The sequence below is a fragment of the Lentzea albidocapillata subsp. violacea genome, from assembly GCF_900100275.1.
In the GTDB taxonomy this organism is placed as follows: Bacteria; Actinomycetota; Actinomycetes; order Mycobacteriales; family Pseudonocardiaceae; genus Lentzea; species Lentzea violacea.
In genome coordinates this window covers 451,041-555,485 of the sequence record NZ_FNET01000003.1, presented here as the reverse complement: position 1 = coordinate 555,485, position 104,445 = coordinate 451,041, and the positions used below count along the sequence as shown (strand labels likewise).

Genomic DNA, 104,445 nt, shown 5'->3' with positions numbered 1-104,445 from the left:
TCCACGACGACATAACCGCGTTCGTCCAGGCGCACTCCTGCGGTGTCCAGCCCCAGCCCGGCGGTGCACGGCCGACGACCGGTCGCGACGAGCACCTGGTCGACGTCGATCACGCTGGTGCCGTCGTGGCCGTCGATGTCGAGGCGCACTCCCTTGGCATGCCGAGCTGCTTTGATCACGGTGGCCGAGGTCAGCACGCGCACTCCGTCAGCGGACAGGGCCGCCGACAGCGTGATACCTGCTCGGGGTTCTTCCCTGGGGACCAGGCGCTCGGTGGCCTCGATGATGGTCACCTCGGCGCCCAGCCGGGCGAACGCCTGGCCGAGCTCGCAGCCGATCGGGCCGCCGCCCAGTACGGCCAGTCGTGCGGGCAGCTCGGTCAGGTCCCACACCGTGTCGCTGGTCAGCGGTTCCACCTCGGCCAGGCCGGGCACCGGCGGGAGCGCGGGGACGGAGCCGGTGGCGATCAGAGCGTGCCTGAACCGCAGCGACCGGCCATCGACCTTGAGTTCGTCCGGACCGGTGAACACCGCTGTGCCCTCGATGACCTCGGCACCGGCTTCGGACAGCGCCGCTGGCGAGTCGACCGGCTCGATCCGTTTGATCGCCCTGTACACGTGCGCCATCACCGCGGCGAAGTCGACCTGCGGCTCGACCGGGGTGATCCCGAACCGTCCCGCCGTGCGCATGGTCTGAGCGGCGTGGGCGGCCGCGATCAGCGACTTGCTCGGCACGCACCCGGTCCACAGACAGTCACCGCCAGTGCGGTCGCGCTCGACCAGCACCACCCGCGCGCCGAGCCGTCCAGCGGTCTTGGCGGCGATGATGCCGGCAGTTCCTCCGCCAACGATGGCCAGGTCATAGCGTCGAGTCACGCTGTGTCCTCTCGTCGAGCCAGTGCCCTGCGCCGGCCCTCGTGATCTGGCTTGGTGGACATGGGAACCGTGTCCTTTCCTGCCGCTCAGCTGGTGGGAATGATGCGCATGCAGGCCGCAAGGGCGGCGGCGTTGTCCGCGGCCAGGGATCGGGCCAGCAGCACCAGGTCCGCCACTCGTGGATCGGTCACCGTGTAGTGCGCGAACCGACCCTGCCGCCGGACCTGCACGTATCCGCAGTCCGCGAGGCAGGCCAGGTGGGTGGACACCCGCCCTTGCGACAGGCCGACATGAGCTACGCACTCGGTGACGGTGTGCTCGTCGTGCAGCAGGAACTCCAGCAGTCGCAGGCGTGCCGGGTCGCCCAGGGCGCGGAAGAACTTGGCCACCATCTCCACCCCGTTGGGCTCGGTAGGCAACAGTGCCGCCGCCGGTTCGGGTGCGCCAGTCATGTGTTCGTCGTCCTCACATCAGTTATACGACGTATGCGGATGAACGGATATCAGGTTAGCATCGTCGTATCCGCCAGGGCGGATACGTCCCGCGGTGGACCATCGAACAACGAGTGAAGTGGGGACGCGGGATGCGGTACGACCTGGCGGTGATCGGTTCGGGCGGAGGCGCGTTCGCGGCGGCGATCGCAGCCCGAAACAAGGGCCGCACGGTGGTGATGATCGAACGCACCACCGTCGGCGGCACCTGTGTGAACACCGGGTGCGTGCCGTCGAAGGCGCTGCTGGCCGCCGCCGAGGCGCGCCACGTCAGCCTGGACGGCCGGTTCGACGGCATCAGCGTGAGCCCGTTCGGCGTCGACCTGCCACGCCTGATCGACGCGAAGCGGGACCTGGTCGACTCGCTGCGGGCGGAGAAGTACACCGATCTGGCCGCCGAGTACGGCTGGGACATCATCGAGGGCACCGCCGCCTTCGCCATCGACGAGAACTCCGACCCGGTACTGCGGGTTGATCTCGCGGCCGGAGACGCGCACACCGTGGTGGCCGAGCACTATCTGATCGCCACCGGGTCCAGCCCGTGGGCGCCGCCGATCGACGGGCTCGCCGAAGCCGGGTACCTGACCTCGGCCACGGCGATGGAACTCGACGCACTACCGGCCTCGATGATCGTGGTCGGAGGCAACGCGATCGGCCTGGAGCAGGCGCAGTTGTGGAGCCGGCTCGGCGTCCAGGTCACCGTGGTGGAGGCACTGGACCGGCTCGCGCCGTTCGAGGAGCCCGAAGTCTCCGCGACGATCGCAGAGGTATTCACTCGCGAAGGTATCGGCGTAGTCGACGATGCCACCGTCACCCGCGTCGACCGCGATGACACCGGCTACCGCGTGACGCTCACCGGCACCGACGGCCAACCCGCTGAACTGCGGGCCGGGCAACTGCTCGTCGCGACCGGCCGCCTCCCGGTCACCGCCGGGCTGAACCTCGACGCGGTCGGGGTCAGAACCGGGCAGCGCGACGAGGTCGTCGTCGACGAGCACCTGCGCACCGACAACCCCCGCATCTGGGCCGCCGGAGACGTCACCGGCCACCCGCAGTTCGTCTACGTCGCCGGAGCCCACGGCACCCTGGTGGCCGACAACGCCTTCGACCACGCGGCTCGCACACTGGACTACCACCACCTGCCGAGGGTGACCTTCACCAGCCCCGCCATCGCCTCCGCGGGGCTGACCGACGCGCAGGCCGTCGAGCAGGGCCACGTCTGCGAATGCAGGGTCCTGCCCCTGGAGTACGTGCCACGCGCGCTGGTCAACCGCGACACCGTCGGCCTGATCAAACTCGTCGCCGACCGCGACACCGGGCGCCTGTTGGGAGCACACGTGGTCGCCGAGGGCGCCGGGGAGGTGATCGCGACCGCCGTCTACGCCCTGGCCAACGACATGACCGTGCAGCAGATGGCCGACCTGTGGTGCCCGTACCTGACGATGGCAGAGGGCATCAAACTAGCCGCGCAGACCTTCACCCGCGACGTGTCCAAACTGTCCTGCTGCGCGTCCTGACCCGCCCGCAGACGCTCTAGTTGCCGCCTTTTCGTTCCTCGCCGCGCTTCTTGTCGTCCTTCTCACCGTCGCGGTCCTTCTTGTCGCCGTCCTCACTCTTGCCGTTGACGCGCTCGGACGTCAGGACTTGCTCTGAGTCGATGAGCACTCTGCCACCGCCGGTGATCAGGCGCAGTTGACGTGTCTCCCGAAGCCGGCCACGGCTCTCGATGACGTACTCGAGGCCGATGGTCACGGTGTCGGTGTTGGTGGCTTGGGGTGCGGAAGTGACGACGAGGTCCTTGACGTCCTTCCACGCCTTCTCGTACTGCTCTCTTCCCTGTGCCTGCATGGCTGGACTCAGCCGTGTCCACGCTTCGTCGGTGCGGTCGGGAAGCAGGGCGTAGTAGTCGGCCACGGCCTGTTGCAGCTGAGCCGCGGCGACGGTGCTGGTCGTTGGCGCGGGTGGCTGGTTCACGGCACGGTCGGAGGACGTCAGTTGCGGATACAGCAGCGCGATGAGCACGACGGCTGCGACCGCGGCCGCCGCGATCGGCAGCGCGGTGCGAAGGCGGCGAGATGCCGCGGCCGAGGGGCCCGCGACCGGCTGCAGGTCCACGCGGGTCGGGGCCGGCGCTGGGCGACCGGTCGCGGCCGCGTGCAGGCTCTCGGCCGCCTGAGCCATCGTGGGACGCGCCGCGGGATCGGTTCGCATCATGTGCAGCACGACGTCGGTGATGGGACCGTGGTGTGCGGGCGGAATCATCTGTCCGGCGGCGACGGCGTGCAGCAACGCGATGGCGTTGTCGCCGTCGCCGAACGGTGCGCGCCCTTCTACCGCTGTGTAGAGAGTGGCACCGAGGGAGAACACGTCGCTGGTGCGGTTGGGTTCGTGTCCTTGCGCGACCTCTGGTGCCAGAAAGGCCGGCGTCCCGACCAGCAGGCCGGTGGCGGTGACGGTGGTGTCTCCGTGGACGCGGGCGATGCCGAAGTCGGTGATCTTCGCGGTGCCGGTGTCGGTGATCAGGATGTTGGCGGGCTTGATGTCGCGGTGCACGATGCCCGCCTCATGTGCCGCCGCGAGCGCGGCGGCGACCTGGCCACCTATCCGAGCGGCCTGCGAAGCGGGCAGAGGTCCGCGGGCGGCGATGAGCTCGGCGAGGCTGCGTGCCGGCACGTACTCCATGACCAGGACCGGACCGTCGTCGTCCTCGGTGACGTCGTGCACGGTGACCGCTCCGGGATGCTGCAAGCTGGCCGCGATCCGGGCTTCACGTACCGCTCGCTGCCGGGACCGCTCGGCTTCCTCTGTGGACAGTCCGGGCTGGAGCACGAGGTGCTTGAGTGCCACGACGCGGTCGAGGCGTTCGTCGAACGCCTGCCACACCACTCCCATGCCACCGGAGCCGATCTGCCGTTGGAGCCGGTAACGGCCCGCGATCAGATCGCCCTGCTCGATCACCAGCGCCTCCTCTGATCGCGGTTGACGGTGAAGCTTATGTGCCACCCGAACCGTACCCCCAGCACACACCGCGGATGATCGCGGTGACACGACGCCGCGTAACGCAACTGCTCTCCACGGCGAGCACCGTCATTGCTGGCGCACGAGCCTCAGGTGTGGTGGAGCCACATCCACGCCGAGGGCCGCGATCCGGTCGCGATCGCCCGCGGGATCAAGGCCGCACTCGACGTCACCGCCACCCCGCCGCCGGTCGACCTGGACACCGCCGGGATCGGCGCCGCACTCGGCACCAAGGGCACGAACGACGGGGTATCTACAAGTTCTCCTTTGCCCGCAAGGAGACCGTCACCTCGCACCACCGGGTGCTGTTGCCCGCGGCGGGTGTCAACACCGCGCTGAACTTCCAGCCCGTCGGTGGCGGGAAGGCGGCGATCAACGGAGACTTCGAGTACTACCGCCGTGAAGGGATGCTCGACCGGGCACCCGCGTGATGTTTCGGGTCAGCGGAGCGGTGGCGGTCAGATCGTCAAAGACGTCTGCAAATCCGCCGTGATCCACCACCCCGCCCGTCCGCGGGTGAAGGCTGAGTCGGCAGCGTGCCGAAACACAGACCGAGAAGTCGATTGGACTGACGGCCGAGCCAGGAAGCAAGGCTGCGGCGGACTGCAAAGCGATCTGCCGCCTATGCCCAGTCCGCCTCACCTGTGCCATCGCGGCACTCACCACTGATGAGAGCTACGGCGTGTGGGGCGGCATGGACCAGGCCGACCGCGAAGCGCTGAGACATGCTGATGCTCAGATCGCAGCATGAACACAACTCCCGATTCCACCTCAGGCGGGCGCTACCCGACTACTACAACATGGAGCGGGTCAGGGATGTCGAAGAGTTCTTGTCCCGGTTCGGTTGTGCCAACTGCCAGCGCCAGCCGCGTCTTGACCGGTAACGTTCTCGGCGCGGCGTATGCCCGGTTGGGATCGGTGGGGACGGATGGCTGGCGAAGCTGTGCGGTTGCTGGACGGGTTCGGCCGCCGTTACGCCGTCGCTGTCCGCGTCGCGACCCTGCCGCCTATCGGGGCGGTCGCCCTGCTGCAGGCCTCGGGCGGCAAGTTCACGGCCACGGCGCTGGCGGTTGCCGTCGCGGTGATCTGGACGTGTGCGCAGGGGTGGCTGGGGCGGACTACCACGGTGCCGGTCGCACTGGATGTGGCTGTGTTGCTGGGTTTGTGCGTCAGCTCCTTCTGGACCGGCGCGGTGGAGGATGGCAACACCGCGTGGCTGCGGCTGCTGGTCACGTTCGCGTGCGTGACGTGGCAGTGGTACACCGCGCCGTTGCCCGGCATCGTCGCGGCGCTGGTTACCGGCGGCTCGATGCTTGTCGTCTTTGCCGTGGCAGGGCAGAACCCGACGTCGTCGCTGGTGTGGGTGCTGGTGATGGCGGGCATGTCCAGGGCGGCCTGGACGGTCGTCGTTCGCGCGGCTGAACGCGCCGACCGTATGGGTGCTGAGGCCGAACGGGCACGTCGCGAGGCTGCGGTGGTGGCGGCGGTTCGTGCCGAGGAGCGTGAGCTCGCGAACTCCCTGCACGACACGGCGGCCACCACGTTGCTGATGGTCGGTACCGGGCAGGTGCCGGCTGGCGCCGGTTGGCTGGCGCCCCAGGCCCGTCGTGACCTGGCCCGGCTGCGTTCCTCCGGCGGTGGGCGCAGGCCGGAACAGGCCGATCTCGTCGACCTGTTGCGCGCCGGTCTCGACGCCGGGCATCTGACCGTCGAGCTCGACGCGCCGCGGACGTTGCCGTTGCCGTTCGACGTGGCGGGCGCGATCACCGGTGCGGTCGGAGAGGCTCTCAACAACGTGCGGCGGCACGCTGGGACGGATCGGGCGCAGGTGCGGCTGCACGGTGACCCGAGCGCGCTGCGTGTCGAGATCTCCGACGACGGCAAGGGGTTCGCGGTCACCGAGGGTGCGTCGGCTGCCCGGCGCGGGCTTCGTGAGTCCGTGCACGGCCGGATGGAACGGGTCGGTGGCAAGGCCACGATCATCTCGGCTGAGGGGGCGGGCACGGTGGTGTGGCTGGAGTGGCGGTCCGATGAGTGACGACGAGACGAGGGCACAGCTGCAGCGTGGTCTGCGGATCGCCACCCTGATCCTCGCCGTGCTGACGGTGAACGTGCTCGGCCTGATCCACCTGGTACACGGCCTGGAGTTCCACGACTATCCGGCGGCCCAGTTCGCCGCCTACGCGGCACTGACCGCGGTGCTCGCCACCGAGGCGGTGCTCGTCGTGCGGCGGCGACCTTGGCGTAACGGGCGCCGGATCGCCATCGCCGTGGTGCTCGGCGCGTCCGCGCTGTCCTACCTGACCTTGCCGGACGGCATGACGTCGACCACGGTGGACTGGCTGTTCGGAGCAGCGAACTGGGCTGGGGCCGTGGTTCTGCTCGACCGTCCTTTTAGGATTTTTCTGGCGTTCCTGGTGACTCACGAACTGCTCGCGCTGGCAAACCTGCTGGTGTTCCACGAGGTGAACCGGGCGGCGCTGGTGCGGTTCACCACGGGGTCGGTGACGGTGTTCGGGTTGCCGCTGCTCATGGCCGTGGTGGCGGCCGTGCTGGGCGGGATCGCCGCCGAGGCGGCCAGGGCCGCCCGTGAGCTCGAACTGGCACGGACCGCGGAGGCTGCCGCGTCGGCCGCGCATCGACGCCGCGCCCAGCGGTTCGCCGAGTTGAGCGGCACGGCCGTGCCGCTGCTGGCCGGCCTCGCCGACGGGTCGCTCGAGCCGTCGGATCCGGTGGTGCAGCGCAGTTGCGCCACCGAGGCGGCCCGGATGCGCCGGCTGTTCGCCGAGACGGACACGGTCGGCAACCCGCTGCTGCACGAGTTGCGCCACTGCGCGGAGATCGCGGACCACAAAGGGGTCGAGGTCGAACTGGATGCGCGCGGCCAGTGGCCGACGCCGCCGGTGGCCGTCCGGCGAGACCTGACCGACGCCGCGCTCACCGCGCTCGCGACGGCGGGCTCGTGGGCGCGGGTCACCGTGGTCGGCAGCGCCGATTCGGTGTCGGTCAACGTGGTCGCGGACTGCGCCGAGTACACGGTGCCGTCGCCGGCGACGCCGGACGTGCGGATCGAGATCTTCGGCAATGAGGGAACGGTGTGGATGGAGGCCCAGTGGCAGCCGAGTTGATCACAGCCGTGATCGTGGACGACCACGCGGCGATCGCTGCGGGCGTGCGTTACTGGTGCGATCAGGCCGATCCGCCGATCGGTCTGATCGACGCGGGCGACCGCCTCGCCGGGGTGTGGACCGGCGAGGGCGCCGACGCCGACGTGGTGATCTTCGACCTGGAACTGGTGCCGGGCAAACCGGACTTCGGTGAGCTGCGCCGGCTCGTCGACAGCGGACGGCGTGTGGTCGTGTACTCGCAGCACGCCGACAACGTCACGGCGATCAAATGCATCGACCTCGGTGCGTTGGCGTATCTGACCAAGCGCGAAGGCCCCGAGCACCTCGTCCCCGCGGTCAGGGCCGCCGCCGAGGGCCGGGGCTACACCGCGCCGTCGCTGTCCGGCGCGCTCGCCGCGGACGACACCCCGGACCGGCCGCGTCTGTCGCCGCGCGAGACCGAGGTGCTGCGAGCGTGGTTCGCCTCTTCCTCCAAGGAACTCGTCGCCGCGAAGCTCCACATCACCGCGAAGACCGTCGACACCTACATCGCCAGGGTCCGGGTGAAGTACGCGAGCGTCGGACGTGCCGCGAGCACCAAGAGCGAGCTGATCACCCGAGCGCTGGACGACGGCGTCATCACGCTGGCCGAGCTGAACGAGACCGCGCCGTGAGGTGGGTCAGGCGGTGGGCGGAACCGCCGCGCCCCGCACGTTGAACTCGATGCCGAGCTGTTTCGCCAGCCCTGGCACGGCGATCTCGGTGACCAGGTTTCCGGTGGCGCGGTCGAACTTCTTGATCCTGACGGGCGTCTCGCCGTCGAACGTCTCCTGGATCAGGTGTATCGACCGGTCCGTGAAGATCGCCTGACTGGACGAATCGCTGCCCGAGACGAACCTGGTGTCGAACCGCGGCCTGGTGATTCCGGAGGCGATTTCGGTGCTCATGATCCGGCCATCGGCGGCGAGCCACTCGAGGCGGCCATCGAGGACCGCCGATTCGTCGTAGGACTTCTGGGAGAACGTCTCGGGGTCGATCAGTTTCTCGGCGATGGGTCGTCCCTGGACGTCGACAAGAGGCTGTTCCGTGTACTCGCCATTGCCGGTGTTCCACGACACGATGGTCAGGTGGGGCTTGCCGTCGGCGTCGGCATAATCGGAGAGGAACGGGATGACACCGTCGTGGCATGGCACGTGACGGTTGTGGTCTCCCGCATCGAAGACTCCTCGCCAGGCGAGGGCCTTTTCCTTTCCTGCGGTTGCCGGATACAGCTGGGAAAGCAGCTCCGGCTGGGCACCGGGCTCAACCTTCGAGCGCATGCCGGGAATCTTGGCGGAGTCCGCGAGATGAGCGCCGCTGTCGGTGGCGATTCCATTGAGGACACCGTCGCACAGCGCGTTCATGAAGTAGTTTCCCTCGACCTTGTAGAGCAGGGAACCGGTCGAGGTGGTGACGGCTACCTGGTTGGTGTAGCCGGATTCGGAGAAGCCTTCGTTGTAGACCGCGACAAAACCCTTGTTGCCGGGCAGTGCGAAAGCCGACTGCTGATGCCCTGCCTTCTTGTTCTCGAAGCGAGCCAGACCGTCCTTGCCGAGGATGTAGTCGCGGGTGTCGTCGCTGAAGAACAGCCCGGCGTCCGACCAGGCGATATGCGGCTCGGCCATGCCGCTGGTCTCGATCAGGCGGGTGCTGCCGTCCGCCTGCACCAGGACCAGGTAGGCGGGCCGCTTTTCCTTCGGTTTGTCGACGGAGGTGTCCGGGCTGAGGTAGAACGCGACGACGGTTTCGCCGAGCTTCACCACATCGGGATCGGCGATGTTCACCTCTGCACCACCCGGCGAGGTGCAGGCCGTCACGGCCAGGATTGCGCAGGCAGCGAACGCGACGAGTCGGGGAAGGCGCACCGGGCCGAATCCTCTCAGACGGTGGGCGGTGCGGCCCGCACCCGGCAGGCCGCACCGCTCATCGAAGGTCGTTACTTGATGGTCGCGTAGACCACGGTCTTTTTGTGATCCTTGATGTTGTCGGGGTAGACGCCTTCCCCGCCGTTGCTGTCCAGGTCGATGCCGGCGCCGTGCTTGTACGCCTTCCAGACCAGCTCGGAGCAGTTCAGCTTCCCGTTGCTGTTGTCCTTGTTGTCGAAGAAGTTCTTGTCGTACGGCAGGTCGCGGAACTTGTTGTAGGCGTGGTTGGCGGCCTTGTCGCGGTTGGCCTGCTTGGTGTCGACGTACATCTTGTAGATCGGGCCACACTTTTTCAGCGTGGATGCCGTGACGGACTTGCTCTTCGCGCCCGTGCCAGGTGCTTCCACGATCGTCTTCGTCGTGTAGTAGATGCCGACGTGGTTGAACGCGGCGTTGGAGTGGAAGATATCCCCCTTGTTCCTCGCGTTTCCGACCGCCTTCTTCGTGCAGCCGCCGCCACCGGAGGAAGCGGTGCCGACCTCACTCGTCGGGTCCGTCTCCGCAGCTTGGGCGGGCGCGACGAGCAGGCCGGCCATTGCCGTTCCTGCCACGACGGTGGCCGCCAGGGACGAGGCGAGAATTCGCCCGATTCTGAACATGCTTTACCCCACTTTAGTAACCGGTGGACAGTGACCCCAAGGAAAAGGCGCGAATCGCGCACAAATCCACTGATCGTGACCACCTGGGTAGCTACGATCAGACCCCTCTAGTCCTGGAACCGCCAGTCCGTTTACGAGGATGACATTAAGCCGCCCAGCCAACCTCGTATGTCGGGTGTTCACCTGACACGGCCACCTGCGTTACCTCCGCCCGCTGGACGAGCGGTAGTTATGATCGTCGATCGTGTTCACCGCACGGCCGACGGCCGTTCCTGATGCCGCCGTCGATCCCGTGTGGACCACGCGCCGACCCGAACGAACGGTGCTCGGCGTGGTGCACAACGTCACCTCCGCGACCAGGCTCTTCGACGTACTGCCCTTGCTGGCGACGGACCATCGGGTCGAGGTGATCTTCGCCTGCACGGGCTCGTCCCCGTTCGGGATGGATGTCGATCCGCACCTCGACAGGAATCGAGTGCGCCAGGTCGGGTGGTCAGAGCTCGCGGAGCGCCGGCTCGATCTCACGATATCGACAAGTCACGGCGGCCCCGTGCACGAACTGAACAGCCCTGTTGTCATTCTGCCCCACGGAATGGGGTACAACAAATACTTGAATGCGGACACCCGGAAGTCCAGAAATCCGGTGTTCGGTCTGGCACCTGAGTGGTTGCTGTCGGAGGGCGTACCGATCGCCTCATCACTGGTGTTCTCGCACGACGAGCAGGTCGAGCGGCTGAGACGCTCCTGTCCGGCTGCGCTCGATGTGGCCGTTGTCGCGGGTGATCCGTGTTTCGACCGGATGCTCGCGAGTGTGCCGCTACGCCGCACGTATCGCGACGCCTTCGGTCTGCAACCGGGGCAACAACTGGTGTTCGTCTCGTCCACCTGGGGTCCAGAGTCGTTGTACGGCACCGCACCGAAGCTGGTGCGCGAACTGCGCGATGAACTGCCGCTGGACGAGTTCGCGGTCGCGGTTGCCTTGCACCCCAACATCTGGGCTCACCACTCCCCCTGGCAGGTCGAGATGTGGCTCGACGACTGCCGTCGTCGCGGGGTCGTGCTCGTTCCGCCGGAGGAGGGCTGGCGTGCGGGATTGATCGCATCCGATCTGGTGGTCGGCGATCACGGCTCAGTGACGTTCTACGGAGCCGCGCTGGGCAAGCCGACGTTGCTGGCGACGTGGCCTGAGCATGCGGTCGATCCTGCTTCCCCGGTCGGCATGTTCATCGCCGCGGCGGACCGGCTCACCCCTCGCCGACCGTTGGGCGAGCAGGCGCGCGCCGCGATCGAGCGCGGCCGGACCCACGAGGAGATCACCAGGTTCACGACGTCGGCGCCTGGTGCGGCGGCGCGGTTGCTTCGCGCGGAGTTCTACCGCCTGCTCCACCTGCCAGAGCCCGAAGCGCCGGCTCTCACCCGTGTCGTTCCGCTGCCCGAACTGTCGCCGCGACCTCCGGCCGTCGAGATCGTGCGGGCGGACCTGCGGATTGCCGAGGATCAGCTGTCCGCTGCCCTGGTGCGATACACCGCTGACGTGGCGCCGTTGCCGGCGGGCGCGGGATTGATGGTCAGCACCGACGAACCCTGCTCGGCTCAGTTGGAACTGGCCGACATCGTGGTCCACGACCAGCCGGGCGACGCGCATGGCTGGATCGCGGACACACTCGACGCGTTTCCGGGTGCTGTGCTCGCCACCATGCCCGTCAACGGGACCACCTGGGTGGTGGGTACGCGGGACGCCGGGTTCGTGGAGTTCACGTCGGCGGGTGGTGACGGCAGGGTCTGGGCGGTCGTCGTGCTGGCCTGGTTGCGGGAAGGCCGGCGGGTCGCCGACTTCCCCGCTCTCGTTCGCCTGCAAGCAGGTCAGGCCAGCTCGGCAAGCCTGTGCCGGGTCGCCAGCGCGGAATGGAGCAGCCCGCGCTCCTCGTAGATCGTCAACGCTTCGCGGTACAGCTCGACGGCGACGTCGCGGTCGGTCTCGAGCCGCGCCAGTGCTTCCAGGATCTCCGCCCGATCGGCCTGGTGCTTGTGTTCGGTCGCCAGGGCAAGTGCTTCCCGCAGCCGCGGACCACCTTCGGCGCCGAGCTTGCGGCCTTGCCACAGCAACACTTTCGCCAAGTTCTGCGGCTCAGGCACAGGTAGCGAGCGGAACCCCTCGTAGGCTCGTTCCAGCAGCACCAACGCCTGCTCGGACGGTTCAGGCTTGGCTCCGTGCAGGCACGCCAGGGCAATACGTCGCGGGTCGCGGGTCGTTTCCGCCAGCTCCAGGTTGCGCCTCAACCACGACGCCGACGTGGTGAGATCGCCGCCGTCGAACGCGGCCAAGCCGGCACCTTCCAGCGCCGTGGCAGTCAGTTCCACGTCGCCGGCCGCCTCCGCGAGCTGGATCGCCGCGGTGCACGAGTCGGCCGCGTCGCGGAACCGGCCGAGGCTGCGATACGCGAAACCCTGTTGCACCAGCAGAAGTGCCTTCTTCCGATCGGCGCGCAGGTGGTCTGCTGCGCGAAGGCCGAGCGCGTGGGTGGCCACCAGGTCATCGGCGTACTTATCCGCCAGGAACAACCACCACTGCGAGACACACAACCGCAGAACGGATTCGAGCTCACCGAGCTCGAACGCGACCGACACCGCCGCCCGCAGGTTCACCCGCTCGGCCCGCAGCCACGCGCCAGGATCGGCCGAGGCGGGATGTGCTCCGTCCACAATGGACTCGGGAAGGAACCCGGCACGCCACGACCGCGGTGGCAACAACCCGGTGGCCGCGGTGACCGCTCCTGTCACGTACCACCCGACCATCGAGCGGGTGGCGGCAAGACGGTGCGCTGCGTCGTCGACGGTGTCGGCCACCAGACGCGCGTGCTCGTGCACCAGCTTGTGGACGGTCAGCCTGCCGGTGCGAGGCTGGTCGATCGTTCGCATGTCCCGAAGTTCGCGGATCACCGGACGCAACTCCGCCGGGGAGATCCCCAACGCGGCCGCCGGCACCGCCACGGACAGGTCATCGACGTACGGATGAAGGCCGATCGCCCGGTAGCAGCGCTGGCCGAGGCGGCTGAGCCTGCGGTATCCGGCGTCGAACACGGTGCCCAGCGACGGCTCGCCGCCCACGGTCACGCGCGTGATTCCCGTCGCCGGGTCCTTCAGTTCGTCCAGCAGTTCCGCCAGCGGCATGTCCGGTGACTCCGCAAGCAGCACGCCGACGACGCACAACGCGGCAGGCAAACCCGCGCACATGGCGACCAGGGCATCACGAGCGGAGACTTCACCATCGACGCGATCCCCCGCGAAGACGCGCAGCAGTTCTACGGCCATCTCGGCTTCGAGCGGCTCGACGTCCACGAAAGCGGCGTTGTTCTGCAACAGGGTGCCGAACGCCCCGTGACCGGTGACCACGACCAGTGAGGCGCCCTCGCCCGGCAGCAGCGCACGCACCTGCGCGGGCGTCACGGCGTCGTCGAGCATCACCTGGAAGCGCTTGCCGTAGGTCAATGTCCGGAACATGTTGTGCCGCGCCTCGAGATCCGCGGGGATCTGCGCCCGGTCGACGCCGAGCGCGCCCAGGAATCCGGCCAGCACCTCGCTCGGCGCGCTCACCTGATCGGTCCACGCACCAAGGTTCGCGTAGAGCTGCCCGTCGGGGAAACGATCCGCGCGGTCGTGCAGCCAACGCACGGCGACTGTCGTCTTGCCGCTACCGCGCTGGCCGCGCAGCACCCTGATCACCGGGCCCTCGGCGCTGACCGCGGCCAATGCCTCGTCGAGCGCACGGAGTGTCCGCTTCTGGTTGACCAGCTTCGTGATCGCTCCAGGCAACTGACGCGGTCGAGGCAACGTCGATCGTTCCACCATGTTCGTCACGTCGGGCTCGCCCGCCATGCCGCGCCTCCCACGCTCCGGCAAAGATCGATCCGGTCAGCCTATCGGTCGCGTGACGACGGCGGCACGCGTTGTGATCATTCGCTGGCGAGGTCGTTGCGCATGAGATCGCGCATGGCGCGGACAGCCTGGTGGAACTCCTCGTCGGCCTCTTTGATCACCGGAGCGGTCGGCGGACTGGTCAGCACGAGCTCAGCCCACCGTTCCCCCGAGTCGAGCACCGCCGCGAGTGCCCTGTCGGCGAGTTCGGGAGCGTTCAGCTCGATGTAGGCCGCGGCGTCGCGGAGCGCGGCCAAAGCGGCTTCGCCGGTGCCGGAACGCAGGGCAGGACGCAGGGCTCGGGCCGCGACCAGGAACTTCGCATAGGTGTCTTCACGGTTCTGCTGGTGGCGTTCCTCGCGCTTGGCGCGTCGTTCGATTTCGGCGAGACGGAAGGCGCGCATCGTGTTGAGCCACTGGGCGCCGAGCGCGCCGAAGACACTCAGCACGGCCACGAGCATCGTCACCCAGATCGGAGTCACGTGAGCACCGTACCGATTTCGTGATCACGTCGTGGGATGCCAGGTACGGTGAGCGGGAGTTGAGCGTCTGCGGGAGTGGATTGTGTCGTCAAGCCGGTGGCTGAAGGTGCCGCTCGGACCTCACGGTCCCCGGTGGCGGACGGTGGCCGCCGAACGGTCGGTGCTGGCTGTCGCCCATACCGTGACGGCCCTCAACCGCCTGGCCGACATCCTTCCCGTGTTCGACAGCGACCAGCGGGTCCAGATCATCTACACGTGTCCGCAAGCGTCCGCGGTGACCAACGGCGTGGAGGAACACCTCGCCGCGATGGGTGCGCTGGTCATGCCTTGGGAACAGGCGACCGTAACCGAGTTCGACCTCGCACTTTCGGTACACAATAGTGGGAACCTGCACGACATCAGCGCTCCGCTCGTGATTCTTTCGCACGGAATCGGCTACACTAAATATTCACCCGGAAACCGGAAACCGGAAACCGGAAACCGGAAACCGGAAACCGGAAACCGGAAACCGCTCCGTCTACGGCCTGTCGCGCGACGGGTTAGTGCGTAACGGCGCGGTAGTCCCCCGCGCCCTCGTCCTGTCGCACGACGAGCAGTACGCCCGCCTGGCCGATTCGGTTCCCGAGGCGCTGGACGCCGCGATAGTGGCAGGCGATCCGTGCTTCGACCGGATGTCGGTGAGCGAACCGCGGCGCCGTGAATACCGAAGAGCGCTGGGCGCGGACGACGACATGACGGTCGTCGTGGTGTCGTCGACCTGGGGCCCGGACTCCCTGTTGGGGCGAAACCCGGATCTCATCGCGCAGTTGCTGGCGGAGCTGCCGAGCGACCGGCATGTCGTGGCCGCCGTGCTCCACCCGAACGCTTGGTTCGCGCACGGACCCGCGCAGATCAGGTTGTGGCTCGGCGACTGCCTGCGCGCGGGTCTGCGGCTGGTTCCTCCCGCCGAAGGCTGGCAGCAGGCAGTGCTGGCTGCCGACGTGGTGGTCGGGGATTTCGGCGCGGTCACCGGATACGCGGCCTGTGCCGGGCGGGCGACGCTGCTGGCTTCGTTTCCTGACGATCAGATCGCCGAGAGGTCCGCGATGGGCGAGCTGGGACGCACAGCGAGGCGGCTCGACCGAGTCTCGGCCTTCCTCCCGCAGTTCGACGCCGCGCGCGCGGACGCCGGCCAGTTCAGCAAGGTGCGCGAGCTCGCGACCTCACTACCGGGCTCATCGGCAGCCGCACTGAGGAAGGCCTTCTACGAGCTCCTGGCGCTGCCCGAGCCGCCGCGAGCGCCGTTGGTCCCGCCATATGCCGCGGGCGCACTGCTGCCCGAGCGGATGCCGGTCGCCGCGTGGTGGGTCGCCGCGCAGTGGCGCGGCGACCACGAGGCCGAGGTGACGAGGTGGCCGGCGGACGTCGACGCCCGTGACGAACAACCCCCGAACACCACCGACCGGCACCTGGTGGTGGAGCAGGCGCATCCCCGCCGAGACCTGCACGGCAACGCGGCCATCGTGATGATCGAGGATCTGGGCGAGGCCGGCGAGACGTTCGCTCGCCGGCCGACGTGCGGGTTCGTGGTCACGGGCAAAGAAGTCGTACACCGCGACAAAGGCGTTGTCGCGGAGGGTCTGTCCGATGTGGACGAGTCCGTCGCCTGCGCGTCCGCGATCTATGCCTGGCTCTCCGCCGGCCGCACGTGGGAGGCACTACCCGGCAGGGCAATGCTGCGGATCGGCAGCCGCCAGATCGAGGTGACGCTCAGCCGTCCGAACCTTCCTCCTCGACCTGCTTCAGAAGTGCGTCCACCGCATCCGTCTCGGCGTCCCCCAGCATGATGTACAGCTCCATGGCCGACCGGAGAGCTTCGGCAGCGCCCCGGAAGTCGCGCCCGGCCCGCAAGGCAGCGCCGAGTTGCCGCAGGGCGCCGGCCTCGGCACGAACGGTCTGGTCGTGCGAGAACAGCCTGGCAGCCTGGCGGTAGTGCCCCGCGGCTTCGGCAGGGTCACCGGTGCCGAGGGCGGCATCCCCGAGTACGAGCAGGCACTTGGCGTGGTTGTCGGTCTCGCGGGCCGACTCGAAGTGCTCGATCACCGCGGCCGCCACGCTCGCCGCGCGGTCCCAGGCCCGCAGCTTCACCCATGCCCTCGCGCGGTGCAGTGCCAGCAGCGCCCGCATCCGGATCCGTTGCTGTTCTCCGATCGCCTGCCCGGATCGGTCGACGACCGCCTCGGACTCGTCGAAGCGGCGGAACGCCGTCTCCAGGTCGCGCTCCGCGGCGGCGGTCTTGCCGAGCCACTCCCACGCGCTCTGCTCGCCGTGCCGGTGTCCGGCCTCGATGGCAGCACGCAGCGAGGCCTCGAAGTCCTGCCGCGCGAGCGTCGTGTTCCCGACGGCGAGATGTGCGGCGCCCCGCTGGGACGTGACCTGCATCAGACCCGCCACAGTTCCGCTCGCCTCCGCGGAACGGACTCCGAGCTGATGGCTGTCGAGCCACACGTCGACGTGCCCGTGCAGGTGCAGGTACTTGAAAACCGCGACACAGAGCTGCCATGCGACGTCATACAGACTCTGTTCGTGTGCGGCGCGCACGCACGCAACGACCGAGGGCCATTCGACGTCGAACCAGGCCGTGGCGGCTTCCCGCGACATCGGAACCGGCTTGGCCGCGGCATACCTGTCGAACTCGGGACCGACTCGCCACCGGTTCGCCAGTGCCGCATCCCGTAGGATCGCCTCGCGGAGATACCACGTCGTGATCCTCTCGACCGCCGACTTCACAACCTCGGGACCGTCGACCTCCTGCGCGAGACGCAGAGCGTGCGCACGCACGACCCGGTAGAACGAATACCTGTCCCGATCCCCGTCGTAGACCAGCAGGTTGAGATCGGAGAGCTCGTCGAGCACCTGTTCGGCCCGATCGCGGTCGACGTCCAGCGCCACCGCGGCAGCGTCGACCCCGAACCTCGGGCCGGGTAGCAACGCCAGGCGGCGCAGGGCGAGTTGCAGGTCGCGCACCAGGCTGAAGGTGGCATTCAGGAACCTCGTCACGCGCTGCGAATGGTCCATGGCCAGCAGCGCTTCATCGGAGGCTCGCAGTTCCCGCAGGTACCGTTCCACGGCGCGCTGAGGCCGCCGCGTGAGCTGCGCACCGAGGATCCGGATCAGCAACGGGAAGCCGTCGCAGATCTCGGTCAGCTCGTCGATGACCTCCGCAGGCAACTCGGCCCCGCCCGGACCGATGCCGGCCAGGAGCAGTTCCCTCGACTCCGCACGCGGCAACCTGGTCAACGGCACGTCCGCGAAGTCGTGCTGGAACAACTCGCGCAACATCACCCGAGCCGTCACCACCACCGCGGCCTCCGGTGACGAGTTGGGGATCAGCCTCGTGACCTGCTCCGCACTCGCCACGTCCGTGATCAGCATCAGGAACCGCTTGCCCGCGGACAGCCGCTGGAACGCCTCCGCACGGGCGGCGTCCGAACTGGCCAGGTCCGCGTCGGCCACGCCCAGACCTCGCAGCGCCTGTCCGAGCATCTCCCCCTGCTGCACCAGCTTGCCGTCAGGCTGACGAGCAGCGACCTCGATGTAGGCGTCATCGAACGCCGACCGGTGCTCGTGGAAGAACTCGCTGGCCAAACTCGTACGCCCGATGCCGTCCGGGCCGTGCAGGTACACCAGGCAGGGACGTCCCTCCGCCTGCCGTTCGTCCAGCAACCTGCTCATTTCCGTCCGTGCCCCGACACGGTTCAGAAACGGACGAGCACGACGTGGACCGACGCTCCCCACTTGGCCTCCCCTGAGCAACATCATCAGAACGGCCACAGTAACGTCCGAACGAAGCCGGCGGTCTTCGCCGACTCGCGGTCACGACTCGAGGAACTCCAGAGCTTCGGCGACGAACTCGTGGTGGAACTGGAAGATGCCGCCGTGCCCGGCATCGGGGTACAGCGTGAGCCGGGCATCGGGCAGGCGCCGGGCCAGGTCGGCGGAGTTGCCGCTCGGGACCATCCTGTCGTGGTCACCGTTCGCGACGAGGACCGGCTGCCGGATGACCGACAGGTCGGAAGGCCGCTGAACGCCCCACTCGTGGATCGCCTTGAGCTGGTTGCGGAACGCCGTCACGGAGATGGACTTGTCCCTGTCGTTTGTGCGTTCCTTCAACCGGTTCACGAACTGGCGGGCCGTCGCCCTGCCGTTGGCCGTCCGGGTGAAGAACAGGTACTCCTTGGGGTCCTTGAAGGTGAGCGTGGCCTTCAGGATGTCGAGGAGCGTGACGGAGGTGACCCTGTCGATGCCCTCGCCACCTGCCGGGCCGGTGCCCGCGAGGATCATCCTGCGCACGAGCCGCGGTTCTTCCGCCGCGATCACCTGGGCGGCGAAGCCACCCAGCGAGAAGCCGAGGAGGTCGACCCGGTCGTGGCCCAGCGCCCGGATGAAGGCGACGGCGTCACGTGCCATCGCGGCCACCGAGCGTGGTGTCATGCCTTGTGAGGCGCCGACTCCCCGGTTGTCGAAGGTGATCACCCGGTGCCTGGCGGCGATGCCGTCCACGACACGGGGGTCCCAGTTGTCCAGCACCGCGGACAGGTGGTTCAGGAAGATCACCGGCGTGCCGGTGTCCGGGCCGAGTTGACGGTAGGCGAACGTCGTCCCACCGATGTCGACGGTCTGGGTCGGCGTGTTCTGGTAAGCGGTGATCACGGTCATGACGACTCCTCTTCGGACGAGTTCCTGACCTTCACGACGACCTTGCCCTTGGCGCGTCCTGTTTGGACGTAAGCCAGGGCATCGTTGGTCGCCTCGAAGGGAAAGATCCGGTCGACGACCGGTTCGATGTTCGCGGCGTCGACGAGCGAGGTGATCTCGCCCAGTTGTTTCCCGTTCGCCCGCATGAAGAGGAACGAGTAGCTGACCTGGTGGCGCCGGGCCGCTTTCCGGACGCGGTGGCTCAGGGCGCGCGTCACCGGTCGCAGGATCCACGGTTTGCCGAGCTGCCTGGCGAATGCGGGGTCCGGCGGGCCGGAGATCGAGATGAGTTTGCCGCCGGGCTTCAGCACGCGCAGTGACTTCTCGAGGGTCTTGTTGTCCAGGCTGTTCAGCACCACGTCGTAGTCGCGCAGGACGGTTTCGAAGTCGTCCTTGCGATAGTCGATCACGACGTCGGCGCCGAGCCGCTTGACCAGGTCGACGTTGGCGGCGCTGGTCGTCGTGGCCACGGTGGCGCCCAGGTGCTTCGCCAGCTGGATCGCGAACGTCCCGACCCCGCCGGCACCGGCGTGGATGAAGACCTTCTGGCCCTTCCGCAGGCCGGCGATCTCGACGAGGGCCTGCCAGGCGGTCAGGCCGACCAGGGGGATGGCGGCCGCCTCCTCCATCGTGAGCCGGCTCGGCTTCAGCGCCAGGTCGTCCTCGCTGATGGAGATGAGCTCTGCGAAGGTGCCGATCCGGTCCTTGTCCGGTCGCGCGTAGATTTCGTCACCGGGCTTGAACTTCCGCACCCTGGCACCGACCCGGATCACGACACCGGCGACGTCATTGCCCAGGACGAACGGCGGGCGGTAGGGCAGGACGAGCTTGAACTCCCCGTCCCTGATCTTGAGATCCAGGGCGTTGACGCCCGCCGCGTGGACCTGGACCAGCACGTCGTGCTCACCCACCTCCGGCTCGGGCATGTCGCCCGCCCGGAGGGTGTTGCCGCTCTTCCCGTACCGGTCGACGATGAACGCCCGCACGTCAGCCCACCATCCGGTTGGCCTGCGCCTGGGCCACGGAGATCTCCTCCGCGGCGCCGTTGGCTCCGACTCCGCCGTCGCCGGGGGCGATTCTCGAGGTGTCACGGCTCGTGCCGATCACGCGGAAGCCGGCCTTTGCCAGTGCGAGCGTGGCGGCCTTGCCGATGCCTGAGGACGCACCCGTCACGAGCGCCACCTGCGGTGTTGCTGTCATCGCGAGCTCCTTTATATTATGACCGTACGACCATAAGATGGAACACGGGTCCGGAGCAAGAGATTCGGCAGATTTAGATTATGATCGTACTAACATCGAGGCCGGAGGAGCACATGGCGCGGTACGGCAAAGAGCACAAGCTGGCGACGAGGCAGCGGATCATCGAGACTGCGGGCCGCCGGTTCAAGCGCAGCGGCATCGACGGCTCCGGCGTCGCCACGCTCATGGCGGACGCGGGGCTGACCAACGGCGCCTTCTACGCGCACTTCGAGTCCAAAGAGGACCTGGTCGCCACCGCGGTCTCCGACCAGCTGCGCGACCAGCGCGAACAACTCGCGGCCGGCGCACCCGGCCGCGCCGGAGTGGAGCAGATCGTCCGCGCCTACCTCTCCCGCGAGCACCGCGACAACCCGGAGGAGGGCTGCCCGTCCGCGGCGCTGCTCGACGAGATCGGCCGGTGCGGAGAGCCGACCAGGCAGGTCTACACCGACAGCATGCTCGCGATCACGGACGACTTCGCCGCCCGCCTCGCACCAGAGGACCCGCAGTCGGCGCGCACCACGGTTCTCAGCGTCTACGCCCTGATGATCGGCACGTTGCAACTGTCCCGCGCGCTGACCGACCGGCAGCTCGCCGACGATCTCCTGGAGCAGGGCATCCGCAACGCATTGGCGGTGCTGGACGCCGAAAGCGCCGCCTCCGGGAAGTGACGCGCCCCATCCCGTACCACCACTGAGTGCACTTGGGCGTGTGCGGCACCACGCGACCGGCGGCTGCCAACAGACTGGGTGCGTGGACACCAGGAAGCGAGTCGATCCCGTCCGGCGCGGTCGCACCATCCTGGGGGCGTCGTTGCTGCTCACAGCCGTCGCCGCGGGGACAAGGGCCGCCGCCGGGTTCAGCTACGCGCCCGAACTGGAGTCCGCGATCCGCGCGGACGACGGGCTCGACGTCACGATCGCGCTGCACACCGGGCTGACGTACGCGTGGCTCGTGTTCGCGGTCCTGACCGCGGTAGCCGCGGTCCCGTTGCTGGTCAACGGTTCGGGCCGGACGTTCGCGGCCGGCGTCTGCTACGCGCTTGGCATGCCGTTGCTGCTGTTCAGCATCGGCGTGATCGCCCCGATCTCGACGGTCCGGACGCTGACGTGGCTGACGTGCGGCACCGTGCTGCTGACGGGGTGCTTCGTGATGCTGACTTCCGGGCCGGTTCCCCGGCAGCGGGTCGCTCCGGACCGGCGGAGGCCGGCCCGGAGCCGTCACCGCTAGCGGCCGGTCACCGTGCAGGTCGCGGTCGCGGACCTGCCGGGGTTGCTCTCCGACACAGCCGTCAGGGTCACCTTGGACATGATCGGCCCGCCGTTGCGCTGGGCGTGCACCGGAACGTCGACCCGCCCGCCGAACCTGGCCGTGGCCAGCGCGTTCGGCACCGAGACCGTCCAGCCGTCCGCGGCCTTCGCCGTCACGCGGTAGACGTCACCGTCGAGGTACTGGTCGACGGGCTCCGGGTGCTGTGCACCGGGAGGTGCCGTGCGGCCGGTGTTGGTCAGCGGGAAGCGGCACGTCGCCACACCCGACGAGTCGGCACGCGCCGCGGTCGGGTTGACCCGCACGCCGCGCCGCTGCGGTCCGGCGCCGTCGAGCGACCGGATCGCCACGGTGTAGGACAGCACGCCACGGGCGTCGCGTTGCAGGTCCAGCACGTAGAAATGCAGGCGGTTGGCCGTGTCGACGAACTCGAACTCGCTGCCGGAGTTCGTGCCCGCGTGGAACAGCGCGTCGGACAGCTGGCGGTAGTCGCCGATCGTGATCGGGACCTTGGTGCCGTCGGGCAGGACGTAGTCGGTCATGCCGATGTCCTGCGGGTTCGCGTCGATCACCCACGTGAACGGTGCGGCGTCGACGTTCTTGGTCTTGGCCAGCATCACGCCGGAGTCCGGGGTGAACGAGTCGGCGCCCATCCGGTCCACGACTTCGAGCGTGTAGTTGTGGTAGCCGCCGCCGTCGCAGAACGGGTTGGTGGAAACGTTGCAGGACGGGGACTTGTCGCCGGTGCCCAGCGCGAGGTTGATGCCGGTCAGGCCGGTGGCGCCGGGATCGATCTCGCGGGCGGTGATCTTCGCGATGACCGTGCCGGAACCGGCGAGGGCCTCGCGCGACAACCGCAGGACGTTCTTCTCGTCCACGATGCCGAGCTTGATCTTGTTGCGCAGCGTCTGCTGCGCACCGAGCGATCCGCCGCCGGTCGCCGGGATCGTCCAGCGGGAGTGCGGGCCGCCGGGGCCGTTGAACGAGCCGCGCGACAGCATGTCCCACGGACCGCTGTAGTCACGGCGCGGCGGGTTGCCGTAGGGGTTGTTGTAGTTGTCGCCGATGCCGAGGAGGTGGCTCAGTTCGTGCGCGTACACGCCCTGGCCGGAACTCTCGGCCTGGGTGGACGAGCCGCCGCCCGCGTTGGGCCAGATCGACGAGCCCGCGGCCCACGACGTCCAGTCCACGTAACGGGTCTTCGACCAGTTCGGCAGCGCGGGGTCCGGCGGGCCGAAGGCGTCGGTGACGTCCTCCTTGGTCCGGAACTTCATCATCCCGAACTCCTGCCAGGTGCCGGACTCGTCCTGACCCGCCGACAGGTAGTAGACGAAGTCGTAGCCCGCGGGCACTTCCGCGCCGACGTCGGCCACCCACGCGGCACGGCCGTCGGTGCGGATGTTGCGGTTGCAGGAATCGCCCGCGGGGCAACCGGTTCCGCCCTGGAACTCCATGGCGTACTCGTGGTCCTTGCCCGGCATCAGGTACGGGCCGAACGCCTTCAGGTCCACGCCGTAGCGCCCGCCCGAGGTCTCCATCCAGTACTCGTGCACGGTGTGGCCGCGGTTGAGGCCGTTCGGCTTGTTGAGGAAGTCCTGGTAGAACTGCCCGACCTGGGCGCGCGGCACGTTGCTCGCCTCGGCGCTGGGATTGCCGAACACCGTGGAGTTCTTCGCCTGCGTGACGACGAACGGCTGGTTCGGGTAGTCCAGCAGGACCAGCGCGCCCTTGAAGGTGCGCACCGAACCCTTGACCGACGGGTCGGCCCAGTTCGTACCGGGAATCTTCCGGTAGTCCCGTTCCCACGTCATGTGGTCGGGGTTGACCCAGTTCTGCGGGTCGATCGGACCGGGGAAACCGGACTGCGCGAGCACGCGGGCGGAGTCCCTGGACTGCTGCCACGGCTGTTGCTGCGGCCAGTGGTTGTACTGCCAGTGGTTCGACGGTTCTTCCGGAGGAGCTGCGGCCGAGTTGCCGGCGTTGAACATCGCGATCGAGAGGAGCGCGGTGATCAGCAAGGCAGGGCGCCGGTGTGTGCGTTCCATGCCCTCACCGTGGTGCAGAGCAGGCCATGGCAACCACCGTCGATCGTCTGCTAGTGGTGTGGCAGATCGACGCGAACGGAGGCACCACGCGGCCTCGGCACGAACCGCGCGCTGCCTCCGTGCGCGGCGACGACGTCCGCCACGATCGCCAGCCCCAGGCCGGATCCGGGCAGGCCACGGGCTTCGGGCGCGCGCCAGAACCGCTCGAACGCCGAGTTCCTCTGCTCGAACGGCACTCCGGGCCCCTCGTCGCTGACGGTCAGCCAGCCCGGCTTCGAGCGGACGGTGATCGTGGAGCACGCCGGCGAGAACTTCACGGCGTTGTCGAGCAGGTTGAGCACGCTGCGTTCCAGCGCGGCCGCGTCACCGACGGTCGACCATTCGGCGCGGTCGACGTCGAAGAGGTGGTCGTCGGCACGGCTGCGGGCGCGCTCGACCGCCCGGTCGATCACCTGGGCCAGGTCGACGGGTTCGCCGGCCAGTTCCCGGTCGTCGCGGGCGAGCACGACGAGTTCGGTGACCAGGTCGCTGAACTCCTGGCTCTGGGCCTGCAGGCGGTCGAGGACCTCCGCGCGCTGCGGTAGCGCGCGGCCGGTGCGTTCGCTGCGCACCAGCAGGTCGATGTTGGTGCGCAGGCTGGTCAACGGGGTGCGCAGCTCGTGCGCGGCGTCGTTGACGAGATTCCGCTGGCGGCGGCGGGATTCGGCCAGTGCCGCGGTCATCGACGTGAACGCGCGGCCCAGCCTGCCCACCTCGTCGTGACCGTCGACGGTGACCGGGGTCGTCAGGTCCTCGGTGCGTGCGATGTGCTCGGCGGTCTCGGTGAGGCGTTCCATCGGGGCCAGGGCGCGACGGGTCAGCCACAGGCCCGTGCCGGTGACCAGTAGCACGCCGAAGATCGACACGGCGGCCAGGACTCCGGCGAGCGTGGTCAGGGTGGTGTCGATCTCCGCCGTGCCGCGGCTGAGGATCAGAACCTCACCGGTGCTCATCGGTTGCAGGAGAACACGTGCCTCCGCGCCGGACTCGGTCACGCCGTCGCGCAACGCCGGCGTCGTCACGAAGTCGGCCGTGGAGGTGACGACGGGGTCGACTCCGGGCGGCGCGCAGGTGCGTCCGCCGAGGCTCAGGGTCTGGATGCCCTGCAGGACCTGCCTGAGTCCCTCGGCGGGGACGCCTTCGTCGCACCGGATCTGGATCCGGGGCGGTGGCACGCTGACGAGCAGCGACCTGTCGAGCTGCGTGCGCAGGTTGTGCTCGGTGGTGAGCCAGGTGACGACGCTGATCCCGGCGATCGCGACCGCCACGACGAACGCGGTGATCAGCGCGAGCTTGCCGCGCAACAGGACCGGACGCCTCATGGCGACTCGCGCAGGATGAAACCCATGCCGCGCACGGTGTGCAGCAGGCGGGGGCGGCCGCCGGCCTCGGTCTTGCGGCGCAGGTAGCCGATGTAGACGTCGAGCAGGTTGGTGCCCTGGTCCTTGCCCCACACGGCGTGCTTGAGGTGCTGCTTGGTCAGCAACCGGTCCGGGTCGCCCAGGAAGACCGCGAGCAGGTCGTACTCGGTCGGGGTCAGGCCGAGCCGGACGTCGCCGCGCAGGACCTCGCGGGCCTGCGGGTCCATCCTGAGGTCGGCGAACTGGAGCGTCCGCGGTGCCGCGCGGCGCCGGTTCTGCTTGAGCAGGGCCCGGACGCGGGCCAGGAGCTCCTCCAGTGCGAAGGGTTTGACCAGGTAGTCGTCGGCGCCGGCGTCCAGGCCGGTGACCCGGTCACCCAGTGCGTCGCGGGCGGTGAGCATCAGCACGGGCAGGCGCTCCCCTGCCGCACGCAGGCGGCGACAGGCCTCGGAGCCGTCCAGGGTCGGCATCATCAGGTCGAGGATGGCCAGGTCCGCCCCGTGCACGAGCGGGAGCGCCTCGGCGCCGTCCGCGGCCGTGGTGACCTCGTAGCCCTCGAACTCGAGGCTGCGCCGCAGACTGTCGCGGACGTCCGGGTCGTCGTCCACCACCAGCAGTCTCATACCGGGGACGGTAGAGCCGTTCGCTGTGAGCCACCTGTGCATCCGCGCTCTCACGATTCTCTCAGCAGAAGCCAAGGACGTTCTCACGACAGCGTCAGCAGGCTCGGTCCCACAACGGTCACAGCTGTGTCCACAGTGGAACGGAGATGACATGGCGGTGAGCACCGCACAGGCCACCGGGACGGTGGACATCATGATCCCTGTCTACAACGAGGAACGCGCGCTGCCCGGCTGCGTCGAGGTGCTGCACGGGTTCCTGAGCGAGCAGTTCCCGTTCGACTGGTCGATCGTGGTCGTCGACAACGCGAGCACCGACAACACTCTCCCGGTCGCGGAGGAGCTGGCCGCGAAGTACGAGCGGGTGCGCGTGCACCACCTCGACCGCAAGGGCCGCGGGCTGGCGCTCAGGGAGTCGTGGGGTGCCAGCGAGGCGGCGGTCGTCGTCTACATGGACGTGGACCTGTCGACGGGACTGGACGGCTTGCTGCCGTTGGTCGCGCCGCTGCTCAACAGGCACTCGGACCTGGCGATCGGCTCACGGCTCGCACCGGGTTCCCGCACGGTGCGCGGGCCGCGAAGAGAGCTGGTGTCGCGGGCCTACAACGCGTTGATCAGACTGACGCACGGCGCCCGGTTCAGCGATGCCCAGTGCGGGTTCAAGGCGGCGCGCACCGAGGTCGTCCGGCCGTTGCTCGGCCAGGCTCGCGACGAGGCGTGGTTCTTCGACACCGAACTGCTGCTCCTGGCCGAGCACAACGGTTTGCGCGTGCACGAGGTGCCGGTCGACTGGGTCGAGGACGTGGACAGCCGGGTCGACGTGGTCGGCACCGCGATCGACGACATCAAGGGACTGGTCCGGGTGGCTCGCGCCAAGGCCAACGGCACGGCGCGCGTGAACGGGCTGCCGCGACGGCCGCAGCCCCGTGCCATCCACCCGGACGCCGTGCTGAGCCGCAGCGAGGGCGGGCTTTCCTGGCAGATGCTGTCGTTCGCGGTGATCGGGGTGATCTCCACACTCGCGAACCTGGCCCTGTACGGCGTCTTCCGGCTGTGGTGGCCGGTGCTGCTGGCGAACCTCGCCGCGTTGGTGATCACCACGTTGTTCAACACCGAGGCCAACCGGCGCTTCACCTTCACGGCCCGCAACGCCTCCCGCGGCAGGACACATCTGCAGGGTTTCGTGGTGTTCGGGCTCTACTACGCGTTCACGTCGGCCGCGTTGCTCGTGCTGCACGCGGTCTCGGCCAACCCGCCCCGTGCGCTGGAGCTGGTGGTCCTCCTCGGCTCGTCGGCCCTGGGCACGGTGGGACGTTTCTTCCTGTTGCGGAGCTGGGTGTTCCGCCGCACCGACCGAGAGGACCAGGCGTGACCGCCACCACCGAAGCCCGTGCGGGCGAACCGATCACCGCGCGTTCCTCCCGTTGGCACGCTTGGGCTCTCGTGGCGATCTGCGTGGCGGCCGGTGCGCTCTACGTGTGGGCGATCGGCGCGGGACAGGTCGGCAACCCCTACTACGCGGCGGCGGCGAAGTCGATGACGACGTCGTTCACCGACTTCCTGTTCGGCTCGTTCGACCCGGCCGGGGTGGTGACCGTCGACAAGCCGCCGATGTCGCTGTGGCCCCAGGCCGTGGCCGTGTGGATCTTCGGCTTCCATGGGTGGGTGGTGCTGCTGCCGCAGGTGGTCGAGGGCGTCGCGGCGGTGTTCCTGCTGCACCGCACCGTCCGGCTGTGGGCGGACGAGGAGGTCGCGCTGCTCGCCGCGTTGATCTTCGCGCTGACGCCGATCACCGTGGCGATCAACCGCGACAACAACCCGGACACGTTGCTGGTGTTGCTGCTCGTCGCCGCTGCCTACGCCTTCACCCGGTCGGTCCAGGCCACCGAGAGCCGGCCGCGGACGAAGTGGTTGCTGTGGTGTGCTTTCTTCATCGGCTGCGGGTTCCTGACCAAGATGCTGCAGGCCTGGATCGTGGTGCCGGGCTTCGCTCTGGCCTACCTGGTGGGAACTTCCGCGCCCGTCAAGCGCCGGATCCTCGACCTGCTGGCCGCCGGTGGGGTGCTGGTGGTGTCGTCGTTCTGGTGGGTGGCGCTGCACGCGTGGTGGCCGGGTTCCAAGCCGTACGTCGGTGGCAGCACGGACGGCGGCGCGTGGGACCTGATCATCGGCTACAACGGTCTGGGCCGGGTGTTCGGCGGGAGCGGCAACCGAGGGGGCGGCGGTCAGCCGGCCGAGATGGAGTTCGCCGGTCCGCGGGGCGGTGCGATGTTCGGCGGGGAGCCCGGCATCACCCGGATGTTCGACTCGTCGGTGGGCGGTCAGATCTCGTGGCTGCTCCCGTTGTGCCTGCTGGTGCTGGTCACGGTCGCGGTGGCGGGTGTGCTGCGGTGGCGTCGCGGGATCCCCGGCGACCCGGCCGAACGCGCGGGCTGGTTCATGTGGGGCAGCTGGTTGCTGGTCACGGCCGCCGTCTTCAGCTTCGCGCAGGGCATCTTCCACCCGTACTACACGACGATGCTCGCGCCGCCCGTCGCCGCGATCAGTGCTGCCGGGCTGGCGATGTTCTGGCGTGCCAGGAGCTTCGTGCGTTTCCTGCTGCCGCTGTCGGTGGCGATCACCGCGGCCTGGGCGATCGTCGTCGTCTCCCGCGACACGTCCTTCCACGGCTGGACCAGGTGGGCGGTGCTCGGTGTCGCCGCGGTGGCGATCGCGGTGCTGCTGGCGGGTCTGCGCCGGACCGGAGTCGTGGCCGCGCTGGTAGCGGTGCTGCTGACTCCTGCCGTGTGGTCGGCGGCGACCGCCGCGACGGACGGTTCGGGCGGTGTGATGCCCGCTGCCGGCCCGAGCGAACCCGGCGGTGGCTTCGAGATCTTCGCGAACGGACAGCCGCCGGCCGGCGTTCGCGGTGGCCGGCAGCCGATGCAGGGTGGCCCTCCCGGTGGTGGCCGAGGTGAGCTCACCGACGAACAGAAGCGGATCCTCAGCTACGCCAAGGAGAACAGTGGTGGCGCGGAGATCACGCTGGCGGTGGCCGGTCCGGCACAGATGGCGTCGCCGTTCATCATGGGCTCCGACGAGGTGGTGATCGGCATGGGCGGGTTCTCCGGCTCGGACAACGCGCCGTCGGTCGGCCAGTTGCAGGCGTGGCTCACCGAGGGCAGGCTCAAGTTCGTGCTCGGCGGTGAAATGGGTGGCCGCGGTCCTGGCGGCCGTGGTGACAACGGCCGCCAGGAATGGATCGCCGCCCACTGCTCCACAGTGGACCCGAGCGCCTACGGTGGCGGGTCCGCGCAACTGCTGGAGTGCCGCGCGTGACCGCCGCTGAGCCCGCCACACCGGCGCCGAGACTGCTGCGGCGCGACACAGGTCCGTTCGTCGGCCTGCCGCGCCTCTTCGAGCACGCGACGCACCTGCTCCTCACTCGCACCGAACATGAAGCACATGTTTGCGACGTTAGGCGCGTCGTCCTCGTGAGTGCTTCTCGATTCCTGCTCGCTCTTTGCGCGCCCGGGCTTCTCTCGCGGACATCGGCGTGCTGTTATGCACCATGACAGATCGCGGCGACCGCATCGTGAGCGTGCTGGAAACGGCCTTCGCGGGCCTGATGGCCGCCGACCCCGCCGCGTTCCGGCACAAGTTCCGCAAGATGGCGGCCGAACCGTTCACGTTCTACCGAGGCAGCGCGTGCCTGTTCTACGCCGACATGGCCGACCTGCCCGACGAGTGGGCCGACGAACGCACCGGCCGCATCTGGATCCAGGGCGATCTGCACGCGCAGAACTTCGGGACCTACATGGACTCCGAGGGCACGCTGGTGTTCGACGTGAACGACTTCGACGAGGCCTACCTCGGCTCGTTCACCTGGGACCTCCGCCGCTTCGCCGCCTCGATGGCGTTGCTCGGCTGGCGCAAGGCCCTGCCCGACAGCGCGATCGCCGACCTGATCCGCACCTACGTCGATTCCTACGTCGCGCAGGTCCGTTCGTTCGCCGAGCGCCCGGACGACGAGCTCTTCAGCCTCCGCCTCGACAGCACCGAAGGCGCCCTGCACCGCGTGCTGCAACGCGCCCGCCTCGCCACCCGAATCGGCCTGCTGGACGAGAAGACCACGATCGTCGGCTACGAACGCCGCTTCCGCCGCGACCGCGAAGGCACCCACGAACTGCCGTCCGACGTGCTGGCAGCCGTCCTGCGCGCCTACGAGTCCTACCTGGACACCATCCCGACCGGCAAACGGGCGTCGAGCCGCACCTATGCCGTGAAGGACGTGGTGGGCCGCAGCGGTTTCGGCATCGGCTCAGCCGGCCTGCACGCCTACAACATCCTGGTGGAGGGCCGTTCCCAGGCGCTGGAGAACGACGTAGTGCTGTCCATGAAGCAGGCCAACGTCGCCGCCCCCAGCCGCATCGTCCCCGACGCCAGGATCCGCGAGTACTTCACCGACCACGGCCACCGCACCGCCGTCTCGCAGAGGGCCCTGCAGGCCCACGCCGACCCGTGGCTCGGCCACACCGAGATCGGCGGCGTCGGCTACGTCGTCTCCGAGCTCTCCCCGTACGAGGCAGACCTGGACTGGTCCGACCTCACCGAGCCCGCCGACATGCTGCCCGTGCTCGGCTACCTGGGCCGCGCCACCGCGAAGATGCACTGCGTGGCCGACTCGGACTCGGCGCAGACCCTCGTCGACTTCCAGTGCGAGGAGGCGATCGCTTCGGCGATCGGGGGCCGGGACGCCGAGTTCGCCGAGTCCGTCGTGGCGTTCGCTCTCGGCTACGCGCGGCAGACCCGGGAGGACCACCGGCTGTTCGTGGACGCGTTCCGGGACGGGCGGATCAAGGGCGTGGGCTCGACGGCCTAATGAACGAGGCCGTGGTGGCGGTTCGTCCACGCGGCGACGGCCGGCAGCACGTCCGTGATCCACTCGCGGGCGGCAGCCGTGAGTTCGTAACGGGCCGCGCGGCGTAGCACGAAGCCGTTGTCCTGCAGGCGTTCCAGGGTGAGGATCACCTTCGGGCCGAGGATCGAGAGCAGCTCTTCCGCGTTCTTGGCGCCGTCGGACAGCGCGACGAGGACCTGCGGCAACTGGTCGCTGCTCATCAGATCCTGCAATGCGAGCAGGTGGTGCAGGGCCGCGGAGTCCGCCTTGCGCTCGGCGGCGAACGTGCTCGGGTCGTGGACCTGGACGCGGGCCCGGCCGCCTCGTTTGGCTCGCTGCAGGGCCGCGTCGGTGTCGCGGACCAGGTCGATCAGCGTGTCGTCGGCGGTGGGCACGTGCGAAGCGACGCCGATGGACGCCGTCTGGCCGTGCAGGGTGACGTGGTAGCCGTCGTTCGTGGTGATCTCGGTCTGTAGTGCGCGGATGCCGCACAGGATGCGTTCGGCCACCATGGCCGCTTCTCCGCCCGTGGTGCGGGGCAGCAGCACGAGGAACTCGTCGCCGCCATGGCGGCACACGAGGTCCGCCGGGCGCGTGTGGGCGGTCAGCACGGCGGCGACGTCGCTCAGCACCACGTCGCCGGCGGGGTGGCCGTACTCGTCGTTGATCTTCTTGAACCGGTCGAGGTCGATCATGAGCAGCGCGACCTGTTCCCACCGGCGCTGGGCCCGGCGGTACGTCGCGGGCGCCTGGTCGTCCCAGCCCCAACGGCCGAGGAGGCCCGTCAAGCGGTCAGTTGCCCACGCGCCAACGGGTTGTGCGCACGAACCGCAGCGCGAGGGAGCGCTCTCGTCGTGCAGGCGCAGAGAACCGTGGTCCACCGGTAGCCCCATCCGCACAGTCGCCATGAGTCCCCCCAGACTTCAGCTCTGACTGGCCCGATCTGCCCCTTTCAACTGAGGTGACGTCGTTCGGATCAAACGCGACACATCAGTGCAAGCGGCGGAGTGTGATCATAGGGCTACGGACAGGTGGATTCAACCCTTGTGATGCCATATGCTCTTCGGGTTCCACAGCAGTGGAAAGATCCCCCGGGCCCTTGGTCGCTCCAGCGGAGGTGTGGCGTGAGGCCGTTCGCCGAGGTCCTCAACGAGCTGTGCAACAACCCGCCCGACGGCCGAGGCAAGGTCACCAACGTAGCGCTTGCCGCCGCCGTGAAGTCGCGGGGTGGGGACATCGGGCACGGCTACATCTCGCAGCTGCGGCTCGGCGTGAAGGACAACCCGACGTGCCAGGCGATCGTCGACCTCGCCGACGCGCTCGGCGTGCACCCGGCGGCGTTCCTGAACGGGCGCCGTGACCTGCACACGGCAGAACAGCCCGGTTGGCGCCCAACGGCGTTGAGCACACTCTTCGAGGCAGTGCACCCGCCGGACCGCGGGCCCTGGTCACCGGAGGAGGTCGCGGCCGCGATCAGCTCGTCCGGCCAGTTCGGCAGCATCTCCGCCAGCTACATCCGCGAGCTCCTGAGCAACACCAGCGACAACCCGCGCCTCAAGCACATCCTCGGCCTGGCCGACCACTTCGGCGCCGATCCGGCGTACTTCTTCGACGACGACCTGGCGGCACGGGTCGACTCGGAACTGACGGACTTCCTCGCCCTGCGCGAACTCGGCGTCGTCGAGTTCGTCACCCGTCTGGCCGAACGTACCGGCGATCTGTCCCCACAGGCCAGGGCCGCTGCGGTAGAAGGGTTCCGGCAGGCGCTCGAAGTCGGCGAGGGGTGGTCGTTCCCACTGAACAGCCGCCGTACGTCCGCGGACCACACTTGATGACGACGCCCGCGTGAAGATCTCGGCCTGGACCGCTGCAGACGACATCGAGAGGAGGCGACGGGTGAACCGCAGGAAACTGCGCAAGCTGGTCGACGAGGTCGCCCGGGACCTCGACCTGCCGCCCGACGCCACGCACCAGGAGGCGAGCCGCCGGGTCTGCGAGCTGATGAGCGAACGGCTCGGGCGTGCTGTCGACGTCCGCTTCGCCGCCATCACGAACGCGGTCTGCCTGAGCGGCGCGACCGCGTTGCTCGAGAACGGCACGTATCTCGTCATCTGCGCGGACTCCCCGTCCTGGTACCACCGCCTGCACGTGCTGCTGCACGAGTTCGCGCACGTGCTGCTGAAGCACCAGCCCGTCGCGCTGACCCGTGACGAGGGCATGCGCAGGCTCGCGCCGCATCTGCTGCCGCGGATGGCGAAGATCATCGCCGGGCGGACGACGCTGACCGAGGACGAGGAGCGCGAGGCCGAGAACCTCGCCGACCACCTGCTGGAAAGGCTGACGGAACACCGGGTGTGGGCCGACACGGCCACCACCGAGGAGCCCGCGCACGTACGCCGGGTGGCCGAGTCACTCGAGGGAAGATCTCGCTGGGTGCGTCGTGGCGATCTTTAACCTGATCTACCTCTCCTGCGGCATCGTCGGCCTGCTCCTTCTCGCGTACAAGATCCGCGCGCTGCGGTCGAGCTGGGGCAGTCCCCGTGTCGTCGCGCTGATCTCCACCGTCTTCTTCTCGGCGTTCGCCGTACTCTTCGCGGCTCCCGCGAACATCACCTGGATCAACTGGACGAGCGGCGTGCCGAACTTCGCCGCCCTGCTCGTCTACAGCCTCGTGGTCTGCTTCGCCGGAGCGGCGTTCGCGCTGGTGATCTACTGGCGCTACCCGGCGGCCCAGGCGTGGCAACGGGTCCGGCTGATCATCGTCAGCTACAGCACGATCGTCGCGGCGATGGTCGTGCTGTTCTTCAAGTCCGAGGTCGGCGAGGAACGCCAGGTCGACTTCGACACCTACTACGCGACGCAGCCGACGATCGCGGTCTTCCTGTTCATCTACTTCGTCGCGACCATGGTCGGCTGCGGCGGTCAGGCCTACCACTGCTGGCAGGGTTCGCGGGACGAGGCGATCTCCGCGCGGCGGTGGCTTCGCCTCGGGCTGCGCTGGTACTGCGCGGCGGCGTTGTTCCCCATGGCGTTCGCGGTCATCAAGCTGTTCGTGCTGCTGATGGACTGGGCCGGCGAGCGCAGCTTCGACGTGCTGAGCACGGCGGCGCCGCTGATGGCATCCCTGAGCATGTTCCCGCTGGTGATCGCGATGGCGCTGCCGGTCTTCGGGCCGCGCCGCCCGTCGCCCTCGCTGTGGGTGCGGCGCTGGCGCACGTACTTCGCGCTGCGGCCGTTGCATCGCGCGCTAGTGCACGTGAACCCCGGCATCGTGCTGGTGGCGCCGGGCAAGTTCCTCAACCCGCACCACCGCGTGCGCCGGCAGATCATCGAGCTCAACGACTGGCGCTGGGCGCTCACGCCGTACTTCGACCTGAGCGTCGGCGAGGCCGCGACGTGCCTGGCGCGCAAGGCCTCGCTGCCCACGGACGAACTGGCCGCCGTCGTGGAGGCCGCCCAGCTGCGCGCCGCGGGCTCGTCCGACGGCCGCGCGCGGGCACCCGAACGCCGTCCCGCCTCGGTGATCGTCGACGGCACCGACCTCGCCGCCGAGCACGACCGGTGGGTCCGGATCTCGCGTGCGTACCAGCACTCGCCGATCGTCGACGCCGCCGTCGCCGGCGCGGCACGCGTCGAAGCAGCAGGGGGAATGGATTAGATGGCACCCACACACGCCGTAGTCCTCGGCGGTGGACTCGCGGGCATGCTCGCGGCGTCCGTCCTCGTCCGGCGCTTCGACGAGGTCACCGTGGTGGAGCGCGACAAGCTGCCGGACGGCCCCTCGCCGCGTTCCGGCGTGCCCCAGGCCCGCCACGCGCACCTGCTGATGTCCGGTGGCGCGCGGGCGATCGAGTCGTTGCTGCCGGGCACGCTGGACGCGTTGTTCGCCGCCGGGGCACACCGGATCGGGGTGCCGAACGACCTGGTGTCGCTGAGCGCCCAGGGCTGGGTGCCGCGGTTCCCCGAGATGCAGTTCATCGTCTCGTGCAGCCGCGGGCTGCTGGACTGGGTGGTGCGCAGCCAGGCGTTGCGGGACAACAAGATCTCGGTGCTGACCGGTACCGAACCGGTGTCGTTGCTCGGTGACCGGCACGCGGTGACCGGGGTGCTGGTCGAGGACAGGATCTCCCGCGAGCAGATCTCGCTGGAGGCCGACCTGGTCGTGGACGCGACCGGGCGCGGCTCCCGGTTGCCCGCCTGGCTGGTGGACTTCGGGCTGCCCGCCGTGCACTCCGAGAGCGTCGACTCCGGACTTGCCTACGCCACGCGGATCTTCCAGGCGCCGCCGACGGCCGCCTCCGGTTTCCCGATCGTCAACGTGCAGGCGAACCCGCGTGACCCGTTCCCCGGCCGCACCGCGACCCTGCTGCCCATCGAGGACGGCAAGTGGCTGGTCACGCTGTCCGGGACGCGCGGCGGTGAGCCCTCGACCGACGAGTCGGAGTTCGTGTCGTTCGCCCGCTCGGTGCGCAACCCGGTCGTGGGTGAGCTGATCGCCGAGGCCGAGCCGCTGTCGCCGGTGTACGGGTCGCACAGCACCGCGAACCGGCGGATGTTCTTCGAGCGCCTGAAGTCGTGGCCGCGCGGCCTGCTGGCGCTGGGCGACTCGGTGGCCACCTACAACCCCGTCTACGGGCACGGCATGTCGATCGCGGCGCAGAGCGCGCAGGCACTGGACACCGGTCTGGCGGCCGGGCACTCGGCGCAGCAGGTCCAGCGCGGCATCGGCAAGGTGGTCGACGAGGCCTGGGCGATGGCGACCAACCAGGACATCCTGTACCCCGGTGCGGTCGGGAAGCCGTTGCCGCTGGCCGGCCGGGTACTGCAGCGTTATGTGGACCGGCTCGTGCGCACGGCGACCACGGAGGCGGCGGTGACGCGGGCGTTCCTGGACGCGTTCACGTTGTCCGCGCCGATGGCGAACCTGGTCAGCCCCAAGATGATCTGGGCGACGATGCGTGGGCCCCGGTCGGCGGCACCGGAGCCCACGCTGACCGCGGACGAACGGGATCGGGTCACCGGCTGACGTTGTGCTCCGGTGGCTCGGTCAGGTCCGCGGGCTGAACTCCGCGCTCTGCACGTAGTTCATGGCCTCGACGAACTTCGGGTCCGCCATCCTGGCGGCCAGCTCGTCCCCCGAGGGCTCCGCGACCCGCTGGTGCAGCCACCACAGGTTGCCGAACGGGTCGGCGAACCGGCTGACCCGGTCTCCCCAGAACAGCTCGGTGGGCTCGGTGACGACCCTGCTGCCGAGTTCCACGGCGCGCTTGAGCGTGGCCGCGTCGTCGGCGACGTACAGACGCAGGAACGCGGGCGTGGGCGGCCAGTTCGGCTGGTCGAACAGCATCACGACCGAGTCGCCGATGCGGACCTCGGCGTGGCCGATCTCCGGTGCCTCGCCGACGCGGCCGAGTTCGGTGGCGTCGAACACCTCGGTGATGAAGTCGATCAGCTCGGCCGTCCTGCCTCGGCTGATCAGCCACGGCGTCACGGTGTGGTAGCCCTCGGGCACGATGTTCATGCGGTCTCCCCTTTGCTCGTCGGGACGACCGTATGAGCCATGTAGGACGAGATCGGACCTAGTTTCTGGCTAGATTCGCAGCATGAGTGATGCGGCCCGGTTGTTGCGCCTGCTGTCGTTGCTGCAGACACCACGCGAGTGGCCAGGCAGCGAACTCGCGGCACGGCTGGAGGTCACGCCGCGAACGGTGCGGCGCGACATCGACCGGCTGCGCGACCTCGGCTATCCCGTCGAGGCGTCGATGGGCGTGCTCGGCGGGTACCGGCTCGGCGCAGGCGCGGCGATGCCACCGTTGCTGCTCGATGACGACGAGGCCGTGGCCATCGCGGTCGGCCTGCGCACCGCCGCCCGGCAACCGGTGGCGGGCATCGCCGAGGCGTCATTGCGCGCCCTGGCGAAGCTGCAGCAGGTGCTGCCGCCACGGCTGGCGCGGCGCGTCTCGTCGCTCACGGCGGCCACCGCACCCACCCCGGCCTCGTACGCCGCACTGGTCGACCCCGGCCAGCTGACCGTGATCGCCGGCGCAGTCGCCGCCCGCGAACGGGTGCGGTTCGCCTACGTCGCCCACGAGAACGTGGTGTCGAAACGGCACGTGGAGCCCATTCAGTTGGTAGCGCTCGGCCGGCGCTGGTACCTCCTCGCTTTCGACGTGGACCGTGACGACTGGCGGATCTTCCGGCTGGACCGCGTCTCAGCCGCGCTGGCCACCGGGGCTCGCTGCACACCCCGCGTGCCGCCCGGCGGGGACGCGACGGAGTTCGTGACGCGGAAGATGTACGACTCCGCCCCGACCTTCCGTGCCCGCGCGACCCTCCGCCTGCCCGTGGAACTGGCACGGGCCCGGCTGGCGGACTTCGCCGGCGACCTGACCGCCGTCGACGACGGGTCGTGCTCCTGGCACAGCGTCGAGGACACGATCGACTACCTCGCGTTCCGCCTGACCCTGCTGGGGTGCGACTTCGTGGTGCACGGACCCGGCGAGCTGGTGGAGCACCTGCGGGGGCTGGGTGAGCGGATCAGCCGGGCGGTGGACTGAACCCTCTGCGTTGGTGGGCCGCGTGGTCGGAAACCGCGGCGCCGGACAGTGGACTGAACCCCAGCGCCGGCGCGCCGCGCCCCCGGCCATGCGAAGGGCAGCGGGCCTACGGCGCCACGCCACGACGCCTCTCGCGCCACCGGCGGCGCGGCTCACCCGTCCGGCGGCCCCGCTCTCACCCCCAGCACCGGCTGACCTCCCACCACCCCCTCGTAGGACCGGTCCCAGGGCCAGCGCCCTGACTCGTCGGCGTGCACGAGTTGCAAGGCCTCGATGCCCTCCCCGTACAGCCGCGCGGACACCAGCAGGTGGGCCCAGGGGCGCGCCACGCGGACGACCTCCAGCAGCGAGCCGCCGGGCACGGTGAAGCGGTGGCCGGGTGCGGGCAGGCAGCTATGGACCAGGTGTTCGGCCATGTCGTCGAGCAGGCGGCCCGCTTCCAGGACGGCCATGCCCGTCACGACGAGTTCCGGGAGGCCGCGCGGGGTCAGGCCGACGGTGTAGGCCCAGGGTGGATGGGCTCGGTCCCGTTCGATCGCCTGCACGGCCCAGCCCCGCACGTCGATGCAGCGGCGCAGGGTCGCCAGGTGTTCTTCCATGCGGCCGGCGGGGTGGTCGCAGTTCCAGCACATGACGGTCTCCTCGGATCGGTGGTGGATCCAGTGTGCCGAGGAGCACCGACAAGATCGTTTGAGCAGTTCGTTGACAGAAAGTGGACAAACGATCTGTGGGCCGTCTGGATCGTTAATCTGCGACGCACGGAGGATCGTGCATGCGCCAACGAACGCTTCTCATCGCGTTGGCCGTGGCTGTGCTCGTCGCGGCCGCGGGCAGCGGTCGACCGACCACAAAGGACAGTGCAGGCGTTCGGAGCTGCGGGAACTGATGCACTTCGAACCCGGCACCCCACTCTCGGACGCGGTCAAGGCCGCCAGGTCCGCCGCACTGCGCGGCAACGTCCTCGGCGTCGACCTCGCCTACGCGAAGGCCGCGAAGATCAGCCCGGCCGTCGCCCACGACCACTGCGCGACCCTGCTCAACCTCGGCGCCATCGCGAAGGCCGCGCGGCGCTGCGACGAGTACCTGGGCGCGGGCAACGACACCACCCTGAGGATCCTCCGGGCCCAGATCCGCAGTGCCGCAACGGATCACGTCGCGGCCGAACGGGACGTGCGCGAGCTGCGCAAGCTGAAACTCACCGAGCTGGAGCAGGCGAGGCTCGCGCGAGTCGCCGCGCTGGCCGCCGCCGACCGCTACGACTACCCCACCGCGGAAAGTGAGCTCGACGCCGCCGAACGCCACTTCAGCCGCGCCGGCCGTCCCGAGCACCTGGAGCACATCGGCAGGGACCGGCTCCTGCTGGACGTGCGCAGGGGCGCCCGCGTCTCGAAGCTCCGCGACCGGACTCCCCGCACGCCGGCCGAGTTCCTGCAACGCGCCGCCGCGCTGCGGCGCGAGGTCCGGTACGAGGAAGCGCTGGCGTTGATGACGAGGTGCGTCACCAGCTACCAGATCGAACCCGCGCTGAGGTTCGCCGTCCTGTACGAGCTGACCGTGCTGCTCGTCATGACGCGGCAGGCGGGCACGGCCCGCAGGCTCTTCCCGCTGCTGGCCGCCGCGGCCGGTCCGGAGGTGATCTCGCAACTCCCCGACGCCACCCACACGCTCCGGCCGGAACGCCGGCTCACCCACGTGCGCCGCCTGATCGCCAAAGACGAGCTGCTCAAGGCCGAAGGCATGCTGGGCGAGGGGAACTCGCCGCTGTGGCACCTGACCGCCGCCGAACTCGCCTACGCGCAGGGCCGGCTCGAACAGGCCGCGCAGCACTTCGAGATCGCGAGCCGGGCGGGCCACGCCGAGCTCACCGCGCTGGCGCTGCGCAAACTCGGCGACACGTTCGCCGACGCGGGCCACGAGGACATCGCCGCCGGGCACTGGGCCGAGTCGCACCGCGTCGAGGAGGACCTCGCGGACCACCGGGACAGCCCCAGCATCAAGCTCCGGATGCTGCGCGTGGCCCCCGACGTGCGGGACGGCCGGGTGCGCGCCGCGGCTCGCCGAGCCAGGCGCGACGGCCGCAAAGCACTGGCGGGCCTGGTGGTCGCCGTCGAGGCGGCCCGGGCCGGACCGGTCCCCACCGAACCACGGCCGCTCCCCGGTTTCGCCGACCTGCGGGCGGCCAGGCGCTGGCTGGCCGGGACGACGAGGCACCTGCCGAAGGACCAGGTCGTGTGGATGATGCACGCGACGCCGGACCAGCTCCATCACGTGCTCGTCGGCCGCCGCAAGATCACGCACGTGACGACCTCCGTCCACATCGGCGACCTCACCGACACGATCCGCCGGCTCAAGACCTGGAAACCCAAGTACGACAAGGCGATCCTCGGCGCGCTGCTCGCCGAGCTGGCCGGCCTGATCGGGCTGCGGGACGTCGTCGCGGCCCTCCCGCCCCAGGCCACCAGGATCGTCGTCGTGGCGGGCGACGTCCTCGCGGACGTCCCGCTGGCGGGCCTGCCCGTCCCCGACACGAACCTCTTCCTCGGCATGACCCACGCGCTGTCCACCCTGCCGTGCCTGTCCGCGCTGCGCCCCCGGCAACGCGCCGCCCGCGCGCAAAGGGGCGACGAGGCGGAGACCTGTGAGAAAGCCTCGCAGCTGCGGCGAACTCTCGAAGAAGGCCGCTCCCAACGCATCCGCATCGACGCCCAGGCCGCACACGACCACATGAGCCCCGATCAGTCGTGGCTGCAGTTCGCCGACGAACGGGTGTCCGTGGAAGCACTGGGAAAGATGGACTTCAGCACGTGCGGCACGGTCGTGCTCGGCGCCTGCGAGTCCGGCGTCGTCCACGCGGTCACGTCCGCGGGGGCCGGAGCGGTCGTCGCCGCGCGCTGGCAGGCGGAGGAAACGGCCGCGCGGCAGGTGCTCGACACGTTCGACCGTCACCTGGCGAAGCTCCCCCGAGATCGCGCTCTGCAGCACGCACTGGTCGAAGTCGCCGATCGGCATCCGGCGGACTGGGCGTGCTGGTCCCTGCACGGCGACGCGGGCTTCCAGACCTCAGCGGGCCCGCTGCGCAGAAGACTCAGGAAGAACGGAGACCCCGTGCCGCTCGAAACCCGTCCCAAGGTGTTCCTGTCGTTCGCCGGAAAGGACCGTGCGCACGCCGAGCAACTCCGTGCCGAACTGGAGTCCCGCAACGTCAACGCCTATCTGGCCGAGGACGAGATCGGGCCCGGTGACAACGCCGCCACCGCCGTCGACGAGACACTGGCCACCTCCGACTACCACGTCCTGCTGTGGTCGGCGAACACCCCGCGACGCGAGCCGGCTGCGGAGTGGACGGCGGCGTTCACCCTGGAGATGACGCGCCGCCGCGCCTTCCTGTTCATCGTGCGGCTGGACGAGGAGCCGCTGCCTCCCCTTCTGGCGCCCCGCAAGCACATCGACCTCGTGGACGCCGCCGACCGTCTCGTCGCCACCTGGCGCTCCGACCGCAAGTCGGAGCTTCCCGTGTTCCCGCAACCGGTCCCGCCGAAGCCGGACGGCCCGACCGTCGCGATCTCGGTGCGCAGCCACGACCTGGGCACCACACACGTCGTGATGATCCCGCTGCACCTCACCGGCGCCTCGTTGTACCGGGCGGTGTTCGACGCGATGCGGCTGCCGACCGAGCAGATCACCTTCGACGGCACGATCGGGATGCGGTTCTCCTACGAGCTGTACCAGCAGAACGAACCGATCCCGGACGACGAGTCCATTGTGGAACTGGCGTCGGACGTCGTGGACATCACCGTGCGCGTCGAGTCGTTCGGTGGGCGGGGCTCCGCCGGCAACCGGGAGTACCGCCAGGACGAGGAGCTGGACGAGGGCGTGGACGTCGACCAACAACGCATGCTGCTGGTCGCCGCCTTCCGCCACCTGCTCCCCTAAGGAACCCGAACGGGTGAATTCCCTTCCGTCTGTCAGCCTTCGCTGGTTTCACCGCCTGTAACCAGTGAAGGTCGCCCCACGGCGGTTAACGACATGAGCGGACGCTGAAGGGAAGGCCGTTGAGCGCACCGGATCTGGGCTTCGCGGAGTTCTTCCGCGAGTGCCTGCCCGTGGTCACCAGGACGCTGACGGCTCTGAGCAGCGACACTCGCGCGGTAGACGACATCGCGCAGGACGCCATGCTGATCGCACAGCACCGATGGAGTGACATCCACGCGTACGACAAGCCCGAGGCGTGGGTGCTCAAGGTCGCCATCCGGCTCATGAAGCGCTGGCAGCAGCGGTACGCACGCGAAACGCCGCTGGCCGAGGTGCCCGAGGTCGTTCAGCCGCCGCACGACGTGGAAGCGCTGCACGCGGCGTTGCGCGAGCTCTCCCCCAGGCACCGCGAGACCGTGGCGCTGCACCACCTGCTCGGCTACTCGGTCAGCGAGATCGCCGCGGTGCTGGTGGTCGGCGAGTCGACCGTGCGCACGCACCTCACCCGCGGCCGCGCCGAGCTGCGGCGAATCCTCGGAGGCAGTGATGAGTGAGCTGCTGGCCCAGTTCGAGCTCGACGACGCCGTCGAGCGGCAGTACCGCCTGGGAGAGGCCGCGGAACGGGCCGGTCGCCTGCGCGAGGCGGCCGTGCACTTCCGGGTCGCCGCCGACCAAAGCCTTGGTGACGCCGCCGTGCGGCTGGCACACGTCCTGTTCGCGCTCGGCGAGGAAACCGAGGCCACGCAGTGGTGCACAGCCGCCATGGCGGACGGGTTCCCCGAGGCCGAGGAGCTGGTCAGGGAGAACTCGCAGGCGCGGCAACGGTTCCTGGAGCACGCCGCCCGGATCACGGTCGGCGCGCCCACTTTCGACTGGCTGCCTCCCGCGATGCCGTCTCGCCGTATCTCCCCCGAAGCGATCGCGGCGCGCACCCAGGCGTTGCGGACGTTGGACCGGCGTTACGGCGGCATCGCCTGCCACAGCTCGGTTCTGGAGCATCTCGCCGCCGTCGAACCGATGATCGTCGTGGACGACACCTCGTGGACCGCCGTCGCCGAGGTCCACGAACTGGCGGGCTGGACGGCGTTCGACAGCGGCCAGCCCGGCACGGCCCTGCCGCACTTCGCGAAGGCACTGACGTTGGCGCGACAGGCGGAGAACGAGGCACTCATCGCCTCCGTGCTGACCCGCGCGGGCCGGATGTTCCTGCACCACAACGCCCCCGACGACGCGCTGAAGGCGTTCCAGCTCGGTTTCGTGGCGGCGCACAACGCCTGGGCCGACCGGCGCGCGTTGAACGATCCCGCGCAGGCCGTCGCCGCTCTGGCCACAAAGGTCGGCACATATGACGAAGGCCGGGCACGCACCCTGACGTTGACGGCGCTGGCTCGCAATCATCTCGCTCTGGGCGATCTCCCCGCGGCGACCGAGTTCGCGGAAGAAGCGGTGGAGTCGGCCAGAAATCTCCGTTCGGCACGAGCGGAGGACCACCTGCGCTGGCTCGACCAGGAAGCGCGTGCAGCCGGCGCATTCCTGCTGGCAGAGCAGATCTCGGCTCGTTTCGCGCGTTCCGGATGACGCTTTCACCCGATCCGGGCCGATACACGCGTGCGCGCACGGTAGTAAGTTCTGCGGCATGTCCGAGCCTTTCTCCTGGGTGCCCGCCGGAATCAACACGGACGTGCCCAGCGCGGCGCGTGTCTACGACTTCCTGCTGGGAGGTGGCCACAACTTCGCGTCGGACCGCATGGTCGGCGACAAGGTGCTGCAGATCCTGCGAGACGGCCGTGCGATCGCCGCGTCGAACCGCTCGTTCATGCGCCGCGCCGTCCTGCTGATGATGGAACAGGGCATCACGCAGTTCCTCGACCTCGGCTCAGGCATTCCCACGGTCGGCAACGTCCACGAGATCGTGCAACAGGCAAACCCCGACGCACGAGTCGTGTACGTGGACTACGACGAGGTGGCGGTCTCCCACAGCCAGCTCATCCTGGAGGGCAACGACAACGCGGGCGTGGTGCAGGCCGACATGTGCCGCCCGGACGACGTCCTGTCCGACCCGGTCGTGAAGGACCTGATCGACTTCTCGAAGCCCGTCGGCCTGCTGATGATCGCCGTGCTGCACTTCGTCTCGGACGCGAAGGGCCCGGCCGAGATCGTCGCCCGCTACCGCGACGCCGTGCCCGAGGGCAGCCTCATCGCGCTGTCGCACCTCACCGCCGACTTCAAGCCGGACGAGATGGGCGCCGTCGTCGAGGCCATGCAGCACAGCCGCGACCCGATGTACTTCCGCTCCTTCACGGAGTTCGAGCCGATGTTCGCCGGCCTGGAGGTCCTCCAGCCGGGCGTCGTCCCGGCGCCGAACTGGCACCCGGAACTCGGCCCGGCCGGAGAAGGCGGCCCGGAGGACGTCTACGTGGGCATCGGCCGCAAGAACTAACGAGGTCCAGCGGAACTTCATCCGGGACAATGTCCTTCGTGGAGCCCCTCGAGACCGCGCCGGGCGTGCGAGCCCGGATGAGCAAGCAGAAGTCCCGGGACACGCAGATCGAGGTCGATCTGCGCAGGGCGCTGTTCGCCGCCGGCCTGCGCTACAGGGTGCACCGCAGGCCTGTGAAGGGCGTTCGGCGAGAGGCGGACATCGTCTTCGCCGCGGCCAAGGTCGCGGTGTTCGTCGATGGTTGTTTCTGGCACGGCTGCCCTGAACACGCGACGTGGCCCAAGAACAATGCCGAGTTCTGGCGGACGAAGATCGAAACCAACCGCCGGCGCGACCTCGACACGGATCAGAAGCTCGCCGATGTCGGCTGGCTCGCCGTACGGGTATGGGAACACGAGACAGCTGCCGCCGCGGCCGCCCGCGTGCACGAGATCGTGCTGAGCAGGCGGCCGGGCTGACCGTCAGAACGACCGGAAGAAGCCAGGCACGTCTCCCGACTGCGAGCCGACGAGCATCGCGCGGTCCATGAAGCTGTTGTTCAGCTCGCAACTGGTCTCCGGCAACAGCACACATGCGTGGCAGGCGGCCATGTTGACGCTGTCCACACCACTCGCCTCGGACTCCATGCACAGCGGGTCATTTGAGCACCATGACGTCCGACCGAGCGCCGACTCCATCGTCGCCACCAACCGCTCCGGGTCTCCCTGAGCGACGATTCCACCCAGGCTTCCTGCGGAGTCGCTCGTCGCCGTGTAGATCAGGATCCCGGCCATCCGGTCGGTCGCGTAGAGCCGTTCGCGCAATGCCGACGCGGGATACCCGCCGTCCAGGCTCCACTCGTTGATCAGCACGTGCGCCAACGTGTGGAGAAGCACGAACCGCGGTGAAACCGGCGATGCGGCAACCCGACCGCTGCCCTCCGGCACCCTTTCCCTCAGCAGAGCGAGGTGGTTGGCACGCATGGTCTCCAGCCTGTCGACGACCTTCGACTTCGACTCCCACTCCCGCAGGCGTTCTTCGTCCAGCCTGAGGAAGACGCCCTCACCGTTGACCTCGATCGCGGGCCGCCAGTCGATTTCCGCGGACTGGTGGAGCGCGGCGAGGCGCTGATCAGGTGCTGCCTCCAGTGGCGGAACGCCGCGCGTGAAACCCTCCAGCGCGCGAACCTCCCGCAGCCTCTTCACGAGCATCGAGCCCGCCAGTCCGAACTCGCGAAGAGGGCGCAGGTCACCGTCCGGCTTCTCGCACACGAACGGCTGCTGGTCGGCAGCGTGGCGCTCCGGGTTGCCCCGACACAGCCGGTCGTACTCCTCCTTGCGCAGCTCCGCGTAGGCTTCGGGCGCCGAGGCAACCGGTGCATCGTTCGCGTCTCGCAACATCTGCAGCTGCGCGAGCACGTCGTCGACCGTGGCGTCCAGCCGCCGCAGCAGGTTCGGGCGTTGGTCGAAGTGGTACCGGACGATCTCCTCTGTTGCAGCGAACAACCGCTCCTTCTCGATCAGCGCGGTCAACCCTTCGCCCCAGGGCGGAATCGACAAAGCACTGCGCATGACCGGGTGCCAGGCCGATGACGATCCTCGTTGCATGGTCCGAGGATTGCGGGTGCAATGCTCAGGCTTCGCGCCCCGCAACCACGGCCTCTTGCCGTTGCACCGGATACCGAGCTCGATGAGCGCCCTGACCCGGAACGCGCCTTCCATCGAAACCTCGGGCACCTTGCAGGAACAGCCGACGACCACCGATCTCAACGACGCAGAACTACCGTCAACCCGTAGGTACAGCTCACCGTTGCACGTGCCTGCCGGGCGGTCCTGTCCCCTGTGCAGCCATTTCCAGTAAGGGAAGTCTTCGATGTGCCCGTCATCGCAGGCGAGCACGAAGCGGGACGGCACGAGGTCCTCGACGCATTTCGGACACCGCGCCCTGCCCTGCTGTACACCGAAGTCCGAGAAGCGTTGCAGGAGACCGCACCTCGGACACGAGTAGAGCTCGGGAAACCGACGAACGCGGACACCGTCGACACCGCGTTCCGGATCCGGCGTCGGTGGCAGCCGGAACGAGCTGACGCCGAGCGCGCGTGCGAGCCGACGTTCGAGGATCTCGGGGGCCTCGTCGACGTTCCACGAGTCCAGGCCGGCCACGATGTACGACTCGTTCTCGATCGCGATCATCGCGCCGACGCCGTAGGTGGTGACGAGCTGGGAGCGGCGGACCGCGCCCAGTTTGCGCGCCCGAGGGCGGAAACCTGTGGCGTTTCGTCGTGACGAGCGGGGAGATGGCATGTTCGCAGCCCTACCGGTTCTCAAGGAAAAGCGAGGATTCGGCATCGACGTCCCGCAGGCTCCACAGGGTGTCGTAGCCGGCGGTGTCGTCATCAGTGCTGTCGAAGCCCTTCAACAACGCGACCTGGTTGCTGTGCTTGGCCTCGTACACCAGACCAGGGTTTTCGTCAGCCTCCATACGCCACGTTTCGACGAAGTGGTCGAAGTGGTCGGCGACGACGTCGAGTTCGTCCGACTCAACGGAACTCACGCGGTCGAGGATCACGTCGCGCACGGTCGACGTGATCTCCGGCAGGAAGTCCTCGATGTCCGCCGCCGCGCCATTGGAAGCGGCCCGGGGAATGGTGAGCCGGGTCAACGCCACGATCACCGCATGAAGTCCCCTGTCTCTGGCTCGCGCGGAGAACGGCGTGACGCTGGTGGACTCGACCTCGCGGTACAGCGCCGAGTGGAAACCCGCGAAGTTCTCGTAGTGCGAGCGGTCCCTCGACCGCGCCGAGTTCAGCATCACCGCGACCAGCCCGGGGTGGCGACGTCCCACCCGACTCGTGGCCTGGATGTACTCGGCGGTGGTCTGCGGCTGGCCCATGACGGTCATCAGACCGAGCCGGTCGATGTCGACCCCCACCGAGATCATGTTCGTCGCCAGCAGCACGTCGAGGGTCTTCGGATCCGGCAGACCGACCTTGAGCTGCTTCAGCCGGGTCGGGATCGCGCTGGAGTCCGCCCGGCTGCTCAGCTCGATGAGCGCCGAAGTCGACCGAGCCCCGATACCGTCGCGCTTCGCCAACAGCTCAAGGCGGTCCTGCACGTCGTCGAGGACCTGGAGCTCCGCGGCCGACAGGAGCCGCAGGCTGTTGAAGTATCCCACCAACGTCCAGTACGGATCCCGCACCTCGGGGTCCGCCTGTGCGCGCGACACGGCGTGGATCAACACCGCATACGTCCTGACCAGCAACGTCGCCTGACTGGTGGCCGGCGTCAACAACCCGACGTACCGCCTGGATGCCTTGGTCTCGCGCGGCGTCTCGACGGAGAACCAGGAGTCCCGCGCGTCCAGGCCGGCGGGAGGGAACTGGGTCAGCTTCCGGTTGAACAGGGCGCCGATCTGGTCCGAGGCGCGGCGGATCGTCGCGGTCGACGCGACGACCTTGGGACGGTCGGCGAGATGGTCCACGGCCGTTTCGTACAGTCCGGTGAGCGTCCCCAAGGGACCGGAGATCAGGTGCAACTCGTCCTGGACGATCAGCTCGGGACGCCGGACATCGGCACCGAGGTCCCGGTTGAACAGTTGTCCGGTCTCGGGTCGCCACGGCATCGCGGCGAACTTGTCGACCGTGCTGATGATCAGAGTCGGATGTGCGTCGTACACGGCCTCGTCGACCAGATGCACCGGCAGCCCGTCCTGGCCACCGAAGTGGCATCCTTGGCCGGGGCAGCGGATGAGCATCCGCCGCAGGTCGACACGCACCTCGTAGTCGTTCGCGTCCAACTTCTCACCGCACCACGGACAGGCGTGCAGCTGAACGGGGTTCTCCTTCTGCAACGGCTTGTCCGGGTTCGCCTGTACCTCCTCCAGCCTGCGCAGCGCCCTGTCGAGTTTGTTGGGCGTGGCCGACATGCCCACCCACATCCCGATCGACACACGAGTCCTGCCGAGGTCGTCCTGGTGCTCGCCGCGCACCACGTCCATCGCGCAGATCAGCGCGGCACCGCGCTCGAACTGCTGCAACGTCAGCAGACGCAGGGTGTACCGCATTAGGACCGTCACTCCGACGCCGTCCTCACCGTCCCGAAGCCTGCGGTGGAACACCGTGAACGCCACCAGTCCGAGGTAGGCCTCGGTCTTGCCACCACCGGTCGGGAACCACAGCAGGTCGGCGATCTTCCGGTCATCGTGCTCCGGGTCGACGATGCCCTCCAGGCAGAGCAGCATGAACGCGATCTGGAACGGTCGCCAACGTCCCGCCTCCGGATCCGGCACCCCGACTCGTCCGTTCTCGATCCACTCAGCCCGCGCCCGCTGCCGGGACATGGCCAGGTTGGCATACTGGAACGCCTTGAACGGCAACAGGTTGTCCTGATCAGCGAGAAGCGCGACGCCACGACGCATCCGCGCCAGGGCGTCACGGCACAGCCGGACCTGATCCGCGGCCACGGCGTTGTGCTCGGTTCCCTCCAACACCTCTGCGTCCCGCTTGCGATCGGCGATCCAGTGCTCGTAACCGTCGAGCAGCGCGGTCAACGCCGCGACGACGTCCGCCGGCGTGCCGGTGCCCAGGCCGTACATGCCGAGCGCCGCGTCGTCGATCTCGGGATTCGAGTCGGTGAGCAGCACCTCGTGGCTCGGCACGAACTCCGTCCTGACTTCCGGCACCGCCGGGCGCACGTCCACCTCCACCCTGATCGACGGCGCGGTCCAGTCCCACGCGGCGGAACATCCGTGACCGGTGGCGAAGTAGGGAGCGTGCCGGTAAAGCAACCTGCTCAGCGCGTGCTCCGCGTCGACCGCGCCGAGCGCGGCCTTCCTGGCCACGAACGGACGGGTGCCCGCAGGCCCTGCCACCGACAGTTCGGGCTGGAAAAAACAGTAAGCGTCCTGGAGGTCGAAGGTGCCGGTGCGGTGGGTGTTGACCAACGTGACCGTGACCGTGACGGTGCCGTCCTGATCTTTCTTGCGCACCAACGTCCGCAGTTCGAGCCCGGTCTGAAGCTCATGCTTCTGCGTGCCTGGTCGCGCGACGTTCAGCGGCACGGACATCAGCTCGGATGGGACACGACGCCAACGTTCCCGCTGCTGTTCCGTACTGCGGGCCTCCGTGCGGTTCGGCTCGACAGGAGCGCCCTTCTCGTCCTCAGGAAGGTAAGTGCCCACTCGCACCCGCACGTCGACGGTGTCCGCGACAGCGGGATCGACCCCGAAGGTGAGGCCCATGGAGGACGGCTTGCGTCGGTTCGCCAACGCCACGCCGAGCTCGGATCCGCCCTGTTCCGGGTCGTCTCCTCGAACGACGTCAGGAGCTGCATCGACCCCCTGCTCGACCAGCGGCTCCCCGACCTCGGTCTGGGGGAAGAGCACCCCGACCGGATAGGCGGTCACAGGTGCGTCGGTCGCGAGGACTTCTTCCGGACCGCCCAGCGGCCCGAGAAGATCATCCCGCAAGGCGGTCCGAAGATCTGTCCTCAGCTCGTAGTGAGCGGTGTGACGGGATCGGGTCACAAGTGATCATGTCCTTCCGGGACCTGCTCGGCATGGGTCCAGTCGAAGCGGCCGAGGCCGAAGATTCGGGGAGCGACCCAGACACCGTGATCACCGAGACCGTTCCGTTCGGTGATCGCGGGCGAGCCGACGACGGCTTCCACGCAGTCGACGTGGAGGCCGGTGACGAGGCACGGCCACCTGCTGACCTGGTAGGTGGACGACAGCTTGAGAAGGCGCCACAGGTCGTGACGGAATACCTGCGAGGCCTCACCGATGAGCGTTCCGTTGTGGAAAATGCCGTACGGCGGCGTCTCCTCGTTTCCGATCGGCAGGTCGTGCAACCGCTGCAGGATGACCTCGTCTCCAGGGCTGACGACATCGAGCAGGTACCTCTGCACCCCGACCGCATCGACGTCGGGCGACGTGGCCCCGACAGGCGCCTGATGACACACGTCCTGGTCGAGGCCCTCGATGCCGACGCGGACGAAGTGCTGGAAGCCGCCGACGAACCAGCGCCCGACCGGCCTGAAGAGGGTTCGCCCCTTGCGCAGGTGCCTTGTGTCAGGGGCCGGAAGCCGGTACATGTCCTCACGCGCCCGCGTCATCGCGACGTACAGCAGCCGCGCCTCATCGGCCGGATCAGGTTCGCGCACCCGCACGGAGCTCTCCGTCAGGCCGGAGATCAGCACGCGATCGAACTCAAGACCCTTGGCACGGTGCACAGTGGACACCACGATCTTGGGACGGCCGCGTGCGGTGAGCTCGTCCGGCAGCCTGCCATCGGACACGACGCGCCGGAGTGCGCCGAGGTCGAGCCGGTTGCGTGGGGCTCCCGCGACCCCACGCAACAACTCCCACACCTCTGTCTCGTCGAGACTTCCCGGCGCCGCGACGTCAGGACGCACCGCGTCGAAGCCCGCTCTGTCGAGCACACCCGCGCCGGTCGAGTGCAACAGGTCCACGATCCACGTTGGCGCGGCCCCCACGGCCCTCGATGCCTGCTGGACGCCGTGCGCGATTCCGTGACGACCGAGCTGTTCGGAGAGCGACAACACTTCCGCGTTGTCCCTTGCGAGAACCGCGACGGTGCCGTCGAACGACCGCAGAGACTGCTGGACGAACTCGGTGTCCAAGCCGTCTACCGGGAGCACCTCGTTGAGCAGAGCCGTGCGCAGCTCACGGAGCAGCGGCGCTGGATCGACCGCTGGGTTCTCCGTCAGCTCACGCAGACGGGGTCCGTACTTCAGCGCTACGCGGGCTTCATCCGTGACCGCGCGGAAGTTGCCGGAAAGCTTGCGCTCGGTGAGATCGTCACCGTACGTGGCGCGCACCCACTCGAAGAACCTGCCGACCTCCTCCGCCCGCTGCTTCGACTCGGGCACCTGGAAGCCGTAGATCGACTGCGCGGGGTCTCCGACAACGGTGAAGCCCGCTTCCGTCACCCTGTCGAGCAGTGACTCGACCATGTCCCGCCGGATACCGATCAGATCCTGCACCTCGTCGATGACGACGTGCCGCGGCACCACCCGTCCCAGATCCTCGAACTGCACGTCCTCGACCACGGTGGCGGCGCGCTCGATCCGCACGTCGAAACCCAGGCCCGCCAACTCGTCCTGTTCGTAGCCCAGGTCGATCAGCAGGGAGGTGGCCCAGCTGTCGAAGGTCTGCACCCGCACGCGACGCCCGGCCGGAACCGTCCTCGACAACAACATCCGCAGCCTTCGCACGGCGGCGCGGGAAAACGTCAGCACAACGATCTCCGCGGGCCTGAGGCCCTCCTGCGCGATCAGGTGACCGATGCGCAGGCACAACGTCGTGGTCTTGCCCCCGCCCGCCGGGGCCGTGACCAGCTGCTTGGTATCCCAGGCACTGGTCACGACCGTCAGCTGGTGAGACGTGAGCTCGAAACCCACGTCCTCGGTGGTGATCACCGCTATCCCTTCTGCCACAGGTACTCGAAGCTCCGGAACGCGAGATCACCGTCGTAGTTGGTGATGTTGTCCCGCACGTCCAGAATGAGGCAGGTGTCCTTGCCGCCGTTGAGGTTTCCACGCAGCCCACGGCCGATCATCTGCTGGTAGTCGTTCGGGCTGTAGACGGGACGGGCGATGACGACCGCCCTAGTAGCCGGTGCATCGAACCCCTGCGTCAGGACGCCGTAGTTCGTGAGTACTCGAAGTTCGCCTCTGCGGAAGGACTCCACGCGCTGCCTGCGTTCCGGCGGCGGCGTAGCCGAATCGATCGCGGCCGAGCGGACGCCACGGTCGCACAACATCGCCGCCAGGAACTTCGCATGGCTCACGGAGGTAGCGAACACGAGAACCGGCCAGTCCTCGGGAAGCGCGGCGATCTCCTCGATGATCAGCTTGTTGCGCGTCTCGTTCTCCGCCAGGCGCTGTTCGGCGCGGCGCGGCAGGAACCCCTTGACGCCGGTCAGTTCCTGACTGTCGAGCTCGATCTCCGCGCCCACCAACTCCCGGTGTTCCACGCGCGCGAGCACGCCGAGGTCCTGCAGTTCCAGGATCGGTTCTCCGGCGAAGACACCGTCGTCGAGCCGCTGGTTGCCGAACCGCTGGACGAGTCGGCGCGTGAGCTCGGTGTTGCTGCGGAACGGTGTCGCGGTGAGGCCCACGAGATGCCGGGCCGTCGCACGGTGCGTCAGTCCGAGGTGTTCGAGGATCCCGGTGTACTCCGGCGAGATCGCCACGTGCGCCTCGTCGACGAACACCGTCGCGGCGTTACGCAACCAGGCGTACTCGTCCGTGCCGAGGACCAACGACAGCTTCGCGTCGGTCGCGACGACGAGTTGCGAGCGACCGGTCACCGGCGTTGCCGAGTTGCCCGACCACAGCCGGTCGATGACGAGCGGTTCGTCGGGTCCGATCCGTTCCCAGACGTACCTCCAGGTCTGAACGGCCTGCTCACACAACTCCGCGGTCTGCGCGATCCACAGAACGGGCCCGTCGAACGGACCCGACGTCGTGATGCGTCGGATGGTCGCTTCCGCTGCCACCCTGGTCTTGCCGGCGGCGGTGGGCAGGCTGAGCATGGCGCGCTGCGGCGACGAGGTCGTCAGCAGGTCCTCCAACGACCCGGCGATCGTCTCCTGATAGCCGTGCAGCGGAGGGAAAGCGGTGGGGCCGAAGACCTCGACCCGCGCCGGCGGTGACGGCACGCGGACGCCGGCGAAGATGTCCGGGAGCCCGAGGTCGGTAACGAAGCGAAGTGCCGCGTGACTGCCGTCGAACTGGGCCGGCGCCGTTCCGAACCGCTCGTTGATGTCCTTGGTGTGCACGCGCAGCACACTCGTCGCGTGAGCGTTGTACGCCATGCGTGCGAGACGGAGGTCATCCGGTTCCTGGCCTGTCGCAGCGATCTCCCGCGCCACCAAGCCCTCGGGCAGCCCCTGCCGGAGGTTTTCCGCGCCGATCAGGAGCACGATCTTCCGGTCGAGGTCGTCGGTGCCGCGGATCTCGCTCAGCCTCTGCTGCACCTCGCTGTTCCTCAACTGGTCGTGGTGGGCCTGCACGACCCGCCTGCACTCGGCAGCGCCAAGCCCCAGGCAGAGTTCTTCGTCAGCCAGGACCAGTGCTTCCTCGAACGACACGTCCTCCGGTACCAACACCATGTCGTCCTGACGAGCGCTGCGGAGTTCGACGGTGCGAGTGCCGTGAGGCGTCCGGATCACTTCTTCGAGCTCGGAACAGCGCTGGATCTTCAGCCCCTGCACCCGCTTCACGCCCAGCCTCAGCTTCAACGACGTGTACTCGTCTCCGAGTCCCACCGGCGGACCGCTGTGCACCGCACGAAGCTGCTTCAGGATGACGTCACCGACCGCACGCAGTCCCAGTTCTCGCACCAGAACCTCGACCTGGCTTGTCCGTTCGGCGTCGTCGACCAGGATCGCCGGGTGTTTCTCCCGGACGAGCTCGTCGTACTCGGCGCGGCCCGCGGCGACGGCGATCTCCCCGTGCGGGCGGAGATCCCAGGAACCACCGACCCGACACCGCAGCATTTCGGCCTGCTCCAACAGGTCCGATGCGACCTCCGACAACAGTGCGTAGGAGTTGCCGACGAACTCGTCCTCGACGCTCTCCCCCACCCGCTGGAACAGCTCCACCCATCGTGCGGGCTCGACGTTCTCCGCTGACGCGCTCAGCCCGAGTCGGCGGGCCTTCTCCGTGCTGAGGTCGGCCACTGGAAGCACCGACGCCAACGCGGCCAGTTCCGGTGCGACCGCGTCGACGAGCCTCACCACGCCCATCGACGTGCTCACGAACCCGTGCTGACGCAGCAGCCAGCGCACCGGCGACTCGACTCGCGTGCGGGTCCGCACGTTGACACCGATCTGCCGGCTCCAGTGCTCGACGAGCCCCTCGTCCGGCATCTCGGCGAGAAACGCGGCCTTGCCGTCGGCGGACAGGCCGAGAAAGACGTGCAAGTGGTGCACTGTCGGTTGCCCCGTCAACCCGACCGTGGTGAGCTGCACCCGGCTGGCCGTGCTGTCCAGGCTGGCGCAGTACTCGGCGTGCCGCTCCACGTGGTACTCGTGGAACCAGTGCTGCTCCTTCGGGTGAAGCCCCATCACCGGCACGTCCGTCATGCCCAGCTCGCGCAGCACGGCGAGATCGTCGCCGTGGAAGTCGAGGTCCACGACGTAGGCCGCGTCGCGCGACCCGTCCGCCGGCACCACCGGCCCCGGCAGGAGGCAGTCTTCCACCGGCTTGAGGGCACCGGACTTCGTCAGTACCCGGAGCCGGGCACCCGTCGTGGCCAGTTTCGCCCGGATGACGTCGACCAGCTCGACACCACCCGCGCTGCGGAGCAGTTCCCAGAACCTCGTCCATGCGTCGGCGTCGTAGTCGCGGAACCCCTGGTCGAGGACGCTCTGGAACCGACCCCGCGCGTCGGCCGGCCGGATGCCCAGGCGGTCCAGTGCGTCGGCCATGTCGGGGTCGTCGGAGATGGACCGGGCGACGTAGACGAGGTCGTCAGCGAGGCCGTCGTCATCGGTGCGGCGGAACAGGCCGCCGTCTGCCGGAGCGACGAACTCACCGCTGTCGGTCAGCACGATCTTCGCCTGCCGCGCCTCTGCGGCGACCATCCGCAGGGCGCGATCGCCGGCGCCGATCTCGTCGAGGTAGGCGGCAACCTGGATGGCAGCGGCGGACCCAGCCGCGCTGCCGTCTTCGACGAGTGCTTCCAGCCAGGCGTCCGCGGTTTCCGGCTCGACGTCGGTCCCCGCAAGGATGTGGTTGACCTTGCCTCGCCGCAGGGTGTTCGCCTCCGCGGACCGGTGCAGCCAGTTCTTCGCCCTGCCCGCGTACTCCGCCCACATTTCCAGAGCGACGCGGTCCACCTTCTCCGGGTGCACCCGGAGTTCCGCGGGGGCCCTGAGCACGCCGTCCTGATCCGGCAACGAGGGGCGTACCGCGGCAAGGCGCCAGATCGCGTCGACCAGGAACTCGTCGGCCCAGTTCGGAGACTCCTTGGTGCGGCCGGGCAGCAACTGCAAGTAGGCAGCCGGGTCTGCAGGTTCCACGAGGGCGGGCAATGACGACACGACCAAGTCAGCGGCCTCGTCCAGCAGCTCGTCGTTGAGAGGGCTGCCGTCCAGGAGGTTCTGTCGGTCCTCGTTCGTCTTCCACGCCGCGTTGAGCGCCCCGCTGAGGGTCGTCGGGTACGTCGTCGGGAAGAACGCCCAGAACCTCCCGCGTTCGTGAGGCACCGACAGCAATCGTCGACCGTCGTCGGACTTGGTCACCGTGTAGTCAGGCACCGCCCACGCGATCTCGATCTCCGACCGCTGGTGCAGTTCGCCCGCTCCATCGCGCGAGGCCTCGCTCACCTCGTGCAGGCGGGTGAAGACTCGATGCCGCTCGGAGTGGGCCTTCTGGCCGGCGCAGGCCTCGCGAATCGTGTGCAGGATCCCGTCGTAGTCCACGGTGATCTCGCGGCGGGCGACCGGCAGAGTCCTCCTGTCCTCCAGAGCCAGCACCCTGACCTGATGGGAGAACAACTGGAAGAGCTTCGGGAACTTCTCGAGGTCCACGCCGAGTCGGTCAGCCGCTCCGGACAGAAGCCGAAGGCGCACGACGGTGGCCGCACCGGACCCGAGCAGCTCGTCCAGTACGGGGTCCTGCGCTCGTTCGGCGACCTCGTCCAGCTCGCGGGCCATCCGCAGAACCGGCGTGTCGCCCACCGACTCGACCGGGAGCTCTCCCCGCAACTCCCGGTCGGCGTTGACGGACCCGAGGATCTGCTCGGCCGCCCAGTCCGCATCGAACCCGAACGATCCCGTGGAACTGAAGAACTGCGGCGTCAGGGTCGCCGACAGCACCGATTTGATGCCGACGCCGAACCGCCCGATCTGACCGCCGCGCTTCCGTGACACGCCCATGCGCAGGATCGTCCGAGCCCCCTCCACCGTGATGGGCTCGCCGTCGTTTGCCACGTACAGGCTGTCCGACGTGAGCACCACGCGGATCGTGCCGCCCTCGTGCTCAGGCGCGCGCATCTCGTCGGCGCCGTTCTGCACCAGCTCGTAGATCTGCCGGTCCCCGTACCCGCCCTGGTAGATGCGGCGCTCCGCATTCGCGTCCTCTTCTATGCGGTCCCGGTTGAGGACGTAGGTCTGCAACGCGACGGAGCTCAGCTCCCTGATCAGGCCGAGCACCGCGCTTTTCGCACGTTCGATCACTGCTTCTCCCCCTGTAGCCACGGCCTTGTCCCGAAGGTCAGCCGTCCCTGTGCTGCGAAGATCAGCCGCCCCGACCTGCGACTCGACAGTCGTTCCCGGGCGTGCAGATGCACCGTTCGGGTACGAAAAATCGAGTCGACTCAACGTCGTGAGTCAGACCAGGAGCGTTACTCGTTAAGTTGGATCGGCTTGCTGGCCGGGTCTCCTCCAGTGCGCGGGCGGCCCCGCGGTGCGTGTAGAGAGTCAGGAGCGCACGGTCGCACTCAGGCCATAGGCTGGATCACCCGGTGGCAGGCTTAAGCATAAGTTGACATCCGGGCGAGTGTCAATTGACACTGCTACAGTGGGCGGTGCCCCCTCACATAGGGGCAGTACCAGCAACGACGGAAGGCAACGACGGCTGATGAGCGTTGAGCAGGGCGAGGCGTTCGGCCCCTGGCTCGGGCGGCAGCTCCGCCGAGCCACGATCTCTCAGGCGGAGCTCGCCAAGCGCCTCGGAATCACGCGCGCGGCGGTGTCCGCGTGGATCGTCGGACGGGCGGAGCCGCGCGACGAGCACAAGCGGATGATCGCCGAGATCCTCGGCATCGATCCGGAAGCCGTCACCAACCGCACGTCGGACGTCTCGACCAACCTCCCTCTCACCTGGCACCACCGGCCTGCCCACGCGGACGGGGGACGCGAGTACGGAAACGCCGCCGCTTTCGCCTTCAACGCGGACCTGTCCGTGCTCGCCCGCGAGGCCACCCAGAACTCGCTGGACGAACGTCACGACCTGACCAGGCCCGTGCAGGTCCACTACACGTTGCACGAGATCAGTGGCCCGCATCTCGACAAGTTCCTCGACACTCTGCGGTGGAACGAACTCCGCGAGCACTACGACGCCGCCGCCGGCAAGAACCAGAAGGTTTCGCGCAGTCTGAAAGCGGCCCTGGAGGAGCTCGACCGTACGAGGACCACTCTGCTGCTGCGGGTCGACGACTACAACGCCGCCGGCCTGACCGGCCCCGAGTACAGCGACGGACGCTTCGCCGCGGTGGTGCGCAGGCAGCTGGACAGTCACAAGGAGTCGAGCAGGCGCGCGGGTGGCTCGTACGGACTGGGCAAGGTCACGCTCTGGGCGACCAGCAAGTTCGGTCTGGTCATGATGAACTCGACGCTCTCCGAACCGCACGAGGGCCGCACCGAGCGCCGGGTCATCGGCAGGCTCGACCTGCCGTGGCGGACGGTGGACGACGAGGCGTACGCGGGCCCGGCCTGGTTCGGAGAACCCGACACCTCCCTGGAGCATCCCAAGGTGTCGAGGTCCTGGTGGGCCGACGAGGAGACCGTTCGCGATCTGCACTTGGAACGTCCCCATTCCGACGCCGGTACGTCGTTCCTGATCGTCGGCGCGTACGACGCCTCCGGTGACGCGGCGTCCCTGCAGGACATGCACGAGAAGCTCGTCCGTTCGCTCGCCGACGGCTTCTGGGCGGCCATGGTCGGCGGACAACGCGCAGGCGCGTTGCTCGACGCGCGGGTCACGACGATGCGCAACGGCCAGGTCCTGGTGCCCGAACAGCGGGTCGACCCCTACAGCAGGCATCCGGCGCTCAGCCGGGCGCTGAAGGCATACCTGGACAACGACACAGTCCCCGAACGGACGTCCGGCGACCAGGTCGCGCAGACCGACGTGCCGCTGTTCGTGACGCCGCTGCTGAACGCGCCGCGCGTCGAGGGCAAAGGCACCGAACACCGCGCGGTCCTGTTGCTGACGGCGACCGACGATGAAGAGCGGAAGAACCGTGTCGTGTGCATGCGGGGCAACCGGATGACAATCATGGAGCGTCGCCCGCGCGAGCTTCCGCTGGGCACCGACTCGTTCCAGGCGGTGCTGCTCGCCGGCCACGCGACCGAGAACGACGGTGACGACGTCCAGCTCGCCGAGGACTTCCTCCGGGCGTCCGAACCTCCCGAGCACAACAAGTGGGACCGCACGGAAGAGCTCACGTCCCTGTACCGCCGCGGTGCGTTGAGTCGCATCGACGACTTCAAGGAGGAGATCGACCGGGCGGTCCGAGAACTGGTGGGGCGTCGGGAAACCGTCACTCGCGGCGGCCCGGCGGTGTTGCAGGAACTGCTGCGCCTGAACTCGGGTGGTGTGTCCACCGGCACGCGGCGTGCCCAGGGCGTGCCGACGGTCCGCAGCATCAACGCCCGTCTCGACGACACCGGAGCCTGGCACGTCGATGTCGACCTGAAGCTGCCGGAAGCGGAGGACTCCTGGTTGCTGACGCCGGTGGCGAAGTTCGACGTGCGATCCGGCGGCAGACCGGCCGTCGAGTGGAGTCTGCTCACCGCAGCCGACAACTGTCAGGTCGAGAACGGCAATCTGGTGATCCCCGCCGGTACGCGCTCGGCTTCGTTCGCCGGCGTCACCGACCCGGCCAGCCATCCCGTACGCGGCAAGCTGTCCCGTCTGCTCGTCGACGTCCAGAAGGCACGGGGAGGTGCCAGGTGAAGGCGGCGTTTCCGTACCCGACGCTGTTCGGTGACGTGAGCTTCGAGGTGACCGCCGTGACGGTGGACGGCTCGCCACTGCCGTACACGCACGTGTCGAAAGCCGAGCAGACGGTCGCGTTGCACCAGACCGGCCGCGACAAGTGGGATGTCGCCGTACTGCACATCAGGGCTGCACTGCCCGAACAGGAGCTCGCCGACGGTCCGTGGACTGACGCGGTCTGCCTCGCGGTACTCACCGAGAAGGCCACGAACGCCAGGACGAGTGGCCGTCTGACGCGTGTACAGGACGGCAGCTGGCAGGGGCGGATCGAGTTGGTGCGCAACAACCATCTCAATCGCGCATCGCTCAGCTTGACCGTGGCGGCCACGCTCGACAACCTGCCGGGCCGCGTCATCGGTACCGCTGAACGGGACTGGTTCGTCGACCTGAAGGTGACGACGCCGGTGCGCCAGCGCGAGATCGAGATCGTCGAGATCGACTTCCGGGAAGGCGACCTGGAGTGGTTGCGGCCCTTCAAGGAGGCACCGTGGATCGTGGAGACCACCGGTGAGATTCCGACCGTGTACCTGAACACCAGCGCCGTCGAAGGTCTGGTCGAGGTCTTGCACGGCAAGGGAGGCAGTGCAGAGGAGAAGCTGCTCCGCGAGATGACGTCGAGTCAGATCGCTCAGGATGCCTGGACGGCGATGTTCCACACGGCGATCAGCGATCTGGACCTGGATGAGGACGGCACACCCCAGATGCCGGGCGGCTGGCGCGAACCGGTCCTGCAGATGATGCTGCCCGACGTCCTGCCGGGACGGCAGCTCACCGACGCGCTGTTCGACATCAACGAGCGTCGCACCAAGGGTTTCGGTTGGTCCGAGTTGCAGACGAGCGTGCAGTACGCCGCAGGCAGACGCAGTCAGATGACCAAGAAGCTGGCCGTGGCAACACGGTCGGTGAACAGCGTCGCGAGGGGCGGGAGTCAGTGAACAGTCCGGACACCGCGGTGAACACGATCGGGCTTCTCCCCGACGCCGCGATCGCCAAGTTCCTCACAAGAGGAATGCAGACAGGACAGGAAAGCCCACCGCTGGTCGCGCTCCGCAAAGCCGCGGTGCAGCCCGAACCGGCAGAAGCGCGATGGAACGTCGAGCCGGTGCGCGAGCTGCTTGACGAGGCGATGAACAGGTTCACCGGCCGACCGTCCCGTGCGGACGCTTGGCTCGCTCCTCGTCTACACGCGACGCTGCGCATGACGCGCACCGAGGCCGCTGACAGTCGTCGGTGGAACTTCCTGGCGATGATCACGGCACCGGACTACGTCGTGTGGCGACACAAAGGCGGTGAGATCGTGCCTGCCGCCCGATTCAGCGGACCGCACTACACGCAGGCCTTCTCCCGGCTGTGGTGGGCCGCCGAACTGTTCCGCGACGGCTACGACTACCGACCGGCCGAGTTCGCCTGCGGCTTCCAGGACGTTCTCAACACCACCATGCGGCTCGACGTGATCGATCACCGCCCGACCGCGCACACCATCCTCCGCCTGCTGGAGGAGCTGCGGAACGCGAACACTCCGGACCTGGGCGTCCGCGTGAATGCCCTGTCATCTGCGGTGAACGCCGCCGGCAGCACGCTGTTGTACGACGTCTTCGCTCCGGACGAGGCACCGGACCACGACGCCGTACAGGACTGGGTGGACGAGTCAGCAAGCATGCCTCCCGTGCCGTGGGACCGACTTCCCGAAGCTCCGGACGACGGCAAAGTCAGCGAGCGTGCCATCAGCGCGTTGCTGCCGCTGTTCACCCAGTTGCTGGAAGAAGCACCGCTTCGCAAGCGCGGCAAGCACTCCTCCACAGACGAGGAAGAGTGACCTTGTGGGACGTCAGTCAGGCCTTGGTCGTGGGCACCAGAGGCTTGGCCGGGTAAGGATCCCAGTTCGACCGAACAGCACGATCGAGGTCGTCGGCTTCGAACTTCAGTCCGAGTGCGGCAGCGAGGATGTGAGTCGCGAGCCTGGGCGGGATGGCGTTGCCCACTTGCTGCGGGATGTGCCTTCCCGACCAGGGGTAGTTCTTGGGGAAGGTCTGCAGCCTGCCGTACTCGTCCTTCTCGAACCTCGTCGGCGTTGCCGTGAGAGTGTCGTCGGGGTACAGCTTGTTCCGGTCGATCTTGCCCGTGACAGTCGCGGACGGTTCGTCGGACCGTCTTCTGCCTCGCGCCTCGGGCACACCGCCGGTGCCGTAGTTGGAGACGACGACGAACTTGTCTTTCCTGCTCAGTGCTTCCGCCATGGACACCCAGGGCAAGAGCTTCTGGTCACCCTCGTCCTTCGACTTGCCCTTGCGATAGCGACGGTGCGTGGGAGTCGGCAGCTTGGCTTCGCCGTTCAGGCGAGCGATGAGGATCGCCCGCCGCCGGGTCTGCGGAACGCCGAACTCCTCGGTGTGCAGGATGCCGGTGTCCACGTCGTACCCGAGGTTGCGCAACGCCTTCTCGTACTCCTCCCACACCGGAAGGACGGCAGGCACCTGCTCCAACACGATGGCCTCGTAAGGCTTTCCGCCGCGGTGGGCGGCCAGCACCCAGCGCAATGGTTCGAGCACCAGCCCCGTACGCGGATCCGCATCACCGTGCATGTTGGCCAGCTTGTCCATGACGTCCTCGCCGTTGACCATGCGCTGCAGGAACTCAAGCACCTGGTCCAAGGCGCGCCTCCCGGCACCGCCACCCGCGACCGTGTAGGTCTGGCACGGCGGTCCGCCGGTGAGCACAGTCGCGTCGGGAAAGCTCGTCGGTGCGAACTCACGGACGTCCGCGAACTCCGTGACGAGATGAGCCGCGTTCCGAGTCGTGCAGGCGTCTCGGTCCCACTCGACGCCCGCGACCTTCAGGCCGAGCCAGTGCGCGGCGACATCGAGTCCGCCGGGGCCGGCGAACAGGTCGACCATCTGCGCAGACGAGAACAGCGATGGCCGCACAGAGTTCATGGGGTCGGAGTTTATCGCGCAGCGGCTGCGACCGGAATCAGGCACTGCTTCGTGCCAGAGCTGCCCGAATCGACTGTCCCAGCGCTTGCCCCACCGGTGGCGGCGATGCGTGTCCGATCTGTCGGTACCTGACCGTTTTCCTGCCGGCGATCTGCCATTGCGCCGGGAATCCCTGCAAAGTGGCGGCTTGTTCGACGGTGAGCTTGACCATGCCGGCCCTCCCCGCCCCGGGGTTCCAATCGAAGTCAGGTCCAGGTACGTCGTCGGCCAGGGTTCCGCCGTCCACGCCCATCTTCGCCCAAGCCCTCTTCGAACCCGTCGGCCCGAGGTCTGGTCCACCGCGCTTCCACGACCCTCCCACCAAGGTCGGCGCCAGCTTGTCGGCCTGCTTCGCCCATTCCTCCGCCTGCTGCCATCCACGGGCGCTCATCGACTCGCGCAACGCATCGCCGACGGTCACAAACGGCTCCAACGACGGAGCGGGCTCTTCGAAGAAATCCATCGCGTCGCCTTTGAACGCCACGAGGATTCCCTGTTCGCGACTCTGCGCCACGCCGTGGTCGGCAGCGTTCAGAACGAACCAGCGATGGCGATAACCGAGATGCCCGAGTTCTTCCGCCACAAAGTCCCTGATGGACTCATACCCGGGTTTGACCGCGAGGTCGGGAACGTTCTCCACCACCAGGGCACGTGGCTGCACCCCGGGAACGAGCATGATCGTCGCTTTGAGCAGTTCGAGTTCGGCCTCGCTGCCGTGCCTGCGGGTGGCCGTTGCCGACGCCTGCACCCTGGGCAGGCCTGCTGACAGCAGATCCACGTCATAGACCTGCGGATAGTCATCCGGCACGAACTCCATCAGGTCCATCTCGAGCACGTGCCAGTGCGGACGGTTCACACGGAGCGTTTCGCAGGCAACGTCCCGGTTGTCGATCAACAGCACCGGGTCGAACCCGGCCTGCTCCAACCCCAGCGCAAGCCCCCCGGCTCCTGCGCAGACGTCCAGCGAGGAGAAGCGTTTCTCCGCTTTCACCATTTCGCGCCCAAGCCCCCTCTGACTCCGTTTGGAATTGAGAGTAACCCCAAACGAAGTCGGAGGGATCGAGTTGCACACCTCAAGGTCTAGCGGAACTTCCAGGCCTGGGCCGCGGAACCGTTGCAACTCCAGATGTTCAGGCGCGTACCGGGAGTGGTCGACGCACCGGGGTTGTCCAGGCACAGCCCCGACTGCGGGTTCTGCGCGGAGCCGTCCGACCGCACGCGCCACTGCTGCGCGCCCGTGCCGTTGCACTCCCACAGCTGAACGCTCGTGCCGTTGGTGGTGCCGCCGTTGTCGACGTCGAGACACTTGCCGGCGATGGCGATGGTGCCGTCGGCGACGACGCGCCACTTCTGCGCGTAGGTGTTGTTGCAGCCCCAGATCTGGACTGGGTTGCCGTTGGCGGTGCCGCCCTTGTCGTTGTCCAGGCAGAGGGTCGGGGTGGCCGACAGCGCGACGGATCCGGCGCCGGACGGGTGGCGTTCTGCCGGGAGTGACGGCGTGTTGAGGTGGTAGAAGTCGACGGCCAGGTAGTTCGGGGTCTTGCGGGCGGCGGGTTCGCAGAAGCGCTGGGCCCTGTTGACGAGCTTGGAGTTGTCGGTGGCGACGGTGCCCTGCATCGGGACGTCGCGGAAGTGGTTCATCACGAACAGCGGGCGGAAGCCGGTTTCGGTTGCGGTGAGTGGCTTCTCGCCCCAGCGGGAGTAGCAGGACCAGTCTGAGGTGCCGGTTCCGGAGCCCATCGACCAGTAGTTCTCGACGGTCCAGTCCCTCTGGTAGAGGACGCCGGAGTTCTCGCGGCCGTCGCGGCTGTGGTCGGTGAAGATGAGCAAACGCTTGCCGGAGGCCCTCATCTGCGACAACGTCGGCCAGCCGTTCTCCCGGACGCCCTCGGCGCGGAACAGGACGTCGCCCAGGCCCTGGACGCGGGCGAGTTCGTTGCGCAGGACGTCGGCGGAGACGTAGTCCTCGAGGAACACCGTGACGATCTCGGTGGGGCGGGCCTTGAGGAAGTCGACGATGCGCTGGATGTCGACGTTCAACGCCACTGGCCTGCTGACGGCCGTGCAGCTGTTGTGGCAGAGGATCGCGCCGTCGGGGGTCTGGTGGATGTCGAGCATGAAGCCGCGGACGCCGTCGTTGAGCTGCTGCACGATGCCGCGGGACTGGTTCGGGGCGATGTTGGCGAACATGAAGCCGCCGTCGACGCCGTTCGCGTAGGCGTTGTGGGAGGTCAGGAACGTCATCTCGTCCAGGCGTGGATCGGCCGGGGGCTGGACGCGGACCGGGTTGACCGGGGTGAGGAACCACCTGTCGTTGCCGGTGCCGACGCGGATCTGGTCGGTGCCGGACGCGATCAGGTAGCGGTCGGCGCCGGGGTCCTTGAAGCGGTATCTGTCCTGGTCGTCGAGGAGGCCGACCCACTTGGCCTCGGCGCTGGAGCAACTGACCATCTGGGCAGCGTCACCGGATCGGCCGAGGCACAGACCGCCCTCTGCCAAAGTGCTGCCGTTCCAGGAGAACTGCTGGCGGTCCTCGTTGCCCTTGGGGCGGTGCTGGACCACGGACGAGCCGGAGACGGCGGCGTTCTGGCCGGTCACGGCGCTTTGCAGGTAGTAGTTGCCGTTGGGAGCGGCGGCCGCGTCCACGGGGACGAGCAGCAGCGACAACAGCGCGAGCACAGGGATGATGCGCATGAGGTGAAGGCTCGACCATGGACGTGAACATGAAAAGACTTCACTTCGAAATCCGTCCAAACCGAGACATCTGTGAGCCGGGCCACAAAAGCCGATGCAGCGGATCGAGGGGTGAAGGGGGTTTCCCACACCGCAAACGACCAAGGACGAGAAGGGGGCGGCGTGGGGTTCGACCAGTTCGTGGCTGATCGCCTGGACCGGCTGTTGGGGTACGCCACAGCCATCACCTGCGACAAACACCTGGCGCAGGACATCGTGCAGAACGTGCTCATGCGCGCGCAGGGCAAGTGGGAACGCATCGGGGCGATGGACGCGCCCTATCTCTACGTGAAGCGCATGGTGACCAACGACTACCTGTCGTGGCGGCACCGCAGGGCCGCGCGGGAGATCGCCGTGGAACGCGGTGAGCTCGCAAGGCACGTGCCGTCGATGGCCGATCCGGCTGACGCGCACGCCGAACGCGAGGCCATGCGCGCACGGATCGCCATCCTGCCGCGCAAGCAACGTGCGGCGTTGGTGCTGCGGTTCTACGAGGACTGCAGCGACGCGGAGATCGCACAGGTGCTCGCGTGCACGGAATCGACCGTGCGCAGCCAACTCTCCCGCGCGCTGCAGACGCTGCGCACTCACGAACTCGCCCGATCCGCCACCCTGGGGGTGCACTCATGAACGAACTGATCCGTCAGGCCATCGCCGCTGAGGCCGAGGAGCGCGTCGACTCCCGGACCGTCATGGCCAACCTGCACAAGGCCAGGAAGCGCAAGCCGCTCGGGCTGATCGTCGGCGTCGCGACGCTGACGGCTGCCGCCGCGGCCGCCGCCGTGATCATCCCGGCGACGATCAAGAAGACCGAGGCGGCGCCGATGGCGGCGCAGACGACGCCCGCGCAGAGCGTGCTGCTGCTCGGCACCGACGACCACAACCGCGCCGACGCGATCGTCCTCGCGCGCTTCGGCGAAGACGGCTCGGTCGACGCCCTCTCGCTGTCCCGGGAGCTCACGTACCAGTCGACCAGGCTCAGCCAGCTGGAGTCCCCGGCGAAGGTCGTCGAGGCCGTCGAGAAGCTGACCGGGACCAGGGCCGATCACCACGCCGTGATCAAGATGGCCGACTTCGGCAAGATCTCGCAGGCCGTCGGCGGCGTCGAGGTCTGCCTGAAATCGGCGGCGAACGACCCGTACAGCGGCGCGAACTTCCTCGCCGGCAAGCACACCCTGACGGGCGACCAGGCGCTCGCGTTCCTGCGTCAGCGCCTCAACCTGCCCCGCGGTGACCTGGACCGGATCGCGCGCCACCAGGCGTTCCTCGCCGGGATCGCCGCGAAGCTCACCAAGGACAACGCGGTCGCGCTGGCCCGTGAGGTGAGCAGGTCGGTCCAGGTCGACGCCGGCTGGGACGTGCTGGAGTTCGCCCAGAGGTTCCAGGGACCGGTCAAGATCCGGACGAAGACGTTCGAGAGCACCGCCGCGAACCCGAGCGGGCAGGCTCCCGAGTCCGGCGCCCCTGAGTCGAACAAGGGCCCCCTGGGTTGCGTGGACTGACGATCACTCCAATGGAGCATCAAGTCGCCCTTCTGCGCAGCCGATGATCTGCATGTAGCGCGCGGGACGGCCGCTACGATCAATTCGTGCGCGAACCACTTGAACGTGACTCCGAGATCGCGCACATTCGTGAAGCTCTGGACGCAGCCACCCGTGGTGAGGGTCGCGTCGTCGTCATCGAGGGCCGTGCGGGCATAGGCAAGACCAGGCTCGTGCACGAGTGCCGCGAGCTGGCCAAGGAGCGCGGATTCGGGCGGTTGCAGGCTGTCGGCGACGCCATGGAGAGCGCGATGGCGTGGGGCGTCGTCCGGCAGATGGTCGAACGGTCGGTGTCGCGGTACTCCGGCGAGCTGCGCGAGAAGATCCTCGCCGGGCCGTCCGGGGCGGCGCTGAAGGCACTGGACGACGCCGCGCTCGACCCGAGCCAGGCCGAGCTCGCCCGCACGCTGCACTCGTTGTGGTGGGTCGCGGTGGACCTCTCGTCCACCCGGCCGCTGCTGATCACGGTAGACGACGCGCACTGGGCGGACCACTCGTCGCTGCAGTTCCTCGTCTACCTGTCGCGCCGGATCGCGGACCTGCCGATCGCGCTGGTCGTCGCGACCAGGCCGCCGATGGACAACTTCGGGCCGCTCGCGCAGCTCAGCGTGTCCGCCGACCGCCTGCTGCCGCGTCCGCTCACCACGGACGCGCTCAGCGCGCTCGTCGGCGGGCACCCCGAGGTGATCACCGCCCTGCACGCGGCCAGCGGCGGGAACCCGTTCCTGTCCGGCGTCCTGGTCGACGAGCTCGCGGCGCTCGGGCTGCCGCTGGACGACGCCGCGACGGCAGGAAAGGTCGGCACGCTCGGCCCCAGCACCGTCTTCCGCGCCACGCTCGGGCGCCTGCCGGCACCGGCGGTCAAGCTCGCCGGCGCGGTCGCCGTGCTCGGCACGCACGCCGATCCGTGGCAGGCCGCGGAACTGGCGGAGGTCACCGATCTCCCGGCCGCGGCGGAGGCGTTGACGGCGGCGAACGTGCTGACCACCGGCGAGTACCTGGAGTTCGTGCATCCCGTTGTGCGCGAGGCGGTGCTGACCGGTCTCGGGCCGATCGCGCGCGCCTCGTTGCACGCACGCGCCGCGAAGTCGTTGCAGGAGGCGCACGCACCGGCTGATCGCGTGGCCGCACACCTCGTCCACGCTCCCAAAGGGACGTTGCCGAACGCCGCGGACGTGCTGAGGAAAGCCGCGGCGACGTTGCTCTCGGCCGGCGATCCGCGCACTGCCGCAGGGCATCTGGCACGAGCGGTGGACGAGCGGCCCACCGACGCCGGACTGCGTGCGGAACTCGGGCGCGCGTTGCTGCGGCTCGGCGACGCGGTCAACGCCCACCGGCACCTGAAGGCCGCGGCGCAGGGACTTCCGGACGCGGAACTGGTGGCGGCCGCGGCCTCGGCGACGGCAGCTCTCGAAGGCCCTGCCGCCGCGATCGCGGAACTCACCGAGGCCATCGAAGCCCGTCCGGACGGCGAGTCGCGCCTGCACCTGGAGGCACGGCTGGCGGTGTTCCGCTCGTTCCTCCCCGACCAGCGCCAGATCGCGTCCGCGCACCTCAGCGGCTACTCCGGCCTCGCGGGCAGCACCCCGGACGAACGCACGCTGCTCGGTCTGCTCGCCCAGATGGGCCGCTACGAGGTCTGGCCGCACGACGAAGTCGCCGCGACCGCGACGCGCGCGCTCGCGAACGGTGCGTACCTCGACGACGCGACGGGCAGCACGGATGCGATGGTCGCGTGGCTCGTGGCGCTGCTCGCGCTGATGGCGGCGGACGGCGTGGGCACCGCACGGCACGAGATCGAACGGGCCAGGCTGAAGGTGCGGGCCCACGGGTCGCCGATCGAGTTCGCGATGGTGGCGAACGCGTCGCTGTTCCTGAACTGGCGCTGCGGCAACATGCAGGCCGTCGAGGCGGAGGCCGAGGGCGCGCTGGCCGCCGTCGCGCTCGAGGACCCGGTGTCCGAGGTGATCAGCCTGCGCGCGACCTCGACGCACTTCGCGGTCTACGCGGCGCTCGAACGAGGTGACGTCGCGGCGGCGTCCGCGTTCATCGGCGCGTTCGAGGGTGCACACGCCGATGCCCGGCTGACCATGCCGATGATCTGGTTGCACGAGGTGCGCGCGTTGATCGCACTGGCCGAGGGCGACGCACGGCGCGCGATGTCCGAGGCTTACCGCCAGCGCGACGCGATGCACCAGGTGCACGTCGATCCGCCCACGATCCCGTGGCGCGGGCCGGCCGCGCGCGCGGCGTTGCTGCTCAACCAGCAGGAACTCGCGCTGGAACTGGCCACCGAGCAACTGGAGGTGGCCCGCAAGTGGGGCGCGGCCACCGAGGTCGGCGCGGCTCTGCGGTTGCTCTCGAACGCCGACGCGGACTCACGGCTGGCGCTGCTGACCGAGTCCGTGACCGTGCTGGAGGCCTCGCCGTCGCGCCTGGAACTCGCCCGCTCGCTGGTCGACCTGGGCGAGGCCCTCAGGGTGGCGCGGCGGCGGACCGATGCGCGGGAGCCGTTGCACAGGGCGATCGAACTGGCGGGCGACTGCGGTTCGGCGGTGCTGCAGACCCGCGCGGTGGAGGCGTTGGAAGCCCTCGGCGACCGGCCACGACGGCAGGTGGTGCTGGGGTCGGAGGCGCTGACGGCGTCCGAACGGCGGGTGGCCGACCTGGCGGCGGTGGGCCGGGCGAACAGGGAGATCGCGCAGGAGCTGTTCGTGACGCCCAAGACCGTCGAGAACCACCTCGGCCGGATCTACACGAAGCTCGGAATCGCAGGTCGCAGGGATCTCGCACGCGTCCTTGCCTAAGGCAGAGCGACGTGGGGGTGTCCCTGATACACCCATCTTTCCGGTTGGAGGGTTGAGGGATCTCCCCTCATGCGCTTGGGGGTCCACCTCGGCGAATCTTGTGTCACCACAGGGAAACACAAGAAGGGGACACCGAAATGATCCGCAACGCTCTGATCGCCGCCGCCGCTCTCACCGCCGTCGTCGCTCCCGCCACCGCGGTGGCCGACCCGATCATCGGCACGCCGCCGCCGTGCGTCGGCGCCTCCGACCTGGCGGGCGCGGACTTCAACGTCAAGAAGTGCGGCGTCAGCGACGTGGATCAGCACCGCGCCGGCCTGGAGAACAACGGCGGCGCCTACTGCGGCCCCGCGTCGCTCTACAACGTCCTGCACTACTGGGGTCACGAGAAGGACGCCCCGGTCGGCTGGTTTACCACCAAGGTCGGCAACCTCAACCCGAAGGACCCGGCCGACTTCAGCGTCATCACCAACTCGATCGGGCTGATCGGCAACCACGCCCAGTACGACGGTGGCACCAACCTCACCAACCTGCGCAAGGCGTGGGACATCGCCACCCAGCCCGCCCGCAACGCCGGCTGGACCACCTCCACGGGTGTCACGAGCACCCACAACAACGCCGACTTCGCCGGTGAGCTCGCGAAGAAGCTCAACGAGGGCCCGCTGCAGCTCGTGTACGGCCGCTACAAGGCCGGTCCCACCACGGGTTCGTTGCAGCGCAGCGGTGGCCACATCGTCACCGTCGTGTCCGCGACCGGTTCGTTCAACGGCAGCACGATCAAGCTGAAGCTGGCCGACCCGGGCCGTGCGCTCGACAGCGGTGAGGGCAACTACCTCTACACGCAGTCCGCGTACGAGTCGCTCGACGTCACCCTGGCCAAGAAGTCCATCAAGGAGTACATCCCGGTCAAGGACGACGAGAACACCCGCGCGGACGAGTCGCTGGAGCCGGGCACCTACCGCACGGTGACGCGCTGGGAGCTCACCGGTCCGCGCTACGTCAGCGACACCACCCGTCAGATGGTCGAGGGCTTCAACTGGTTCGACATGGCCAAGTAGTTCTTCCGCAAGACCGGGGCCGCACTCTTCAAGGGTGCGGCCCCTTCGCCATAGCCTGGTTCCATGCACAGCCGCGATCGGGAACGCATCGAGGCACCCAGCGCATGCGGTTAGCCTGGATTCATGCGTGTTCTCGTGGTCGCCGCTCCCCTCCTGGGTCATGTGTTCCCGTTGATGCCGCTGGCCCTGGCGTTGCGCGAGGCGGGTCACGAGGTCGTGGTCGCGACGGGCGGCGAGGCGCTGCGGGTCCGCGACTCCGGCCTGCGGGTCGAGGACGTGGTGCCGTCCCGCGTCCGATTCGGACCGATCGCGCTGCGCATCATGCTCGCGCATCCGCTGGTGGCCAAGAGGGAGCTGCGGGGCAGCGGCCGGCTCGACTTCGTGTCGCGGTTGTTCGGCACGGTCGGCGACGCGATGACCGAGCCGCTGCGGACGTTCGCCGGCGGGTGGCGCCCGGACGTCGTGGTGCACGAACCGCTCGCCGCCGCCGGGTCGGCGCTGGGGGTGCCGTCGATCGTCCACGACGTGTCGCTGTTCGACGGGCTGGTGCTGACGGCTGCGGTCGGCGCGCGCATGAAGGCCGAAGTGCGTTCTCCCGCAACGGTTCTGCGCACCGCGCCGCCGTCGCTCGCGGAGTTCCCCGGCGGTGAGCGGATGCGGTTCGTGCCGTACAGCGGCTACGGCGAAGTGCCGCGGTGGCTCGCGGAACCGTCCGGCACGCCGCGCATCCTGGTCAGCCGCAGCACCGCGCCCGGTCCCGGCGCCGGGCGGATGATGGCGGCCGTGGTCAGGGCGGCCGGTCAGGTGGACGCCGAGTTCGTGCTGGTCCGCCCGGACCGGACCGAGGGACTGCCGGGCAACGTCCGCACGGTCGGGTGGGTGCCGATTCCGCAGGTGCTGCCGTTCTGCGACGGGATCGTGCACCACGGTGGGGCGGGCACGGTGCTCGGCCGCTCGCGGCCGGGGTGCCTCAGCTGGTCGAGCCAGGACCCGGCGACCGGACCGTGCATGCGACGGCGATCACCGGGCGTGGAGCAGGGTTGCGGGCCGAGCCGCGTGAGGTCACGGCGGCGCTGCTCACCCGGCTGATCGAGGACTCGAAGCTGCAGCGGGCCGCCGGCGAGGTGCGCGCCGAGATGGCGGCGATGCCGTCACCCGGCGAGGTGGTCGAACGCTGGGAAAGTCTCCCGATTCAATAGAACAGCACCTAATCTGGCCGGGTGCGCATTCTCTTCTCGAGCTTAGGCTCGCACGGACACGTTTATCCGATACTTCCGCTCGCGATCGCCGCGCGAGCGCAAGGACACGACGTTCTCTACGCCGTCGACCCGGGATTCCACCCGACCGTGGGAAAGCTCGGGTTCACGGTGGTCGACGCGGGCATCGGCATCTGGGACGCGTTCCGCCAGGCGAACGCGCTGCACGGCACGGCCGGGTTCCGCCGGGACATGCTGCGGCAGACCGCCGTGGACGCCTTCGGGTCGTTGCTGCCCAGGGCCTTCGTGAACGATCTGGAACCGGTGCTCGAACGGGACAAGCCCGACGTCGTCGTCTTCGAGCTCATCAACCCCGGCGCGGGTCTCGCCGCGATGCGCGCCGGGATTCCGGCGGTCTGCCACGGATTCGGCAAGATGGACGAAACCCTCGTTCCGGAGGCAATGAGCGACCTCCTTCTGGAGTACGTCGCCGAACTCGGTATCACGCTGCCCAATGGGCACCATTACGGACTCGGATCGACGTATCTGGACGTCTTCCCGCCGTCTTTGCAGGATCTGGACTTTCTGGCGGACGTGGATCGAATTCCGATGCGGCCGGTTCCGTTCGCCGAACCGGGCGATTTGCCCGATTGGGTCGTGGCACACGAGAGGCCGCTGGTCTACCTGACGTTCGGCACCGCGTTCTCGAACCCGGACGTGCTGCGCACCGCGATCGCCGGGCTGTCCGGCGTCGACGCCGAGGTGCTGGTCGCGACCGGACCGCAGGTCGACCCGTCCGTGCTGACCGGCGTACCGGGCAACGTGCACGTGCTCCCGTGGGTGCCCCAGGCGGATCTGCTCGCGCACGCAGATCTCGTCGTGCACCACGGTGGCGCCGGCACCACGGTCGCCGCGATGACGCGTGGTCTGCCTCAGCTCGTGCTGCCGCAGGGTGCCGACCAGTTCCGCAACGCCGAGATCGTCACGGACACCGGGCTGGGCTGCCGGCTCGTCGGTGCGGACTTCACGGCGGACGCGGTGCAGGAGGTCGCACGGAAGTTGTTGCGGGACAACGATGTTCGAGCCGCGAACGCCGGTATCGCAGCGGAGATCGCCGCCATGCCGTCCCCGGACGAGGTAGTGCCGAAGCTGGTCGGCCTGGCCGGTGCTTAGGCCCTACTCGCTGGGCACCGGTTTCAACGCCGAGACCGCCTCCTCGACGGAGTCGTACAGCGAGAGGACGTCGGCCACTCCCGTGACCTGCAGCGGTCTGCGGACGGCGCGCTGCGGGGCGACGATGTGAAGCTTCTTGCCGTGCTCCTCGGCCAGTTCGTGGGCCGAGATCAACGTCGAGATGCCGGTGGAGCCGAAGAAGCTGACCAGCGTGAGATCGGCGATCAGAGCGGGCCCGTCGGCGGCGAACCCGAGACGAACGGCGGTCAACACGTCGTCGGCGGTGTCGACGTCGATCTCACCTTCGACTGCGACGACCATCAGCCCGGCCACCTCGGCGGTACGCACTGTGAGCAGCGATGATTCCTTGAACTGTTCCTCGTTCACCAGCACTCCCCGGTGGCCGCAGCGCATGGGACTCTGACTCCGAGCACGCTGCTGAACCCGGCTACATCCCCGACGTTACGGCCGTTGCTTCCCCACCACAACCTACCCGCCCGCGGAAAACCAGGTGACAACGCTCCAGCCGCGCTGTCACGATCACCGCATGTTCCTGACGGCTGAGCACAACACGTTCGCAGGTGTTCCTGCGGGCGCGCTCGCCGTCGCCTCGGCTCAGCTGGCCGGCGCCCGACTCTGACCCTTCTCCAGTCCATCCTTCAGGACCACTGGAGGAGGGTGGCAGCGGTCCATCGGTTCTGAACCTCCAGCTGTGACTCCTGAGGGACATAGGGCAATGAAGCAAGAGTTCGTGCGTGCCAAGCCGCACCTCAACATCGGCACCATGGGGCACGTCGACCACGGCAAGACCACGCTGACCGCGGCCATCACCAAGGTTCTGTCCGAAATGGACCCTTCGGGCACCACCTTCACGGCGTTCGACCGGATCGACCGGGCGCCCGAGGAGCTGGCCCGCGGCATCACGATCAACATCGCGCACGTCGAGTACGAGACGCCGACGCGTCACTACGCGCACGTCGACATGCCCGGCCACGCCGACTACGTGAAGAACATGATCACGGGGGCGGCGCAGCTGGACGGCGCGATCCTCGTGGTGTCCGCGGAGGACGGCACGATGCCGCAGACGCGCGAACACGTGGTGCTGGCGCACCGCGTGGGCGTGCCGTACGTGGTGGTGGCGCTGAACAAGGCCGACGCGGTGAGCGACCCGGAGCTGCTCGACCTGGTGGAGCTGGAGATCCGTGACCTGCTCTCGCAGTACGGCTTCGACGGCGACGCCACCCCGGTCGTGCGGGTCTCCGGCCTGCGCGCGCTGCAGGGCGACCCGGAGTGGATGCGGTCGGTGGTGTCGTTGCTCGACGCCGTGGACTCGCACGTGCCGGTGCCCGAGCGGGACCTGAGTGGCGCGTTCCTGATGCCGATCGAGAACGTCCTGACCATCACCGGCCGAGGCACCGTCGTGACCGGCGCGGTCGAGCGTGGCGTGCTCGGCCTCGGCGACCAGGTCGAGGTGCTCGGCCTGGGCGACTCCGTGTCGTCCGTGGCCACCGGCATCGAGACGTTCGGCAAGCCCATGCAGCAGGCCCAGGCGGGTGACAACGCCGCGATCCTGCTGCGCGGGGTGAAGCGCGGTGACGTCCGGCGCGGCCAGGTCCTGGCCCTGCCCGGCAGCGTCGCGCCGCACACCCGGTTCCGCGCGTCCGTGTACCTGCTCTCGCATGCCGAGGGCGGCAGGCACACGGGTATCGCGTCGAACTACCGCCCGCAGTTCCACTTCCGCACCGGCGACGTCGTCGGCGTGGTGGAGCTCGACAGGACGCTGGCCCTGCCAGGTGACACCGTCGAGGTCACGGTGGAGCTGGGCAAGGCGGTGGCGATGGACACCGGACTGGGCTTCGCGATCCGCGAGGGCGGCAAGACCGTGGGTGCCGGCACGGTCGGCGAGATCCTCGCCTAGGGCGGCGGCGACGACCCGCGAAGGTGGTCGCGCTGCCTTGGAGAGCGCGGCAGGACAGCCTTGTCCTGCCGCGCTTTCGTAAGGCCAGCTAGCCCGTCTCGTCGCTCACGGAGTGCGCGGTGCCGACCGGCTTCGACTCGGGCGACCCGCGCTGCCGCAGGTAGACGCTGAGGATCGCCATCGACGCGATCGCGAGGAACTCGGACTGCCAGTTCTGCAGCGACCGGTTCCAGAAGTCGGCGGAGAGGAAGTAGGCGAACAGCCCCATCTTCTCGGCCAGCGGGTCGGAGTTGCTGGCGTACCAGCCGGCGACCCACTGCAGGGTCCAGGAGAACAGGAACAGGACCAGCATCGCGAGGCCGAGCGACTTCGAGAACACCGCGGTGCGCCAGCCACCGGCGCGAGCCCACTTCGGCGACGACTCGTCGGCGTACCGGCCGACCTGCTGGTCCTTGTCGGTCCCCTTGCCGACCTTGCCGGCCGGCTTGGACTCGGGCGATCCCTTCTGGATCAGCCAGACGGTCGCCGTGACGTACAGGAAGAACTGCAGGTACTCGGACTGCCAGTTCTCCACGACGTCGACCAGGAAGTCGGCGGAGAACAGGTACGTCCCCAGGGTCAGCAACGGCTGCCCCAACGCGGCCTGACGCTCGTTGTAGTCGGCATGGCCGGCGAAGAGCTGTCCGACCAGCGCGGCGAGGAAGAGCCCGCTGAAAACGAGCGTCAGGCTGTGCTCGCGCAGGAATCTCCTCATAGGACCGGGTGCCCGGCGCACCTGGGTCTAAACATCGATCAACGGCACGACTTCCTTGGCCCAGAACTCGAAGAACTCCTGCTGCTGCGGCCCGATCTGCTGCACGTGGAGCTCGTCGAACCCGGCCTCGGCGAACTCCTTGACCTTCTCCGCGTACTTCTCCGGATCCGGGCCGCACGGGATCGACTTCGCGATCATCTCGGGCGTGACCAGCTCCGACGCCTGTTCGAAGTGCTTGGGCGTCGGCAGCACCTGGGCCAGCTCGCCGGGCAGGCCGTCGTTGGGCCACACCCGGTGAGCGGTCGCCACCGCGTCCTCCTCGGACGCCGCGTAACAGACCTTCAGCCCGCTCTGCGCCGGGCCGCGGCCGCCCTCGGCGCGGTACTTCTCCACCAGGTCACCGGCCGGGCCGACGCTGACGTAGCCGTCGCCGCAGCGGGCCGCGAGCCGGACCGCCTTCGGGCCGAACGCGGAGACGTAGATCGGCACCGGGCGTTCGGGCACGGTGTAGACGCGGGCGTTCTCGACTGTGTAGTGCTTGCCGTGGTGGGTGACCTCGTCGCCCTGGTGCAGCGTGCGGATGAGGCCGATGGCCTCCTCCAGCATCTCGAGCCGCACGTCGGCGGACGGCCAGCGGTCGCCCAGCACGTGTTCGTTCAGGGCCTCGCCGCTGCCGACGCCGAGCACGAACCGACCTTCGGTCTGGACGGCCGCGGTGGCGGCGGCCTGTGCGATGACGGCCGGGTGGATGCGGACGGTCGGGCAGGTCACGGCCGTGGTGATGGGCAGCGACACGGTCTCGGACAGCGCGCCGATCGTGCCCCAGACGAACGGTGACTGGCCCTGCTCGTCGTTCCACGGGTGGTAGTGGTCCGAGATCCACAGCGACTCGAAGCCGTGCTCCTCGGCCATCTTCGCGTTCCTGACCAGCTCGCGCGGTCCGTGTTCTTCTGAAGAGAGGAAATAGCCCAGTTTCACGGCAGCAACTCCTGGATCTTGGTCTTGAGGCCACGCGTCATGAACTGCCAGGCGTCCGGGTCGCCACGCAGCACCGCCTCGGTCATGTCCTTGATCTGTTCGAACGTCGCGTGGGGCGGGATCGGCGGCACGTTCGGATCGCAGTGCACGTCGAGGACGGTCGTGCCGTCGAACGCGAGCGCCGTCTCCCACGCCGTGCCGAGCTGCGCGGGGTCGTTGATCTCGATGCCGTGCAGGCCGATCGACCGGGCGAAGGCTGCGTACGAGATGTCCGGAAGCGTCTGCGACTCCTCGAACTTCGGCGCGCCGCCCATCGCGCGCAGCTCCCACGTGACCTGGTTGAGGTCGTTGTTGTGGAACACGCACACGACGCAACGGATGCCGTATCGCCGCAGTGTCAGCAACTCCGCCATGCCATTCATCTGCATCGCGCCGTCGCCGACCAACGCGATCAACGGCCTGTTCGGTTGCGCGAAAGCGGCACCCAGCGCGTACGGGACGGCGCAACCCATGGTGGCGAGCGTGCCGGACAGCGAGGACCGCACGTTCCCGCGGATCTTGAGCAGCCGCGCGTACCAGTTCGTCGCGGAACCGGAGTCCGCCGTGACGATCGCGTTGTGGGGCAGGCGTTTCGAGAGCTCGGAGACGATCCGCATCGGGTTGACGGGATCGGCCGGTACCTGCGCCTGCCGTTCGACGACGTCCCACCAGCGCTCGACGTTCGCCTCGACAGTCTCCCGCCAGGAGCGGTCGGTCTTGTTGTCCAGCAACGGGGTCAGCGCCCGCAACGTCTCCCGCGCGTCGCCGACGAGGTTGACCTCCGTCGGGTAGCGCATGCCGATCGCGCGGCCGTCGAGGTCGATCTGCACTCCGCGCGCTTTGCCGTACTGCGGCAGGAACTGCGAGTACGGGAAGTTCGATCCGACGATCAGCAACCGGTCGCAGTCCCGCATCAGCTCGTAGGACGGCCTGGTGCCGAGCAGTCCGATCGACCCCGTGACGTAAGGCAGGTCGTCCGGCAGCACGTCCTTGCCCAGCAACGCCTTCGCGACGCCGGCACCGAGCAGGTCGGCGGCCGCGCGCACCTCCTCGGCGGCGTCGCGGGCGCCCTGCCCGATCAGGATCGCGACCTTCTCGCCGCTGTTCAGCACCTCGGCCGCGCGCCGGATGTCGTCGAGGGCCGGCACGACGTACGACACCGGACGGGACGGCGGGCTCGACGGGATGTACTTGAACTCGTGCTTGGGCGCGGCGTACTCCTGCTCCTGCACGTCGTTCGGGATGATCAGCACGGCCGGTGCGCGGTCGGCGGCGGCGGTGCGCATCGCCCGGTCCAGCGCGTTCGGCAGTTGCTCGGGCACCGTCACGTCGACCAGGTACGAGGCCACGTCGCGGAACAACGAGTGCAGGTCGACTTCCTGCTGGTAGCTGCCGCCCTGAGCGGTGCGGGCGGTCTGGCCGACGATCGCGACGACCGGCACGTGGTCGAGCTTCGCGTCGTACAACCCGTTGAGCAGGTGGATCGCGCCGGGACCGCTGGTGGCCAGGCACACGCCGACTTCGCCGCTGAACTTCGCGAAGCCGACCGCGGCGAACGCGGCCATCTCCTCGTGGCGGGTCTGGATGAACCTGGGGTCGTTGTCCGCCTTGCCGAACGCCGCCACGATCCCGTTGATGCCGTCGCCGGGATACGCGAACACCTGCTGCACACCCCAGTCGCGCAGGCGTTGGACGACGAAGTCCCCGACGGTCATGAGGCGTTCCCTTCCAGTACGTAGACCGTGTAGGCGGAGCGGATGATCGGCTGCGCGACGTTGCGGACCCGCACACCGCCCGGCGTGATGCCCTGCTCGGTACCGAAGTGCGCGTGACCGTGCACGGCGAGATGCGTGCCCGTCGCGTCGATGGCTTCGCCGAGCAGGTACGAGCCGAGGAACGGGTAGATCTCCGGCGGTTCGCCGCGCAACGTGTCCGGCACGGGCGCGTAGTGCGTCAGCGCGACCTTGATGTCGGTGTCCAGTTCGGACAGGGCCTGTTCGAGGTTCTCCGCGATGTCGCAGGTGTGCTGGATGAACGCCTTCATCTCGCGCTCGCCGAACGCGCTCCCGCACTTGCCCGCGAACCCGCCGCCGAACCCCTTCACACCCGCGATGCCAATTGAGCAGCCGTTGACCCGATGGGTGAACGTCGTGCCCTCCAGCACGTGGATGCCCTTGTCCTGCAACGTCTTGGTGACTTCGAGCGGCTTGTCGTCGTGATGGTCGTGGTTGCCCAGCACGGCGACCACGGGCACCGGCAGGTCCGCGAACTCGTCCGCGACCACCTCAGCCTCGACGACCGTGCCGTGCCGGGTCAGGTCACCGGCCAGCAGCAGGATGTCCGCGTGCTCGCCGACCTTCTCCAACGCCGGCCGGAGGTGCCCGCGCATGTCCTCGCCGAGGTGGATGTCCCCGACCGCTGCGACTCGGATCATCGCAGGTCCTCCTCACCCTCCGGTTCGCCCGCAGGTGTCACGCGCACGTCGTTGAAGATCGTCAGCTCGGGGGCGGCCTCGTGCAGGACCTCCTCCAGTGCGGCCCGGCGTTCGGCGCAGGCGACGTCTCCGGAGAGCATCACGTGGTCGCCGCGCACGGTGACGCGCACGCCGAGTTCGGCGGTCCGCGGGTCCTCGGCGACCGCCCTACGCAGATTTGCCGCCAGGTACTGCTCGGAACTCATGGCCTCTCCCGATGATGTCCAGGCGTTCGATGAGCATCAGGAACGCTTCGGCGTAAGGCGACTCCTTGGTCTCCTCGCGCACCTGCTCCCAGTCGATCTGTTCGCGCAGCGCTCTGGCGAACGGCAGCAGCTCGCTGAAGTCGCACCGGTGGCCGTCCAGCACGAGCAGCTTGCTGGTCAGCACGAACGTCGCCGGCATCACCGGCAGCATCACCGAACCGACCGGCATCTCCTCGGCCATCGCGAGGGTCTCGTCGGTGACGATGCGCTCGTTCGGCCGGAACAGCAGATCCACCAGCGAGTCCCCGTCGTAGACCTTGAGCAGCCAGTCCTCCGGCGGTTCGGCGGCGCGAAGCCCGCGCTTCACCAGCACGCGCACGGCCTCCGTGGCGTCCTCCGGGCGCACGAGAAGATCGACGTCGTGCTCAGTCGCCGGCCCTCCACGCGCGTAGCCCGCACAGCCGCCGGTCAGCGCGAAGGGGATCTCCGCGCCGCGTAGAGCGTTGGCAACCTTGACCAACGTCCGCAGCAGCTTGTCCTGCAGTCCGCTCATGCACTCCGGGCTACCCGCCGATCAGGGGCGTGAACCTCAGTCGGTGGCGAGTCGCGCGTGGGTCTCCGTGTCGCTGACCTCGCGGCACGCCTCGGGGCGCCAGGGCCGCAGCAGGGTGTCCACCTTTCGAATTCCACGGGCCGGCTGCAACTCAGAGGGGTACTCAGACGTCAGAAGGACATCCGGCACAAGGAGAGCAGATGGTCATTTTCGGCTGGCGGACGACGATCGAGCAGCTGCGGATGCTGACGCTGGTGTGCGGGCACTGCCACCACCAGTCGGCGCACAACCTGTTCCGGCGCTACACGAAGCCGACCATCTTCTTCATCCCGCTGTTCACCATCCGCAGCACGTACGGGCTGCAGTGCACGTTCTGCGGCGTCTCGTACGACATCAGCAGGATGCACGCGCATCAGCTCGTCTGACAGGCAGAACACCCAGGCGCGTACTCGTCGGTGGTGACGCGCCCGCACTCCGGGCAGATCAGCTCGAGAAGGCAGGCCGGCTCAGCTTCAGGGACACGACCGAGGTCCACGCCCAGCCGATCGTCGCGACCACGTAGAGCAGCACCGTGCCTCCGGGGCTGCCCAGGAACGCCATCGGAACCATCAGGAGCACGCCCGTCAGGCCGCTCATCACCGCCAGCCATCCCCCGAGCCTACGCGCGAACACGAAGCACGCCCCGATCCAGCCGATCATCACGAGCCCGAACGCGGCGGCGTGCAGAGCGCCGTGCCAGGACAGCGCGGCGGGTGGGCCGTCGGGTGCTCCGGCCGGGAAGCCCAGGGCCGGATCGGCCACGAACACCCCGCCGAGGATCATCCCGGCCCCCATCAGGCCGATCAGCCGCGCTCCCCACCTCGTGTGCCTGGCCATGCCCGTCGCCGCGACCAGGAACAATGCGCCGCTGACGATGAAGTTCGCGATCTGGATCCAGCCCAGCGACCCGAGGCTGAGCATGCTGAACGGGTGCCGCGAGAGGTCGAAGCCCTCGCGGGTGAACGCCTGGGCGAATCCGACGACGAGGTAGAGCGGACCGGCGACGACGCCGCAAGCGATGCGGGACATGAGTTCCTCCAGGTGTTCGGTGTGAGGAGAACGGAACCACCGACAACTTTTTTTGTCAAGACTAGCGCCACTGTCTTGACGAAGAGAATCGTCGGCGGCAGGATGGGACCATCCACGAACCAGGACAGGGGAGAACCGATGGGCCACGAGTTCAAGAGCACCGACGAGATCGAGGTGCCGGCGTCCGTCGAGGACGTCTGGACGGCCATCGCGACGGGGCCGGGCATCGACTCGTGGTTCATGGGCCGCAACGAGGTGGCGAACGGCCAGGTCAAGATGGCGTTCGGCGGGTACCAGCCGACGAGCGAGATCACCGCGTCGGAGCCGGGGCGCCACTTCGCGTACGACAGCGGCAAGGCGCCCGACGGCCGGTTCATCGCCTACGAGTTCCTCGTCGAGGGCCGCGAGCACAGCAGCACCGTGCTCCGCATGGTCACGAGCGGCTTCCTGCCCGGCGACGACTGGGCCGACGAGTTCGAGGCGATGACGCTGGGCGGCGCGCTGTTCCGGCGCACGCTGCTCGAGTACCTGACGTACTTCCCCGGCCGCACGGCCCGTCCGCTCACGGTCTTCGGGCCGATGATCGGCGACTGGGACGAGGCCTGGAAGAAGCTCGACGTGGCGATCGCGGCCAAGCTGCCGGACGCCGTCGAGTTCCACCGCAACGAACACACGCTCGGCCTGCGCACCGAGAACGGCATGTACCGGTTCATGCGCGGGTTCTTCGGGCCGGTCATCGCCGCCCATCACGTCTTCGAGGGCGACGAGACCGAGCAGGACTGGCAGGAGTTCCTCGACACCACCCTGGGAGAGCAGAAATGACGCGCTTCACGACTTCCGCAGACGGCACCGAGGTCGCCTACTCGATCACCGGCTCCGGCCCCGCGCTGATCATCGTGGACGGCGCGATGTGCCACCGCATGTTCGGCCCGACCACCGAACTGGCCTCGGTGCTGGACAAGAACTTCACCGTCTACACCTACGACCGGCGCGGCCGCGGCGAGACCGGTGACGGCGCGACGCCGTGGTCCCTGGAGCGCGAGGTCGAGGACATCGACGCCGTGATCAAGGAAGCCGGCGGCAGCGCGTTCGTCTTCGGCGTGTCCTCGGGCGCGGTGCTCGCTCTCGAAGCGGCCTCACGCCTGCCCGGCATCTCACGGCTCGCGATCTACGAGGCGCCGTTCGTCGTGGACGACACGTACCAGCCGCGTCCCGCGGACATCGTGCGGCAGATGAACGACATGCTCGCCCGGGACGACCGCTCCGGCATGCTCTCGACGTTCATGAAGATGGTCGGCGCGCCCGGCTTCGGCGTCGCGATCATGAAGCTGACGCCGGTGTGGAAGAAGCTCAAGCTGGTCGCGCACACGCTGCCGTGGGACCTGACGATCCTCGGCGACGACGGCCGCGGCTCGAAGCTCCCGGCCGACCGCTGGACCGTCAAGGTGCCGACGCTCGCGATGGACGGCGGCAAGAGCCCCGAGTACCTCCGCAACGCCATGAAGAACGTCTCGGAAGTGCTCGGGGCGGACGCGGAGTACCGGACGCTGCCTGGTCAGACGCACATGTACAAGCCGTCGGTCATGGCGCCGGAGCTGGTGGAGTTCTTCTCGCGGGCCCAGAGCCGAGCATGACGGTGGCCCTAGTTCCGAGACAGGGACAGGCTGCGGTTCTGGACCAGTTTGTTGCCCGCCCACGACACCGCGTAGGCCAGCACGCCGAAGACCACCGCGACGAACACGCAGGCCAGGAGCACCTCGCCGTAGCCGTTGGAACGCGGATCCATGAACGGGTACGGGTACCAGCCCACGATCGGGCCCCTGACCAGCGTGTACGTGAGGTAGGCGAGTGGGAACGACAGCCAGATCCACGCTCGCCTGGTCTTCTCCGGCGCGAGCAACCACTCCACGACGACGAGGATCGGCACGATCGTGTGCAGCACCCAGTTCGCGTAGGAGGGTGTCTGCACGTCGATGCCTCGCAGCAGCAGCCAGTAGACGACTCCCGTCGTGCCCATGTAGAGCACGGCCGCGCCCCTGAGCTGCGCGGACACCGGGCTGAACACGCCCAGCAACGCCACGCACGCCGCGAAGACGTTCGACAGCACGGTGAAGTAGCTGAAGTGGTTGAAGGCGCGGAAGTTCTCGCCCAGCAGCACGACCAGGTAGATCTCCGCCGAAAGTACCAGCAGGAACACGGCCATCCGGAGCAGTTTGATCACTGACGCATTAGAACCCGGTTTCGTCAGGGGTGCATCCGGGCGCCCTTGAAGATCTTGTCGACGGCGTTCTTCTGGCCGTGAATCGCGAGGCCTACCAGGTCGAGGTCCTGCGTGTGCACCTTGCGGACGGCCGCGCGGTTGTCGTCGTCGTTGCCGGTGGCGAAAAGGTCGGCGGTGAAGATACTCATCGGCTGCTTGCGGCTGAGGGCGCGTTCGTGGGCCTTCTTGAGCAGGTCCTGGTCGCCCTGCAGGACCACGACGGGCTGGCCGAACATCGACAGGTAGTGCACGTCGCCGGCGTCGATGTAGGGCTCGCCGCGCAGCGTCTCGGGCAGCCCGCTGACGAGGAAGGCGGTGACGTTCAGCGCCTGCCAGCCGGCCAGGTCGTCCCGCAGCAGCACAGCGATCTTGGTGTCGAACATGGACTCAACGATCGCGGTCACGCCTGTCGCGCGTCTTGTACGTTTCTGACGTGAGCGTCGCGGCCTGGAAGCCGGGCGTGGAAGGCATCAAGGAGGTCTTCCACGCCTCCTTCACCACGCACGTCTACCCAGCGCACACGCACGACGCATGGACGTTGATGGTGCTCGACACGGGCGCCGTGCGGTACGAACTGGACCGTCACGAGCACGGCGCGCTCGTGGATGGCGTCACGCTGTTGCCGCCGCACGTGCCGCACGACGGCCGCTCCGCGCACCCGGCCGGGTTCCACAAGCGTGTGCTGTACCTGGACGACGCGGTGCTGCCGGCCGATCTGATCGGCAAGGCCGTCGACACGCCGATGCTGCCCGACCCGCTGCTGCGGCAAAGGGTCCATCAGCTGCACCTGACGCTGGACGAGCCGTTCGAGGCGGCGAGCAGGCTGGCGTTGATCACCGAACGTCTCACGCACCACTTCGCCGGCACCGCGCCCGCCGTGCACACGGACCCGACGCTCGCCGACCGGTTGCGGCAGCTGCTGGACGCCTCCCTTCCCGACGGGATGACCCTGAACGCGGCCGCGCGGGAGTTGCAGACCAGCCCGACGCACCTGGTGCGGGCGTTCAGCCGGCGGTTCGGGTTGCCGCCGCACAAGTACCTGACCGGCCGCCGGGTGGATCTCGCCCGCGGCCACCTGGTCGGGGGACGGTCGGCGGCGGAGGCGGCGGTGCTGGCCGGGTTCCACGACCAGTCGCACCTGACGCGTCACTTTCGCCGTGTCCTGGGTACGAGTCCCGGGCGCTTCGTACGCTGACACCGTGCACATCGGCATCCTCGGGCCAGTTGAAGCGCACTCCCCCGACGGCAAGATCGCGGTAGGTGGCCCACGGCCGCGCACTCTGCTGGCGTTGCTCGCGATCCGGGCGGGCGAAATCGTCCCGCTCGGCCGCCTGGTCGACGAGCTCTACGGCGCCGAGCCGCCGGCGGACGCCGCGAACGCCCTGCAGGGCCAGGTCTCGCGCCTGCGCCGGGCACTCGGAGACGCGTCGCTGATCGAGTTCCACCCGGCCGGCTACCTCCTGGCGCTGCCCGCCTCGCAGGTCGACGCGCACCGGTTCGCCGCGCTGGCCGCGGACGGCCGGCAGGCGTTGGAGCAGGGCGATCCGCAGGCGGCGGAATCCCTTTTGTCCGAAGCACTTCAGCTCTGGCGCGGCCCCGCGCTCGCCGACGTCGCCCTGGCGGACCACACGACCCGCCTGGAACAGCAACGCTCTGCCGCCGCGGGTTCGCTGGTCGCGGCACGGATCCGGCTCGGCAAGGCCGACGTGGCCGAGATCGGGGACCTGGTGCGGCAGCACCCGTTGGACGAACGCCTCCGCGGCTACCTGATGCAGGCGCTGAACCAGCAGGGCCGCCAAGCCGAGGCACTGCAGGCGTTCGAGGACGCGCGCGCCCTGCTGGCCGACGAACTGGGCACCGACCCGTCGCCCGAACTGCGTGCCGTGCACCTGCAGGTCCTGCGGGGGCAGACGCATCGCGAACTTCCGGCCCAGCTCACCAGTTTCGTTGGCAGGCAAGAAGAACTCTCGCGGATCGCCTCACTTTCCGCCCGGCTCATCACCCTCACCGGCCCCGGCGGCGCGGGCAAGACCAGGCTCGCGCTGCAGGCCGCCGGTCCCGGCGCGATCTTCGTGGACCTGGCACCGGCCAAGGACGTCGCGGCGGCAACGCTGCAGGCGTTGGGGCTCAAGGAGACCGTGCTGGAGCCGGAGGACCGGCTGACGCTGGCCTTGCGCGAACGCGACACGTTGCTGGTCCTGGACAACTGCGAACACCTGATCGCCCAGGCCGCGCAGCTGGCCCAGCACCTGCTCAGCACGTGCCCGTCGGTGCGCATCCTCGCCACGAGCCGGGAGGCGCTCGGCATCACCGGCGAGACGCTGTGCCCGGTGCCGCCGCTCGATCCCGAGCAGAGCGTGGCGCTGTTCGCCGACCGCGCCCGGCTGGTCAACCCCGCGTTCGTGCGCGACCGGCACACGATCGACATCTGCCGGGAGCTGGACGGCCTGCCGCTGGCGATCGAACTGGCCGCGGCGCGCACCCGCACGTTGACGACCGAGGAGATCGCCGCCCGCCTGAACGACCGCTTCCGCCTGCTCACCAAGGGAAACCGTGCCGCCGCGCCGCGCCACCAGACACTGCGGGCCGTCGTGGAGTGGAGCTGGGACCTGCTGACGGAGGACGAACGCGACCTGGCCGCGTGCCTCGCGACGTTCAGCGGCGGGGCGAGTCTGGAGGCCGTCGAGGAGGTCTGCCGGCACGACATCGGGACGCTGGAAGCGTTGGTGGACAAGTCCTTGGTGGAAGCCGCCGACGGCCGCTACCGGATGCTGGAGACCATCCGCGAGTTCTGCTCGGAGCACAAGCGCGTCGACGCCGAGCACGCAACGTACTTCCAGGAACTGGCTCGCCGCGCGGATCCCGAGCTGCGCCGGCGGGACCAGGTGCGGTGGTTCACCCGGCTGGCCGCCGAACACGCGAACCTGATGCAGGCCCTGGAATGGACGACCTCGTGCGCGCCCGAGCAGGCGTTGCGGCTCGTCAGTGATCTGGCCTGGTACTGGTACCTGAAGGGCAGCCGCACGGAGGTCCGCGGCGCTGCCCGCCGACTGCTGGACCGGGTGCCCGAACAGTCCACAGAGGAATACACGGTGCTGCTCGCCCTGGCCGAGCCCGAACACGTCGAGGAGAAGCTCCTGGCGTTGCGCGGCCCGATCAAGCAACCGTTCGTGCTCATCGCCTGGGCCATGCTCAGCGGCCCGCCCGACCCGTCCGCGCCGCGCACCGCGCTGCAGGACGAGGTCGAGAACAGCGAGGACCCGTGGATCCAGGGCCTGATCGGCTTCAGCAACGCCTACACCACCTGGGCTGCCAGCGGTGACCGCGCCCGCGCGATCGAGCAGTCCCGCGAAGCCCTGCGGCGGTTCCAGGACCTGGGCGAACGCTGGGGATCGGCCCAGGTCCTGGACGTGCTGGCCACCCTGACCGAGGATCCGGCCGAAGCTCTCGCGCTGACGGACCAGGCACTGCGGGCCGTCGCCGAACTGGGCGCGGTGGAGGAGCTGGCCGAACTGCGGGGCCGGCGCGCGGACCGGTTGCTCGACATCGACCAGGACCAGGCAGAGCGTGACTACCGCCAGGCGCTGGAGATGGCGGCACAGGCGGGCCTGGCCGCCACTCGGGCGCTCGCCAACGCCGGACTGGCCAGGATCGCCCAGCGCCGGGGAGATCCGGCACGGGCCGAGGAGCTCCTGCGGGCCGCTCAGCAGGAACTCGGGTTCGGGTGGATGCACACAGCGGCCAAGCAGCAGGTGGACGAGGCGCTCAGTGAACTGTGGCGTACTCGGGAAGTGTGATCGCGGTAGCGGCCCGCAGATCCATCCGCGCGAACATCGGCATCTTCGGGAGCAGCCCGAACATCCGGTCCCGCACCCACATCCCGAGCCTGCTGCCGGGTGCGAGGAACGGCCCCGGGTTGCCCTGGCTGCCGCGGGCGTACGGCCCGATCAGTGCCTCGTACCGGGCGAAGGCGTCGCCTCCCGCCGCCAGCTCCCCCGCCAGGACGTAGGCCGAGACGACCGCGAGCCCGGTTCCCATGCCGCCCAGCGTGGATCCGTACCCGGCGTCGCCGATCAGCGTGACCCGCCCGGAACTCACCGTAGGCATACGCACCTGGCTGATCGAGTCGAAGTAGACGCCCTGCGCCACCACCTCGTCCGGCATCAGTTCGGGAGGGATCGGCGACTTGTACAGCAGCCAGCCCGGTGAGGTCAGCACCCCCGGTGAGCAGGTCAGGTCCCGGTCGTCGCCCTCCGCGTCCCAGATCGCGAAGTAGTAGCCCTGGAACTTCGGCCGGTACTGCGGGAAGACCAGCCGCCGCACCCCGGACCGCATCCCGTCCGCGCCGATCACGAAGTCGAACCGCCGTGATCTCCCGTGTGCGAACGTGACGTCCACGCCGGCGCCGTCGTCGTGCAGCGCCGTGATCCAGTCGCCGAACACGTACTCCACGTCGGAGGCGGTCAGCTCGTACAGCAGGCGCGACAGATCACCGCGGCGGATCTCCACGTCCCCGGCCGTGAACGCGGCGGGCAGCCGTGCCCGCTCACGTCCGTCGACGCCGCGGAACACCATGTCGCGCGGCGTGGTCTGCGCGGCGAACACCGCGTCGAGCACACCCATCCGCCTGAGCACGGACAGGTGCGCCTCGCCGCGGAAGTCCACGGCCTGGCCACCGTCACGCAGCGACGGCGCCCGCTCGACCACCACCGGGGAGAAGCCGAAACGCGTCAGCCAGTGCGCCAGAGCGGGCCCGGCGATTCCCGCTCCCGAGATCAGTACGTCCATGCTCGGGATGCAACGCCGGGCCGCTGACCAAACCCTGCCGAAACGCTGACCTACGCCCCGCCGATGATCTTCAGCATCTGCGAGATCTGGCCCTGCCGGGTGTTGACGACCCGTTCCGCGTAGGCCGTCGTCTCGGGGTTCATGCCGTCCTTCTTCTCCGTGAGCGCCATCTCCACCCCGGCACCCTGATGCCCCGTCATCAGGTTGAGGAAGAGCTGGTCGAACTCGGTTCCGCTCTTGTCCTTGGTCTCGTTGATGACCTTGTCGTCGAGCAGCGGCTGGCCACCGTGGGCGGCGTGCAGGTTGGCACCATCACCCTCCGGCTTGCCCCAGAGCTTCAGCCAAGACTTGAGCATCGTGAGTTCCTCGCGCTGGGTCACGTCGATCGCGCCCGCGAGGTCCTTCGCCTCCTGTGTGGTCGCCTTGGCGAGGCCGACCTGCGAGAGGCTGATGCCGAGTTGCAGGTGGTCCACCATCATCTGCACGAACATCACGTCCGCGTCGTTGAACCTCGCACTGGCGGCAGGAACGGGTGGTGCGGCGGAGCTAGCGCCGTGCCCGTGGGCTCCTTGGCCCTCCGGCACGACCGCCTCTCCGCCGCACCCCGCCAGCGCCAGGACCGCGGCCGCGATCACCAGGCGCCTCATCAGGTCAGACCTTCTCCCACAGCGCCGCCGCGTTCGGCGGTTCCCAGCCGGTCAGCGACGTGTGCGCCTGGCGGCAGCGGTAGGTCGAACCGCCGTAGGTGACGGTCGATCCGGTCGCGTAGGAGGTGTTCGCGGCCCACGTGCCACCGGCGGGCGGTGGCGTCGTGGTGCTGGACGTCGTGGTGGTGGGAGGAGGGGTGGTCGTGGTGGTGGGCGGCGGGGTCGTGCCTCCACCACCGCCGATGTTGAGGTCGATGCACGAGTAGAACGCGTTGACCGTGTCGCCGATGTTCCAGATCGCGTACAGCTTCTGGCGGCCGGAGAACCCGCCGAGGTTGATCGTGTGGGTGGTCGGGTTGGTCGGCTGCTGGTTGTTGCCGGCGACGTAACCGACGCGCGTGCCGCCGATGAAGTACTCGTAGTCGCGAGTGGCGTGGCGCGCGGTGAAGGTCCAGGTCAGCGACAGGGTCTGACCGGTGTTGGTGACCTTCCAGGGCAGCCCGTCGTTGTCGAGAGGCGCGAAGGCGCCGTTCGCACCGCTGCAGTTCTTCAGGCCCTTGGGGCCTTCGGCACTCTGCGGCTCGTACTTCGCCTGGCCGCAGAGGTCGACGGAGACGTCTCCCCTGGCACACTGCGCCGAACGACTGGCCGGCGACGACACGTAACCGTGCGCGCTCGCCGAACCGACCGGCGTGATGAAGACGATGGCAGGGACAGCGGCCATGACGAGCGCCGTTTTACGCATGAGTTTCATTCGTCCGAACTCCTTGGATCGTTCCCGAACGGGTTGACCCGTAGGCAGGGGGAGGGAACCGGGAGCGCTCTAGATCGCTCGCCGATCCAGTTTCGGTCTGTGGTCTAGACCATAAACCGGGATTCGGAAAACGGTCAAGCAATCACCGGACACGAACGAAAAACCGCCGCCTGCCAACAAGTCCACACCAGAGAGTGCTCTGCACTCAGCCATTCGGGTTACCGGATCAGACCACTCGGCTCATTGGTACGAACTCCGCCGAGTGGGTATCCCCGTGCCATGCGCGAATTCGACGAGCCCAGCAGGGCAGCCGGCCCCGGCGTTGTCATCGACGGGCCCGCAGGTGCCCCGACTGTCCTCGTGATCGATCCAGCGGGAGAATCGGTCCACCACGAGATCCCCGCGACCTGGCGGCCGCTGACCGAACACCTGCGGATCGTGTGGCTGCGAGTCCCCGCCGCACCGACCTGGAAGTCCACAGTGGACACCGTGCTGACCAGGCACCGCGACGACACGCCGACCGTGCTCGACATCGTCACGAGCGGACCGCTCGCGGCCGACGTCCTCGACCTCGTGGCAGCTCACCGCGACCTCGTGCGCTCAGTCCTGCTGGTGGACCCCGAAATCCAGGTGGACGCCCCGTTCGCCCAGGTCATCCCCCACGCCAACACCACCCCGGTACCGCTCCCCCTCGGCCACCCCGACGTCGTCCAGGGCGTGCTCGCGGCACTCGAACCCCACCGAACCACTTAGGGTCCGGAACTTTCGCTGAACCGGACACTTCGGCCACCCGTATCCCTCGGCAGGGAACACGAGACGGGAGGCTTCATGCGAGCGCGTCTGCTCATCATCGTGCTGGGCCTGCTTGCGCTGACGGGCTGTTCATCTGTCGGCGGCAGCAGTCCGGGCGAACCGGCGGCCAACGAGGCGGACGCGACGTTCTCGTTGCGGATGATCCCCCACCACCGCCAGACGATCGAGATCGCCAAGGTCGCCATGCAGAAGTCCAAGGACGAGTTCGTCGTCAACGTGGCCGACAAGATCGCCACCGCCGAGGCGGGCGAGATCGAGCAGATGGCCACCTACCTGCGCAGCTGGAACATCCAGGTGCCCGGCGACGACGCCAACGCCACGCACAAGATGGCGGGCATGATGACCGTCAAGGACGTCGAGGCGCTGAAGTCCGCCACCGGCAAGCAGTACGACGACCTCTTCCTCGCCACCCTCTCCCGCCACCTCCGCAGTGGCGTGGACATGGCGAAGGACGCGCAGGCCAAGGGCGAGCACATCGGCTCCAAGGCCCTGGCCGGGAAGATCATCGTGTCGCAGACCGAGGTGCTGGACCAGATCAGCGCCAAGCAGAAGTCCTGACGCCACAACGGGACCCGCACGCCAGTCACGGCCGGGCGCTTTCAGCCCGGCCTTTTCCGGCCGTCCAAGGGCTCCGTAAAATCTCCGAGCATGCTCGGTGTCTGGGTGGCCCGCTCCGACGCCGAGAGCACACCAGCCATGGCGAGATCGTCTCACCTTGATCACGCGGTGAGTCCCGCCGTCCCTGGCCAGACACATCTCAGTGGCCTGGACGGATTCGGCATGAAAACCTCACGCCCGTGGCTACTGAAACCGAGGTAGGAGAGCTGTTGCACCAGCGCGGCTGGCGAACGGCATTCACGGTCGCGGAAAGGGTCAACGGGTGGGCTGCCCTGGTGGGCATCATCGAGCATGGCTACGGCGACGACATCCATGAGTACACCAACGATCTCTACTGCCGAAACTGGCTGCACGAGGCTTGGCTCCTACTGGACGAACACGTCGTCCAGCTCTGGACTCCGCGGATCAAAGCACTGGACGACCGGTACAAGGCCGCGACCATCGACGATGACGGCCAAGCACTCGGTCAGTTCCACCGGCTGCCCGACCCCGCCCTGTGGTGGTGGCGGCGACACCCCTGCATCCTCCCCGGAGACCTCGGGCGTTCGCTTCGCTCGGCCGGTGCCATCGGCACCGAGCCCGACACAGCATGACCCTTTGCCTCGTGGGATTGCGGGACAACCCCTTAAGCATCGCGCCAGAGGCTCAAGGTAAAGCCCTGATCGCCGGGTTGGTACCGCCCCACCCGCGCAAGGCGACCGCCCTGCAATCGGACGTACAGAGGGAGTTTTCCGGCTAACCGACGTGCACGCGTGGCCGCCGAGCCGGATCCGACTCAGCCGAGCGAATGATCTCGCGTACCACCGGAGGCGTATCGCCACGCCCGAGGATCAGGTAGCGGAAGAGGTGCGCCAGCGGATTCCCCTCCGACCACTCGAAGTGCGCGTGCGGGATCACGCCGGTCGAGTCGCGCAACGCCAGCAAGATCGCCGCGATCGCGTTCGGCGAGGCGGGAGCGGAGGCGCGCAGGATGCGGTGGCCGTCCACCTCCACGCCGGACACGCACAGGACGTTGCTGAACGCCGACGGGTCGACGATGTCGATCTCCAGGAAGAGCACGTCCGCGGATCCCGGCACCGGGTTCATGCCGCGCTGCTCGGCCTCCTTCTCGTCGTACTCCGCCTTGTCGCCGGCCTGGCGGCGGTTCGCGATCAACGTGATCAGGCCATCGTTCTCGATGGTGGCGGTGACGAACCGGCGGGCCTGCTCGTCGAACTTGATGCTGTCGACGCGTAGTTCGGTCGTGCGCGAGATGCGCGACACCAGGGAGATCACCACGATGCCGATGATGAAGCCGAACGAGATCGTGATGCCGTCCGGCTTCTCGATCACGTTCTCCACCAACGCGTACAGCAGCACCAGCGTCAGCACGGTGAACCCGATTCCCGCGCGGCGCTGCCTCTTGCGCCACGCGGAGACCGTCACCGCGAACGAACCCGACACCATCATCGCCAGGATTCCGGTGGCGTAGGCGCCGGCCTGCGCGTTCACGTCGGCGTTGAAGATGATCGTGATGATGATGCAGATGATCGTGTAGACGATCACGACGGGACGGACGGCGCGGCCCCATTCCGGTGCCATGCCGTAGGAAGGCAGGTAGCGCGGCACGATGTTGATGAGGCCGGCCATCGCCGAGGCGCCGGCGAACCACAGGATCAGGATGCTGCTGATGTCGTAGACCGTGCCGAACACCTCGCCGAGCAGTTCGTGTGCGAGATACGCCAGGGCACGGCCGTTCGCGGGGCCGCCAGGCGCGAACTTGTCCTGCGGCACCAGCACGGTGGTGATGAACGACGTCGCGACCAGGTACACCGACATGATCAGCGCGGCGGTCGTCAGCAGCTTGCGCGTGTTGCGCACGCGGTTGTCGAGGCGTTTCTCCGGCGTGTCACCGGACGCCGCGACGAGCGGCATCATGCTCACGCCGGTCTCGAAGCCGGACAAACCGAGCACCAGCAACGGAAACGCCAGAATCGCCGGGCCGATGACGCCGAAGAACCCGTCGCCGTGCGCGCCCAGCGCCGACACCCAGCGGTCAAGCGCGTCCGGCGTCGCGAAGACGTCCACGAACCCCACCACGACCACGACGGCGTTCAGCGCGAGGAACACCGCCACCAGCGGGATCGCGATGCCCACGGCCTCGCTGAAGCCCATCAGGAACACGCCGCCGAGGATCAGCAGCAGCACGATCGTCAGCCAGAGCTCGGCGTCGTGCAACGACTCCGGCACGTACGGGTTCTCCAGCGCGTGCACGGAGGCGTCGGCGGCGGACAGTGTGATCGTGATGATCCACGACGTCGCCACGAAACCGAGCAGCACCAGCACGAAGATCTTGCCCCGCCAGAACGGCAGCAGGTCCTCCAGCATCGCCACGGAGCCCTGGCCGTGGGGGCTCTCCCGCGCCACCCGCCGGTACATCGGCAGCATGCCGAGCAGCGTCAGCGCCACGATGAGCAACGTCGCCAGCGGGGACAGGGCGCCGGCGGCCAAAGCCGCGATGCCGGGCAGGTACGACAGGGTGGAGAAGTAGTCGACGCCGGTGAGCGTCATGACCTTCCACCACGGGTGCGGCCTGGCGTGCGACTCGTGGCTTTCGGGACCCGAAGGCGCCACGCGGTCCGCGAGCAACCACCTGCCCAGCGGTCCGCCGGGAGGCGCCGGACGGTCCGGGCTCGGAACCTCGGCGGGGATGGCGAACTCCGTGCTCATGGCACAGAGCATGCCACCGTCAGCTGGTCACGGCCGGAACTCGGCCGGAAAACCAGCCTCCTGAACAGACAGTCCGGACGGACGCAGCGTGCCGATGCTGCCCTGCGTGTGCAGGTCGAGGAAAAGGTCCACCACATCCGGATCGAACTGCTGCCCGCGACCCGACCAGAGTTCGCGCCGCGCGCGGTTCTCGTCCAGCGCGGTCTGATGTGGACGGTTCGACCTCATCGCGGCCCACGCCACGCACACGGACAGGATCCTTGCTTCCGCACGGATGTCGGCGCCGCGCAGGCCGTCCGGATAACCGGCGCCGTCGTAGCGTTCGTGCTGCTGCCTGATCACGTACGCCACCCCCGCGAACCCCGGCACCATCCGCGCGAGCCGGTAGCCGAAGTCGGGGTGCTGGCGCAGCAGCCGCCATTCCTCTTCGGACAGTGCGCCGGGCTTGGTGAGCACCACCTCGGGGATGATGACCTTGCCGATGTCGTGCAGGCGCCCGGCGAGCTGGGTGACCCTGATCGTGGGCGCGTCGAGCCCGAACTCCCCCGCGGCCACGCCGGCCCAGCGCGACACCGACCGGCTGTGGTCGTAGCGGTGCAGCCAGCCGTCCACCCGGTCGGCGACCTGGCAGAGGAACTCCGCCATCGCGCCGTCGGTGTCCGGGTCGACCGCTGGCAGCGGCTCCGGACCGACCGCGATCCTGTTGCGTCCCGCCGCTTTCGCCGCGTACAGGGCCCGGTCCGCGATCACCACGATGTCGTCGGGACCGTCGCCGTGCGTCGGGAAGCTCGCCGAGCCGACCGACACCGTGACGAACAACGGGATGTCGTCGTTGCCCGCGTTGACCGGAATCGGTTTCTCCGCAACGCGTTCGCGCAGCCGGTTCGCGATCACGGACAACCGGCCGGGACCGGCGTCCGGCACCAGCAGCGCGAACTCCTCGCCACCGTACCGAGCGAGCACCTCACCGGCCCTGGACGCCGCGCGCAGCCGTGCCGCGACCTCGATCAGCACGTCGTCGCCGGCGGGGTGGCCGTAGTTGTCGTTGATCGACTTGAAGCGGTCGACGTCGATGATGAACACCGCGACCGACCCGTCGCCCCGCCGGGCGCGGGAGATCTCCAGCGGTAGCTGGGCCTCGAAGAACCTGCGGGTGTGCAACCCGGTGAGGCTGTCGGTGATCGCGAGCTTGCGCTGGTCCGCGACCAGCCCCGCGAGACGGGCGATGATCAGCAGCGACAGCAGCCCGCTGCCGGCGGCGATCACCAGGACGTCCTGCGACGACTGGCCCACGTCGTGCACCAGCATCAGGATCGGGGCGGCGAGAGCGGCCGAGCACAGCGCGATGATCCGGCCGCGGCTCAGCCCGACGTCCTTGACGTGTGCGCGGTCCACGAGCCGCGCCATCGTCGGGTGCAACGCCGCCGCGCCGATGCACAGGTTCGCCGACAGCCAGATGGCGTCGAGGAAGTTGCCCGCGTGGTAGCTGCCGTCGAGGCGCTGCAGCACGTAGATCGTGTCCGCGGTCAGGATGCCCAGCAGGTTGCACGTCAGCAGGATGAACGCGCGCGGCCTGGGGCCCGCCCCGAAGATCAGCCGCAACGCCACCACGAACAGCGCCAGGTCCATCATCGGGTAGCCGAGCGACGCGATCTTCACCAGGACCGGTGAGGTGAGGCGGGCCTGCGGGCCGATCACGTAGAGCCAGGACGCCATGCCCGCGACGACCGCGAGCACCGCGGCGTCGAGCAGGCTCGGCAGGTCGAGGCCCGGCGTGCGGCGGCGGATCAGCAGGATCACACCCGCGACCATCAACGGGTAATGACCCAGGTAGAAGATGTCCGCGTACGAGGGGTAAAGCGTGTTCTCGAAGATGTAGTGCGATGCGTAGAACGTCAGGTCGGCGATCGCGTAAACGACCTGGCTGAGTGCGAGGAACACCCATGGCCGCCGCCATTGGGGGCGGTTGCGCTTGACACCCGCGAATGTCGCGACAGCTGCCGAAGCGCTGATCGTGCAGTAGAGCACCACCCGTACCGTTTGCCCCGCTGTCCCCGCGGGACTCACCGGAATGAGGTAGTAGACGCCCAGCAGCAGGTGACCCGCCACCAGGTACATCCACCACGCCCCGATGTGGCCGGTACGGAAGATGGTCACACGAGACCCCTCGTTCTACGACATTGGTCGAGCCAGGTGATGATGCCCGACTTGGGATGATCGCGGCACCGTCGTTACTCCAATGAGGTGACCCACCATTACGGACGCCACCGCGAATCCCTGTTCTGTTTTCCACCACTGCGACTGCGTAGATCTCACCGGTCGCCGATCCCTGCCTGTGGGTGGTACCCGACGATTTTCGCACGACTTTTCGCTGCCTGACGGTGATTCGTGCACCTTGTGCCACCGATATTTCCGACCTTTCGGTCGGTAAGCGGGTTCAGCAGACCTTCGTCGTTGACAGTTGCTCGTGCGGGCGGAGAGCGACGATCAACGGACTATCGTGAGCCGGTGGACGGCGTTCGGTTCGGGGTGCTTGGGCCGCTGCTCGTCACGCACGAGGGGCGGGACGTCCGCATTCCCGCAGGTCAGCCGCAGCAGGTCCTGGTGCTGCTGCTCCTGCACACCGGTCAGACCGTCAGCGTCGACCACCTCATGTCGATCCTCTGGGACGGCGATCCGCCCGCCAGCGCGCGCAAAGCCGTGCAGGTGCACGTCTCGCAGCTCAGGAGGGCCCTGAAGGACCTCCCCGGGGTGTCCCTGGAGTGGTCGCGGCAGGGCTACCGGCTCGACATCCCCGAGCGGTCGCTCGACCTGCGGCTCTTCCGCGACGCGCAGGACCCGGACGAGGCGCTGGGGTACTGGCGCGGACCCGCGCTGGCCGAGCTGACCACGAACACCCAGCTCGCGAACCAGCTGGAGGAGGAACGGCTCGCGGCCGTCGAGCGCCGTGCCGACAAAGCGATCAGGGACGGCCGGCACCACGAGATCATCGGCGAGCTGACCGGGTACGTCACGCGGCACCCGACCAGGGAACGGCTGCGTGGCGCGCTGATGGTCGCCCTGCACCGGAGCGGCCGGCAGGCAGACGCGCTCAGGACGTACGACGAGGGCCGTCGCCGGCTCGCCGAGGAGCTCGGGCTCGACCCCGGCCAGGAGCTCCAGGACCTGCACGCCGCGATCCTGCAGGGCGACATCCCCGCCGTGCCGCGCGAACTGCCGGCCAGACCCGACCCGTTCGTGGGCCGCCGCGCGGAGATCGAGTTGATCACGGGCTCGGCCGAGCCCGTGATCGCCGTGCACGGGCCGGGAGGACAGGGCAAGAGCGCGCTTGCCACCACCGCCGCGCACGCGATGGCCGAACGTTTCCCGGACGGACAGTTGTACGCCGACCTGCACGGCGCCACGCCGGGCCGGTCGCCGCTGTCGCCCGCCGAGGTGATCAGGCGGTTCCTGCGCGCCCTCGGCACGCCACCGCTGGCCGTCCCGACGGACGTCTCCGAGGCCGCCGCGCTCTACCGGTCGACGCTGGCCAGGCGGAAAGTCCTGGTGCTGCTCGACAACGCGGTGGACGCGGCGCAGGTCGGCCCGCTGCTGCCCGGCGAACCGGGTTCCACCGTGCTGATCACCAGCCGCCGGATGCTGGCGACGCTGAGCGCCCGGCACGTCCGGCTCGACCCGTTGCCGGAGGCCGACGCGCTGCGGTTGCTGGGCGACGACAGCGAGGCGGCGAAGCAGGTCGCCCGGGCCTGCGACCACCTGCCGCTGGCACTCACGATCGCGGCCGCGCGGCTGCGGTCACGGCCGGACTGGACGACCGGGACGCTGGCGAGACGGCTCGCGGACCAGCGTCATCGGCTGGACGAGCTCGACTTCGACGACCTCGGTGTGCGGTCGAGCTTCCAGCTGGGCTTCGAGGGCCTGAACGCCGTCTCGACCAGGGCGTTCATCCTGTTGTGCTGCCTCAACGTGCCGACCGTCGGCGAGCCGGTGCTCCGGGCGTTGCTCGGGCAGGCCGACGTGGACCGCGCGCTGGACCCGTTGGTGGACGCCAGACTCGTGGAGCCGTGCGGGCCGGAGCGGTACCGGGTGCACGACCTGCTGCGGTTGTTCGGCGCCGAGCACGTGAACGACGAGAAGCAGGACGCGCTCGCCCGTGCGCTCACGCACTACCGCTCCACGCTCGCCGCTGCCCTGAAGAAGCTGCGGCCACACGCATACGGCGCGCTCACGTACTCCGCGACCAAACAGGACATCGACGAACCGTTGCGGTGGCTGACCGACGAGGCCGAGAACCTGCTGGCCGCGGCACGTTCCACCGTGGCGTCCGCCGCGCTGGCCGAGCACGGGCTGGCCATCGCGCACATGCTCTACCCGCACCTGTTCAAACAGGACAGGGTCGCGGACCTGGTCGAGCTGGGCCAGATCGCGGACCAGGCCGCTCGCACCATCGGCACCTCGGCCGCGTTGCAGACGGCACTTCTGGTGCGGTCGGCCGCGAACCGCAGGATCGGCGCGTTCGAGATCGCCCTCGCCCAGCTGGAAGAAGTGCTGGAGGCGCGCGCCGACGACCCGTTCGGGCAGGGTCGTGCCCTGTCCGGCATCGGCACGATCCAGCGCGAACTGGGTGAGCTGGAGCAGGCAGAGTCGACCTTGGCGCGGGCGATCGAGCTCACGGCGGAGCACGGACCCGCCGGCGCGCAACGGGTTCCGTTGTCCGCACTGGCCCAGGTGCACCAGGTCGCCGGACGGTACGAACAGGCGCTCGACGCCGCCGTGCTGAGCCTGAAGCTCGCCCGCGAGCACGAGGACGAGGCCGGCACGGCGTACGCGCTGGCCTCGCAGGGACAGGCGTTGTTCAGGCTCGGCAGGCCGGCGGAGGCCGAGGCCTCGCTGAGTGAGTGCATCGAGCTGTGCCGGGTCACGGGCGAGCACAACGACGAGTGGCAGGCCTTGCTGTGCCGTGCGGAAGTGCTGCTGGCCGCGGGAAAGCCCGAACAGGCCACAGTGGACGCCGAACGCTGCCTGGAGATCACCGCCGCTCGTGGTGACCGGTACGGCGAGGGCGTCGCCCACCTCGTGCTCGCCAGGACGGGCCGGGAAAAGCACGCGGACCGGGCGGCCGAACTGCTCGGCACACCCGGTCTGCGCAGGGACAACCTCCTGGACAGCCTGATCGGCTGATCAGGCGCAGTGCTCGAAACCGCTGGTGTAGCTGGAGGAACCGACCATGCCGCCCCACTTGACGCACTTGCCGGGCGCCTTCTTCTTCACCGGGCCGGCGTAGTAGCCGTACTCGTCACGGTCGGTCGTGCGTGCGGCGCCCTGCACCTCGAGGAACGCGCCGACGTCGGACGCCGTGCCGATCTTGGTGGTCTTGATCGCGACCACGCAGTTGTAGCCGTTGGAGGCGTTGTACAGCAGGGAGACCCGCGCACCGGTCACGTTCGCACCGTCGATGACCTTGTAGCCGGCGCCACAGGCCTCCTCGGGCGTGTAGGGGTTGGTGGCGCCACCGCCGCCGCAGTTGTTGCTCTTGTAGCTCTTCGAGCCGTAGTACAGGGCCTGCGAGCCGTTCATCACGACGCGCTGCGGGGTGCCGTTCTTCAGCTGCTCGAAGTGCAGGTGCGGGCCGGTCGAGCCGCCGGTGCTGCCGACGTTGCCGATCTTCTGGCCCTGCGTGACGCTCTGGCCGACCGAGACGCTCTGCACGGACAGGTGGGCGTACCGGGTGGTCCAGCCGCTGCCGTGGTCGATCTCGATCCAGCGGCCGTAGCTGGTGTTGCCCTCGTTGCGGACCTTGCTGACCTTGCCCGCCGCCGACGCGACGACGACGTCGCCCTGGGCGTTGGCGCGGCTGAAGTCGATGGCCGCCAGCGGTTTGTGCGGGTTCGCGTCGTTCGGGCCGCGGGTCTGGCCCGTCCACGTCTGCCCGCACGGGAACGGCATCTGCCAGTTGGTGGCGGCCGAGGCCTGCGGCGCGATGGCCACGAGCACCCCGATCCCGACGGCGAGGCCCGCGACGGCGGACACGATTCTCTTGACGTTCATGACTTCCCCTCGTTCACCCGAAGGTCCGGCGGACCTTGGAGTACGGCGTGCCATGGCTGTTGAGCTCGCAGATCCGGACGCTCCACCCGTCGCGGACCTCGGCCTGGGCCGTGCCGGCGCTCGTGAGAGGCACCGGCACGGCCAGGGCTGTGACCGCCGCGAGGACGGTCGTCCTCATGTCAGCAGCGGATGCTGGTCCGGGCGGTCGGCGTGTTGCCGCTCCACTTGATGTTGCCGACGGCGTGGGTGCACACGCTCAGCGTGTTCGTGCCCGACGACCAGTTGTCAGCCTTGTTGCTGATGCACTTCAGGCCTTCGAGCAGGTACGGGGCGCTGGAACCGGTCGCGACCGAGACGCAGACCTCCCAGTTGGAGTGCGAGGAGCGGAAGCCCTCCCACACGTAGACGTAGGCCCAGTTCTTGTTGCAGCCCTTGAACTGCTTGACCGAACCGATGCTGGTGCCGCCGCTCTTGATGTAGGCGGTGGAACCGATCTGCGTCACCGGGCCACAGCCCGGCGCCGACTCGGCCTGCGCGGGCGAGGTGAGCCCGAGCATCGCGCCACCGACGATCACGGCTGCCCCGAGCGTACTGGCGATCTTGCTGAACATGCTTCTCCCTCAATGGTTTTGCGATGGTGCCGCAGAGATTGGTCAGTCGGTGATGTAGCCGGTCACGGCGCGCCCCCTCAGCAAGCGCTCGACGCGAGGCGGGCAGTGCGGTGCACGCCGTTCCTGTCGACGTAGAGCACCTCGCCGCGGGCGCAGCCGGGCGCGTAGACCATGTTTCCCCAGTGGTTGCCGGGCGTTCCCGCCGCGACGAAGCCGACGCGGTCGCTGCTCGACCACACGGTGATGCGCAGAGCCGAGTCGCCGCCCGCGTAGTTCGAGACCCGCACCCAGTTCGTCCTGCAACCGGGCGACCACCGCAGCTCCGCCGTACCGCCCGTGTACATGGGCGCGGTGTCCGCGGTCGTCGAACCACTACTGCACCCAGCGGCCACCGGGTCCTTGTCGTTGCACCCGCGTCCGCTGCAGGACGCGGCCTGTGCGTCCGGCGCCATGAGGAGCGTGAACGCGGCCGCGGCGATCAGGGCTGTCGACTTCATGGCGCTGACACTGCCGACCGGCGCTCACAGCGACCTGACAGCTACACCCCGTCCGGTGTCAGCGAGGTGTCAGAAGGCCACGTCAGCGAGCGGTGCGCGATCGGTCAGCGCGGGTGGCCATGGTGTCGCCATGACGTGGTTGCGCAAGCCCTGGGTGGGCCCGTTGGCGTTCGTGGTGGTGGCGTTCGTGGCGTTCTCGCTGCCGCCGTACCTGACCGGTGATCGTCTGCAGGCACGCGTGCAGTCGGACTGGGGACCGCATTTCCCCCTGCTCGTCGTGCACGTGGTCTGCGCGTCGATCGCCATCATCACGTGCGTGGTGCAGATCTGGCCGTGGTTCCGTGGCCGTTTCCCCGTGTGGCACCGCCGCATCGGCCGTGTGTACGTGTTCGCCGGTGTGCTGCCGGCCGGGCTGTCCGGGCTGGTGATCGGCTGGATGACGCCGTTCGGACCGGTCGCCCAGGTGAGCAACGTGCTGTTGGCCGTGCTGTGGCTGGCGTTCACGGGGCTGGCGTGGCGCGCGGCCCGGCGGCGCCAGTTCCGCGACCACCGCAAGTGGATGATCCGCAGCTTCGTGCTGACGGTCTCGATCATCACGAACCGGATCTGGGGCGCCGTCGCGTTCCTGCTACTGGCGGACCGCGTGCCGGAGGCGGAGCTGCCGCACACGATCGCCGGGATCGCGACCTGGACCGGGTGGACCATCCCGTTGCTGCTTTCGCAGTGGTGGCTGGAGCGCAAGCCTCGCCGGCGTGCCGCAGTCGAGCAGCGGGAGGCGATCAGCGTGAGCTGACAAGGGGTTATGCGGCGACTACGGTCGGCACTCATGAGGCTACTGCTCGCTGTCCTGATGATGGTCGTCCTCGCCCCGGTCGCGTCCGCCGCACCGGCCACGCCCACGGCGCGCTGTGAGTTCATCCCGACGCCGGAGAACCCGGCTGCCCGCCCGGTCCAGCCGCCCAAGGCCGTCGTGCCGGCTCGCGGCATCGTGAAGGTCACCATCGTGACGAACTACGGGGTGGTCGTCGCGCACCTCGACCGCGCCAACGCCCCGTGCGGCGTGGAGAACTTCGCCCACCTGGCGCGGAGCTGGTTCTACACGATGTCGCAGTGCTGGCGCCTGACCGACACCTCACGCCTGGGCGTGCTGCAGTGCGGTGACATCTACCGCGCCGAGGAGGGTGGGCCCGGTTACCGGTTCGCCGACGAGGTGACCGGCAAGGAGACCTACCCGCGCGGCACCATCGCGTACGGGAACCAGGGGCCGGGCACGAACGGCAGCGAGTTCTTCATCGTGCATTCGTTCGCCAACATCAAGCCGCTCTACACCGTGATGGGCCACGTCACCTACGGCATGGACACGCTGGACCGGATCGTGCAGGCCGGGATCGTGCCGCAGCCGGACGGCCTGCTCGACGGCGCGCCGAAGAAGCCGGTGCGGATTCTGCACGTGCTCGCCTAGTTGCTCATTTTCCGAGTAGTCGCCGTTTTGCTGAAACGGCGACTACTTTGCATTTCAACCAGTTTGGGCGAAATTCCGGTACGCGATCTCCGTCACACGTCCTACCTGCGCATATTGAGCCATTCGCACCATCGTGCATTAAGGAGGAATTGATACTCGTTGTGATCCCGCTCGCCCCCAGGAATCAATTCCGCAGCTCCTGCGCTTCCACCACCTGAATGGCGGCTGTACCAGCCAGTAGCCTCATTTCGGTCAAAGGAGGCACACAGGTGACACCCGAGTTCGAGCCGGCTCGACTCGACGACGTCGACAATCTGCTCAGGCTCTATCGGCGGGCGCACGGCGCGAACTACCCCATCGCGATGGGCACCGACCCCGACGTCATGGCCGCCGAGATCGCGGCCGCGCGCACCACGTGGCTGGTGTGGCGCGGTGGCGGCCGGGTCGTCGCCTCGATCACCGGGCACGTCGAGAGCGCGGACCGCCTCGGCAAGATCGCCGGGCTGGTCGTGGACCCGGACGCGCAGGGCGGCGGCATCGCGCACCACGCCGTCGGGCAGATCACCGGCCGCATGCTCGCGAGCGGCGAGGTCGACTCGGTCTACGGCACCGCGCGGACGATCCACCTCGCGCCGCAACGGGTGTGCCTGCGCAACGGGTTCCACCCGCTCGGGCTCGTGCCGAACCTGTTCAAGCACGCCAAGCGCGAGACGATGACGTTGCTGGCCAAGCACCGCGACGGCGTACTGGAGCAGCGGGCAGAGGTGTACAAGGTGCCCAAAAGCCTGGAAAAGCTCGTCAGAGCCACGCACGCGAAGATGCCGACGCTGCCCGAGTTCGTCGAGGACACCACCTTCACCGCCGCCGAGGTGTCGCGGCTGGAGGTCATCGAGGCGCCACAGTTCGTGCAGCGGCACTTCGAGCACACGATCAACGACCCGGCACGGCGGTTCTATCCGTTGCACAGGCCGAACGTGCTGCTGGCCGACGAACGCGGCGAGTACCAGATCTACGGGCACCTCAACCGGCACGACGGCTACTGCACGATCTTCGGTGCAACGCCGAGTCCTCAGGCACTGCTCCCGCACCTCGGCGGCGTGATCGACACGCTGGCCGGGCTGGGCGCGCCGCACGTCGAGACGCTCGTGCCGCTGCACGCGTTCGACGAGCTGAGTGCGTTGCTGGCCTTCGGTTTCCTGCCCGTCGCGCTGTACCCGGCGATGCGCAAGGACGGCGAGGTCTACCACGACTACGTGGTCATGGTGCACACACCGCAGCCGCCGGACTTCCGCGGACTCGCGATCGACGAGGCGTTCCGGCCCTTCACCGAGCAGTACATCGAGCTCTGGACGCAGAAGTTCCTCAACACCAACGGAGTCTACTGGTCATGAACTCCTCCATGGGCACGAACCCGCACTTAGGTCCAGCAACGGTGCCGGACCCATCGCTGCGCGCCGTCCAGGCGCTGTGCGACATCGCGGCGCCGTACGACCACAGCGACGAGGACCTGTTCCTGGAAGCGATGAACGAGTCGAACCGCTGGCACGCGCAGCGCAACGAGTTCTTCCGCAGCCTGTGGAACGGCAAGCCGCTCAAGGACATCACGGACCAGCCGTTCGTGCACGCCAACTTCTTCAAGATGCACGAGGTGCTGTCGGTGCCGCGCGCCGAGGTCGTCGTGCACGCCACCTCCTCCGGCACGACCGGGCAGAAGTCGCAGATGTTCTGGGACGCCTGGACTCTGCGGGCCGGCCAGCGGATGGTCGCGCGGATCTACGACCACAACGGGTTCATCTCCCGCGAGCCGGCGCACTACCTGATCAACCTGAACCAGCCGGCACCCGACGTGAAGCTCGGCAGCTCGTTCACCGGCCAGTTCATGACGGACTTCGCGCCCGTGGAGTCCGTCGACTACGGCCTCGCGCACACCGGCAGCGGGCACGAGTTCGACGCGTTCGGCAGCATCCGTGCGCTGCAACGGTTCGCGGACAGCGGCCGGCCGGTGCGGATCTTCGGGTTCCCGGCGTTCCTGAGTTTCACCATCGACCGCATGCGCGCGATGGGCGTAGAACCTTTGCGGCTCAACGATCGCTCGATGGTGTGGTTCGGCGGTGGCTGGAAGGGCAACGCGGACAAGCAGATTTCCAAGTCCGATCTGCGCGCGAAGGTGACCGGCATGCTCGGTATCCCGGACGTGCGGATCCGCGACAGCTACGGCTCGGTCGAGCACTCGGTGCCCTACGTCGAATGCGCGCACCACAACCTGCACGTGCCGACGTGGTCACGTGCGATCGTCCGGGACGTCCGGACGCTGGAACCGTTGCCGTACGGCGAGTCCGGCTACATCCAGTTCGTGTCCCCGTACATCACCTCGGCGCCCGCCCAGAGCGTGCTGATGGGTGACCTGGCCGCACTGCACGCACCTGAGGAGTGCGGTTGCGGCAACGAGACCCCGTGGTTCGAGATCCTCGGCCGCGCCGGCGTCTCCCGCAACCGTTCCTGCGCCATCGCTGCAGCAGAGCTCCTGAAAGGCAAGGCATGAGGCACTTCTGGCAGGGCGAGTGGGTCGGCGACGAGGCTGTGGCGCTGCGGCTCGACACGCTGGACGACCGCACCCAGCAGGTCATCACCGGACCGCGCCTGAACCCGCTCGTCGTACTGGCCGCCGCCGAGAAGCTGGACCTGGACCAGCACCGCGCGTCGCTGGTCTCGTGGGGCCTCGACGAGGTGGAGGTCGACGAGACGCTGGACGCGCTGCGGCACGCGTTGAGCCGCGGTTCGCTGGAACGCAAGCTGAAGCGCGAGCTCGGCAACCTCGACCCGGCCCGCATGGTCCGCTTCGACTTCCGTACGCCCACCTACGAGGCCTGGGTGCCGCTTGGCCTGCTCGCTCACGTGACGGCGGGCAACGCACCCGCCGCCGGCGTCCTGAGCGCCGTCGAGGGCCTGCTCTCGGGCAACCTCAACGTCATCAAGGTCGCGTCGGACGACTCGGGGTTCACCGCCGAGGTGCTCGCCGAACTGGCCTCGCACGACCGGACCGGTCAGATCGCCGCGCGGCTCGTCGTGCTGCACTTCTCCTCTTCGCGCACCGACTGGATGTCGCGCATGCTCGGCGCCGCCGACGCCGTCGCGGTGTGGGGCGGCGAGGAGGCGATCACCGGCGTCACCGAGCTGGCCAAGCCCGGCGCACGGGTGATCGACTGGGGACCGAAGCTGTCGTTCGCCTACCTGACCCGCGACTCATGGTCCGATGTGGACACCCTGCGCGCGCTGGCCGCGGACGTGTGCCGGCTGGAGCAGCAGGCCTGCTCCAGTCCACAGGTGATCTACCTCGACACCGAGGACTCGTCCCAGGTCTTCGCCTTCGCCGAGCGCTTCGCCACCGTGCTGGAGCAGGCGGGACCACCGACCCGCGAGCCGTCGCAGGC

The 104,445-nt window shown here is 68.5% G+C and carries 92 protein-coding genes (1 of these 92 cut by a window edge); 49 read left to right on the top strand and 43 right to left on the bottom strand.

Annotated elements, in window-relative coordinates:
- Window positions 1–875, bottom strand: an 875-nt coding sequence (locus tag BLR21_RS10460) for a dihydrolipoyl dehydrogenase family protein (RefSeq protein WP_256334603.1), incomplete at its 3' end; no start/stop codon positions are given.
- Between the two features lie 86 nt (window positions 876–961).
- Window positions 962–1,327, bottom strand: a complete 366-nt coding sequence (locus BLR21_RS10455) for an ArsR/SmtB family transcription factor (protein WP_090005585.1) — start codon at window positions 1,325–1,327, stop codon at window positions 962–964.
- A gap of 131 nt (window positions 1,328–1,458) precedes the next feature.
- Between BLR21_RS10455 and merA the strand changes: the two genes are divergently transcribed.
- Window positions 1,459–2,883 (top strand): mercury(II) reductase, encoded by a 1,425-nt coding sequence (merA, locus tag BLR21_RS10450; RefSeq protein WP_090005584.1) that lies wholly within the window; start codon window positions 1,459–1,461, stop codon window positions 2,881–2,883.
- Window positions 2,884–2,899: 16 nt separating this feature from the next.
- On the opposite strand, the gene BLR21_RS10445 is transcribed toward merA, so the two are convergent.
- Window positions 2,900–4,324, bottom strand: a complete 1,425-nt coding sequence (locus tag BLR21_RS10445) for a serine/threonine-protein kinase (RefSeq protein WP_256334602.1) — start codon at window positions 4,322–4,324, stop codon at window positions 2,900–2,902.
- A 311-nt stretch (window positions 4,325–4,635) separates the two neighbouring features.
- Here BLR21_RS10445 and BLR21_RS44660 point away from each other — a divergent pair, with 311 nt between their 5' ends.
- The 5 genes from BLR21_RS44660 to BLR21_RS10420 all read left to right on the top strand — a co-directional run bounded on the left by BLR21_RS44660 (window position 4,636) and on the right by BLR21_RS10420 (window position 8,165).
- Complete coding sequence (locus BLR21_RS44660; RefSeq protein ID WP_420843873.1) at window positions 4,636–4,815, top strand: DUF1259 domain-containing protein; 180 nt, start codon at window positions 4,636–4,638, stop codon at window positions 4,813–4,815.
- Window positions 4,816–4,907: 92 nt separating this feature from the next.
- Window positions 4,908–5,135, top strand: a complete 228-nt coding sequence (locus BLR21_RS44655) for a WhiB family transcriptional regulator (protein WP_090005649.1) — start codon at window positions 4,908–4,910, stop codon at window positions 5,133–5,135.
- A 177-nt stretch (window positions 5,136–5,312) separates the two neighbouring features.
- The gene (locus BLR21_RS10430) at window positions 5,313–6,422 is read left to right on the top strand and encodes a sensor histidine kinase (protein WP_143027674.1); all 1,110 of its coding nucleotides are present in this window, start codon (window positions 5,313–5,315) and stop codon (window positions 6,420–6,422) included.
- Window positions 6,415–7,512 carry a hypothetical protein gene (locus BLR21_RS10425; RefSeq protein WP_090005582.1) on the top strand — a complete coding sequence of 366 codons (1,098 nt, stop codon included), beginning with the start codon at window positions 6,415–6,417 and terminating at the stop codon, window positions 7,510–7,512. Before BLR21_RS10430 ends, BLR21_RS10425 begins: the two co-directional genes overlap by 8 nt.
- Window positions 7,497–8,165, top strand: coding sequence for a response regulator (locus BLR21_RS10420; RefSeq protein WP_090005581.1), 669 nt, complete (start codon window positions 7,497–7,499; stop codon window positions 8,163–8,165). Before BLR21_RS10425 ends, BLR21_RS10420 begins: the two co-directional genes overlap by 16 nt.
- Before the next feature lie 6 nt (window positions 8,166–8,171).
- Here the strand turns inward: BLR21_RS10420 and BLR21_RS10415 are convergent, their stop codons facing one another.
- Together BLR21_RS10415 and BLR21_RS10410 are read right to left on the bottom strand one after the other, a co-directional pair.
- Entirely contained in the window at window positions 8,172–9,314 is a 1,143-nt protein-coding gene (locus tag BLR21_RS10415; protein ID WP_090005580.1) for a hypothetical protein, read from the bottom strand.
- A 152-nt stretch (window positions 9,315–9,466) separates the two neighbouring features.
- A complete protein-coding gene (locus BLR21_RS10410) occupies window positions 9,467–10,054 on the bottom strand; it encodes a YiiX/YebB-like N1pC/P60 family cysteine hydrolase (protein WP_090005579.1) in 588 nt (195 codons plus the stop codon).
- Window positions 10,055–10,298: 244 nt separating this feature from the next.
- Here BLR21_RS10410 and BLR21_RS10405 point away from each other — a divergent pair, with 244 nt between their 5' ends.
- Entirely contained in the window at window positions 10,299–11,984 is a 1,686-nt protein-coding gene (locus tag BLR21_RS10405) for a hypothetical protein (protein ID WP_090005578.1), read from the top strand.
- On the opposite strand, the gene BLR21_RS10400 is transcribed toward BLR21_RS10405, so the two are convergent.
- Both BLR21_RS10400 and BLR21_RS10395 read right to left on the bottom strand, forming a co-directional pair.
- On the bottom strand, window positions 11,918–13,930 hold the full coding sequence (locus BLR21_RS10400; RefSeq protein ID WP_090005577.1) for a tetratricopeptide repeat protein: 2,013 nt from the start codon (window positions 13,928–13,930) through the stop codon (window positions 11,918–11,920). The two genes, BLR21_RS10405 and BLR21_RS10400, sit on opposite strands and share 67 nt — an antisense overlap.
- A gap of 77 nt (window positions 13,931–14,007) precedes the next feature.
- On the bottom strand, window positions 14,008–14,451 hold the full coding sequence (locus BLR21_RS10395) for a hypothetical protein (protein ID WP_090005576.1): 444 nt from the start codon (window positions 14,449–14,451) through the stop codon (window positions 14,008–14,010).
- A 142-nt stretch (window positions 14,452–14,593) separates the two neighbouring features.
- Here BLR21_RS10395 and BLR21_RS10390 point away from each other — a divergent pair, with 142 nt between their 5' ends.
- Both BLR21_RS10390 and BLR21_RS10385 read left to right on the top strand, forming a co-directional pair.
- Entirely contained in the window at window positions 14,594–15,001 is a 408-nt protein-coding gene (locus BLR21_RS10390; RefSeq protein WP_090005575.1) for a hypothetical protein, read from the top strand.
- Window positions 14,994–16,277 (top strand): hypothetical protein, encoded by a 1,284-nt coding sequence (locus BLR21_RS10385; protein ID WP_090005574.1) that lies wholly within the window; start codon window positions 14,994–14,996, stop codon window positions 16,275–16,277. Before BLR21_RS10390 ends, BLR21_RS10385 begins: the two co-directional genes overlap by 8 nt.
- On the opposite strand, the gene BLR21_RS10380 is transcribed toward BLR21_RS10385, so the two are convergent.
- The 4 genes from BLR21_RS10380 to BLR21_RS10365 all read right to left on the bottom strand — a co-directional run bounded on the left by BLR21_RS10380 (window position 16,201) and on the right by BLR21_RS10365 (window position 20,388).
- Window positions 16,201–18,165, bottom strand: a complete 1,965-nt coding sequence (locus BLR21_RS10380; protein ID WP_176929565.1) for an NB-ARC domain-containing protein — start codon at window positions 18,163–18,165, stop codon at window positions 16,201–16,203. The two genes, BLR21_RS10385 and BLR21_RS10380, sit on opposite strands and share 77 nt — an antisense overlap.
- A 141-nt stretch (window positions 18,166–18,306) precedes the next feature.
- A complete protein-coding gene (locus BLR21_RS10375; protein WP_090005572.1) occupies window positions 18,307–19,149 on the bottom strand; it encodes an alpha/beta fold hydrolase in 843 nt (280 codons plus the stop codon).
- Window positions 19,146–20,174 carry an NADP-dependent oxidoreductase gene (locus BLR21_RS10370; protein ID WP_090005571.1) on the bottom strand — a complete coding sequence of 343 codons (1,029 nt, stop codon included), beginning with the start codon at window positions 20,172–20,174 and terminating at the stop codon, window positions 19,146–19,148. Before BLR21_RS10370 ends, BLR21_RS10375 begins: the two co-directional genes overlap by 4 nt.
- A gap of 1 nt (window position 20,175) precedes the next feature.
- The gene (locus BLR21_RS10365) at window positions 20,176–20,388 is read right to left on the bottom strand and encodes an SDR family NAD(P)-dependent oxidoreductase (RefSeq protein WP_256334600.1); all 213 of its coding nucleotides are present in this window, start codon (window positions 20,386–20,388) and stop codon (window positions 20,176–20,178) included.
- A gap of 80 nt (window positions 20,389–20,468) precedes the next feature.
- On the opposite strand from BLR21_RS10365, the gene BLR21_RS10360 reads away from it, so the two are divergent.
- The gene (locus BLR21_RS10360; protein ID WP_256334599.1) at window positions 20,469–21,098 is read left to right on the top strand and encodes a TetR/AcrR family transcriptional regulator; all 630 of its coding nucleotides are present in this window, start codon (window positions 20,469–20,471) and stop codon (window positions 21,096–21,098) included.
- Between the two features lie 82 nt (window positions 21,099–21,180).
- Entirely contained in the window at window positions 21,181–21,657 is a 477-nt protein-coding gene (locus BLR21_RS10355; protein ID WP_090005569.1) for a hypothetical protein, read from the top strand.
- On the opposite strand, the gene BLR21_RS10350 is transcribed toward BLR21_RS10355, so the two are convergent.
- Genes BLR21_RS10350 through BLR21_RS10340 form a run of 3 tightly spaced genes read right to left on the bottom strand, consistent with a single transcriptional unit; the run spans window position 21,654 to window position 25,764 of the window.
- Entirely contained in the window at window positions 21,654–23,741 is a 2,088-nt protein-coding gene (locus BLR21_RS10350; RefSeq protein ID WP_090005568.1) for a M6 family metalloprotease domain-containing protein, read from the bottom strand. The genes BLR21_RS10355 and BLR21_RS10350 overlap by 4 nt on opposite strands.
- A gap of 50 nt (window positions 23,742–23,791) precedes the next feature.
- Window positions 23,792–25,102, bottom strand: coding sequence for a HAMP domain-containing sensor histidine kinase (locus BLR21_RS10345; RefSeq protein WP_090005567.1), 1,311 nt, complete (start codon window positions 25,100–25,102; stop codon window positions 23,792–23,794).
- Window positions 25,099–25,764 (bottom strand): response regulator transcription factor, encoded by a 666-nt coding sequence (locus BLR21_RS10340; protein WP_090005566.1) that lies wholly within the window; start codon window positions 25,762–25,764, stop codon window positions 25,099–25,101. Before BLR21_RS10340 ends, BLR21_RS10345 begins: the two co-directional genes overlap by 4 nt.
- A 151-nt stretch (window positions 25,765–25,915) precedes the next feature.
- Here BLR21_RS10340 and BLR21_RS10335 point away from each other — a divergent pair, with 151 nt between their 5' ends.
- The 3 genes from BLR21_RS10335 to BLR21_RS10325 all read left to right on the top strand — a co-directional run bounded on the left by BLR21_RS10335 (window position 25,916) and on the right by BLR21_RS10325 (window position 30,622).
- A complete protein-coding gene (locus BLR21_RS10335; RefSeq protein WP_090005565.1) occupies window positions 25,916–27,133 on the top strand; it encodes a bifunctional glycosyltransferase family 2/GtrA family protein in 1,218 nt (405 codons plus the stop codon).
- Complete coding sequence (locus BLR21_RS10330; protein WP_090005564.1) at window positions 27,130–29,079, top strand: ArnT family glycosyltransferase; 1,950 nt, start codon at window positions 27,130–27,132, stop codon at window positions 29,077–29,079. Before BLR21_RS10335 ends, BLR21_RS10330 begins: the two co-directional genes overlap by 4 nt.
- Before the next feature lie 232 nt (window positions 29,080–29,311).
- Window positions 29,312–30,622, top strand: coding sequence for a DUF2252 domain-containing protein (locus tag BLR21_RS10325; protein ID WP_090005563.1), 1,311 nt, complete (start codon window positions 29,312–29,314; stop codon window positions 30,620–30,622).
- On the opposite strand, the gene BLR21_RS10320 is transcribed toward BLR21_RS10325, so the two are convergent.
- Window positions 30,619–31,428, bottom strand: a complete 810-nt coding sequence (locus BLR21_RS10320; RefSeq protein ID WP_176929564.1) for a GGDEF domain-containing protein — start codon at window positions 31,426–31,428, stop codon at window positions 30,619–30,621. The two genes, BLR21_RS10325 and BLR21_RS10320, sit on opposite strands and share 4 nt — an antisense overlap.
- A gap of 336 nt (window positions 31,429–31,764) precedes the next feature.
- On the opposite strand from BLR21_RS10320, the gene BLR21_RS10315 reads away from it, so the two are divergent.
- The 4 genes from BLR21_RS10315 (at window position 31,765) to BLR21_RS10300 (ending at window position 35,666) form a co-directional block, all read left to right on the top strand.
- Window positions 31,765–32,472 carry a helix-turn-helix transcriptional regulator gene (locus BLR21_RS10315; RefSeq protein WP_051769665.1) on the top strand — a complete coding sequence of 236 codons (708 nt, stop codon included), beginning with the start codon at window positions 31,765–31,767 and terminating at the stop codon, window positions 32,470–32,472.
- A 64-nt stretch (window positions 32,473–32,536) separates the two neighbouring features.
- Window positions 32,537–33,094 (top strand): hypothetical protein, encoded by a 558-nt coding sequence (locus tag BLR21_RS10310; RefSeq protein WP_090066675.1) that lies wholly within the window; start codon window positions 32,537–32,539, stop codon window positions 33,092–33,094.
- The gene (locus BLR21_RS10305) at window positions 33,081–34,298 is read left to right on the top strand and encodes an MAB_1171c family putative transporter (RefSeq protein ID WP_090005560.1); all 1,218 of its coding nucleotides are present in this window, start codon (window positions 33,081–33,083) and stop codon (window positions 34,296–34,298) included. The genes BLR21_RS10310 and BLR21_RS10305 overlap by 14 nt, the downstream gene beginning before the upstream one ends.
- On the top strand, window positions 34,299–35,666 hold the full coding sequence (locus BLR21_RS10300; protein ID WP_090005559.1) for an FAD-dependent oxidoreductase: 1,368 nt from the start codon (window positions 34,299–34,301) through the stop codon (window positions 35,664–35,666). It begins immediately after the preceding gene.
- 21 nt (window positions 35,667–35,687) lie between these two features.
- On the opposite strand, the gene BLR21_RS10295 is transcribed toward BLR21_RS10300, so the two are convergent.
- Window positions 35,688–36,161: a VOC family protein gene (locus BLR21_RS10295; protein ID WP_090005558.1), complete on the bottom strand. Its 474-nt coding sequence runs from the start codon at window positions 36,159–36,161 to the stop codon at window positions 35,688–35,690.
- 82 nt (window positions 36,162–36,243) lie between these two features.
- On the opposite strand from BLR21_RS10295, the gene BLR21_RS10290 reads away from it, so the two are divergent.
- Window positions 36,244–37,197 carry a helix-turn-helix transcriptional regulator gene (locus tag BLR21_RS10290; protein WP_090005557.1) on the top strand — a complete coding sequence of 318 codons (954 nt, stop codon included), beginning with the start codon at window positions 36,244–36,246 and terminating at the stop codon, window positions 37,195–37,197.
- Window positions 37,198–37,349: 152 nt separating this feature from the next.
- On the opposite strand, the gene BLR21_RS10285 is transcribed toward BLR21_RS10290, so the two are convergent.
- A complete protein-coding gene (locus BLR21_RS10285; RefSeq protein ID WP_090005648.1) occupies window positions 37,350–37,829 on the bottom strand; it encodes a DUF4262 domain-containing protein in 480 nt (159 codons plus the stop codon).
- Window positions 37,830–38,082: 253 nt separating this feature from the next.
- Here BLR21_RS10285 and BLR21_RS10280 point away from each other — a divergent pair, with 253 nt between their 5' ends.
- The 5 genes from BLR21_RS10280 to BLR21_RS10260 all read left to right on the top strand — a co-directional run bounded on the left by BLR21_RS10280 (window position 38,083) and on the right by BLR21_RS10260 (window position 44,067).
- The gene (locus tag BLR21_RS10280; RefSeq protein WP_176929563.1) at window positions 38,083–41,130 is read left to right on the top strand and encodes a TIR domain-containing protein; all 3,048 of its coding nucleotides are present in this window, start codon (window positions 38,083–38,085) and stop codon (window positions 41,128–41,130) included.
- A 119-nt stretch (window positions 41,131–41,249) separates the two neighbouring features.
- Window positions 41,250–41,723 (top strand): RNA polymerase sigma factor, encoded by a 474-nt coding sequence (locus BLR21_RS10275; RefSeq protein WP_176929562.1) that lies wholly within the window; start codon window positions 41,250–41,252, stop codon window positions 41,721–41,723.
- Window positions 41,716–42,747: an NsdA family TPR-like regulatory protein gene (locus BLR21_RS10270; protein ID WP_090005554.1), complete on the top strand. Its 1,032-nt coding sequence runs from the start codon at window positions 41,716–41,718 to the stop codon at window positions 42,745–42,747. Before BLR21_RS10275 ends, BLR21_RS10270 begins: the two co-directional genes overlap by 8 nt.
- Before the next feature lie 58 nt (window positions 42,748–42,805).
- On the top strand, window positions 42,806–43,609 hold the full coding sequence (locus BLR21_RS10265) for an SAM-dependent methyltransferase (protein WP_090005553.1): 804 nt from the start codon (window positions 42,806–42,808) through the stop codon (window positions 43,607–43,609).
- A 29-nt stretch (window positions 43,610–43,638) separates the two neighbouring features.
- Window positions 43,639–44,067, top strand: coding sequence for a very short patch repair endonuclease (locus BLR21_RS10260; protein ID WP_176929561.1), 429 nt, complete (start codon window positions 43,639–43,641; stop codon window positions 44,065–44,067).
- A 3-nt stretch (window positions 44,068–44,070) separates the two neighbouring features.
- Here the strand turns inward: BLR21_RS10260 and drmB are convergent, their stop codons facing one another.
- From drmB to BLR21_RS10240, 4 genes are read right to left on the bottom strand one after another with little or no spacing between them, the layout of a single operon-like run.
- On the bottom strand, window positions 44,071–45,891 hold the full coding sequence (gene drmB, locus BLR21_RS10255) for a DUF1998 domain-containing protein (RefSeq protein WP_090005552.1): 1,821 nt from the start codon (window positions 45,889–45,891) through the stop codon (window positions 44,071–44,073).
- Between the two features lie 10 nt (window positions 45,892–45,901).
- On the bottom strand, window positions 45,902–49,054 hold the full coding sequence (locus tag BLR21_RS10250) for a helicase-related protein (protein ID WP_256334598.1): 3,153 nt from the start codon (window positions 49,052–49,054) through the stop codon (window positions 45,902–45,904).
- A 53-nt stretch (window positions 49,055–49,107) separates the two neighbouring features.
- The gene (locus BLR21_RS10245; protein ID WP_256334597.1) at window positions 49,108–51,024 is read right to left on the bottom strand and encodes a UvrD-helicase domain-containing protein; all 1,917 of its coding nucleotides are present in this window, start codon (window positions 51,022–51,024) and stop codon (window positions 49,108–49,110) included.
- Window positions 51,025–51,026: 2 nt separating this feature from the next.
- On the bottom strand, window positions 51,027–55,793 hold the full coding sequence (locus BLR21_RS10240) for a DEAD/DEAH box helicase (RefSeq protein ID WP_256334596.1): 4,767 nt from the start codon (window positions 55,791–55,793) through the stop codon (window positions 51,027–51,029).
- Between the two features lie 403 nt (window positions 55,794–56,196).
- Here BLR21_RS10240 and BLR21_RS10235 point away from each other — a divergent pair, with 403 nt between their 5' ends.
- The 3 genes from BLR21_RS10235 to BLR21_RS10225 are packed head-to-tail and all read left to right on the top strand — an operon-like array spanning window position 56,197 to window position 60,154.
- Entirely contained in the window at window positions 56,197–58,296 is a 2,100-nt protein-coding gene (locus tag BLR21_RS10235; RefSeq protein ID WP_090005550.1) for a helix-turn-helix domain-containing protein, read from the top strand.
- Complete coding sequence (locus BLR21_RS10230; protein ID WP_090005549.1) at window positions 58,293–59,273, top strand: hypothetical protein; 981 nt, start codon at window positions 58,293–58,295, stop codon at window positions 59,271–59,273. The genes BLR21_RS10235 and BLR21_RS10230 overlap by 4 nt, the downstream gene beginning before the upstream one ends.
- Window positions 59,270–60,154: a DUF6339 family protein gene (locus BLR21_RS10225; protein ID WP_090005548.1), complete on the top strand. Its 885-nt coding sequence runs from the start codon at window positions 59,270–59,272 to the stop codon at window positions 60,152–60,154. Before BLR21_RS10230 ends, BLR21_RS10225 begins: the two co-directional genes overlap by 4 nt.
- 16 nt (window positions 60,155–60,170) lie before the next feature.
- On the opposite strand, the gene BLR21_RS10220 is transcribed toward BLR21_RS10225, so the two are convergent.
- The 3 genes from BLR21_RS10220 to BLR21_RS43665 form a co-directional block, all read right to left on the bottom strand.
- Window positions 60,171–61,271, bottom strand: coding sequence for a DNA cytosine methyltransferase (locus tag BLR21_RS10220; RefSeq protein ID WP_090005547.1), 1,101 nt, complete (start codon window positions 61,269–61,271; stop codon window positions 60,171–60,173).
- A gap of 37 nt (window positions 61,272–61,308) precedes the next feature.
- Window positions 61,309–62,304, bottom strand: coding sequence for a DNA cytosine methyltransferase (locus BLR21_RS10215; protein ID WP_090005546.1), 996 nt, complete (start codon window positions 62,302–62,304; stop codon window positions 61,309–61,311).
- A gap of 86 nt (window positions 62,305–62,390) precedes the next feature.
- Window positions 62,391–64,004 (bottom strand): PI-PLC domain-containing protein, encoded by a 1,614-nt coding sequence (locus BLR21_RS43665; protein ID WP_256334595.1) that lies wholly within the window; start codon window positions 64,002–64,004, stop codon window positions 62,391–62,393.
- Between the two features lie 162 nt (window positions 64,005–64,166).
- Between BLR21_RS43665 and BLR21_RS10205 the strand changes: the two genes are divergently transcribed.
- The 7 genes from BLR21_RS10205 (at window position 64,167) to BLR21_RS10180 (ending at window position 71,818) form a co-directional block, all read left to right on the top strand.
- The gene (locus BLR21_RS10205) at window positions 64,167–64,673 is read left to right on the top strand and encodes a SigE family RNA polymerase sigma factor (protein WP_090005545.1); all 507 of its coding nucleotides are present in this window, start codon (window positions 64,167–64,169) and stop codon (window positions 64,671–64,673) included.
- Complete coding sequence (locus tag BLR21_RS10200) at window positions 64,670–65,545, top strand: LCP family protein (protein ID WP_090005544.1); 876 nt, start codon at window positions 64,670–64,672, stop codon at window positions 65,543–65,545. The genes BLR21_RS10205 and BLR21_RS10200 overlap by 4 nt, the downstream gene beginning before the upstream one ends.
- Before the next feature lie 86 nt (window positions 65,546–65,631).
- The gene (locus BLR21_RS44385) at window positions 65,632–68,391 is read left to right on the top strand and encodes a helix-turn-helix transcriptional regulator (RefSeq protein ID WP_090005543.1); all 2,760 of its coding nucleotides are present in this window, start codon (window positions 65,632–65,634) and stop codon (window positions 68,389–68,391) included.
- Between the two features lie 137 nt (window positions 68,392–68,528).
- Entirely contained in the window at window positions 68,529–69,449 is a 921-nt protein-coding gene (locus tag BLR21_RS10190) for a hypothetical protein (protein ID WP_090005542.1), read from the top strand.
- A gap of 123 nt (window positions 69,450–69,572) precedes the next feature.
- Window positions 69,573–70,538, top strand: a complete 966-nt coding sequence (locus tag BLR21_RS10185; RefSeq protein WP_218130824.1) for a glycosyltransferase — start codon at window positions 69,573–69,575, stop codon at window positions 70,536–70,538.
- Entirely contained in the window at window positions 70,454–70,648 is a 195-nt protein-coding gene (locus BLR21_RS44650; RefSeq protein ID WP_420843867.1) for a nucleotide disphospho-sugar-binding domain-containing protein, read from the top strand. Before BLR21_RS10185 ends, BLR21_RS44650 begins: the two co-directional genes overlap by 85 nt.
- A gap of 21 nt (window positions 70,649–70,669) precedes the next feature.
- Window positions 70,670–71,818: a glycosyltransferase gene (locus BLR21_RS10180; RefSeq protein WP_090005541.1), complete on the top strand. Its 1,149-nt coding sequence runs from the start codon at window positions 70,670–70,672 to the stop codon at window positions 71,816–71,818.
- A gap of 3 nt (window positions 71,819–71,821) precedes the next feature.
- On the opposite strand, the gene BLR21_RS10175 is transcribed toward BLR21_RS10180, so the two are convergent.
- Window positions 71,822–72,205 carry an STAS domain-containing protein gene (locus BLR21_RS10175; RefSeq protein WP_176929560.1) on the bottom strand — a complete coding sequence of 128 codons (384 nt, stop codon included), beginning with the start codon at window positions 72,203–72,205 and terminating at the stop codon, window positions 71,822–71,824.
- Between the two features lie 349 nt (window positions 72,206–72,554).
- Here BLR21_RS10175 and tuf point away from each other — a divergent pair, with 349 nt between their 5' ends.
- Window positions 72,555–73,736, top strand: a complete 1,182-nt coding sequence (gene tuf / locus BLR21_RS10170) for an elongation factor Tu (RefSeq protein WP_090005539.1) — start codon at window positions 72,555–72,557, stop codon at window positions 73,734–73,736.
- 88 nt (window positions 73,737–73,824) lie between these two features.
- On the opposite strand, the gene BLR21_RS10165 is transcribed toward tuf, so the two are convergent.
- Genes BLR21_RS10165 through BLR21_RS10140 form a run of 6 tightly spaced genes read right to left on the bottom strand, consistent with a single transcriptional unit; the run spans window position 73,825 to window position 78,739 of the window.
- Window positions 73,825–74,490: a DUF6766 family protein gene (locus BLR21_RS10165; protein WP_090005538.1), complete on the bottom strand. Its 666-nt coding sequence runs from the start codon at window positions 74,488–74,490 to the stop codon at window positions 73,825–73,827.
- 27 nt (window positions 74,491–74,517) lie between these two features.
- The gene (locus BLR21_RS10160) at window positions 74,518–75,468 is read right to left on the bottom strand and encodes a TIGR03557 family F420-dependent LLM class oxidoreductase (protein WP_090005537.1); all 951 of its coding nucleotides are present in this window, start codon (window positions 75,466–75,468) and stop codon (window positions 74,518–74,520) included.
- Window positions 75,465–77,222, bottom strand: a complete 1,758-nt coding sequence (locus BLR21_RS10155; protein WP_090005536.1) for a thiamine pyrophosphate-requiring protein — start codon at window positions 77,220–77,222, stop codon at window positions 75,465–75,467. Before BLR21_RS10155 ends, BLR21_RS10160 begins: the two co-directional genes overlap by 4 nt.
- A complete protein-coding gene (locus BLR21_RS10150) occupies window positions 77,219–77,941 on the bottom strand; it encodes a metallophosphoesterase family protein (protein ID WP_176929559.1) in 723 nt (240 codons plus the stop codon). Before BLR21_RS10150 ends, BLR21_RS10155 begins: the two co-directional genes overlap by 4 nt.
- Window positions 77,938–78,186: a BON domain-containing protein gene (locus BLR21_RS10145; protein ID WP_030476731.1), complete on the bottom strand. Its 249-nt coding sequence runs from the start codon at window positions 78,184–78,186 to the stop codon at window positions 77,938–77,940. Before BLR21_RS10145 ends, BLR21_RS10150 begins: the two co-directional genes overlap by 4 nt.
- Window positions 78,149–78,739, bottom strand: coding sequence for a nucleotidyltransferase family protein (locus BLR21_RS10140; protein ID WP_090005535.1), 591 nt, complete (start codon window positions 78,737–78,739; stop codon window positions 78,149–78,151). Before BLR21_RS10140 ends, BLR21_RS10145 begins: the two co-directional genes overlap by 38 nt.
- Before the next feature lie 200 nt (window positions 78,740–78,939).
- On the opposite strand from BLR21_RS10140, the gene BLR21_RS10135 reads away from it, so the two are divergent.
- Window positions 78,940–79,164 (top strand): zinc-ribbon domain-containing protein, encoded by a 225-nt coding sequence (locus BLR21_RS10135; protein WP_030476728.1) that lies wholly within the window; start codon window positions 78,940–78,942, stop codon window positions 79,162–79,164.
- 58 nt (window positions 79,165–79,222) lie between these two features.
- Here BLR21_RS10135 and BLR21_RS10130 read toward each other — a convergent pair whose 3' ends face one another.
- A complete protein-coding gene (locus BLR21_RS10130) occupies window positions 79,223–79,807 on the bottom strand; it encodes a DUF998 domain-containing protein (protein ID WP_090005534.1) in 585 nt (194 codons plus the stop codon).
- A 138-nt stretch (window positions 79,808–79,945) separates the two neighbouring features.
- Between BLR21_RS10130 and BLR21_RS10125 the strand changes: the two genes are divergently transcribed.
- Entirely contained in the window at window positions 79,946–80,629 is a 684-nt protein-coding gene (locus BLR21_RS10125) for an SRPBCC family protein (protein WP_090005533.1), read from the top strand.
- Complete coding sequence (locus BLR21_RS10120) at window positions 80,626–81,441, top strand: alpha/beta fold hydrolase (protein WP_090005532.1); 816 nt, start codon at window positions 80,626–80,628, stop codon at window positions 81,439–81,441. The genes BLR21_RS10125 and BLR21_RS10120 overlap by 4 nt, the downstream gene beginning before the upstream one ends.
- Before the next feature lie 8 nt (window positions 81,442–81,449).
- Here the strand turns inward: BLR21_RS10120 and BLR21_RS10115 are convergent, their stop codons facing one another.
- Window positions 81,450–82,028, bottom strand: coding sequence for a Pr6Pr family membrane protein (locus BLR21_RS10115; RefSeq protein WP_143027673.1), 579 nt, complete (start codon window positions 82,026–82,028; stop codon window positions 81,450–81,452).
- A 23-nt stretch (window positions 82,029–82,051) separates the two neighbouring features.
- Window positions 82,052–82,450 carry a DUF2000 domain-containing protein gene (locus BLR21_RS10110; protein WP_090005643.1) on the bottom strand — a complete coding sequence of 133 codons (399 nt, stop codon included), beginning with the start codon at window positions 82,448–82,450 and terminating at the stop codon, window positions 82,052–82,054.
- 50 nt (window positions 82,451–82,500) lie between these two features.
- On the opposite strand from BLR21_RS10110, the gene BLR21_RS10105 reads away from it, so the two are divergent.
- Window positions 82,501–83,262: an AraC family transcriptional regulator gene (locus tag BLR21_RS10105; RefSeq protein ID WP_090005530.1), complete on the top strand. Its 762-nt coding sequence runs from the start codon at window positions 82,501–82,503 to the stop codon at window positions 83,260–83,262.
- 4 nt (window positions 83,263–83,266) lie between these two features.
- The gene (locus BLR21_RS10100) at window positions 83,267–85,864 is read left to right on the top strand and encodes an AfsR/SARP family transcriptional regulator (RefSeq protein ID WP_176929558.1); all 2,598 of its coding nucleotides are present in this window, start codon (window positions 83,267–83,269) and stop codon (window positions 85,862–85,864) included.
- Here the strand turns inward: BLR21_RS10100 and BLR21_RS10095 are convergent.
- The 3 genes from BLR21_RS10095 to BLR21_RS10085 are packed head-to-tail and all read right to left on the bottom strand — an operon-like array spanning window position 85,833 to window position 88,256.
- Window positions 85,833–86,855: an FAD-dependent monooxygenase gene (locus tag BLR21_RS10095; RefSeq protein ID WP_090005528.1), complete on the bottom strand. Its 1,023-nt coding sequence runs from the start codon at window positions 86,853–86,855 to the stop codon at window positions 85,833–85,835. The genes BLR21_RS10100 and BLR21_RS10095 overlap by 32 nt on opposite strands.
- Before the next feature lie 50 nt (window positions 86,856–86,905).
- Window positions 86,906–87,502: a DUF305 domain-containing protein gene (locus BLR21_RS10090; RefSeq protein ID WP_090005527.1), complete on the bottom strand. Its 597-nt coding sequence runs from the start codon at window positions 87,500–87,502 to the stop codon at window positions 86,906–86,908.
- Window positions 87,503–87,506: 4 nt separating this feature from the next.
- Window positions 87,507–88,256: a lytic polysaccharide monooxygenase gene (locus BLR21_RS10085; RefSeq protein WP_090005526.1), complete on the bottom strand. Its 750-nt coding sequence runs from the start codon at window positions 88,254–88,256 to the stop codon at window positions 87,507–87,509.
- A 279-nt stretch (window positions 88,257–88,535) separates the two neighbouring features.
- Here BLR21_RS10085 and BLR21_RS10080 point away from each other — a divergent pair, with 279 nt between their 5' ends.
- From BLR21_RS10080 to BLR21_RS10070, 3 genes are all read left to right on the top strand, one after another.
- Window positions 88,536–89,009, top strand: a complete 474-nt coding sequence (locus tag BLR21_RS10080) for a hypothetical protein (RefSeq protein ID WP_090005525.1) — start codon at window positions 88,536–88,538, stop codon at window positions 89,007–89,009.
- A 75-nt stretch (window positions 89,010–89,084) separates the two neighbouring features.
- The gene (locus BLR21_RS10075; RefSeq protein WP_090005524.1) at window positions 89,085–89,627 is read left to right on the top strand and encodes a DUF305 domain-containing protein; all 543 of its coding nucleotides are present in this window, start codon (window positions 89,085–89,087) and stop codon (window positions 89,625–89,627) included.
- Window positions 89,628–89,962: 335 nt separating this feature from the next.
- Window positions 89,963–90,280: a hypothetical protein gene (locus tag BLR21_RS10070; RefSeq protein WP_218130822.1), complete on the top strand. Its 318-nt coding sequence runs from the start codon at window positions 89,963–89,965 to the stop codon at window positions 90,278–90,280.
- Between the two features lie 142 nt (window positions 90,281–90,422).
- On the opposite strand, the gene BLR21_RS10065 is transcribed toward BLR21_RS10070, so the two are convergent.
- Window positions 90,423–92,396 carry an APC family permease gene (locus BLR21_RS10065; RefSeq protein WP_090005522.1) on the bottom strand — a complete coding sequence of 658 codons (1,974 nt, stop codon included), beginning with the start codon at window positions 92,394–92,396 and terminating at the stop codon, window positions 90,423–90,425.
- Window positions 92,397–92,423: 27 nt separating this feature from the next.
- Window positions 92,424–94,553, bottom strand: a complete 2,130-nt coding sequence (locus BLR21_RS10060; protein WP_256334594.1) for a bifunctional diguanylate cyclase/phosphohydrolase — start codon at window positions 94,551–94,553, stop codon at window positions 92,424–92,426.
- 351 nt (window positions 94,554–94,904) lie between these two features.
- On the opposite strand from BLR21_RS10060, the gene BLR21_RS10055 reads away from it, so the two are divergent.
- The gene (locus tag BLR21_RS10055) at window positions 94,905–97,577 is read left to right on the top strand and encodes an AfsR/SARP family transcriptional regulator (protein ID WP_176929557.1); all 2,673 of its coding nucleotides are present in this window, start codon (window positions 94,905–94,907) and stop codon (window positions 97,575–97,577) included.
- Here BLR21_RS10055 and BLR21_RS10050 read toward each other — a convergent pair whose 3' ends face one another.
- The 4 genes from BLR21_RS10050 to BLR21_RS10040 all read right to left on the bottom strand — a co-directional run bounded on the left by BLR21_RS10050 (window position 97,578) and on the right by BLR21_RS10040 (window position 99,552).
- Window positions 97,578–98,444, bottom strand: coding sequence for a M23 family metallopeptidase (locus BLR21_RS10050; protein ID WP_090005520.1), 867 nt, complete (start codon window positions 98,442–98,444; stop codon window positions 97,578–97,580).
- Between the two features lie 13 nt (window positions 98,445–98,457).
- Window positions 98,458–98,622, bottom strand: coding sequence for a hypothetical protein (locus BLR21_RS42385; RefSeq protein WP_176929556.1), 165 nt, complete (start codon window positions 98,620–98,622; stop codon window positions 98,458–98,460).
- Window position 98,623: 1 nt separating this feature from the next.
- A complete protein-coding gene (locus BLR21_RS10045; protein WP_090005519.1) occupies window positions 98,624–99,055 on the bottom strand; it encodes a hypothetical protein in 432 nt (143 codons plus the stop codon).
- A gap of 77 nt (window positions 99,056–99,132) precedes the next feature.
- Entirely contained in the window at window positions 99,133–99,552 is a 420-nt protein-coding gene (locus BLR21_RS10040) for a DUF2690 domain-containing protein (protein WP_090005518.1), read from the bottom strand.
- 130 nt (window positions 99,553–99,682) lie between these two features.
- On the opposite strand from BLR21_RS10040, the gene BLR21_RS10035 reads away from it, so the two are divergent.
- The 5 genes from BLR21_RS10035 to BLR21_RS10015 all read left to right on the top strand — a co-directional run.
- Window positions 99,683–100,345 (top strand): DUF2306 domain-containing protein, encoded by a 663-nt coding sequence (locus BLR21_RS10035; protein ID WP_090005517.1) that lies wholly within the window; start codon window positions 99,683–99,685, stop codon window positions 100,343–100,345.
- Between the two features lie 33 nt (window positions 100,346–100,378).
- Complete coding sequence (locus BLR21_RS10030; protein WP_090005516.1) at window positions 100,379–101,014, top strand: peptidylprolyl isomerase; 636 nt, start codon at window positions 100,379–100,381, stop codon at window positions 101,012–101,014.
- A 269-nt stretch (window positions 101,015–101,283) separates the two neighbouring features.
- On the top strand, window positions 101,284–102,405 hold the full coding sequence (locus tag BLR21_RS10025) for a GNAT family N-acetyltransferase (RefSeq protein ID WP_090005515.1): 1,122 nt from the start codon (window positions 101,284–101,286) through the stop codon (window positions 102,403–102,405).
- 41 nt (window positions 102,406–102,446) lie between these two features.
- On the top strand, window positions 102,447–103,556 hold the full coding sequence (locus BLR21_RS10020; RefSeq protein WP_218130820.1) for a LuxE/PaaK family acyltransferase: 1,110 nt from the start codon (window positions 102,447–102,449) through the stop codon (window positions 103,554–103,556).
- Window positions 103,553–104,445, top strand: partial view of an acyl-CoA reductase gene (locus BLR21_RS10015; RefSeq protein WP_090005513.1) — the beginning only. The gene runs 1,579 nt beyond the window's last position; only the first 893 of its 2,472 coding nucleotides appear in the window; the start codon lies at window positions 103,553–103,555; its stop codon lies off the right edge, out of view. Before BLR21_RS10020 ends, BLR21_RS10015 begins: the two co-directional genes overlap by 4 nt.

Excerpts from the sequence above, each read along its gene's own strand:
- BLR21_RS10155 (WP_090005536.1), bottom strand. The coding sequence starts at position 77,222 with ATGACCGTCGGGGACTTCGTCGTCCAACGCCTGCGCGACTGGGGTGTG.
- BLR21_RS10200 (WP_090005544.1), top strand. The coding sequence starts at position 64,670 with ATGAACGAACTGATCCGTCAGGCCATCGCCGCTGAGGCCGAGGAGCGC.
- merA (WP_090005584.1), top strand. The coding sequence starts at position 1,459 with ATGCGGTACGACCTGGCGGTGATCGGTTCGGGCGGAGGCGCGTTCGCG.
- BLR21_RS10430 (WP_143027674.1), top strand. The coding sequence starts at position 5,313 with ATGGCTGGCGAAGCTGTGCGGTTGCTGGACGGGTTCGGCCGCCGTTAC.
- BLR21_RS10235 (WP_090005550.1), top strand. The coding sequence starts at position 56,197 with ATGAGCGTTGAGCAGGGCGAGGCGTTCGGCCCCTGGCTCGGGCGGCAG.
- BLR21_RS10400 (WP_090005577.1), bottom strand. The coding sequence starts at position 13,930 with ATGGCGGGCGAGCCCGACGTGACGAACATGGTGGAACGATCGACGTTG.
- BLR21_RS10220 (WP_090005547.1), bottom strand. The coding sequence starts at position 61,271 with ATGAACTCTGTGCGGCCATCGCTGTTCTCGTCTGCGCAGATGGTCGAC.
- BLR21_RS10165 (WP_090005538.1), bottom strand. The coding sequence starts at position 74,490 with ATGAGGAGATTCCTGCGCGAGCACAGCCTGACGCTCGTTTTCAGCGGG.
- BLR21_RS10350 (WP_090005568.1), bottom strand. The coding sequence starts at position 23,741 with ATGGAACGCACACACCGGCGCCCTGCCTTGCTGATCACCGCGCTCCTC.
- BLR21_RS10265 (WP_090005553.1), top strand. The coding sequence starts at position 42,806 with ATGTCCGAGCCTTTCTCCTGGGTGCCCGCCGGAATCAACACGGACGTG.
- BLR21_RS10380 (WP_176929565.1), bottom strand. The coding sequence starts at position 18,165 with ATGAGCAGGTTGCTGGACGAACGGCAGGCGGAGGGACGTCCCTGCCTG.
- BLR21_RS10075 (WP_090005524.1), top strand. The coding sequence starts at position 89,085 with ATGCGAGCGCGTCTGCTCATCATCGTGCTGGGCCTGCTTGCGCTGACG.
- BLR21_RS10125 (WP_090005533.1), top strand. The coding sequence starts at position 79,946 with ATGGGCCACGAGTTCAAGAGCACCGACGAGATCGAGGTGCCGGCGTCC.
- BLR21_RS10290 (WP_090005557.1), top strand. The coding sequence starts at position 36,244 with ATGAGTGATGCGGCCCGGTTGTTGCGCCTGCTGTCGTTGCTGCAGACA.
- tuf (WP_090005539.1), top strand. The coding sequence starts at position 72,555 with ATGAAGCAAGAGTTCGTGCGTGCCAAGCCGCACCTCAACATCGGCACC.
- BLR21_RS10335 (WP_090005565.1), top strand. The coding sequence starts at position 25,916 with ATGGCGGTGAGCACCGCACAGGCCACCGGGACGGTGGACATCATGATC.
- BLR21_RS10260 (WP_176929561.1), top strand. The coding sequence starts at position 43,639 with ATGTCCTTCGTGGAGCCCCTCGAGACCGCGCCGGGCGTGCGAGCCCGG.
- BLR21_RS10285 (WP_090005648.1), bottom strand. The coding sequence starts at position 37,829 with ATGTGCTGGAACTGCGACCACCCCGCCGGCCGCATGGAAGAACACCTG.
- BLR21_RS10040 (WP_090005518.1), bottom strand. The coding sequence starts at position 99,552 with ATGAAGTCGACAGCCCTGATCGCCGCGGCCGCGTTCACGCTCCTCATG.
- BLR21_RS10095 (WP_090005528.1), bottom strand. The coding sequence starts at position 86,855 with ATGGACGTACTGATCTCGGGAGCGGGAATCGCCGGGCCCGCTCTGGCG.
- BLR21_RS10130 (WP_090005534.1), bottom strand. The coding sequence starts at position 79,807 with ATGTCCCGCATCGCTTGCGGCGTCGTCGCCGGTCCGCTCTACCTCGTC.
- BLR21_RS10410 (WP_090005579.1), bottom strand. The coding sequence starts at position 10,054 with ATGTTCAGAATCGGGCGAATTCTCGCCTCGTCCCTGGCGGCCACCGTC.
- BLR21_RS10120 (WP_090005532.1), top strand. The coding sequence starts at position 80,626 with ATGACGCGCTTCACGACTTCCGCAGACGGCACCGAGGTCGCCTACTCG.
- BLR21_RS10360 (WP_256334599.1), top strand. The coding sequence starts at position 20,469 with ATGATCGTACTAACATCGAGGCCGGAGGAGCACATGGCGCGGTACGGC.
- BLR21_RS10145 (WP_030476731.1), bottom strand. The coding sequence starts at position 78,186 with ATGAGTTCCGAGCAGTACCTGGCGGCAAATCTGCGTAGGGCGGTCGCC.
- BLR21_RS10140 (WP_090005535.1), bottom strand. The coding sequence starts at position 78,739 with ATGAGCGGACTGCAGGACAAGCTGCTGCGGACGTTGGTCAAGGTTGCC.
- BLR21_RS10090 (WP_090005527.1), bottom strand. The coding sequence starts at position 87,502 with ATGAGGCGCCTGGTGATCGCGGCCGCGGTCCTGGCGCTGGCGGGGTGC.
- BLR21_RS10425 (WP_090005582.1), top strand. The coding sequence starts at position 6,415 with ATGAGTGACGACGAGACGAGGGCACAGCTGCAGCGTGGTCTGCGGATC.
- BLR21_RS10135 (WP_030476728.1), top strand. The coding sequence starts at position 78,940 with ATGGTCATTTTCGGCTGGCGGACGACGATCGAGCAGCTGCGGATGCTG.
- BLR21_RS10375 (WP_090005572.1), bottom strand. The coding sequence starts at position 19,149 with ATGACCGTGATCACCGCTTACCAGAACACGCCGACCCAGACCGTCGAC.
- BLR21_RS10190 (WP_090005542.1), top strand. The coding sequence starts at position 68,529 with ATGATCCGCAACGCTCTGATCGCCGCCGCCGCTCTCACCGCCGTCGTC.
- BLR21_RS43665 (WP_256334595.1), bottom strand. The coding sequence starts at position 64,004 with ATGCGCATCATCCCTGTGCTCGCGCTGTTGTCGCTGCTGCTCGTCCCC.
- BLR21_RS10110 (WP_090005643.1), bottom strand. The coding sequence starts at position 82,450 with ATGTTCGACACCAAGATCGCTGTGCTGCTGCGGGACGACCTGGCCGGC.
- BLR21_RS10050 (WP_090005520.1), bottom strand. The coding sequence starts at position 98,444 with ATGAACGTCAAGAGAATCGTGTCCGCCGTCGCGGGCCTCGCCGTCGGG.
- BLR21_RS10080 (WP_090005525.1), top strand. The coding sequence starts at position 88,536 with ATGCGCGAATTCGACGAGCCCAGCAGGGCAGCCGGCCCCGGCGTTGTC.
- BLR21_RS42385 (WP_176929556.1), bottom strand. The coding sequence starts at position 98,622 with ATGAGGACGACCGTCCTCGCGGCGGTCACAGCCCTGGCCGTGCCGGTG.
- BLR21_RS10345 (WP_090005567.1), bottom strand. The coding sequence starts at position 25,102 with ATGAGGCGTCCGGTCCTGTTGCGCGGCAAGCTCGCGCTGATCACCGCG.
- BLR21_RS10030 (WP_090005516.1), top strand. The coding sequence starts at position 100,379 with ATGAGGCTACTGCTCGCTGTCCTGATGATGGTCGTCCTCGCCCCGGTC.
- BLR21_RS10270 (WP_090005554.1), top strand. The coding sequence starts at position 41,716 with ATGAGTGAGCTGCTGGCCCAGTTCGAGCTCGACGACGCCGTCGAGCGG.
- BLR21_RS10295 (WP_090005558.1), bottom strand. The coding sequence starts at position 36,161 with ATGAACATCGTGCCCGAGGGCTACCACACCGTGACGCCGTGGCTGATC.
- BLR21_RS10455 (WP_090005585.1), bottom strand. The coding sequence starts at position 1,327 with ATGACTGGCGCACCCGAACCGGCGGCGGCACTGTTGCCTACCGAGCCC.
- BLR21_RS10185 (WP_218130824.1), top strand. The coding sequence starts at position 69,573 with ATGCGTGTTCTCGTGGTCGCCGCTCCCCTCCTGGGTCATGTGTTCCCG.
- BLR21_RS10065 (WP_090005522.1), bottom strand. The coding sequence starts at position 92,396 with ATGAGCACGGAGTTCGCCATCCCCGCCGAGGTTCCGAGCCCGGACCGT.
- BLR21_RS10280 (WP_176929563.1), top strand. The coding sequence starts at position 38,083 with ATGCACTTCGAACCCGGCACCCCACTCTCGGACGCGGTCAAGGCCGCC.
- BLR21_RS10325 (WP_090005563.1), top strand. The coding sequence starts at position 29,312 with ATGACAGATCGCGGCGACCGCATCGTGAGCGTGCTGGAAACGGCCTTC.
- BLR21_RS10150 (WP_176929559.1), bottom strand. The coding sequence starts at position 77,941 with ATGATCCGAGTCGCAGCGGTCGGGGACATCCACCTCGGCGAGGACATG.
- BLR21_RS10215 (WP_090005546.1), bottom strand. The coding sequence starts at position 62,304 with ATGGTGAAAGCGGAGAAACGCTTCTCCTCGCTGGACGTCTGCGCAGGA.
- BLR21_RS10340 (WP_090005566.1), bottom strand. The coding sequence starts at position 25,764 with ATGAGACTGCTGGTGGTGGACGACGACCCGGACGTCCGCGACAGTCTG.
- BLR21_RS10365 (WP_256334600.1), bottom strand. The coding sequence starts at position 20,388 with ATGACAGCAACACCGCAGGTGGCGCTCGTGACGGGTGCGTCCTCAGGC.
- BLR21_RS10045 (WP_090005519.1), bottom strand. The coding sequence starts at position 99,055 with ATGTTCAGCAAGATCGCCAGTACGCTCGGGGCAGCCGTGATCGTCGGT.
- BLR21_RS10035 (WP_090005517.1), top strand. The coding sequence starts at position 99,683 with ATGACGTGGTTGCGCAAGCCCTGGGTGGGCCCGTTGGCGTTCGTGGTG.
- drmB (WP_090005552.1), bottom strand. The coding sequence starts at position 45,891 with ATGCCATCTCCCCGCTCGTCACGACGAAACGCCACAGGTTTCCGCCCT.
- BLR21_RS10300 (WP_090005559.1), top strand. The coding sequence starts at position 34,299 with ATGGCACCCACACACGCCGTAGTCCTCGGCGGTGGACTCGCGGGCATG.
- BLR21_RS10085 (WP_090005526.1), bottom strand. The coding sequence starts at position 88,256 with ATGAAACTCATGCGTAAAACGGCGCTCGTCATGGCCGCTGTCCCTGCC.